Here is a 110,252-nt window from a genome sequence, read left to right as displayed (position 1 = left end):
TTGTACTTCTTCAGATATTCCTCGATCTGGCTGGTGTCGTCCTTCGATTCATTCAGCGGAATGCGGATTTTGCCGCAGGGCGAGGTGATGGCGCGGCTCACCAGACCGGTGATGCGCCCATCGATATCGAAAAAGTGGATCTGCTTGAAATTGAACAGGTTGCGGTAAAAATCCCACCACTTGTCCATGTTGCCGCGAAAGACGTTGTGGGTGAGATGGTCGAGATAATAAAAGCCGATCCCCTGGGGATGCGGGTTACGCTCGCCAAGCCAATCGAACTCGGCCTCGTAGGCCGATCCCTTGGCGCCATAGGTCTCGACGAAGTAGAGCAGCGAGCCGCCAATGCCGACAATCGCCGGGACGTCGAGCATCTTGTCGTCCCCTTCATAGGGAACAGCGCCTTTTGATACGGCGTGGTCGAAAGCGTGCTTGGCATCGACGACGCGCCAGGCCATCGATGGGGCGCAGGGACCGTGATTTGCGACGAAACGCGCGGCATGACTGCCCGGTTCGGCGTTCAGGACATAGTTGATGTCGCCTTGTCGCCAGACGGTGATATCTTTCGTCTTGTGTTTGGCCACCGCAACATAGCCCATGCGTGTGAAGAGCTCGCGCAGCGTCTCGGGCTCGGGATGGGCGAATTCGACGAATTCGAAGCCGTCGGTGCCGGCCGGATTGTCGGCGGTGATTTCCGAGGGCGGCGCGTCATGCGGGAAAGGACCCATTTTCTTTCCTCCAGAGGAGATTGCATTTGATATGCAAAGTGTGGCGCAAAGCGCGCGCAAAGTTCTTGCATTCTTTATGCTCCGGGAAGATATTATGCACGATCCGTGAGTGTTTTGGAGTTTTCGTGCAATGGATGAACCGCTCGACAAATTGGATCTGCGCCTGCTCCAGGAACTTCAAAAAGACGGCAGGTTGACGAACAACGAGTTGGGAGAGCGGATTGCGCTTTCACCGTCGCAATGCTCGCGCCGGCGCACGAGACTGGAGGCTGACGGATATATCCGCAGCTACCGCGCTTACCTCGATCGGCAGAAGCTGGGCCTCGATATGCTGGTGGTCATTTCCGTGACGCTTGCGACCCATAATAGAGACAATGCCCGCCGGTTTTCCCAGCTGATCAACGGACTGCCGGAAGTTCTCGAAGCCTATGCCTTGACCGGTGAAATGGATTATCACCTGACGGTCGCGACCCGCGGGCTCGCCGACCTCTCCAAATTCGTCAACGACGTGCTGTTGCCCCACGAGTCGGTGCAGCACGTGAAGACGTCGATCGTGCTCGACACGCTGAAGACATTCGAAGGCTTTCCGATACACATGCCAGGCGGTTGGCATGGTGACAGCACGCGGTAATCCGGGTTGTAAGCGTCAGTTCAGAGCGGCAGTTCGGTCGAGAATTTCAGCTCGCGCAGCACGAAGCTCGAGACGACGGTGCGCACATGCGGGTTGCGCATGAGATAGCGGGTCATGAAGGCTTCGTAGCTTTCCACGTCGCTTGCCCTTATCTTCAGCATGTAGTCGAAGGCGCCTGACAAGGCGTAGCACTCCATGATCTCCGGCCGCTCCAGCACCACGGAAGCGAAAGACGCGACCGCCTCTTCGTGGTGATCCTCCAGCGTGACATGCGCGATCACGCAGAGCTTGAGATCGAGTTTTCCAGGATCGAGCAATGTCACACGCTTGCGGATGACGCCGTCGGCTTCCAGCTCCTGGATCTTCCGCCATGCAGAGCTCTGCGACATGCCGGCCTTTTCCGCCAGGTCGGCCAGCGACAGACTGCCGTCGGCCTGGACGAGCTGCAGAAGCTTGCGGCGAAAATTCCCAGGTTCTTTCATTTTTGGCGTCACTTTCGGGAATATTTGCCACCATTATGGCGACAGCCAGCATGAAAGAAAAGAAAATCCTCCAAACTCGGATCATAATGGCAGCAAAAGCGCCCTGCTCGGGAGGATCAGCACATGACCAAGGAAAGCAGCTACACCGCCAAACTGCCCGGCCCGGATGGTTTGTACGACTACACCCCGGATGAAGATGTTATCTGGGGTGAACTCTACCGGCGTCAGATGAAGCTGCTGGCCGATACGGCCTGCCGCGAATATCTGGACGGCGTCAAAATGCTGGGGCTGAAGCCCGATAAGGTGGCTCAGCTTCTCGACGTCAACAGACGCCTGAACGAGACCACCGGCTTTGGCGTCGAAGGCGTGCCGGCGCTCATTCCGCCCTCGCGCTTTTATGAGCTTCTGTCGCAAGGCAAATTCCCGCTCGCAACCTTCCTGCGCCGTCGCGAGCATATCGACTATATCGAGGAACCGGACCTGTTCCACGAGGTCTTCGGCCACTGCCCCATGCTCACCAACCAGAGCTATGCCAATTTCGTCCGGCATTTCGGCGAAACCGCCGTCCGCCTCGGCAAGGGCTATTCATGGCATCTGTTCCGGATCTTCTGGTTCACTGTCGAATTCGGCCTGATCAATACGCCGCAGGGACGCCGTTGCTTCGGCGCGGGCATCGTCTCATCGCCCAGCGAAGCGAAGGCGGCAATGGAGGGGAAGGCGTGCGAATTCCGGCCGTTCGATCTGCTGAGCGTGCTGAGAACGCCCTACCGGATCGATATCCTCCAGCCGATCTACTATGTCATCGACGGCTTCGCCGATCTGGAAGCGATCGTGGAGCAAGATATCGAGGCCACCATCCTCAAGGCAAAATCGCTGGGTGATTTCGCCCCGGCTTTCGAAGCCAAAGCTTCGTGAATCGCGAATGATAGGGAGCGACGCCAACACATCGCGTCTGGAGAAGGCAGTCACTTCGGAGCGGCTGAACTTCGATTGACGAAGTCCACCACGACCCCTGGTTTGACCATAGCCGCCAACTCTTCGGCATCCCAGTTCGTCAACCGCACGCAACCGTGCGAGCCAACCTTGTCGATGAGCTTCGGTTCCGGTGTCCCATGTATTCCATAAGTCGGCTCCGTCAGATCGATCCAGACCGTACCAACAGGACCATTCGGCCCTTTCGGGATCGTCAAGACCTTGTCGTTCTTTCCCTGCTTGAAGTTGCGCTTCGGGTCATACCGGTAGACCGGCATCCTCGCGACACCCTTGACCTTGTGTTTTCCTGACGGCGCCGGATTGTCTTCGCTTCCGATCGTCGCGGGATAGACTGCAAGCAGCGATCCATCCGTGGCATAGGCGAGCACCTGCCCCGTCTTCCTGTCAGCCTCGATCTTCTTGACCTTTCCTTCCCTGGGAGGGCCGGGATCCACAACCCACACCGTATCGCCAGCAGCAAACTGCGAAGCCGGATTGAGCGCATGCACGAGATCGATACCCATGTGGAACCGCTCAGATAACTTCTCGGCAACGCTGGTATATCCCAAGCTCTGCATCTTTGCCTTCTCGCCATAGTCTTCGGGAATCTTGTCGACGAGGCCCGCGGCATCCTCTGCCGAGACGACATAGCTTTCAACGATCGGGGCAACGATGGCGGCATTGCCTTCAAGGCGGGAGGCGACCTCTGGATCCAGCCTCCCATCGACAGGAAGATTGTTCATCGCCTCGAAGCCGGCCACGGCCTTGTCTACGTTTTCGCCGGAGAGGCCATCGATCACGCCGGGAGACGAGCCTGCACGGTCGAGCAGGACCTGAAGGCGGACGATCGCCGGGTCCGGATCTCCCGGTGCCAGCTTCTCAGTCCCAATGGACGCAATCGACGCGGTATTGATTGCTTCGGGTCGGAGCTCCCGCGCGGCGGCACCGCCAACGGAGATGGTCAGAGCGAGCAGCGACATCGGCAGGGCTGTTTTCATGGACGACAAATGGCCGGCGGCGCAACTTGTTCCAGTGCGACCCGAGCCAGAGGGGTGTTCACGATGATTTCAATGTCCAGCCTCAGCAAATTCAGTACAACGGCCATTTGATCCGAAGGAGCTCGTGAATGCCGCGCGAGAGCGTCAATGACCTGATGGCCTTTCTGGCGGTCGCCCGAGAGAAGAGCTTTACGCGGGCGGCTGCGAAGCTGGGCGTGTCTCAATCGGCGCTCAGCCACGTTGTCCGCCAGCTCGAGGCGCGGCTCGGGATCCGGCTGCTGACCCGTACCACGCGGGCCGTTTCGCTCACTGACGCTGGAGAGCGGTTGTTCCAAGGCGTGGGGCCTCATTTCGACGAGATCGAGGCTCAACTCGAAACCATCACGGAATTCAGGGAAAAGCCGGCCGGGAACATCCGCATCACGGCATCCGACCATGCGATCAACTGGATCATCTGGCCGAAGCTCCAGCGTTTCCTGCCGAACAACCCTGACATCAAGGTGGAGTTGATGCGCGAAAACGGGCTGTCTGACATCGTGACCGAGCGCTTCGACGGCGGCGTCCGGATGGGAGAGCAGGTGGCGAAAGATATGATCTCGACACGCATCGGGCCTGATTTCCCTTTTGCCGTCGTCGGCGCACCCTCATATTTCGACGGCAATGGGGTTCCGGAGCATCCGCAGGACCTTGTCCGCCACAACTGCATCAACGAGCGCCTGCCCACATATGGCGGCTTCTGGGCATGGGAGTTCGAAGACAACGGGAAAGAGATCAGGATCAGGGTGGAGGGACAGCTTGCCTTCAATAACTCCTATCAGAGTGTGGAAGCGGCGCTGGACGGACTTGGCTTGGCATACGTACCGGAAGACGTCGCGCTACCTCATATCGCGGAAGGCCGTCTGAGACGCGTGCTGGAAGCCTTTTCCCCACACTGGGATGGCTACCATCTCTACTATCCCAGCAGAAGGCAGTCCTCTCCGGCTTTCGTGGCGCTGGTGGACGCCCTGCGCCACCGAACCTGACGATCGGCATCGGGTATAGTCATCCTCTTTTCTACGGCAAGCAGCGCTCACGGCGTCTTCGCGTATTTCCTGGCTTCGCGCGATCTTGCCGTGCGACGGGCCGGCCTCAATTCCTCGATCGTCGGCAGCCACCACTCGGCGTTTTGAATCGGAAGCATTTTCGCGGGCCAGGTGCGGACGAGTTCTTCGAATGTGGGCGGCCGCCAATATCCCCAGACGTGATCCTCAGTAATGCCGGGATAGACGTCCACAACGACGTCCGGGTCGACCAGTTCGCCTGAGATTTCGGTAAAGACGACGATTCCATAGGCGATGACCACAGGACGTCCTATCGGCGGCAGGTCGTCGCTTCGAAGCGGGTAACGATGACGCTTTCGTTCCGCAGAGCGGAGCTTGCTGCGTATATCCTGTTCGGTCCCCTTCCGCTCCTCGGCTCGACGTCGTCTCTCCTCCGGCTCGTTTCTGCGAGCCGCCGCCTCGATATCAGACCATCTGCGTCGGAGTTCCTCATAGGACCGAAAGGGAACGTGCCATATCCTGAGATCGCCGTCCCACCGTGAGAATGGCACTTCGCGCAATTCGTCGACGACGGTCTTCGAGTACGGCGTGCGGATTCGAAAGCCTGCCTTGCCGAGTTCAAGATATGGACTGTCGATGGGATCGAAGACGAAGGCGTCGCGTCCCTTCGCATCCGCATGGGCGTCGGCTTCGGCCTCGATCTCGGCAAGCCATCGTCCGATGCGGCGGGACGCCGTCCGTCCGGGAACGAACCACGCCTTTCGGGCATCACTCCAGCGGGCCCGGGGGAAGCGGCTTCGGAATTGCTCGACAGTCATCCTGTCGTAAGGGAAGGAAATGTCCGCGCCCGGCTTCGCATCGTCTTCGTCGGACGGCGCCTCGTCGTGATCAGCGGCGGATTTCCTTTCTGTCATGGAAGGAGAACGCTGGCGCGAAGGGATCGGTTTCCGGTGAGGCGCCAGTTTGGCCACCGCTGGCGACCCTTTCAGTGAATTGTCTTCGATCGCTTCTCGGCATGCGAAATGTCATCGAGCGTCGCAATCAGCTTTTCGAACTCGTTCAAGACCCGATGGAACTCGGCGTCCTGCATGTTGGCGATTTCCGATATCGTCGAGGACACGGACGCAATCAGCCTGTCGATCCAAACACAGTGCTCGGCCGGCACATGTCCGAGAACCTCCCGACGATGCGTCTTCAACTCGCGGAGGATGCGAACGATAAGGGTTCCCCTGTCCGCTCGGCTCAAGAGCGGAAGCCTTGTCTGCGCCTGCTGGATTTCCGTTATCAGCGCCGTCGCCATCCCTGATCTCCAACACTTTAGTACAACCGGGTATCACAACCGTAGCGTTCGCAACACGGACTTAAGTCCGATTCGCCAGCGTGGTGCAGCATCATCCGCACCGCGCGACCACCGCCGATAATCAATTGCTCGTCGCAACGAGATCCGACATGTCACAGCTGCGCCGCGGTCCTTCCCATGGTTGATACGTATTGTCTTCCGGTCGATACGAGTTGTAGCGAGCGGCGCACCGGGCTGCCGCCTGTGCATTCACTTTCGTACCGACGCCTTCACCGGCCTCCGCGACAGTCCGCTGGAACGGCGAAGCGCATTCGCGGGTCTCGCCGCTATAGGCCCGATAGCTGTTGGTCGCGGGATCGAAAGAGCGGTAGCGGTTTGCACACCAGCTAAGATGCGAGGCCGAAAGTCTGGGCTGCGGTGTCTGAAGTTCGGCGCGCGGGCGAGCCGAATTCGGCCTCGCCGCTGACGCCACGCTGGCCGACGCCTCGGTCACATAGCTGGAATAGAGAGGCGCAATTCGTTCATAGTGCTGCTGCCGAGGATCGACTTTCACCGGCGTCGTCGTCCATAGATCGGGCGCTGCGAGCTCCTTGAAGGCGTGAGGCTCGGAATCCGCCACGACATAGGATGCGACAGATGCGGCAGCGACGCAGACCCCGACCGAGCTTAAGATGCCAAAGGCAACCGATGCGATGGCTTTCATCGTCCCGACCCCTGCTGTTGAGCCTGTGGAATCCAGACGCGGCCGGCGGCACTGCTATGTCGGCGGCCGGTGGCGAAAAGCACGGCGAGAATGCCGGCGATTGCCAGCACGATGGCGATCAGCGGCACGGCCAGACCACGGGATTTCTCTTCGGAATAGATCATGTTCCTCTCCTCGTTGGCGCTCCGGCGGCGGAGTCGCCGCCGGGGCATCGGCTGTTTTTGGCCGCACGACGACGCTGCCGTCGGTCGTGCGGCGGTTCCCAGACTTGAGCGATGATTTCCGGATGGAGGACGCGGCGGAGGCCGCGTGTAGGATCAGATCACTTGATAACCTGGATCACCTTGCGGGACGACGGTTCGACGATGACACGTTCATCATTGACGACCGCGTAAGCATAGGTCGGGTCATCCGGAATAGGCGTCACGACAACCGTCTCCGGCAGGGGCTGGCCGACGACAACCTTCTCCTTCATGACCACGCGCGCCGATGGTGCCGGAGCCTCGCGGACATAGGTGACGACCTTTTGCGGCGGCGGATCGATCGCCGTACCCACGACTGCGCCGGCAACGCCGCCGACAGCAGCGCCAACGGGGCCGCCGACGATCGCCCCAGTGATCGCGCCACCCGCCGCACCGTTGACGGTCGAGGACTGGGCGAATGCGATGCCCGACATCAGGGTCGCGGCAGTTGCCGCACCGACGATAAGCTTGGAGATCATTTTCTCCTCCTTCTGTTTCGAGGCGGCCTTCGTGACCGCTGGCAAACCAACTAGCTGGAGGCGCGGTCGTTCCACGGCCCGGACTTCAGTCTGATAGACCCTGGCCTTTGGTCCCAAACCCATGTCAATGCCCGTCGCCGGCGCTACTTCAGGATCGAAGACCCCACATACGGGCTTACAGCGCCACGCGTCTTTTCAGACGCGTAAAGGACGCTGTAACACTTTGAATTACTGCATAATTTATCCTTAAATCGATGCCGTTTTGAGGAATTATACAGGAGGCAGGAGACTGAAGGAGATGGCACGATCCAACCGCCGGGAAGCTGGGCGCCGGCGCCTGGCGATGCGTTTGCCGCATATGCGGACGCTGATCATGGCAGCGTGCGACCCGTTGCAGCTCGAGCTCTTCGAGGCCTACCAGATGGCAGTCGAAGCGCGCGACAAACTTCGAGGACGACCATCCAATTCGAACCTCGTACGGGAATACGACGAGACCTGCTTCGAGATCGAGCAGCACGTCATCCGCGCGATGCAAGAACCTTCCTACACGCAGCGCACGAGCTGAATCCCTGCGCCGTCACACCTTGGCGGACAGAGCTTTGGAATTCCATTTGAAAAATCGCGCGATTGGTCCGCTAGCGCTCGGCGACGATCGCCAACTCCGAGGCATAGGGCTCGAAGGGGATCGGCACGAGAAGGCTATCGTAAAATTCGGCGACGCCTTCCTCGAACGGCTTGAGAGAAGCGATAGATGCGGCGCGGGCGCTGCCTTCGATGTCCATGGAAATCGTCACTCACAAGCCTCCAAACCCAAGTCGGTCGGTCAGGAAATATGCCTGAATCTGCTGATGTCTACGGGGGTCAGACCTTGGTCCCAACCTCCTCCGACCGAAGTCCCTGAGGTGGAACGCGCATCGGACTCGCGCCGTTTCGAACGATACGGAAGGAGATCTGAACATGAACCAGAGTCATAGGTCCCGAGTGAATGGCGCCTGTAACGCGTCCGTCTTCGCACTAGTCATCGTTCTGGCCGCCCTTCTCTACATCTTCGGCGCAGCCATATCAGGCGACACCGTCGGGTTGACCCAAAGCATAAGAGGCGCCGAGGTGTTCGACACCAGGAATGTGCCCTGATGCTGTTTGGAAAACCCTAAAGACGCGGTAGGTTAATCGGGCAGTCTCTTACCGGTATCAAAATGAATTGGCTTCGCCGCTGGAATGCCCGCTCACTCGCCTCCCAGTTCTTCATCGCGGGTGGGCTCATTTCGATCGCCGCCATGTTCGTGGTGGGCTTTTTTGTAAGCCACCTGATCGAGGAGACCGTCATCCACAATTCGGGCGCGGCGACGGCGCTTTATGTGGACAGCGTGATCGCGCCGCTACTTCCCAATATGCAAACCGAGTCACTGCTGGACGATGCGAGTGCCCAGGCTCTGGACGAGACGCTCGGTCAGGGTGCACTCGGCAAACGCCTTGTTTCGTTCAAGCTGTGGCGAAACGACGGCACCATCCTCTATTCGAACGAGAAGGAGCTGGTGGGCAAGACGTTTGCGGTCAGCGACAAGCTGCAAAGGGCATTCGCAGGATCTCTCGTCGCGCGCTACGAAATCGCCAGCGATCCGGAAAGCGACAAGGAGCGCGCGCTCGGCAAGCCGCTGATGGAGATCTATAATCCTGTGCTCCAGCCATGGTCCGGACAGGCGGTCGCCGTCCTTGAGTTCTACGAGACAGCAGAAGGACTGGGCGATAGTCTGGCGCATGCCAGGCTCCGGAGCTGGGGCGCCGTCGCCGCTCTGACGGCGACCTTTTTCCTTGTTCTCTCCGTTCTGGTGTTCCGGGGTAGCCGCACGATCGAGGCGCAGCGCAAGGATCTCAACGAACGCGTCACCGAACTGTCTGCGCTGCTGGCGGAAAACCGTGGACTCCAGCGTCGTCTGCAGCGCGCCTCCCAGCGGGCGGCAGCGCTGAACGAAACATATTTGCGCAGCATCGGTGCAGATCTGCATGACGGTCCAGCCCAGCACATTGCCTATGCCTCACTGCGCCTGGACAGCGACGTGTTGATCAATGCCTCCACCCAGCCCGAAGCGCGCGAAAAGGAGCTTGCCTGGATACGTTCGAGCCTTGCCGAGGCGATGACGGAAATCCGCAATATCTGCAGTGGGCTGGTGCTTCCGCAGATCGAAAAATCCTCAATCACCGAGATCGTCACGCGGGTCGTCGACGCGCATCGGCACAAGACCGAAAGCCATGTCGAAACGATTGTCGACGAAGATGGACCGGACCTTCCTCCCGCCGTGAAAATCTGTATCTATCGCTTCGTTCAAGAAGCCTTGAACAACGCTTATCGCCACGGCGGCGGCGTTCAGCAGGCGGTCAGGGCCGTCTCGCACAAGGGTCATGTCCGTGTCGAGGTCAGCGATCGCGGCGACGGCTTCGATCCGACGGAGGTGAGGCCAACGAGCCTTGGCCTCGTTGGGTTGCGGGAGCGCATCGACAGCCTGGGAGGATCCTTCGACATCAAGACAGGCGAAGGAGGAACGACCGTGACCATGATCTTCGAGCCAATGGAAGTGGGAGAGTAGAGATGACATCAATCACCATCGGCGTCGTGGACGATCATCCGCTTTTTCGAGAGGGTGTAACGCGTAGCCTGTCGGAGATCAGCGGCTTTGTCGTCGTTGGTGAGGGAGCCAGCAGCGACGACGCGGCGATGATCGCCTCGGACAACCACCCCGACATCATGCTTCTCGACGTCTCGATGCCCGGCGGCGGGCTGTCTGCGGTCAGTGACGTCCTGGCGCGGAGCCCCACAACGAAAGTGCTGATGTTGACGGTATCGGAGGAGGTGGACACCTTGCTGGGAGCTCTGCAACGGGGCGCGATGGGTTATGTTCTGAAAGGTGTCGGTTCGCGTGGCCTCGCCGAAGCAATCCAGACCGTCCTGCGTGGCTCGCGATATATCTCGCCGACGATGTCGGCAAAAGTCATGGAGAATTCGCTGAATGGCGGAACCTCCGACAAGAACAGTCTGACGCCCCGGGAACGCGAGGTGATGGATCTTGTCGCCCAAGGCCTGTCAAACAAGCATATCGGCTTGCGCCTCAGCCTGCAGGAAAAGACCGTGAAACACCATATGACTCAGATTCTGAGCAAGCTTGGCGCCTCGAACAGGACTGAAGCGGCTCTACAATGGCGGGAACGGCGCTGAAAGATATTGTCGCCCGACGATCACGCTTCAGCGAAGAAAGCGGCTCAGCCGGCGGGCATCGTTGGCCGTCGCCTGTCGATTTATGATCGTCCGGCCCTTCGAGTCCTTCATAATGTAGCGACCGCGCTGCAGGACTTCAGTGATACCATTCGAATGACGGACGTCGATCGAGCCATCGGACGCAGCTGTCGCTCTCGCTCCCGATCCTGCTGACGACCCGGTGCTAGAGGAGGAGGAGGAGGAGGACCCTCCGCCGCCGGAGGAATTCCCACCGGAGGAGTTCCCGGAACCGCTGTTGCCGTTGCCGCCACCGTTGCCATTCCCTCCCCCATTGCCATTGCCATTGCCATTGCCGCCGCCGTTGCCATTCCCTCCACCATTCCCGTTGTTGCCGTCCTTTGCCTGCGCAAAGTCCACTGCCAGAACAGGAAGGGAACCGCCAAAATTCAAACTGGCTGGTGATGCGGCAGCGACGAGGGCGACCGCGGCGCTGCCGCCCAATCTCAGAAAATCGCGTTTCCGGATACTCATGCCATAGCCTCGTTCGTCCGTTCCCGGCCGTTTCCCATACAATATATGACGTATGAGATTTCTCGCTGTTCCTCGTAAAGAATGCAACCGACCTAGGTAGTAGGGCCGGCAAGACTTTGGTCCGGCGTGACCCGATTGCAATGCTCGGAAGCATTTCTATGGAACTTCTTTCCCTGTCGTCGCTTTGATTGTCGAAGTGCAACAGAGGAAACCCCAATGGCAAATCCGAACGACTCCCCTGCAGTCCAGTCGATGCGAAAAGAGCAGGCAGAGCAGCGAAACCGGGCCCAAAAAGGCGAACTCGACAAAGCAATCGAGGATACATTTCCGGCGTCCGACCCGGTGTCAGCCACCCACACCTCCATTCCTGCTGGCCGCAGCGACGTCGAGGCGGCCGAGCGTGTGAAGCGTGAGCCAGATCCCACCAGGCTGGACGAGGAGTTTCCGCTCGTCGATCAAGCCCTGCGCGTGAGCGGCGAAACCGCACACCCCTCAGAGAGATTTGACGTCGATCGCGAAGAAATGCGCGCGCTTCAGAAAGAAGCCGGTCGGATGGCGGAATCTGCTTCGGAGCTGGCTTCTAGAACAGCCCGCCTGGCAAAGACGGAAGCTCGCACATTCGTCCATGACCTCGAGGATCGCATACGCCGGCAGCCGCTGACAGCCGCAGCGATCGTCGCCGGCATCGCCTTCGTCTTCGGCGCGACGCGTTGAGGAGCCAAGTGACAGTCGGCTCGCTCGATCACCCCGAGAGGATTCGACCGGCGGACCATTGCGGTGTGGAGAGCCGCCTCCATTGGGACGATTGCGGGCTCAGATTTCCTGAGGACGAAACTCAGGAGCGCTTCTAGAGCCCGTCCGTGCTTCGACTTCCGAGGGCATCGTGAAAATCGCAACCTACAATGTCAACGGGATCAATGGGCGACTGGACATCCTGCTGCGCTGGCTCAAGGAGGATGTCCCTGATGTAGTCTGCCTCCAGGAACTGAAGACAGACGATGCCGGGTTTCCGCGAAAGGAGATCGAACGGGCCGGCTACGGCGCCATCTGGCACGGGCAGAGATCCTGGAACGGGGTGGCCATCCTGGCGAAAGGCAAGACACCGATCCTGACGCGTCGCGGTCTTCCCGGCGATCCCGATGATACCCATAGCCGCTATATCGAAGCTGCCGTCGACGGCATTCTGGTCGGATGCCTGTATCTTCCCAACGGCAATCCGTTCCCGGGAGCGAAGTTCGAGTACAAGCTTCGCTGGTTCCGTCGCCTGCAGGACTACGCCGCCGAACTCCTGGAGCTCGGGGTGCCTTCGATCCTGGCCGGCGACTTCAACGTCATGCCGACGGAGATCGACGTCTACAAGCCGGAACGCTGGCTGGACGACGCCCTCTTCAGGCCGGAAGTGCGCAAGGCCTATGCTCATCTCGTCGCTCAGGGCTGGACCGATGCGGTCAGGCATTTGCATCCAGAAGAGCGGATCTACACCTTCTGGAAATACTGGCGGACCAGCTTCGAACGTGACGCAGGGCTTCGGATCGACCACTTCCTGCTCAGTCCGGCAGTCGCCCCATTGCTTCGATCGGCAACCGTCCGGAAAAAACCGCGCGGCTGGGAGCATACGAGCGACCACGCGCCCGTCATGATCGAGCTCGACGTTTCCGAAGCTGGAGCCGATTTATAAGCCGGAGGCCGCTCGCGAGCGAGGGAACCTGTCACGTCGCCGAGAGTTAGCCCAAAAGCGCGGGACGGCATTTGCCCCGCAATTTTCCAACCGGACGCAACCGCTATGGACGAAAGCAAGAACTACCTGAACACCGACGAGATCCAGGCCGACGACCAGTTGTCGCCGAAGCCGGTCGAAGGCAAGGATCCGCCAAGGCGGGTGCGCAGAAGCGAGGAAGCTATATCCGAAGGCTCTGACGACACCGAGCGCGTCGGAGTTCCCCCCCCGGTTTCGAATCCCGATTGATCAGCCGCACGGCTCCGTCTCGAAGTGACGCCTACCGGCATCGCCTCATTTGTCCGCGCCCAGATCGTAGATGCGGCCTGTCAACCAGGCTGGCCAGTCTCGCTCGAAGAAGGACTTGGCGCTTTCATCCAGCATGCGGTTCGGACGGGTTGAAAGCCTGATCTCATCGCCATCAAGCCGAACGACGATCTGTTCCTTGCGATGCGCCTCGCGTTCCTTCCGAAAACGATAATCCTGCAACGGCCCTGAACGCGCCAGCGGAAGGGATTCGCCTTCGGCATCGCATATCGCCCGCGCGCCACGGCTGCCGCCTCCATTGCGAATGAAGAAATCAAGCGCGCTGAGCACGGCTTCCGACACGAGCGCCATATGCCGCCATTGCACACCTCGAACGGCCTCCGCTGCGCGAGCGTAGGCAATGCCGTTCGCATGGATTTCAGCGTTCAGTTTGCGCGCTTCGATCAAGGCCCGGCCTACGCTTTCTTGATCACAGATGATGCCAGCCTTTTCGCTCATTCGCGCCTGCACTTGCGAACGGATCGATTTGACGGTGAGCGGGCCCTCGGTCCGAAGGACGGCACGGAGGTCGGCGATGCCCGCCTCTGCGATATCGGCGATGTCATCTCCCGCCGACCGCTTTGCCCTGCCGCTCGCGCTGATGTGCTCTGCCGCGCGCGTACCGAAGACTTGCCCGGCATTGAGCGCCGCTCCACCCGGCCTCGTCACGCCGTGTGTGCCCGCCGCTTCTCCGATCGCGTAACAGCCGCCGAGACTGCTGCGGCCCCAGGTGTCGACCATGATGCCGCCGTTCATGTGCTGGTTGTTGACGGCAAATTCCAGCGGCTCCTCGGCAATATCGACCTTGTAGCGGCGGTAGAGCTCGATCGCGAGCGGGTTCATATGCTTCAATCGATCGATCGGCATGTCCTGGTCGGCGCCGGCCTTGCCGAGATAGTCGCGGACGTCTTCGTCAAGTCTCTCCAGACTGAATGGCAGGTCGCCCGGCACGGATAGGGGATTGCGATTGAAGTCCATAAAGACGCGCCGCCCTGCGGCGGTTTCCCGGGAGATGGCAAGGTCTACCAGGCTCGAGCCGAAATCGAGCATGCGCGTCGCGTGAAATGGCCACTGATAGCCCTTGCGGAAGACATTCGAAGCCAGCTCCTGCGTGCTGCGATAGTATTCTGCCAGGAAATGGTGTTCGGCGCCGTCTGAATCGAGCGAGTAGATATGCGGGATCGCCTGGACGTATGTGCCCGACAGATTCCATGGGAACCCTTCCCTGCGTGTTCCGATACCAAACTGGCTTTCGGTCAGGTTGACGAGCTCGACGCCTGCCTCGAGCGCCAATCCGAGAGAGCCGAAGCAGCCGTTGGGATAAACGCTGTCGCGATATAGTTCACCCGGCCCGCCGGCGGCGAGCACAATCACGCCACTGACGAACAGCGCGATGCCCAGCGGGTTCTCCTCCGTGCGGTCGCTGGCGCGCATGGCGAGTATTCCGACAACATGGCGGTCATCGCCATCGCCCTCGGTGAGGATCTTTACCGCGGTGGTCTGGTTGTAAAACGGCACTCCGAGCCGGATCGCCTCCTCAGCCAGCACCTTGACCATCAGGCGCGATGTGCGCGGGCCACAACTGGTGGCGCGGCCGACCTCGTCATGGTCGGTCTGATATCTGAGCGTCCCGCCAAGCGGATCCTGAGGCAGCGGCAGACCTAAGAACTGGAGCGATGCCATCATCCGGGACGATCCCACAGCCTCGACATACGCGGTGTCCTCGTCCATTGCGCCGCCGCTGCGGATGGCTCGGGCCATCGCCTTGTAATTGTCGCCCTGATCGGCAGTGTTTGCAGTGTGAAGGGTCTGTTTGTCGGATCCAGAACAGGCCGAGGTTCCACCCCACGCGCTTTGGCTGATAATGACGACGTCATCGCCGCGCCGCTTCATTTCCACCGCCGCACGCAGACCTGCCGCGCCGGATCCGACGACGACGCAACCAGCCCGATAGACCGGCACCTCGAGGCCGGCGAGCCGGACCACGTCGAAAGGGGTGGGCTCGGTTGGGAGCCGCGGCATGTCGACATCGGTCAGTGCGTCAAGAATTTCCTGCGGAACGTCTATGGTCATCGGCGTTCAACCCAGCGGGATGTCGACCCAGCGTTTTTGCCGGGAGGACTCCATGCATGCGTCGACGATCTGGCAGATGTGGTGGCCGGTAGCGAATGTCGGCCACATCGGCCTGTTTGCAACAATCGAGCGGATCACCTCGGCCACCTCGATGATCTTGCTTTCATTGTAGCCCAGACCGAAATTCGGCAGAGGAAGGAAAGCCCTGAAGGTGGGATTTTCAGGACCCACGTCGATCTCCCGAAAGCCGCGCCGCCCCGTCCGGTCGTCGTTGGAATAGAAGCGCAGCCGGTTTATCTCGTCATAGCTATAGGCGATGCTGCCTTTCGTTCCATAGATTTCGTAGGTCTGCATGAACTTGCGGCCGGTCGCGACACGGCTGAAATCGACGATCCCGCCGGCACCGTTCTCGAACCGGCACAACAGGTTCGTCGCATCGGGGTTGGTGATATCAGCCCAGGACTCGTTGCCTGACAGTTTCATCTGTTCGCCATAGGCAAGGCCCTCGACGACAGGCCGACGCGGCGTCACGATGAGATTGTCGGCAATCAGGGAACTGACTCGCCCGACCAGGAAATCCATGAAGCTGAAGATGTGCGAGCCGGTATCACCGACGATCCCGGTCGGCGCGAGCTTTCCGTCGGCCCGCCACATGAAGGGCGCGTTTGGATCGCCATACATGTCGACGTGCTGGCAGCCGCGGAACAGCTTGATCTCGCCGATTTCGCCGGATTGAATGATATCTTTCGCCAGATCATGGACGGGATTCCGGGGAAAGGCGTGTCCGACGCGGGTAACGACACCCTTTTCCCTGGCGATGTCGGCCAGTTCCCGCGCTTCGGCGGCGGTGTTTGCCAATGGCTTTTCGCAATAGACATGTTTGCCGGCCAGCAAGGCCGCCTTGGCCACCTGGTAATGAAGGTGGTCGGGCAGGCAGATATCGATCAGATCGACCTCAGGATCAGCGACCGCCAGATTCCAATCCTGAAGAATTCTTGCACCCGGCGCCCTGTGGGAAAGATCCCCGGCTGCCTTGGAGGGACCTTCGACGAGAGCGACGATCCGTGCCGTGCCGTCCGAGACTCCGAAGAAATGCGGAAAGGTCTGATAAGCCATCGTGTGGACCTTTCCCATCCAACCCGAGGCGCCAAGCACTGCAACTCTGACTTCAGACATTGTCGTCTCTCCTCTCGACATGGCCTACCGGATTTCGGTGCGGGCCCGAGGCCTCGCATCGTTGCGTTCGTAGGCAAAGATGGTGGGGGCAAGTGCCGGCAAGCCCCGGATGAGGTCCGATCCTTTTTCGCCGACCATGATCGTCGGAGCGTTGGTATTGCATGACGGGACGCGCGGCATGACGGATGAATCGCAGACCCTGAGGCCTTCCAGGCCATGGACCTTGAGATCAAGCCCGACAACCGCGTCGGGTCCCGCTCCCATCTTGCAGGTGCCGACCGGATGATGGTCGGTCTTTGCGTTGGCGCAGCCGTAGTCGAAAAGCTGCTCGTCGGTCATCACCTTCGGTCCAGGAAGTCTTTCGGCCATGACATAGGGCTTCAGCGCCGCCTGCTGCATGATCTCGCGCGCGAGCTTGAGCCCTTCCAGGGACATCGTCCTGTCGTGGGGATCGGACCAGTAGTTGGGGTCGATCAATGGAGAGGCGGCCGGATCGGAGGATGACAGACGCACCGTCCCCCGCGACCGCGGATGCAGATAGGCGGAGTTAAGCGTCACGCCGGCATTCTTGAGCCGTTCGACACCCGCTTCGATGCCCGAACCCAGGCCGAGGTGGAACTGGATATCAGGCGAACGGGCTTCAGGATCTGCGTACCAGAAGCCGCCGGTCTCGAAGAGCGACGAGGCGACCGGTCCGGTGCGGAACAGGACATATTGAATCCCGGCCCAAAGTGTCCGGTGGAGTTTTGCAACACCGTCATAGGTGTGATCGCCGGTGCATTCAGCGATGACGAAAAGATCCAGGTGATCCTGGAGGTTGCCGCCGACACCCGGCAGATCGTGAAGCACCTTGACGCCCACCGACCGCAGATGGTTGGCCGGTCCTATGCCGGACTGCAAAAGCAGCTTCGGCGATCCAATGGCGCCGGAGGAAATCAATACTTCGCGTTCGGCGCGCACGACCTCCAAGCCGCGCGAGGTCACGATCTCGACGCCCGTCGCACGGCCTCCCTCCAGGACAATACGCGCGACGCGCGCGCCGGTCCGGACCGTCAGGTTCTTGCGGTCCTTGATCGGCGAGAGATAAGCGAGCGAAGCCGACGACCGGCGGCGGTTGCGCTGCGTCAGCTGATAAAATCCCACGCCCGCCTGCTGGCGTCCGTTGAAGTCGTGATTATAGGGAATGCCGAGCTCCTGCCCTGCACGAATATAGGCGTCACAGATCGGCAGCGGCGCAGCAGGCATCGAGACGCCGAGCGGACCACCATAGGAGTGGTAGTCATCGGCGAAACGCTGGTTGTCCTCCGCACGTTTGAAATAGGGAAGAATCGAACGATAGTCCCAGCCCTCGCAACCGTCTTCGCGAGCCCAGAGGTCATAATCCGCCGCATTTCCGCGCGTATAGAGCTGGGCGTTGATGGACGAGCCGCCACCGATGACTTTCGCCTGCGTATAACGAAGCACGCGGCCTTTCATGTGTTTCTGGGGAACGGTTTCCCATCCCCAGCTGGCGACGCCTTTGGTCATCTTGGCGAAGCCCGCGGGCATGTGAAAAAGAGGATTCCAGTCGCCTCCACCTGCCTCGAGCAGGAGTACGCTGACATCGGGATCTTCGCTAAGCCGATTTGCCAGCACGCATCCTGCAGGGCCGGCGCCGGTGATGATGTAATCGAATCCCATTTTACTGTCCTGTTGCATCCGGCCTGGCGCCCGCCAGTGCCTGTGTCATGCCTGCAAAGTGCCCCGACGCGATGTGATCTGCCACTCTCAGCGCTTGGGCGGCGATGGTGAGCGCAGGATTGACCGCAGCCGATGTGGGGAGGAAACTGGCGTCGACGACGAAGAGATTTTCGTGATCATAAGACCGGCAGTACGCGTCGAGCGGCGCGGTCGCGGGATCGTTTCCGATGCGGATCGTTCCGCACTGATGGGAGGGTGTGCGCTTGTCGAAGGGCCTCGCCAGCACGATCGGAAACCCGATCGATTTCAGGATGACCTTCAGCCTGGCGACAAGTGCGAGATGAGCGTCCCAGTTGGTTCGCTGCCATTGGAGAATAATCCGGTCTCCATCCACCCTGACGCGGCTTTCGGGATTGGGAACGTCCTCGCTCATCGCATAGAAGTCGATGGCATGGCCGGTGATGAAGCGCAGAAGCCATTCCGGAGCCTGCGGCAGAGAGCCCTTGAGAACCTTTTCAGAGATGCGCCCTAGGAGCTGCACGTTGCCGAGGGGCGGTCCGCCCTCCCCGTCGGAGAGATAGAAGTCGTTGAAGGCAAACGTCTTCTGGTAGATCGAGGTATTGCTGAACCGCGGCGAGACCCCGATGACGGCAGACGCATTGTGGTTCATGAAGTTGCGGCCGACCTGGTCGGAAGAGTTCGCCAGACCCTTTGGAAAGCGGTCGTTTTTCGAACGCAGCAAAAGCACGGACGACTGCACCGCCCCGGCAGAAAGGATCACGATCTCAGGCGAAACAGTCACCGTCTGCCCGTTCTTGAGATAGGTCACCCGGTCGATCCGGCCCTCCGCTCCCGTGTCGAGCCTCGTCACACGCGCATTGGTTTCGAGCCGCACGTTCTGGTGTCTCAGCGCCACTGCGAGGGGTGCGGTCTCGGCGTCCATCTTGCCGTCGCGGGCGTTCGGATGCGCATCCCATGGGGTGGGTGCTTTGGAGAGCCAGGCGTCGAGGTCGAGGCCGAGCGGCAGGGAAAACGGATGCAGGCCTTTCTGCTTGAGGCGCGCCCTGATATCGGCGATCGGCGCCTCGTCCGGGACGGGCGGGTACTCGTAGGCAGCCGAGTGGTGCGGTTCGGTGGGATCTTCACCCAGACTGCCGCGAACCTGGTACATGCGTTCCGCCTTGCAGTACCACGGCTCCAGGGCTTCATACGGAAACGGCCAGGCCGGCGACACACCCTCGCGGTGCTCGATGACGTCGAAATCTTGGCTGCGATAACGCGACAATACTGCGCCATAGAACTTCGAATTCCCGCCGACATTGTAGTAGTTGCCGGGATTGAACCCCTTGCCGCTTGCCTCGTACCAGGTTTCCTTCGGCCGAAAATGTCCCCGCTGGAAGATCGCGCGTTGGTCGCGGTTGACAGGAAGATCGGCGATCTGATCACCGGCTTCGAGGATCAATATCTTCGCACCGGTCACGGCCAGGCCGGCCGCGACCGTGGCGCCGCCAACGCCTGAACCGATGATGACGATGTCAGGTGAACCGCTCATGTTAGCACCTGGCCCTCACCCGATCCGCGCCTGTGTTTCGGGATCGAAGAAGACGGCCTTGTCGAGATTGAATGCGAGGCGGGTGTTTTGTCCTGGCGCGATGCCGGTATCGGCGCGCAGGCGGGCGACGACGGATTTACCGCCGAGCTTGGTGACGGCGAAGGTATCGGAGCCGGCCGGTTCGACCACCTCGATCAGGCAATCGCCCTCGGTCAGCGAGCGCGCCTTGCGGTCGGCGCCATCGGGATCGGTCAAGGCCTCCGGCCGGATGCCGAAGATCACCTGTCTGCCGGTATAGGCGGTCAGGCCGTCATTGCCTGAGATGACGGGCAGTCGGAGCGGGGCGGCATTCGGCCGCTCCAGCGAGACTTCGAGGCCGCCGGCGCCGTTCTCGACGGTGGCGTTGAGCAGGTTCATCGCCGGCGAGCCCATGAAGTCGGCGACGAAGATGTTGGAGGGGCTGTTATAGATCTCGGCCGGCGTGCCGAACTGCTGCAGCACGCCATCCTTCAGTACGGCGATCTTGGTCGCCAGCGTCATCGCCTCGATCTGGTCATGGGTGACATAGACGAAGGTGGTGCCCATGCGCTGATGCAGCCGCTTGATCTCGGTGCGCATGTCGACGCGCAGCTTGGCATCGAGATTGGAGAGCGGCTCGTCGAACAGGAAGACCTGCGGATTGCGCACCAGCGCCCTGCCCATGGCGACACGCTGGCGCTGGCCGCCGGAGAGCTGGCTCGGCTTGCGGTCGAGCAGATGACCGATCTGCAGCATGTCGGAGACTTGGGCGATCGCCCTGGCACGCTCCTCCTTCGGCACGCCGCGGATCTCCATGCCGAAGGCGATGTTGCCCGCCACCGTCATGTTCGGATAGAGCGCATAGGACTGGAACACCATGGCGATGTCGCGCTTGGAGGGATGCAGGCCGCTGATGTCGCGCCCGTCGATCTTGATATCGCCTGAGGTGATCGTCTCCAGCCCGGCAATGGTGTTGAGCAGGGTGGACTTGCCGCAGCCGGATGGGCCGACCAGCACGAGAAAGCCGCCCTTTTCGAGTTCGAGGTCGATCCCCTTGAGAATGTCGACTGCGCCGAAGCGCTTTTTGAGACCGGAGATTTCGAGGAAGGCCATGGATTACCCTTTGACAGCGCCCGCCATCAGACCGCGCACGAAGTAGCGGCCGGCGAGGATATAGACGATGAGCGTCGGCACGGCGGCGATCATCGCCGCCGCCATGTTGACATTGTATTCGACGACGCCCGTCGAGGTGTTGACGACATTGTTCAGCGCCACCGTCATCGGCATGGTGTCACCGGTGCCGGCATAGGCCGAGGCAAACAGGAAGTCGTTCCAGATATTGGTGAACTGGTAGATCACCGTGACGACGATGATCGGCAGCGAGTTCGGCAGCATGATGCGGCGGAAGATCTGGAAGAAGCTGGCGCCATCGACCTGGGCGGCCCTGACCAGCTCGGTCGGAAAGGCCTCGTAGAAATTGCGGAAGAACAGCGTCGTGAAGCCGAGGCCATAGACGACATGCACGAAGACCAGATTGACCGTCGGATTGCCGAAGCCAAAGCTCAAACCCGTGGCGTTCTGCAGCGTCATGCCGAAGCGGCCGAGACTGCCGAGGATCGTTGCCATCGGCAGCAGCACCGACTGGAACGGGATGAAGCAGGCAAACAGCATCAGCCCGAACACCAGCGTGTGGCCGGGAAAGCGCCATTTGGTCAGCACATAGCCGTTCAGCGCCCCCATGATGGTGGAGATCGCCACCGCCGGCACCACCATCTTGATCGAGTTCCAGAAGTAGCCCTTGATGCCGGCGCAGGTCAGCCCGACGCAGGTCTCGCCCCATGCCTTGATCCAGGGGTCGAAGGTCGGCGATTGCGGCAGCGCCAGCATGTTGCCGTTCTGGATCTCGTCCATGGTCTTGAACGAGGTCGTCAGCATGACGAAGAGCGGCATCAGGTAGAGGACGGCGAAGATCAGCAGCAGGCCGTAGATGACGGTGCGGCCGATCCAGCGGGTGTTGGTGCTGTTCTTGCTGTCGTTCCTGTTGTCGCGGGCCTGCGGCAGCGTTGCGGTCGGGGCGGTCACGCTGCTCATCGCGCCTTCTCCTTCAGTTCGGAATAGAGATAGGGAACGATGATCGCCGAGATCGTCATCAGCATGATGATGGCGCTGGCCGAGCCGACGGCCATCTCGTTGCGCTTGAAGGTGTATTCATACATGAAGTTCGACGGCAGCCAGGCCGAGCCACCAGGGCCGCCGGAGGTCAGCGCCACCACGAGATCGTAGGACTTGATCGCCATATGGGCGAGCACGATGAAGGCGGAGAGAAAGATCGGCCGCAGCAGTGGAATGACGATGCGCCGATAGAGCTGGAATGGCGAGGCGCCATCGATCTGGGCGGCCTTCATGATCTCGCCGTCGATGCCGCGCAGGCCCGCCAGGAACATCGCCATGACGAAGCCCGACGCCTGCCAGACGCCGGCGATGACGACGGTGTAGATGACGAAGTCCTTGTTCTTGATCCAGTCGAAGTGGAAGCTCGTCCAGCCGAAGTGGTGCAGCGTCTGTTCCAGCCCGAGGCCGGGATCGAGGAACCATTTCCAGGCAACGCCGGTGACGATGAAGGAGAGCGCCATCGGATAGAGGAAGATCGGCCGCAACACGCTCTCACCGCGGATCTTCTGGTCGAGCAGGATGGCGAGGAACAGGCCGAGCGCCAGGCAGATGCCGACATAGAGGAAGCCGAAGATCGCCATGTTGGTGATCGAGGTGTACCAGGAAGACGGCGGATCGCTCTCGAAGGTCCAGCGCCACAGCCGCTGATAGGCGCGTGGCCCCGTCAGCGCATAGGAGGGAAAGGTCTTGGAATTGGTGAACGACAGATAGGCCGTCCAGACGATGAAGCCGTAGACGAAGATGATGGTGATGACGAAGCTCGGCGCCAGCACGATCTTCGGCAGCGCATCCTGCAGCCGGCCCCTCAACGAGATCCCCGTCGATTGCCTCGGCGTCAAAACCGGATCGGTGGTCGCAACGGTGCTCATGGAATGTCATCTCCTTCCCACAATCGGCCCCGGATGATATCGGGCATGATCGGCTCTGCATCATTGTCCGGGCATGATTGTCCGCGCATGATCGGCGCGAAGCCTGAAGCTTCCCCGCGGAGCACGCGGGGAAGCTTTTTTAGTCGACAGTGATCTCAGCGGGCGTCGTCGATCGCCTGGACGAGCTGCTTGACGGCTTCGTCGGAGGTCTTGATCTGGCCGTGGACGAACTTCGAGACGACATCCTTGTAGGCATTGGCGATCGCCGGAGGAGCGCCGTAGCCCTGTGCCAGCGAGCCGAACAGCGTGCCGCCTTCGTTGGCTGCCTTCAGGTCGGCGATGCCCTTCTTGCCGCAAGCATCGAAGTCGGTATCGGGAACGTCGGTACGAGCCGGCACCGAACCCTTGACGACGTTGAAGGCCGACTGGAAGCTCTTCGACAGCGTTGCGGTCGCCAGCGCCACCTGGGCCGCCTTGCTGTCGTCGGGAACGTTGAACATGCCGAACATGTCGGAGTTGTAGACGACGCTGCCGTCGGTGCCGGGGAAGCGGTAGCACAGGAAGTCGGTATCCGGCGTCTTCTTGGCGGCGACGAATTCGCCCTTGGCCCAGTCGCCCATCACCTGCACCAGCGCGTCACCCTTGATGACCATGGCGGTTGCCAGGTTCCAGTCGCGGCCCGAGAAGTTCGGGTCGACATATTTGATGATCGTCGCCAGATTGTCGAACGACTTCTTCATCGTGTCGGACTTCAGCGATTCCTCGTCGAGGTCGTTGAAGGCCTTCTTGTAGAACTCAGGCCCGCCGGTCGATAGCACGATGGAATCGAACATCGTCGCTTCCTGCCAGTTCTGGCCGCCAAGCGCCAGCGGGATCACGCCGGCAGCCTTGGCCTTGTCGAGCAGTGCGATCAGCTCGTCGAAGGTCTTCGGCTGGGTGCCGCCGATCTTGTCCATCACAGCCTTGTTGATCCACAGCCAGTTGACCGAGTGGACGTTGACCGGGGCTGCAACCCACTTGCCGTCATAGACCGAGAACTTCTGCAGCGCTGCCGGAACCGACTTGTCCCAGCCTTCCTTCTTGGCCGTCTCCGTCAGATCGCCCATGACGCCGGCCTGGGCATAATCGAGCACGGTATAACCCAGCATCTGCGAGGCTGTCGGATAGGTGCCGGCCGCAACCATCGCCTTCAGCGCCGTCATCGCCGCATCGCCGCCACCGCCGGCAACAGGCACGTCCTTCCAGGCAAAACCTTCCTTCGAAAGATCCTGCTTCAGAACGTTCAGTGCTGCTGCCTCACCGCCTGACGTCCACCAGTGCAGCATCTGCACTTCCTTAACGTCAGCGGCGTGGGCCGACACGCTGGCGCCGGCCAGAGCCAATGCGATCATTGCGGTCGTGGTCAAAAACTTGTTCATCGAAAAACCTCCCAGTCTTACATTGGAAGATGCGGGACCCATTCCCGCACCAATCACCCGCCCTCCCCGGGCGTAGTTTGGCCGCCGTTGCAGCGCCGCGCGTCTTTTCAGACGCGCAAAGGACGGTGCAACACTTTGAATCGACGCATCGTGCTTTCCGAAAATCGATTCCGATTTTCGGGCCGATGCGCTAAGCCAGCTTTTCTGTCTGCGGCATCCACCAGCTGGTGCGTTTGCCGATATGCATGTTGAGCGTCTTGGTCTCCGTGTAGTCTTCGACCGCATGGCGGCCGAGCTCACGGCCGAGGCCGCTTTGCTTGTAACCGCCAAAGGGAAGTTCCGAGGCGCCGTCCATGAAGGTGTTCATCCAGACCGTCCCTGCCCGCACCGACCGGCCGACCATCAGGCACGTGTCGAAATCGCGGCTCCAGACACCGGCCGACAGGCCGTAGTCGATGGAATTCGCAATCCTGATCGCTTCGGCGGATGTCTCGAATGTCAGGACCGAAAGCACCGGACCAAAGACTTCCTCGCGCGCCACGGCCATATCGGGGGTGACCTCTTCGAGGATCGTCGGCGACATGAACTGCCCCATGCCGAGATCGAGCGTCTCGCCGCCATGCGCGACCCGGGCACCGCTGCCCCTCGCGCCGGCGACGTATCCTGATATCTTCTCCAGATGCTCAGGCGTGATGATGGCGCCGACCTGCGTCGAAGGATCGAGCGGGTCGCCGACCTTCACCGCCTTCGACAGCTCGGCAATCCGCTTGACGACATCGGAAGCGATTGATTTGTGAAGGATCAGCCGCGAGCCGGCATTGCAGCACTCGCCGGCATTGAAGTATGCGCCGAAGACCGCGGCATCGATGAACGCATCGAGATCGGCATCCGGAAACACGATCTGCGGGTTCTTCCCACCCAGTTCCAACGAGACCTTCTTCAGGGTCTGTGCGGCATTCGACATCGTCAGCTTTCCGACGCCGGTCGAGCCGGTGAAGGACACCATGTCGACGTCAGGATGCGACGTCATGACCGCGCCGACCTCTGGTCCCGTGCCGGTGACAATGTTGACGACGCCATCCGGAATGCCTGCCTCCTGCAGGATCTCTCCCAGCACCAGCGTCGATCCCGAGGTCAGTTCCGAGGGCTTGACGACGGTCGTGCAACCTGCCGCCAGAGCGAATGGCAGCTTCTGGCCGACGATCAGGAACGGAAAGTTCCAGGGTGTGATGATCGACACCACCCCGATCGCTTCGCGCAAGACGACGCCGAGTGTGCCATCGCCGAGCGTGTTGTAGCTTTCACCATGGAGGTCGCGGGCAAGAGCCGCCGCGTAGCGCCATATGTCAACCGAGCCGGCAATTTCTCCCCGTACCTGCGTGATCGGTTTTCCTGCCTCGATCGCATCGAGAAATGCCAGCTCCTCTGCACGCGCCGCGATCAAATCGGCAGCCTTGAGCAGGATGGCGGAACGTTCAGAAGCGGTCATTCGGGGCCACGGCCCGAGGTCGAAGGCCTTGCGTGCCGCGGCGATCGCGCGCTCGGCGTCCCTCTTACTGCCGGTCGGAAACCGGCTGACCACGACACCATGGCTTGGAGCGACACGCTCGATCGGATCGGAGCTGCCTGCCTCCCATTTGCCATCGATGAGCATCTTGAAATCACGCGCTTTGTGGTCGCTGAGCGCGGTGGGGTTGACGAGAACCGTCATTACCATTCTCCCTTGAACGTTGCCGGGCGCTTCTCGCTGAATGATGCGACGCCCTCCTTCAGATCGCCGGTCTTCGCAGCGAGGATCGAGCCCAGGGCTTCCACCGCGGTTCCGTTGTCTTCGCCGTTTGCCGATGCGATCATCAACTTCGCGATCTCGGTCGCAGCCGGCCCCCTTGCGGTAATCCGCTGGGCATATTCCCTGGCAGTAGTGAGCCCGTTTCCTGTGGGGACTACCGCGTCGACGATCCCGAGCAGGCGTGCCTCCTCGGCGGTGAATATCTCGCCGCCCAAGGCCATGCGTCGGACGGCCTGCGCCCCGAACCGGCGGACGAGACGCTGCGTCCCGGACCAGCCCGGCACCATGCCAAGGCCGGTTTCCGGCAGACCGATCTTGATCTGTTCCTCGGCAAGGCGAATGTCCGCAACCCCTGCAAGTTCAAGCCCTCCCCCGAGGGCATGGCCATTCAGAGCCGCGATCAGCGGCATCCGGAGCGTCGCCAGTCTTTCGAAGATACGGTGGCCGTGGCGAACCCAGAGATGACCGAACTCCTGAGGCAACATTCCGCCCCAGGCCTTGATATCGCCGCCGGCGGAAAAGCCCTTTCCTTCGCCTGTCAGAATGGCAGCGCGCACATTGGCGTTCGCCTCCACCTCGTCGGCCGCGTCCGCCAGCGCTTTCAGCATGTCGAGGTCGAGCGCGTTCAGCTTCTCCGGACGAGAAATCGTCAGCGTCGCAACATGTCCATCGACGTCAACCTTGACGGTTCCGCTAGCCATGGAAGCTGCCCTCCAGTGTCTGTGCCCTTTTTTCTGGAAGCGATAGGCCGATGTTTGCCTCCGCGAAGAGCGCCGCGTCCATGACCTTCAGGTCGGGCGCAACGATCAGCGGAAACTCCGACTGATCGAGGATGTGGGACTGGAGATCGACGCCTGGGGCAATCTCGGTGAGGACGACGCCGTCGGGCGTCAGCTTCATAACGCACCGCTCGGTGACATAGGTGATCTCCTGCCCCTGCTCGATCGCGCGCCTGCCGCTGAAGGTGACGTGTTCGACCTCGTTCACGAGTTTCTTCAACTTGCCTTCCTTCTCGATGAGAAGAGCGCCATCGGAGATCGAAAGCTTCGCTCCGGCGTTGAACATGCCTGAGAATACGATCTTCTTCGCCCGCGCCGTGATGTCGACGAAGCCTCCGGCGCCAGCCGTCACATGCGGCCGGAAGGAGAGTTTGGAGACGTTGACCGAACCGTCTTTGCCGATCTCGAGGAAGGACAGCAGCGAGGCATCGAAGCCTGCACCCTGGAAATAGGTGAACTGATAGGGAGACGGCATATAGGCGTCCGCATTGGAGGCGCAGCCAAAGGCGAAGTCGAGCAGCGGCACCCCACCGACAGCACCTTGCTCAATGACCCAGGTGACCGCGCCGTGGAGCCCCTCCTCCAGCAGAATTCGCGGCACGTTGGCCGATATGCCGAAGCCGAGATTGACGCAGCTTCCCGCTTGCAGTTCCTGCGCGACACGACGCGCGATGACTTTCTGAACGTTGAATTCCGGAACGCTGAAACTATCGAGCGGGCGGAAGATCTCCCCGGAAATTGCCGGATCATATTGCGTCTGGGTCGTCTGCTTCTGTTCCGGATCGACGATCACATAATCGACCAGCATTCCGGGCACCCGGACGTCATGGGGCTTCAGCGAGCCTTCCTTGGTGATCCGCTTGACCTGGGCGATGACGATGCCGCCGTTGTTGCGTGCGGCCAGCGCCTGATCGAGGCCGCCGAGATAGGCGCCTTCATGTTCATATGTCAGGTTGCCGCGCTCGTCGGCGGTGGTGGCGCGGATGATGGCGACCTCAGGGACGATCGAGGGAAAGAACAGCCAGTCGTCGCCCTCGAAGCGCACACGCTTGACCACCGGATGCTCCGAAGCCAGGCCGTTCATCGCGCAACCCTGCCGCTTGGGATCGACGAATGTGTCGATGCCGATCTTGGTCAGGACACCCGGCCGCTTCGCCGCGGCCTCGCGATGAATGTCGAAGAGGATACCCGAGGGAATGTTGTAGGCCGGGATTTCGTTGTTGGTGATCATTTGCCAGATCAGCGGCGGCTCTGACGACGACGGACCGGACGGATAGGAACCACCGATGATGCGCTTGAGCAGCCCCTTCTTGGCGATATGGTCGACGCCCTTGATGCCGCTCATGTCGCCGGCGGCGATAGGATGAAGGGTGGTGATATCACGGGGATGGCCGGTCGCATCGAAACGCTCGCCAATCGCCTTCAGCATGAGGTCCGGGCAACCAAGACCGCTCGAGGAAGACACCGTTACAACAGCGCCATCCGGGATCAGCGCGGCCGCTTCGGTCGGGGTGAGATGCTTCTTCATGGGCCTTACTCAGAGTCCTGTTTCGATTTTTACGCTCTTGCGGGCGCCACAGCTCTCGCGAACGACCAGCCGAACGGCTGTTGTCACCGTCTCCGCCTCGGCCTTGCCCGCATTGATCTGCTTGAGAAGCAGCTGAGCGCCCCGGCGGCCAATGCCCTGCGGATCGACCGAGACCGTCGTGAGCGCCGGAACCGCCGCCTGAGCCTCGATGACGTCGTCGAAACCGACGACCGCGAAGTCGGAGCCGGGCTCCAGACGGCGGGCACGTAATCCGTCGCAAACACCGAAGGCGACGGCATCGTTGAAGCAGACGGCTGCCGTGGGTTTGTCGGTAAGAACAATTGCCTTTCCGATCGCCTCCACCCCACCGGCTCGCGAAGGCGCAGACGAGATGACAAGTTCTTGGTCGTAGTCGAGCCCGGCTGCCTCCATGCCGTTTCGGTAACCGGCAAGGCGGTCGTCGAAGACAGCGGTGTCGGGAAAGCCGCCGAGAAAAGCGATGCGCTTGTGACCGAGCTCCGCCAGGTGCTTGACCGCGGACCTCATGCCAGCCTGGTTGTCGGAGACGACGGACGAGACTTTGGCGCCAGGCAGGTTTCTGACGACGACCACCACCGGAATCCCCGCGGCGACAAGCGGCTTGAAGTCTGCGGCATCGGTGGCGCGCGCCGGCGACACGATGAGCCCCGAAATGCCATGTTCCCGCATCGATGCGACAACCTCGCGCTGCCTATCGATGCTCTCGCTGGTGTTCGACAGGAATTGCACGAACCCGGCCGACTGAACGACCATATCGACGCCGACTGCCAGCTCCGCGAAGAAGCTGTTCGTCAGGTCGTTGACGACGACCCCGATGATCCTCGACTTGGCACTGGCCTGCCGAAGATTGGCGGCGCCGCGATTGTAGACGTAGCCCAGCTCGCGCATCACCGTATTGACCTTGGTACGCGTCCCCTCATTGACCAGCGAGGAGCCCTGAAGCACCAGCGAAACCGTCGATTTCGAGACGCCTGCGGCTTTCGCAATGTCAATGACGGTTACCCGCGCCTTTGTCACATCTTCCTCCCGGCGCCAACGATCGACCGATCGCTTTAAATATTTGGAACGTTCCAATTCTGTCAAGTGAAATTTATACGTGCCGTTATCTGTTAGGAGCATATGCGGCAAATTTCCACCTCCTCGATTGCCGGAATCTCATCATAAAAATTGGAACGATCTAAAAAATGACCCTGACTGAGAGGCACATGTCGATATTTTTCGACCTGCAAAATCGTGCGTGGCGCACGACCGACCGATGCGTTGGCAGCAAAAATGTGGAAGATTCGGGCTCGCCTGGTACTTCCGTCGAAGCGATCTATGCGGCGCAATGGGCGGACATTCCGGCAAAAGCACGAAGGGCTCCTATTCTGCGTTCATAGACGCTGCGACAAACCCAGTGGAGCAGATGGAGACATGAAACTGCGCGCCGAGTTGACCGTTCTGGCACTACGGCTTCTCCACGAATTCGCCGACATGGTCGGAGAGGATCGTCCCTTGTTTCTCGATGCGCACTCGAACATCCCTCGATTCGATAGACATTAGCGAAACTTTATCGTTTGTGACGAATGCTACGAATACGTGCAACGCGCCAGATCTGAAGCAGGGCCGGATGATGTCACACTCGTTTGAATCCATTCTGGAGAGCCTGCCTCAGGGCATCGTTCTGCTTGATCCTGCCGGTACGGTGACGGCATTCAATTCACGCACGCTTGATATTCTCGGTCTTCCGCAAGGCGCCATTCGCAAAGGCATGAATATCCACGGATTGCCGGGCGCTGCAGACTGCCGTTCAGTGGCATCCCGGCGGTCGACGGCCGGTGGACCGCCGACGTCTCAGTTTGCCCTTTCCGACGGAGGAATGGTGTCACTGACCTGCGCGCCATCGCGGGATGGAGGCTGGATCCTCAGTTACGAAGACATCTCGACTCTCATTCGCGTCGAAGACAGCCTGACCGAACAACATCGCCGGTTCGACGCAGCGCTCAGCAACATGCCGCATGGGCTGTGCATGTTCGATTCGACCAAGAACCTGATATTGTGCAACGCCTCCTACGCGCGGATGTACAATCTGCCGGACCTGCTAACGCAACCGGGGACACCACTTGTGGATATCCTCGCCTATCGCAGCCGAGAGGGAAACGGCCCGGCCGATACCACGACCTATTTTGATGTGGTCTTCGAAGCGACAACCCGCGGTGCGCCGGCCAGCCAAAACATCGTCCTGGCCGATGGGCGCGTTATCAAGATCACCCACAATCCGATGCAAAACGGTGGATACGTGGCCACCCATGAGGACGTCACCAAGACCGTGCGGCTGGCGGAAGAGCTGCGCCAACATCACGATCAGCTCGAAGCGACAGTGCAGAGCCGCACGGCGGAAGTCGAGCGGCAGGCGCGGGAACTCGAGCGCATGCTGGCGCAGGAGCGGAACATCAACGAATTGCAGCGGCAGTTCGTGGCGATGGCATCCCATGAATTCAGAACCCCGCTTGCAATCATCGACGCTGCTGCCCAGCGGTTGTTGCGAAAAAAGGGGGCGGTCGAGCCCGAATTTCTCAGCGACAAGGTCGATCAAATCCGCGCATCGGTGACCCGGATTGTCGATCTCATGGAGAGCATCCTGTCAGCCGGACGCCTTGATACCGGCAAGATCGACATCAGCTACGACGCATGCGCATTGAGATCATTGATAAAAACCTGTTGCGAGCGGCAGTCGACGATCGCAAAGTCGCACAGGCTTGTGTTGGATATCGATGGGCTGCCGGAGTTCATCGACGCCGATCCCCGCACTTTGGCGCAGGTCTTTACCAACCTGCTTTCCAATGCCGTCAAGTACGCGCCCGGAACCTCCGAAATTCGCGTCACGGCATGGGCAGAAACGGGGAACGTCAAAGTTTCGATCAGCGATGATGGGGTGGGGATCGATGCCGAAGACGTGCCCCGGCTGTTCCAGCGTTATTTTCGTGCCCGGACGTCGACCGGGATTGCCGGAACCGGTATCGGCCTCAACCTGGTTAAGCAGATCGTCGAACTGCATAACGGCTCGATAGAGGTTCGAAGCGCAAGAGGATGCGGATCGACGTTTATCGTAACCCTTCCCATCAAGAGAAGTGGTAACGCTTCCGCGACCAATGACGCTGCCTGATATTTCAGGATTGCTGTCCTGAATATCTACCCTATCCTTCTTACAATAGAGGAGGATCATGCCATGGCTTTCATTCACACCCCCAATGCATCCGCCAGCGAGAAGACGACGTCGATGTATGCGTCGGCCGAGGCGAACTATGGTTATCTGCCGAACATGTATCGGGCCTTCGGCCATCGGCCGGAGGTGATGGAGAGCTGGGCAGCGCTGCTTTCGAGCATTCGCGGCCATATGAGCTTGCGGCGCTACGAGCTGGTGACGCTGGCGGCGGCCAAGGAGCTCAAATCCTCCTATTGCATGCTGGCGCACGGCTCGGTGCTGCTGCGCGAGGGTTTCACCAGCGACGGGCTGACGGCCGTTGTCAACGAGACGGACAAGGCGCCGATCGATGCCGGCGAACGCGCGATCATGGCCTTTGCCGCCAAGGTGGCGCGCGATGCGACGTCGGTGACCCAGCAGGACATAGACGGGCTGAAGAAACACGGGCTAAGCGATGCCGATGTCTTCGACGTCACGGCTGCGGCAGCGGCCCGGTGTTTCTTCTCGAAAATGCTGGATGCGCTGGGTGCTGCACCCGACCATGCCTATATCGAGCGGCTGGAGCCGAATGTGCGAAAGACGCTCAGCGTCGGCCGAGAGGTCGAGCGGCCTCTGGCGCCGTCACCGTCTCGCGCGCAATGATGCGATGACGGAGGCGCCAGGACGCCTGGTCCTGCAGCCCCTATTCCTGCGGTTTGTCCGCAAAATGCCGGATCGCAAATTCGGCGATATTCTGGCTCGACCGATCGGCATCGTCGAGCAGCGAGGGAAACAGCTGCCACTGATGCGGCATGCCGGGCCATACCTCGGTGGTGACGTCCACGCCCGCCACGCGCGCCTTGTCGGCGAGCCGCAGCGTATCGTCCAGCAGGACTTCGCCGGAGCCGACCTGCAGCAACAGCGGCGGAAAGCCGGCCATGTCGGCGTAGAGCGGCGATGCCTGGGGATCGGTCAGAGACCGGCTGCGGAGATAGGTCTTGCGCAAGGTCTCGATCCAGTCCTTGCCGACCAGCGGATCGCTTCCGGCGTTTGATGTCATGGAGTCACCCGTCGCGGCAAGATCGGTGATGGGGCTGAGCGCAATCACAGCCGCCGGCAACGGCTTTGCCGCCTGCATCTGCCGCAGCACCGTCTCGATCGCGATATTGCCGCCGGCGCCGTCTCCGGCCACGATGACATTCTCGCTCCGATAGCCGTTGTCGAGAAGCCAGCGATAGGCCGTCAGCGCGTCGTTGATCTGCGCGGGATAGGCATATTCGGGCATCAGTCGATAATCAATGAGAAGAATGTCGCTGGATGCGGCTTTGGCGAGCGAGCCGGCAAGCAGGCTATGCGTGCGGATCGAGCCGCTGGAAAAGCCGCCGCCATGAATATAGAGGATCACCCTTTGGCCGATCGGATGATGAAGACGAGCGGGCCACATCAGCTCGGCATCGACGCCGTCGGCATCGACCTGCCGAACCTGGATGCGCGTCGGCCCCGGCATCGTCTCCATCAGCGTCCTGAACGCTGTCCGCCGCTGCTGCAGGCTATCGGCGCCGGCAAAGTGATCTTTCCAGAGGCCGACAAGTTTTTCGACCTGTTCGCGCGAGGCCGAGCTTTGCGGCCCAATGTCCCGCCCGACCGCCGCCGAGGCGAGCAGCATCAGCGCAGCCAACGCGGGGAACAGACGTTTGAGCCGCTTTGGGGCTCTTCGAATACCAACTGGCAAAATCCGACCGTTCATCAACCTCTCCCGACGATACTGGCCATGCGGCATCTTTGGCCGGTTCGTCCACCGGAGTCAAAAGGGTGACAGGCTCGAACCCCAAGCTTTTTCACTCCACGAACATCGCCGCACCCGTCCGGGCCTGGGTGCGGTCGATGGCCGCCTTGAGGGCCGTCCACATCAAGCGGCGACTCGATGACGGAGATAGGGCGGATCCTCTGGACGTCCCTCCACTCTGCCTGGAATGAAAGTTGGCAGCTGCCCGTTCACTGTGGATTCATCAGACTGCTCTTAAAAAATTGAACAATGCCTGCCTGCACGGCTTGCCATTTGCCGCGCTTCCGTCGGAAATGGACGACGTGCCTGGCTGTCCCCTATCCCGGCGCCTCGTCTTGCTTGTGAGTGAAGGATACCGATGACCACCATTTACCTTGCCGGCCCGGAAGTCTTTCTTCCGGATGCCATGCCCATCATGGCCGAGAAACGCCGATTGGCGCGCCAGTTCGGCTTCGAGCCGACCGGTCCCGGCAGCGACGAAAACCAGACGCCGGTGAAGCGGACGGCCGCAGAGATCTATGCACGCAACGACGATGCCATGCGTCGAGCCGAGATCTGCCTTGCCAACATCACTCCCTTTCGAGGCGTCAGCGCTGATCCGGGTACGGTCTATGAGATCGGCTTTATGATTGCGCTGGGAAAAGCGGTCTTCGCCTATACCAATCACCCCGACGACTACGGTCTGCGTGTTCGCTCGATCTGGTATGCGGGGCTCGATATCGATGAGACGAGCGGGCGCCCACGCGGACCGGATGGCATTGCGATCGAAAATCACGGGATGGCCGACAACCTGATGATCGACGGAGGGGTCGAGGCGACGGGAGGCAAGGTGTTCCGTGCGGCCGCGCTCCCGGCGGATCCCGCCCGCGACCTTACGGTTTACTTCGAGGCGCTTCAGACCATCGCCGGCATGCTGGCCTCTTTTACTCCGCCTTCATCGCGTCGATGAACGCCCTGAAGCCCGCCGACATGTGGCGGCGGCTCGGATAGTAGAGATAGAGCGGTTCCTCCGGCTGGCACCAGTCGTCCAGCACCTGGATCAACTCGCCGCTGGCGATCGCCTTCTCCACGCGCGGCTCCCAGACATAGGCAAGGCCGACGCCGCCGAGCGCTGCCTGCATCATCAGCTCGTGATCGTCGAGCGACAGCGGTCCGGTCGGCTGAAAGCTCACCGCCTGGCCGTCCTTCTCGAATTCCCAGGCGTAACGCGCGCCTGAAGGAAACATGTTCTGGATGCAGAGATGGCGCTTGAGTTCGTGCGGTGTCGCCAGTTTCGGCCGGGTCTCGAAATAGGCGGGCGAGCCGACGACGACCAAGCGGATGCGCGGCTTGATACGCAACGCGATCATGCCCTCGGTGACGCGTTCGCCGAAGCGGATGCCGGCATCGAAGCCCTCTTCGACGATATCGACCAGCCTGTCCGTGGCGTTGATCTCCAGCTGCAAATTGGGATTCTTTTTGAGCAACGGGCCGATGACACGACCGATGACGAAGGGGCCGATCGAGTTCGGAACGTTGATCCGCACCTTGCCGAATGGCGTGTCGCGGTAGCGGTTCAGCGCATCCAGCGCCGCAGCCATTTCGCCGAAGGCCGGGTCGAGATGCGAGATCAACAGTTCGCCGGCCTCGGTCAGCGAAACGCTGCGCGTCGTGCGGTTGAGCAGGCGGATGCCGATCCGATCTTCGAGATTGAGCACGGCGTGGCTGACCGCGGAGGCGGTGACACCCCTCTCCTCGCCCGCCTTGCGGAAGCTTTTGTGCCGGGCGACGGCCGCGAAGGCAGCGAGTTCGGAAAGTTCGGTGGCGCGCATTCCTGAATGTAACTCATCATAGTTTCAAGAATAACAAATCTTATACAGCAACGGATTTTCGGTCAAATTCAACCGGTCAGCGCAGAGATGCGACGCCAACCAAATAGCTCTCGAAAGGAATTCGTCATGAAAGTATGGTTCATCACTGGTGCATCCCGCGGCTTCGGCGCGCTGATGACCAAGGAAGCCCTTGCGTCAGGCGATGCCGTTATCGCCACTGCCCGCAACCCGAAGACCATCACCGAGCAGTTCGGCGAGCATCCGAACCTGCTGGCCGTTGCCCTCGACGTCACCAACGAGGCGCAGGCCAAGGAGGCAGCGGCTGCCGGCATCGCCTGCTTCGGCCGTATCGATGTTCTCGCCAACAATGCCGGCTACGGCCTGCTCGGCGCTGTCGAGGAAGCCACCGCCGAAGAGATCGAAAGGCTCTATGCCACGAACGTCTTCGGGCTCCTGAAGGTGACGCGCGCCGTGCTGCCCTATATGCGCCGCCAGCGCTCCGGCCACATCCTGAACTTTTCCTCGATCGGCGGTTACTTCGGCTATCCCGGCTGGGGCGTCTACGGCTCGACGAAGTTCGCTGTCGAAGGCTTGTCCGAATCGATGGCCGCCGAACTCGAACCTTTCGGCATCAAGGTGACGATCGTCGAGCCCGGCTTCTTCCGCACCGACTTCCTCGCCGACACGTCGCTGGCGATCAGCCCGGCCTCCATCGCCGATTACGAAGGCACGCCGGCCGGCAACATGCGCAGTTTCGCCGCCAACGCCAACCATGCCCAGCCCGGCAATCCCGCCAGGCTCGCCACCGGCATCATGACGATGGTCAACTCGGCCGATCCGCCGCTAAGGATGCCGTTCGGCAGCGACACGGTGGCCGTCATCGAGCAGCAGCATGCCAGCGTCGAAAAGGAACTTGCCGCCTGGCGCGAACTCGCGCTGTCCACGGATTTTCCAAGCGATGCAACGGCCTTGGCCTGAAAGGCACTGCCCGCCGCATCCCAGATCTCGGGATGCGGCGGCAGCGCCGCTGTGACCGCAGGAAAGCGCATGATGCGGCAAATTAGCATTCGCCTCACACCTGGAATGACCTAGATCTAGGTTCGATCACCACCATGAAGAGGCGAGCATGTCCATCAAGTCCATCTGCATCTATGGCGCTGGCGCACTCGGCGGCGCTATCGCCGCCAAGCTTGCAAGCCAAGCCGGAAACAACACCATCATCTCCGTCGTTGCGCGTGGAGCCCATCTCGACGCCATCCGCGACAACGGTCTCAGCCTGCGCGAAGCCGATTCGGAAAGGCCGCTCAATGTTCGCCTTACCGCGACCGACGATCCCGGGACATTGCCGCCGCAGGATCTCGTCATCACCGGCCTAAAGGGGCATCAGCTGGCACCCGCTGCCGAAGGCATTGCAGCCCTCCTCAAGGAGGGCACCCGCGTCATCATGATCCTCAACGGCATTCCGTGGTGGTATTTTCACCGCGATACCCAGAGCCGGCATGCCGAACTGCAGTTCGATGAGCTCGATCCCGGCGGCAGGCTCTGGCGGCTGATCGGGCCGGAGCGCGTCATCGGCTGCGTCGCTTATCAGGGTGCCGAGGTGATCAACCCCGGCGAGATCCAGCTTGCCAACAACGGCCGCTTCGTGCTCGGCGAGCCCTCCGGCGAAATCTCGCCCGATCTCGAGGCAATCGCCGCGCTGCTGACCGGCGCCGGCCTCAGCATTACGACGACACCTGATATTCGCGGCGAGATCTGGAGCAAGTTGATGGGTAATGCCGCCTTCAACCCGATCAGCGCGCTGACCAGGGCGCTGATGACCGACATCATGGCGGATCCCGCCCTTTCGGCCACCGTAGGCAAGGTGATGAGTGAGGTCCGCGCCGTTGGCGAGGCTCTGGGCGCGCGGTTCAGCATGAGCGTCGAGCAGCGGCTGGAACAATCGCGCCATATCGGCGGCGTGCGCACGTCGATGCTGCAGGACCTGATCGGCGGCAAGGCGCTCGAAATTACGCCGCTGGTCGGCATGGTGGTGGCGCTCGGCCGGCTGAGCGCCGTGCCGACCCCGGTTTCGGAAACGATCCTGGCGCTGGTGACCCAGTTGGATCGGGAAAACCAAAGCAGCTGAGTGCAGAGGACTGGGCGGCCGGGGGAAACCTGGCCGCCTTCCCTTACTTTCCGACCTGCTCGGCCCAGTTCGGCGCCTTGCCGCCACCATCGAGGAAGGTCATCGCCATATTCGCCATGAGGGGCGAAGCGAAGGTCTCGTAGTGGGTGAGATCGGGCAGGATCGCCAGCCGGTTCTTCGACATGTTCTCCCGCATCCAGCCCGCATCGCGCAGACCGCCGCCGAGCTTGTGGTAGAAGTCGATCATGTGCTCGGGGCGGATCATGTCGGCATCGCCGTAGATCAGCATGACCGGCATGGTGAGCTTGGCGACGGCATCGCTATAGTCGATGGGTTCGCGCATCAGTGCGCCCATGGCGTCGAGCAGCTTCGGAAATTCCGAAACGTCAGGCGCCACCGCCTTGTAGGAGAGGAACATCGGTGTGTCCTTCATCATGTCGGCCATAGCAGCGCCGACGGCCGCCTGCTGCGGCAGCATCTCCGGGAAGAAGCCGTTCTGCGCATAGGGTGCCGAGAGTATCACCAGCCGGCGCACTTGGTCGGGCGCGTTCGCCGCCATGTTCAGCGCCACCCCGCCGCCGAAGGAATAGCCGAAAACGTCGAGCTTGTCGTAACCGAGTTGCTTCATCAGGATAGCGAGATCGGCGCCGATGGTCGGAAGGTCGATCGGCCGCGTGCCGAGGGGCGTGCGGCCATGGCCCTGCAGATCGACAGCGATCACCTGCCGGTGGTCGGTGAAGACAGGCATGACGGGCGCGAACATCTCGATCTGCCCGAGGCCACCGTGAAGGAGCAGCAGCGGCTCGCCCTCGCCGCGGATCTCATAATAATAATCGATACCGTTGACCCGCAGACTTCCCTTCCTGACAATCGGCGCTGCAGCCTTCTTCACCTCAGTCGCCGGCGCGGTACCGTCGGCACTCGCCATATCGGGCGCGGCCAGAAATGCGGCAGTCGTTGCGATCATCGAAATCAGCGTCATCTTCGACATGTCCTTGCTCCGTGTTTGCATCGATACCGCAAGGACGGCGGCGCTCATATCTTTCCGACACTACGCTTCGAAATTTCTCGCATCGGCCTTTATGCCGTTCCTATATTTTCGTGCCCCGCTCCGAATGGATTTCCTATCGCCGGCAGCAGTAGACTTTCGCCATCACCGCAAAGGTCAAATGCCATGCGAAATGTCATGTCCTCCGGTTTTCAGCCCCTTCGCCCATCCAGGATCAAACGCGGCAGCCGGCAGATGCGCGAGAAGCGCACCGCCCAGGCGCTGATCGTCTTCGGCGTGGTGCTCGCCTGCGTCGAGCTCTACATCGTTTTCGGCGCGCTCTGAGATCCGCCATGGAAACGGCGAGAATGCCGCGCCTTGGCGGCGCGATCACCGCTCTTGTCACACCGTTTCGCCATCGCGGCCTCGACAGGCCGGCGTTTCGGGCGCTTGCAGAATGGCAGATCCTCAGCGGCGTCGACGGGCTTGCTGTCTGCTCCGTGTCAGGGGAAGGCCCGACGCTTTCGCCGCAGGAGCGCGCTGAGGTGATCGACCTCAGCATCCAATCGGCCGCCGGCCGCGTGCCCGTCATCGCCGCCACCGGCACCAACTCCACCGAAAGCACGATCGCGCTCACCCAAGAGGCGGAAGCGCTCGGCGCCGCCGCCGCACTCGTCACCGTGCCCAATTATTCCAAGCCCGGGCAGAAAGGCATCATCCACCACTTCGAACAGGTGGCAGCGGCGAGCCGACTGCCTGTCATCGTCGACCACGCGCCGGCGCAGACGGCGAGCGATCTTTCGACGGAAACGCTCGGCAGGCTGGCCGCCATCCCGGGATTGTCGGCATTCGCGACGCGACGGGCGACATCGCTCGCTTCGCCGGCCTTTCGCCCATCCTGCGACAGCGCTTCCGCTTCTTTTCCGGCCATGACCCTTCCGCGCTCGCCTTCACCATCGCTGGCGGCGACGGCGCGATCTCGCCGGGCGCCAACGTTCTGCCAGGGCTCTTCACCTCGATGCAGCAGGCAGCACGGGCCGGAAACCTTTCGGCCGCGCGTTCTCTGCAGGATCGGCTGCTGCCGCTGATATCGGCACTCGGGCCGGAGGGCGATCCGGCGAGGATCAAATACGCGCTCCGGCTGATGCGCGGCCTGGAGGCCGAGCTTCGCCTTCCGCTTGTCGCTGCCGAGCCGGAGGTGCGTTTGGCCATCGGCAAGGCGCTTGCGCCCTTCCTTGACGAAAACAGCGCGGGGATGGCGTTATCCCTATGAGATTTTTATATTTTCGTTTTCGCCGCCAAATGGAAACCCTATCCACCGGAGCTTATTTTTGAAGCGTGACACCGCCGCTCGATCAAGCGGCGGTTGAGACTTCGAAAGGACAAACCGATGTCACGCCTGACTGAACCGAGTGTCGAGAGCGACCCGCTGCAACGCAGCCACATCAGCACACTCGCCGCCGATCCCTCCCATTCGATGCTCTCCGGCCTTGCCGCGATTGCGCCCCGCCTTGCGATGACGCTGGCCTTTGCTGGCCTGGTCCAGATGATGTTCGACCTCATCTCCCGGTGAAGCATCAGGACCGAAGGATCACCACAATGGCAAATGCACAGCAACGCCGCAGCCTTCCCGCTGCAGCACCTTCGCCTTCCGCCCGCTTCACCGTCGGCCGCGACAGAAGCGGCCGCTGGATCGTCCACGACCGCGACGGCCTCGTCGGCGGGCTCTTCATCAATGAAGCGGCCGCCCTCCATTTCGCAGCTGGGGAATGCAACTGCCCCTCCGCCGATATCCATAGGGCGGCCGCAGGCATGGTGCTCGAATTCGCGCCCTTTGCGCGCGGCACGGCGAATATCCACTAGATCTTACCGTACTCCCGCTGTTTTCATGCAGCGGGAGTACGAAGACATGAGCTGAACGGCCGATTTCCAACTTTTCCTTAACCCACATTCTGGTAAAATCCTGGCGCAGAGACTTCAGACGCCGCGAGACCGATGCCGAAACCGAATTTCCGCTTCACCCATTACGATCTCAAGGAACAACGCGCCGGAACGATCATCGAGGTGTCGTTGAATGCGGTGAACAATGTCCGCCTGATGACGGCCCCGAATTTCCAGCGGTTCACCGAGGTTCTCGATTTCAAATATATCGGCGGCGTGGCACGCAAATCGCCGATCAAGATCGCCGTTCCGGAAAGCGGCCACTGGCATGTCATCGTCGATATGGAAGGCCATCACGGGCTTGCGGAATCTTCCGTCAAGGTGATCGCCGCGCCGGCAAATCAGAAGACGCCGCGCGCCTCCTGAGGTTCGCCAGGTTTCAGCGCGGATTACGCTCCTTGCGAAGTTTTGCCCACCATTCCAGCCGCTTGCGAATATCGCGCTCGAAGCCGCGTTCCGGCGGATCGTAGAAGATCTGACGTCCCATCTTCTCCGGGAAATAATCCTGGCCAGAAAAGGCATCCGGCTCATCGTGGTCGTAGCGATAGCCGTCGCCGTAGCCTTCGCCCTTCATCAGCTTGGTCGGCGCATTGAGGATATGCTTCGGCGGCAGCAACGAACCGTTCTGCTTTGCCGCCTGGCTTGCCGCCTTGAAGGCGGTGTAGACGGCATTCGATTTCGGAGCGGTGGCGAGATAGACGCAGGCCTGGGCAAGCGCCAGTTCGCCTTCCGGCGAGCCGAGATACTCATAGGCATCCTTGGCGGCATTGCAGATCACCAGTGCCTGCGGATCGGCAAGACCGATATCCTCCACCGCCATGCGCACCAGCCGCCGGCCGAGATAGAGCGGGTCCTCGCCGGCATCGAACATGCGGGCGAGATAGTAGAGCGCGGCATCGGGATCCGAGCCGCGTACGGATTTATGCAGTGCCGAGATCAGATTGTAGTGGCCATCCTGCGCCTTATCGTAGACCGGGGCACGGCGCTGGACGATGCGCGTCAGGCCTTCTGTGTCGAAGCTCTCGCCTTCGCGCGCCGCGCGCCAGACTTCTTCGGCAAGCGTCAGCACCGCGCGGCCGTCGCCGTCGGCCATGCGGATCAGGCTGACGCGGGCATCCTCCGTCAGCGGCAGCGGCTTCTGCTCGATCGCCTCGGCACGCTTCAGCAGTTCCTCGAGGCTATCCTCGTCATGCGACTTGAAGGTGAGCACGCGGGCACGTGACAGCAGAGCGGCGTTGAGCTCGAAGGATGGGTTCTCGGTGGTGGCGCCGACGAGGATGACGGTGCCATCCTCCATGACGGGCAGGAAACTGTCCTGCTGGGCGCGGTTGAAACGATGGATCTCATCGACGAAGAGCAGCGTCTGACGGCCGTCCATACGCCGCAAACGGGCTGTCTCGAATACCTTCTTCAGATCGGCGACGCCGGAAAAGATCGCCGATATCTGCTCGAAGGCCAGGCCCGCCTCGCCCGACAGCAGCCGTGCGACCGTCGTCTTGCCGGTGCCGGGCGGACCCCAGAAGATCATCGAGCCGAGCGAGCCGCTTTCGATCATTCTTTTCAGCACGCCGTCCTCACCGGTCAGGTGTTCCTGACCGGTGACATCGGCAAGCGTCTTCGGCCGCAGCCGGTCGGCAAGCGGCCGCCTGGCGGCGACCTCCTCCGGAACGCGCGGCGCGAAGAGATCGTTGCTCATCGGAAAAATTGCCGGATGCGCTGGCCGTCACGCTCGATCTCGACCCGCCAGAGGCCGGGGTCACTATCGGCGATCTCGGACAGTTCGCTGGTCGTCTTCACATCGGTGCCGTTGATCGAGACGATGATATCCTTCTGTTCGAAACCGAGACGGGCTGCAGGCGAATCCTCCTTCACCTCGGATACGACGACGCCTGCCGATTCCGGCGGCATGCGCAGCTCGTCGGCGACCCGGGGCGACAGGTTCTCGACGACAGCACCGGTGAACGGCGTGTGCCCGCCGATCGTGCGCTGGTCGCGCGGCGAGGTTTCCGGGGCACGGGCGAGCGTCAGCGGCAGTTGCTCCTCGCGGCCGTTCTCAATGACGGTGAGCTTGACCGAATTGCCGAGACCGGCCGTCGTCAGCCGGTAGAGCAGCGCATCCGGGTGCTCGACGGAAATTCCATCGACGGCGGTGACGATTCCGCCGGCCTTCAGCCCGGCCTTGGCCGCCGGCCCACCTTCCGAAACCTTGACGACGAGCGCGCCGCGGGCCTTGTTCAGCCCCAGCGCCTCAGCCACTTCCGAGGTCACGGCATCGAAGCTTGCGCCGACATAAGGCCGCTCGAAGGATTTGACGCCGGCATCGGCCGACGCGAGGAAGACCTTGACCAGATTGGCAGGGATGGCGAAACCAATGCCGTTCGATCCGCCGCCGCGCGAGAAGATCGCCGTGTTGATGCCGATCAGCTCGCCCTTCATATTCATCAAGGCGCCGCCGGAATTGCCCGGATTGATCGAAGCATCGGTCTGGATGAAGAAACCGAACTCGTTCTTGATCACCTGGTTGCGGGCAAGGGCCGAGACGATACCGCTCGTCACCGTCTGGCCGACACCGAAGGGATTGCCGATTGCCAGCACGAGATCACCGACCTCGACCGTATCGGAATTGCCGATCGGCAATGTCGGAAAGCTTTCCTTGGTGTCGATCTTCAGCACGGCAAGATCGACACGGTCGTCGCGCAGCACCACCTTGCAGGGGAATTCGCGGCCGTCCGAGAGCGCCACCTTGATATCGTCGGCGCCCTCGATGACGTGATTGTTGGTCACGACAGTGCCGTTCGCCTCGACGATGACGCCGGAGCCGAGCGAAGACTGCTTCTCCGAACGGTTCGGCATCTGCTGGCCGAAAAATTGCTCGAAGAAAGGGTCGCCAGCAAAGGGCGACTGCCGCTGGACGGTCTTTTCCGCATAAACGTTGACGACGGCGCCTGACGTCTGTTTGACGAGCGGCGCGAAGGAGAGCTGCATCTGCATCTGGCTCTCGGGTACGGTCTTTGCCGTCTGCGCATGGGCCGCAGCCGGCAGAACGAGCATGAGAGCGAATAGCGAGACGGAGGCGCGCTTGAACAGGCCTTGCATGGGTATCCCTTGTGAATCCTCTTGAGGAACGTTTTAGAGCATGATGCCGAAAAGCGTGAGCGGTTTTCGGACGACATCATGCTCTAACTATTTAATTGCGAACAGGATTCAGATTTTAGGCCGAACCGGCCTAAAACCATCCTGTTCTGCGGCCCGACGCTAGAAAGGAAAGAGGGCGGAAGCATGGAAGAACAAGGCGAGAGGGCGTCTTAGGAACCGGTTGAACTCCATTATGAATTTGATTCAGGAAGATTGGCCATGCAACTGATATCAAAAGCCAAAAACTGGGCGAAGTCACTGAAGCGTGACATCGTCGCCCTATGGCTTGCCGCCCGCGATTCCCGCGTGCCGTGGCATGCCAAAGCGGTGGCCGGCGCCGTTGCAGCCTATGCGCTGTCGCCCATCGATCTCATCCCCGATTTCATCCCCGTCCTCGGCTATCTCGACGACCTCCTTATCGTGCCGCTCGGCATCGTGCTGGCGATCCGGCTCGTGCCAGTAGAGGTGATGAACGAGCTTCGTACGGAGGCGACAAGGCGCATTGAGCGTCCCTCCAGCTGGGTCGGACTGATCTTCATCCTTGCCGTCTGGCTCATTTGCATCATCTTCCTGGCTCTGGCACTGCGGAAGCTAGCCTGACCGGCAGCAATAGGAACATATGAATGATCACGACAAGAACGACGACAGCGGCCCTCGGCTTTGCGATCCTGCTCATTGGATCGAACCTGGCACAGGCAGCAAGCTTCGATTGCGATGCGAAAGAATTGAAGCCGGATGAAAAAGCGATCTGCGACAGCCGCGCACTCAACGACGCCGACGTGAAGATGGTTACGACTTTCGATTTGCTCTCGGGCCTTCTGGCGATGGGTTCGCGCGGAACATTGCAGGACGAACAGACGGCCTGGTTGAAAAAGCGGCAGGAATGCGGAGCGGATGCGGCGTGTATCAAGGCTGCCTATGACGAGCGGCTGAAACAGTTCGGCGAGACCTATAAAAACATCAACCGGCCGCTTTGAAAGCGACCGGTTGGAAGAGCCGCTGACTTTTCATCAACGGTTCGTAAGCTGAAGCTGCTCAGCGGGCGTTCAGATCGCGCACGGCACCGCGGTCCGCACTCGTTGCGAAGGCCGCGTAGGCCTTCAGCGCGGTCGTGACATTGCGCTTGCGGACTTCTGTGGGATACCAGCCCTTGGCGTCCTGTTCGGCGCGGCGGGCGGCAAGTTCGGTCTCGCTGACACGCAGGCTGATCGTGCGGTTGGGGATGTCGATGTCGATCATGTCGCCTTCGCGCACCAGGCCGATCGTGCCGCCATTTGCCGCTTCCGGCGAGGCGTGGCCGATCGAGAGGCCGGAAGTGCCGCCGGAGAAGCGGCCGTCGGTGATCAGCGCGCAGGCCTTGCCGAGGCCCTTCGACTTCAGGTAGCTCGTCGGATAAAGCATTTCCTGCATGCCCGGACCGCCCTTCGGGCCTTCGTAGCGGATGACGACGACATCGCCGGCCTTGACCTCGTTGGCAAGGATCGCCTTGACCGACGAATCCTGGCTTTCGAAGACGCGGGCGGGGCCGGAGAATTTCAGGATCGATTCATCGACGCCAGCGGTCTTGACGATGCAGCCGTCGATCGCAAGGTTGCCCTTGAGCACGGCAAGACCACCATCCTTGGAGAAGGGATGCTCGACCGAACGGATGACGCCGTGCTCACGGTCGGTGTCGAGTTCGTCCCAGCGGGCTTCCTGGCTGAAGGCGACCTGGGTTGGGATGCCGCCGGGTGCGGCACGATAGAAGTTGCGAACGGTTTCGCTGTTGGTGCGGGTGATATCCCAGCGATCGATCGCGTCGCCCAGCGTCTCGGCATGGACGGTCGGGCAATCGCGGTTCAGCAGGCCACCCTTGTCGAGTTCGCCGAGGATCGACATGATGCCGCCGGCGCGGTGGACGTCTTCCATATGCACGTCACTCTTGGCGGGTGCGACCTTCGACAGGCACGGCACGCGGCGCGACAGCGCGTCGATATCGGCCATATTGAAATCGATCTCGCCTTCATGGGCGGCGGCAAGAATGTGCAGGACCGTATTGGTGGAACCGCCCATGGCGATATCGAGCGTCATGGCATTCTCGAAGGCCTGCTTGGAGGCAATGGTGCGCGGCAGCGCCTTGACGTCATCCTGCTCGTAATAACGGCGGGCGAGATCGACAATCAGATGACCGGCCTCGACGAAGAGGCGCTTGCGGTCGAGATGGGTGGCAAGCGTCGAGCCGTTGCCGGGCAGCGACAGGCCGAGGGCTTCCGTCAGGCAGTTCATCGAATTGGCGGTGAACATGCCGGAGCAGGAACCACAGGTCGGACAGGCCGAGCGTTCGATGGTCTGGACGTCCTCGTCGCTGATCTTGTCATCGGCTGCGGCGACCATGGCATCGACCAGGTCGAGCGCATGCGTCTTGCCGTGCAGCACGACCTTGCCGGCTTCCATCGGACCGCCCGAGACGAAGACGGTCGGGATATTGAGACGCAGCGACGCCATCAGCATGCCGGGGGTGATCTTGTCGCAATTGGAGATGCAGACCATGGCGTCGGCGCAATGAGCATTGACCATATATTCGACGCTGTCGGCGATGAGCTCACGCGAGGGCAGCGAATAAAGCATGCCGTCATGGCCCATGGCGATGCCGTCATCGACGGCGATCGTGTTGAATTCCTTGGCGACACCGCCGGCCGCCTCGATCTCGCGGGCAACGAGCTGGCCAAGGTCCTTCAGGTGCACGTGGCCGGGCACGAACTGGGTGAAGGAATTCACCACCGCGATGATCGGCTTGCCGAAATCCGAATCCTTCATGCCCGTGGCGCGCCAAAGGCCGCGGGCGCCCGCCATGTTGCGGCCATGGGTCGTGGTTCTGGAACGGTAAACTGGCATCGGTGTCTTCCTCAACGTGTCGGAATTATCAGGCGAAGCCGGGCGACATGGAGCCTGCGGGCCGGGCAAACGCCGCTTTTTGGAATTGTCCTAATCCAATAGACGGGGGCTGTCACTACCGGGAAGCCCAAATCCGGTACGCCGGGGAGAAGCGCCATGAGGCCCATCGATCATATACGGTTCGACGCGACGTTTTGTTACAGCCTATTCCATCACGACCGAACACAAAAAATTGGCTTCCCGTCAGCAATATTCAAGGCTTAGACACTAATCTAGACATGCCGGCGGTTCGTTTAAGGGCTATATTTCAGGATATCCGCCGAGGAGGTTTCGACATGCCAAGCTATCGCCCACCGAAGATCGCGTCATCGGAGATTACGCCGCGCCAGATCTATGTGCGCCGTCGTGAATTCCTCGGTGCGGCAGCGCTTGGCGCCATGGCGCTCTACAGCGCCGGCAAGGCGAGTGCTGCGGCTCTCTCCGCCGTTGAGAGCAAGTACAAGGTCGACGAGAAGGCGACGCCGATCAAGGACGTCACGACCTACAATAATTTCTATGAGTTCGGCCTCGACAAGGGCGATCCCGCAGCTCTTTCTAGCGATTTCAAGCCGCTGCCGTGGACGATCAAGGTTGACGGCATGGTCAAAAAGCCAGGCACCTTCGACCTCGAGGCGTTGATGAAGGAATTCCCGATCGAGGAGCGCACCTACCGGATGCGCTGCGTCGAGGCCTGGTCGATGGTCATCCCCTGGGACGGCTTTCCGCTGGCATCGCTGCTCGACAAGGTGGAGCCACTCGGCAGCGCCAAATACGTCGCCTTCGAAACCGTGGTGCGGCCGGAGGAGATGCCTGGGCAGAAAGGTTTCTTTCAGTCGCTCGACTGGCCCTATGTCGAGGGTCTGCGCCTCGATGAGGCGCGCCATCCGCTGGCGCTGCTGGCCGTCGGGCTCTATGGCGAAACGCTGCCGAACCAGAACGGCGCACCGATCCGCCTCGTCGTGCCGTGGAAATACGGCTTCAAGGGCATCAAGTCGATCGTCAGGATCACACTCACCGACCAGCAGCCGAAGAATACCTGGCAGGTCACCAATCCGCAGGAATACGGCTTCTACGCCAACGTCAATCCAGCGGTCGACCATCCCCGCTGGAGCCAGGCGAGCGAACGGCGCATCGGCGAAAGCGGCTTCTTCGGCGCCGGCCGCCACCCCACCCTGCCCTTCAACGGCTATGCCGACGAGGTGGCAAGCCTTTATGCCGGCATGGACCTGAAGGCGAATTTCTGATGGCGGAACTGTCGCTCGCCATCCCGAAGCGCTGGCAACCCGCCTCCGTCTGGCTGCTTTATGTCGTCGGGCTCGTGCCTGCGGCCTGGACTTTCTATCTCGGAGCGACCGATCAGCTCGGCGCCGATCCAGTCAAGACCTTCGAGCTCTTCCTCGGCATCTGGACGATCCGTTTCCTAATCCTGACCCTTGCCGTTTCCCCTGCCCGTGAGCTCTTCGGCTGGAACTATCTGCGCTATCGCCGCGCGCTTGGCCTGCTGACTTTCTACTACGCGCTGATGCATTTCACCGTCTACATGGTGCTTGACCAGGCGATGGATATTTCCGCCGTCATCAACGACGTGCTGAAGCGCCCCTTCATCATGTTCGGCATGGCCGGGCTTGCGATGCTCATTCCGCTGGCGCTGACATCCAACAATCTCTCGATCCGCCGCCTCGGCAAGAACTGGATCTGGCTACATCGCCTCGTCTATATCATCGCCGCCTGCGGGGCGCTGCACTTCGCGCTCTCGACCAAGATCCTCGACCTCGAGCAATATATCTATGTCGGGCTGATCATCGCGCTCATCCTCTACCGCTCCTACCGGCCGATCGCACGCAACAGGCAGAAGGGCAAAGGGCGGACGCGCAATCGCGCAGTGGCGTCTGTTCGTGAGACGGCAGGTTAGCGGCGAGGAGACAAGGCCGCCCGATGTGCGGGATCGAAGGCGCAAGCCGTGGCTATGCCGATTGCATAGGCCAGCATATTCCAAAGCGAAAATACCCGGCCAAGCAGCAGGGCGCCTGCCGTGGTCAGCCGAAACGCATCGAGCCAGGGCGTGTGATAAAGCCGGAACAATTCCACCGAGATCGCTATGAAAAGCGCTGTAACAGCAATTGCTGCCGGCCGTGACCTTGCGACAAACAGCGCCACGAGCAGATAGACCATCGCTCCCCAGAGTGCCGATCCACCATATTTGACGACAATGAAGGGCAGATCGGCCGCATAGCCAAACCGTCTGAGCGCCAGCCCGAGCGCAATAACCGCAAGCAGGGCTATGAGACGGAGGAACTGCACTCGACGACGATTTTCAAAGACTTCGCCCAAATGAACCTGTCCTATCTGCACCTCAGCCGGTTGAACGGCTGATCTGAAAAGAAGCGCGGCGCTGTCGTGCACAAACAAAAACAGCCGGGCTTCGCAGCCCGGCTGTTCTGTTTCCGCCGGAGCGGAGGATTTAAGCGGCGACGGCCTGCTCTTCAGCAGCGACGCGGGCCTTGTCTGCAGCGCCCTTGGCATAGGCGTCGCGATCCACGAATTCGATCACGGCCATGGCGGCATTGTCGCCCTGGCGGAAGCCGGCCTTCATGATGCGCAGGTAGCCGCCGTTGCGGGTGGCGTAACGCGTTGCGATCGTGTCGAACAGCTTCGCGACGACAGCGGCATCGCGGATCTGCGAGATCGCCTGACGGCGAGCGTGCAGGTCGCCGCGCTTGCCGAGCGTGACGAGCTTCTCGACGATCGGACGGATTTCCTTGGCCTTCGGCAGGGTCGTGACGATCTGCTCGTGGGTAATCAGCGAAGCCGCCATGTTGGCGAACATCGCCTTGCGGTGGCTTGCAGTTCTATTCAGCTTGCGGCCGGCTTTACCATGGCGCATTGCTATTCTCCTTTAATGCAGGTGCCCTTACGCTAAGTGGGCCTGCCGTTTCCTGGCACATGCAGGCGATCGGCCTGCTGTTTGACGGGGAAAGGCAGCCGAAAGAGCCTGCCTTTTGTTTTTTCAGTATTGATCTTCGTAACGCTTGGCGAGATCTTCGATGTTCTCGGGCGGCCATGCCGGCACTTCCATGCCGAGGTGCAGGCCCATGGAAGCGAGAACTTCCTTGATTTCGTTCAGCGACTTGCGACCAAAATTCGGTGTGCGGAGCATTTCTGCTTCGGTCTTCTGAATGAGGTCGCCGATGTAGACGATGTTGTCGTTCTTCAGGCAGTTTGCCGAACGGACCGACAGCTCGAGTTCGTCCACCTTCTTCAGGAGAGCCGGGTTGAAAGCGAGTTCGGTGACTGCTTCCTCTTCGGTTTCCTTCTGCGGCTCGTCGAAGTTGACGAAGACGCCAAGCTGATCCTGGAGGATGCGCGCCGCAAAAGCGACGGCGTCTTCGCCGGTGATCGAGCCATCGGTTTCGATGGTCATGTTCAGCTTGTCGTAGTCGAGAACCTGTCCTTCGCGGGTATTTTCAACCTTGTAGGACACCTTCTTGACCGGCGAGTAGAGGCTGTCGACCGGGATGAGACCGATCGGAGCATCTTCCGCACGATTGCGTTCGGCCGGAACATAGCCCTTGCCGTTGTTGACGGTGAATTCCATGCGGATCTCGGCACCCTCGTCGAGCGTGCAGATGACATGCTCGGGGTTGAGGATTTCGATATCGCCGACCGTCTGAATGTCGCCAGCCGTGACAACGCCAGGGCCCTGCTTACGCACGACCATGCGCTTTGCATCGTCGCCATCCATCTTGATGGCGATTTCCTTGATGTTGAGCACGATGTCCGTGACGTCTTCGCGGACGCCCGGAATCGAGGAGAATTCATGCAGCACGCCATCGATCTGCACCGCCGTGACGGCAGCACCGCGCAGCGAGGAAAGCAGAACGCGGCGAAGCGCGTTGCCGAGGGTGAGGCCGAAGCCGCGCTCCAGCGGTTCGGCAACAAGCGTCGCCCTGGTGCGCGAGCTCGAGGAGAACTCCACCTTGTTCGGCTTGATCAGTTCCTGCCAGTTCTTCTGAATCATGAGTTTGCCTTCCGTTCGTTGCCACCATCCAATCGTGGCAACCGAGCTTGAAAACCACCGGGAGCGCGCAGGCGCTCACCGGTGACGAGAGCGATGATCAGACGCGGCGCTTCTTGCGCGGACGGCAGCCATTGTGCGGGATCGGGGTCACGTCGCGGATGGACGTGATCATGAAACCTGCAGCCTGGAGCGCGCGCAGAGCCGATTCACGACCCGAACCCGGACCGCAGACTTCGACTTCCAGCGACTTCATGCCGTGCTCCTGGGCCTTCTTGGCGCAGTCTTCGGCAGCGATCTGGGCAGCGAACGGGGTCGACTTGCGCGAGCCCTTGAAGCCCTTGGCGCCAGCCGACGACCAGGCGATCGCATTGCCCTGCGCATCGGTGATGGTGATCATCGTGTTGTTGAAGGTCGAGTTGACGTGAGCGACACCCGACGAGATATTCTTGCGCTCGCGACGGCGAACGCGGACGGCTTCCTTAGCCATGGTATTCCTTTCGTTGATCTCTTCACCGCCGTAATGCCAGCGGCTACACCGGAACGGCGCCTATATGGTCCCGCTCCAAACTCAAAAGAGGCCGGCGCAGACCGCCAGCCTCCCCACCCCGGTTTCCCGGAAATTACTTCTTCTTGCCAGCGATTGCCTTTGCCGGACCCTTGCGGGTGCGGGCATTGGTATGCGTGCGCTGACCGCGGACCGGAAGGCCGCGGCGATGACGCAGGCCGCGGTAGCAGCCGAGGTCCATCAGGCGCTTGATGTTCATCGCGGTATCGCGACGAAGATCGCCTTCGACCTGATAGTCGCGGTCGATAGCTTCACGGATCTGAAGGACTTCTGCGTCCGTCAGCTGATGCACACGGCGTTCAGCCGGGATACCGACCTTCTCGACGATTTCCTGTGCGAATTTCGAACCGATCCCGTGAATGTAGGTCAGCGCGATGACAACGCGCTTCGCAGTCGGGATGTTGACGCCAGCGATACGTGCCACGCCTATTCTCCTTGCATTCCAGTTGCCATCCGGCAAGTGGGCTTCGTTATGCGGTCTTGAGAACCGCCCGTTCAGATTTACGTCCGTAACATGTCAAAACGACCGCACCCGGACTTCCCTGGGAAATCCGCGCCGATCGCATGGAATGTCGCGAGTTGGCGCGGTGTTTAGCGGAATCACTGCTGAAAAGCAACCGTTCCGCCAAGTTTATTTTCAAAGCCTTAAAGCTTGGAAAGAATGCTTTCGACCTCGGCGGTCACCTGATCGATTTCTGCCATGCCGTCCACGGACTTGAGTTTGTCCTTGGCATGGTAATAGCCGATCAGCGGCGAGGTTTCCTTGTAGTAGACCTCGAGACGCTTGATCATGGTCTCGGCGTTGTCATCAGGACGGCGTTTGAAGTGAGTCGAACCGCACTTGTCGCAAACACCTTCCTTGGCCGGGAGCTTGTCAGTGTCATGATAGACAGTGCCGCACTGAATGCAGGTATATCGACCATCCACCCGACGGATGAGTTCCTTGTCGTCGACGCGAAACTCGATAACCACTGAGAGGTCAAGACCCTTGGACTTTAGCATCCCCTCGGTGGCATCGGCCTGCACGAGTGTGCGAGGAAAACCATCGAGAATGAAGCCGTTGGCGCAATCGGGCTGATCGATTCGCTCAGAGACGATGGCGATGACGATCTCATCAGAGACGAGTTTGCCGGCGTCCATGACCGCCTTGGCGCGTTTCCCCACCTCTGTGCCAGCTTCGGTAGCAGCACGCAGCATGTCTCCAGTGGAAAGCTGCGGAATGCCGTGCTTTTCCACGATCCGCTGGGCCTGGGTTCCCTTACCCGCGCCCGGCGGCCCCAAAAGGATAAGTCTCATCGCCCCCTCTTTCCTCCACGCAACTTCGATTTCTTGATCAGGCCTTCGTATTGCTGCGCGATCAGGTGACCCTGGATCTGTGCAACCGTATCAAGAGTTACGCTAACCACGATCAAAAGCGAAGTCCCACCAAGGGCTAATGGAATGCCGGTTTGCGACACCAGAATCTCTGGGAGGATGCAGACGAAGACGAGATAGAGCGCACCGATCACCGTGATTCGGGTCAGCACGTAGTCGATATATTCGGCGGTGCGCTCGCCCGGACGGATGCCGGGAATGAAGCCGCCATGCTTCTTCAGATTGTCGGCCGTGTCCTTCGGATTAAAGACGATGGCCGTATAGAAGAAGGCGAAGAAGGCGATCAGCGCGCCGTACAGCGCCATATAGAGCGGTTGACCGTGGCCGAGGGCCGCGACGATCGATGTCACCCAGGAGGGCATTGCCGAGGTGTTGGCGAAACCGGCGACCGTTGCCGGCAGCAGCAGCAGCGACGACGCGAAGATTGCCGGAATGACGCCTGACGTGTTCAACTTCAGCGGCAGATGCGAGGTATCGCCCTGGAACATCCGATTGCCAACCTGACGCTTCGGATACTGGATCAGCAGCCGGCGCTGGGCGCGCTCGACGAAGACGATGATGCCGATGACGGCGATCGCGACGATGATGACGAGCAGAATGAGGAAGGTCGACAGCGCCCCGGTGCGGCCGAGTTCAAGCGTGCCGGCAAGAGCTGTCGGAAGGCCGGCGGCGATGCCGGCGAAAATGATCAGCGAGATGCCGTTGCCGATGCCGCGCGAGGTGATCTGCTCACCGAGCCACATCAGGAACATCGTGCCGCCGAGCAACGTCAGAACGGTGGAGACGCGGAAGAACCAGCCGGCCTCGACGACGAGGCCTTGGCCGCTTTCAAGGCCGGCGGCAATGCCATAGGCCTGGAGCGCACCGAGGATAACGGTACCATAGCGGGTATACTGGTTGATGATCTTACGGCCCTGCTCGCCTTCCTTCTTCAGGTTTTCGAGCGCCGGCACGACCGAGGTCATGAGCTGCACAATGATCGAAGCGGAGATATAGGGCATGATGCCGAGCGCAAAGATCGCCATGCGCTGAACAGCGCCGCCCGAGAACATGTTGAAAAGGCCGAGAATGCCGCCTGACTGGCCGCGGAAAGCCTGGGCATAGGCTTCAGGATTGAGGCCTGGAAGCGGAATATGCGTGCCGAGTCGATAGACGAGGAGAGCTGCCAGTGTGAACCACAAGCGCTTCTTCAAATCCTCGGCTTTGGCGAAGGTCGAAAAATTGAGGTTGGATGCCAATTGTTCCGCTGCAGAAGCCATGCGTTTCTCCGCGCTACCAATTCCGGCGTCTCTGGGGGACAGACCGGACCCGGAATCAGTATGAAATTATTCAAAACCGGGCTCAGGACGGATTGCGGCGCAACCCCTTGCCTCACCCTTGTTTTCGAGTCTTACCGGCATGACGCGGGCGCGCCAGCCAAGTTTTTGTGAGGCCCACATATGGGAGCAAAATCGCCCGGTGTGAAGCACTCCGGGCGATATATCATCAGATTATTTATTCGGCTGCAGCGGGAGCCGAAAGCAGCGTCACGGTGCCGCCGGCCTTTTCGATCTTCTCGACGGCAGGCTTGGAGGCGCCTGCAACGACGATGGTGATCTTGGCCTTGATCTCGCCGTCGGCGAGAACGCGAACGCCGTCCTTGACGCGGCGGATGACACCAGCAGCCTTGAGGGCAGCTGCGTCAACGGTCGTCTTGGCATCGAGCTTGCCGGCGTCGATCGCCGTCTGGATACGGGCCAGCGACACGACAACAAAATCGGAAGCGAAAATGTTGTTGAAGCCACGCTTCGGCAGGCGACGATAGATCGGCATCTGGCCGCCTTCGAAGCCGTTGATGGCGACGCCTGAACGGGACTTCTGACCCTTCACGCCGCGACCACCAGTCTTGCCCGAGCCCGAGCCGATACCGCGGCCGAGGCGCTTGCGGCTGTGGGTCGAGCCTTCGTTGTCCTTGATTTCATTGAGTTTCATGAGCGTTTCCTCCGTCTCACTTCTCGTCGACGACGCGAACGAGATGCTGGACAGCACGGATCATGCCACGAACGGAAGGAGTATCCTCCAGCGTGCGGCGACGGTGCATCTTGTTCAGTCCGAGACCGATCAGCGTGCGCTGCTGGACATCCGGACGGCGAATCGGGCTGCCGATCTGTTCGATCGTGACAGTCTTCGCTTCAGCCTTCTTAGTAGCCTTGGCCATCTGTCAAACTCCTCTTATTCTTCAGAGGCGTTGCCGGAGGCGCTACGACGAGCCTGCAGCGTTGCATACTTGATGCCGCGCTGAGCTGCGATGTCCTTCGGGTGAACCTGGTGCTTCAGAGCGTCGAAGGTGGCGCGAACCATGTTGTAGGGGTTCGACGAACCGGTCGACTTGGCGACGACGTCGTGCATGCCGAGTGTTTCGAATACGGCGCGCATCGGACCGCCCGCGATGATGCCGGTACCGACCTTGGCCGAGCGCAGCAGAACCTTGCCGGCGCCGTGGCGGCCGTGAACGTCGTGATGCAGCGTACGGCCGTCACGCAGCGGTACGAAGATCAGTTCGCGCTTAGCGGCTTCGGTTGCCTTGCGGATGGCTTCCGGTACTTCACGTGCCTTGCCATGGCCGAAGCCAACGCGGCCCTTCTGGTCGCCAACGACGACGAGTGCTGCAAAACCGAAACGACGGCCGCCCTTGACGACCTTGGCGACGCGGTTGATCGCGACAAGCTTGTCGACGAATTCGCTATCGCGCTCTTCACGGCTCTGGCGGTCGTCCCGCTGCGGCCTTCTTTCCTGTGCCATTGTCCTCTTCCTTTTTCTTTTCCGGGTGCAATCGGCAAACAAATGTGGACCGCATTAGCCTCCCCTTTCGGAGAGTGCCTGCGGTCCGGCGAAAATCCGGCCGGCGCTTGAGGCGTCCGGCCGGAAACTGATCAGAAGGTGAGACCGCCTTCGCGGGCCGCTTCGGCGAGAGCCTTGATGCGGCCGTGATAGATGAAGGCGCCACGGTCGAACACGACTTCCGTAACACCGGCCTTGGAGGCCCGCTCGGCGAGGAGCTTGCCCACAACGGTAGCGGCGGCGGTATCGGCACCGGTCTTCAGAGAACCGCGCAGATCCTTCTCGAGGGTGGAGGCAGACGCGAGCGTCTTGCCGGCCACGTCATCGATGACCTGGGCGTAGATGTTCTTCGAGGAGCGATGAACCGACAGGCGCGGACGGCCATTGGCCACCGACTTGAGATGACGGCGCACGCGGTTGGCACGACGTGCAAGTGCTTCTTTCCTGCTAGCCATTTCGCGTGATCCTTACTTCTTCTTGCCTTCTTTGCGGACGATCCGCTCGTCAGCGTACTTGACGCCCTTGCCCTTGTAGGGCTCGGGACCGCGATATTCGCGGATTTCGGCGGCAACCTGACCGACCTGCTGCTTGTTGATGCCGCTGACGACGATTTCCGTCGGCTTCGGAACAACGATCGAGATACCGACCGGCGGCTCGTAGATCACGTCGTGGCTGAAACCGAGGGCCAGCTGCAGGTTCTTGCCCTGCATGGCGGCGCGGTAACCGACGCCGTTGATTTCAAGCTTGCGCTCGAAACCGTCCTTGACGCCCTTGAAGATGCCTTCGATCATCGTGCGGGACATGCCCCACTTTGACCGCGCATCCTTGGTCTGGTTCACCGGCGTCACGACGACGGCGTTATTTTCAAGCTTGAGGCTGATTTCGTCGTTAGCAACGAAAAACAGCTCGCCCTTCGGGCCCTTTGCAGTCACCTTCTGGCCATCGACCGTAGCCGTGATCCCAGCAGGCACCTGAACGGGCTTTTTACCGATACGAGACATGTTTCAATCCTGTCTGTTCGCTATGGAGATCCCTGCCCAATCTTAGAAGACCGAGCAAAGAACCTCGCCACCAACGTTCTGTTCGCGAGCCTGGTGATCGGCCATCACACCCTTCGGAGTCGAAAGGATGGTGATGCCGAGACCGTTCGCGACCTGCGGAATGGACTTGACCGAGACATAAACCCGGCGGCCCGGCTTGGACACACGGCCGATCTCACGGATCACCGATGCGCCTTCATAATATTTCAGCTCGATGCTGAGTTCCGACTTGCCATTGCCGAAATCGACAACGGAATAGCCACGGATGTAGCCTTCGGACTGCAGAACATCGAGAACACGTGCACGGAGCTTCGAAGCAGGCGTCGAAACCGACGACTTGCGGCGAGAAGCACCGTTACGGATGCGAGTGAGCATATCGCCCAACGGATCAGTCATTGTCATGTAACCTGCTCCTTACCAGCTCGACTTGACGATACCCGGCACCTTGCCGAGATTGCCGAGTTCACGCAGCGCAATACGCGACATGCGCAGTTTGCGGTAATATGCGCGCGGACGCCCCGAAACTTCGCAACGGTTGCGAATACGGGTCTTCGATCCATCACGCGGCAGGGATGCCAGCTTGATCGAGGCCTTGAACCGCTCTTCGATCGGAAGAGCCTGGTTCATGATGATCGCCTTCAACCCAGCCCGCTTAGCGGCCTGGTTAGCGACCGTAGTACGGCGGCGCTTGTTCTTTTCAACTGCGCTTGTCTTCGCCATGTCAGGTTCCTTTTCTACGCTCGTCGTTACGGTTATTGACGGAACGGGAAGCTGAACTCTTTCAGAAGAGCCCGTGCCTCGTCGTCGGTCGTCGCCGTCGTGCAAACGATGATGTCCATGCCCCACATCTGATCAACCTTGTCGTAGTTGATCTCAGGGAACACAATGTGCTCCTTGATGCCCATGGCGAAGTTGCCACGGCCGTCAAAGCTTTTCGGGTTCAGGCCGCGGAAGTCGCGAACGCGCGGGAGCGCGATGTTCACGAGACGGTCCATGAACTCGTACATGCGGGCGCCGCGCAGGGTGACCTTGGCGCCGATCGGCATCTGTTCGCGGACCTTGAAGCCTGCGATAGAGTTACGTGCGCGGGTGATGACCGGCTTCTGGCCGGCAATCGCTGCGAGGTCGGCGGCAGCCACCGTCGGCTTCTTCGAGTCAGCGGTCGCTTCGCCGACACCCATGTTGATCACGATCTTGTCGAGCTTCGGGATCATCATCTCATTGGCGTAGGAGAACTGCTCCTGCAACGCCTTGCGGATGCGCTCGACATATTCCTTCTTGAGCCGCGGCTCATATTTTGCCTCAGCCATCGATCACTTCTCCAGAACGCTTGGCCACACGGACCTTCTTGCCGTCAACAACCTTGAAACCGACGCGGGTCGGCTTGCCATCCTTGTCGATGATTGCAACGTTGGACAGGTGAACCGGGGCTTCCTTGTTGATGATGCCGGCTTCCTGGGTCTGCGTCTGGCGCTGGTGGCGCTTGACGACGTTGACGCCACGAACAACGGCACGATCTTCCTTCGGCATGACCTGGACAACTTCGCCGGTACGGCCCTTGTCCTTGCCAGCGAGCATGACGACCTTGTCGCCCTTACGAATCTTCTGCATCGCTTCGCTCCTTACAGTACTTCGGGAGCCAGCGAGATGATCTTCATGTGGTTCTTGGCGCGAAGTTCGCGCGGAACCGGTCCGAAGATACGGGTGCCGATCGGCTCTTTCTTGTTGTCGATGAGGACTGCTGCGTTGGTGTCGAAGCGGATGACGGAGCCATCTGCACGACGGATGTCCTTGGCGGTGCGAACGACAACCGCCTTCATCACGTCACCCTTCTTCACACGGCCGCGCGGGATCGCTTCCTTGATCGAAACGACGATGACGTCGCCGATCGAGGCATACTTGCGCTTCGAGCCGCCCAGCACCTTGATGCACATGACACGACGTGCGCCGGAATTATCCGCGACGTCGAGGTTTGTTTGCATCTGAATCATATCAGGTCGCCTTCTTGGTTTACCGGAATGGTTGGGCTAGCCCCCTACTCCGGCTTATGAAAATTTTCGCCGGCCGAGCTGCCGTGAGGCAGCACAGACGCGGCAATAGCTGAATAGCGCGGGGTCGATCGTGCCAGGGTGGTTTCCCGAACGGGACCTTCCGTGCGCTCAAAGCAAAAGAACGCCCGGCATTCGAGCGTTCTGACGCTGCTTCATACAGATATTTCGGCGAGACGCAAGGCCTCGCGCAAAATTCTGTTACTTGCCCTGGGCGGAAATCACCGTCCAGCGCTTGTCCTTGGAGATGGGCGCGCATTCCTCGATGGATACGGTATCGCCGATCTTGTACTGGTTGTTCTCGTCGTGGGCCTTGTACTTCTTGGAACGACGAACGGTCTTCTGGAGCAGTGGGTGAGCGAAACGACGCTCGACACGAACCACTACCGTCTTCTCGTTCTTGTCGCCAACGACGACGCCCTGCAGGATGCGCTTCGGCATATTTTTCTTCCTTTAGGCCTTAACTTCTGCCGCCTTCTGGCGGGCAATGGTTTTCACGCGGGCGATGTCCTTGCGAACTTCGTTGATGCGCGAGGACTTTTCGAGCTGGCCGGTCGCCTTCTGAAAGCGCAGGTTGAACTGCTCCTTCTTCAGCTTGGCAAGCTCGTCCTTGAGTTGGTCGGCGGTGAACGCGCGAACGTCTGAGGCTTTCATGAGCTCATTCCTTACTCTGCAATGCGCTGAACGAAGCGCGTCTTGACCGAGAGCTTGGCAGAGCCGAGGCGAAGCGCCTCACGGGCGATTTCTTCGCTGACACCGTCGATCTCGAACATCATACGGCCGGGCTTGACCTTGCATGCCCAGTATTCAACGGAGCCCTTACCCTTACCCATACGGACTTCGGTCGGCTTTTTGGTTACCGGAACGTCCGGGAACACGCGGATCCATACACGGCCGGCGCGCTTCATATAACGCGTGATCGCGCGGCGGGCCGCTTCGATCTCGCGCGCGTTGACGCGGTTGGGTTCCTGTGCCTTCAGGCCGAATTCGCCGAATGCCAGGTCAGAACCGCCCTTGGCGACGCCCTTGATGCGGCCCTTGAACTGCTTGCGGTACTTGGTACGCTTTGGCTGCAACATTTTCTTATTCTCCGAACTTCTCTGCCACGCGCGCTATCAAGCGTTGTCGCGGCGACGGTCTCTGTCGCGGTCACGATCACGGCTTGCCGGACCCTGGGCGTCACCTTCCATCGCGCGGCGCTCGGAAGCCATCGGATCATGCTCAAGGATTTCGCCCTTGAAGATCCAGACCTTGATGCCGCAGATGCCGAAAGCGGTTTCTGCTTCAGCCGTGCCGTAGTCGATGTCTGCGCGCAGCGTGTGCAGCGGCACACGACCTTCGCGGTACCATTCCGTACGGGCGATTTCAGCGCCGCCGAGACGGCCGGCGCAGGTGATCTTGATGCCCTCGGCGCCAAGACGCATCGCGGACTGAACGGCGCGCTTCATAGCGCGGCGGAAAGCCACGCGACGCTCGAGCTGCTGGGCGATCGACTGAGCGACCAGCGTCGCATCGACTTCGGGCTTGCGCACTTCGACGATGTTGAGGTGCGTTTCCGAATTCGTCATCTCCGACAGCTTCTTGCGGAGCTTGTCGATGTCTGCGCCCTTGCGGCCGATGATCAGGCCCGGACGTGCCGAGTGGATCGTGACGCGGCACTTCTTGTGCGGACGCTCGATAACCACCTTGGAGATCCCGGCCTGCTTCAGTTCGCTCATGACGAACTTGCGCATCTTCAGGTCTTCGTGCAGCAGTTGGCCGTACTCGGCATTGTCCGCAAACCAGCGGCTATCCCAGGTACGGTTGATGCCGAGGCGGAAACCGATTGGATTGATTTTCTGACCCATTATGCGGCCTCCTCTGCTGCCTGCACTTCACGAACCACGATCGTCAGGTGCGCGAAGGGCTTTTCAATGCGCGACGCGCGACCGCGGCCACGAGCGTGGAAACGCTTCATGACGATCGACTTGCCGACATAGGCCTCGGCGACAACCAGCGAGTCGACGTCGAGATCGTGGTTGTTCTCGGCGTTGGCAATCGCAGATTCAAGCGTCTTCTTGACGGCGCCTGCGATGCGCTTGCGGGAGAACTCCAGCTCCGCGAGTGCGCGCTCGACCTTCTTGCCGCGGATAGCCGCAGCAACCAGGTTGAGCTTCTGGGGGCTGACGCGGAGCGTGCGGGCGACTGCTTGCGCCTCGTTGTCCTTCAGCCGGCGTTCGGCTTTTGCCTTGCCCATTGTTACTTCCTCTTCGCCTTCTTGTCCGCGCCGTGACCGTAGTAGGTGCGGGTCGGAGAGAATTCACCGAATTTGTGACCGACCATGTCTTCATTGACGCTGACCGGGATATGCTTGCTGCCGTTGTAGACGCCGAAGGTGAGACCGACGAACTGCGGCAGGATCGTGGAGCGACGGCTCCAGATCTTGATCACTTCACTGCGACCGCCTTCACGAACCTTCTCAGCCTTCTTGAGAAGATAGCCGTCAACGAACGGACCTTTCCATACTGAACGAGCCATTGGAGACTTCCTCTCTTACTTCTTACGCTGATGACGCGAGCGCATGATCATCTTGTCGGTCGACTTGTTCGACCGGGTGCGCTTGCCCTTGGTCGGCTTGCCCCACGGTGTCACCGGATGGCGACCACCGGAGGTGCGGCCTTCGCCACCGCCGTGCGGATGGTCGACCGGGTTCATGACGACACCGCGGTTATGCGGGCGCTTGCCGCGCCAAACGGTACGACCGGCCTTGCCGTCGTTGATGTTGGCGTGATCAGGGTTGGAGACGGCGCCGATCGAAGCAAGGCAGGAGCCATGAACGAGACGCTGTTCACCGGAGTTCAGGCGAAGGATCGCCATGCCCTGGTCGCGGCCGACGAGCTGTGCGTAGCCACCGGCGGAGCGAGCGATCTGACCACCCTTACCCGGCTTCATTTCCACATTGTGGATGATGGAGCCGACCGGGATGAACTGCAGCGGCATGGTGTTGCCGGGCTTGACGTCGACAGCCTTCTCGGAAGCGATGACCTTGTCACCGGCAGCGAGGCGCTGAGGAGCGATGATATAAGCCTTCTCGCCGTCAGCATAGTTCACCAACGCGATGAAAGCCGTGCGGTTCGGATCGTATTCGATACGCTCGACCGTGCCTTCGACGTCGAACTTGCGACGCTTGAAGTCGATCAGACGATAGGTGCGCTTGTGACCCCCGCCGATGAAGCGGGCGGTGATGCGACCGAGGTTGTTACGACCGCCGCTCTTGGTCAGACCTTCCGTCAGCGCCTTGACCGGCTTGCCCTTGTAGAGGGCCGAGCGGTCGACGATGACCAGCTGGCGCTGGCTCGGGGTGATCGGATTGAAAGTTTTCAATGCCATTTTCTTATACCTCAGAGACCGGTGGAGACGTCGATCGTCTGGCCTTCAGCCAGTGTCACAACAGCCTTCTTCACGTCCTTCTGCTTGCCGACGAAACCGCGGAACCGCTTGGTCTTGCCCTTGCGCAGCAGAGTGTTGACAGCCGTGACCTTGACGCCGAACAGCGCCTCGACCGCAGCCTTGATTTCCGGCTTCGTCGCCTGCTTGGCGACATTGAATACAACCTGGTTGTTTTCGGATACCAGCGTGGACTTTTCGGTGATCGCCGGAGAGACGATCACATCGTAGTGGCGAAGATCGGTCACTTGAATCGCTCCTCTAGCGCTTCAACCGCAGCCTTGGAAAGCACGAGCTTGCCGCGGCGCACGATGTCGTAAACGTTGATGCCCTGGATCGGCAGAACATCGATGTTCGGGATGTTCTGAGCTGCAAGCTTGAAGTTGCCGTCAAGCTCTGCGCCGCCGATGAAGAGGGCGTTGGTCAGGCCGAGCGTCTCGAAAACGGACGCGAGCGACTTGGTCTTGGCTTCAGCGGCAACCAGGTTGTCGATGACGATGACGTCATCGGCCTTGATCTTGGCCGAAAGGGCGTGGCGAAGGCCGAGTGCGCGAACCTTCTTCGGAAGATCGTGCTCGTGGCTGCGGACAACCGGGCCGTGAGCCTTGCCGCCGCCGCGGAACTGCGGAGCGCGAGCCGAATGGTGGCGGGCGCGGCCCGTACCCTTCTGCTTGTACATCTTGGCGCCGGTGCGCGAAATTTCCGCGCGGCCCTTAGCCTTGTGCGTGCCCTGCTGCTTCTTGGCAAGTTGCCAGCGGATGACGCGGGCGAGAATGTCTTCGCGGGGCTCGAGGCCGAAAATAGCGTCCGAAAGGGAAACCTTCCCGGCGTCTTTTCCCTCGAGGGTCTTGACGTTGAATTCCATTGATCTGGCTCCCTTACTTCGCGGCCGACTTGACGGCGTCGCGCACGATGATCCAAGCACCCTTGGAACCAGGAACAGCACCCTTGATCAGGATCAGACCACGATCTTCGTCGGTCGAAACCACTTCCAGGTTCTGCGTCGTGACGCGCGTCTGGCCCATGTGACCAGCCATCTTCTTGTTCTTGAAAACCTTGCCCGGATCCTGGCGCGAGCCAGTCGAACCGTGCGAGCGGTGAGACACCGACACACCGTGCGTGGCGCGCAAACCGCCGAAGCCGTGACGCTTCATGGCGCCGGCAAAACCCTTGCCGATCGTCGTACCCGTCACGTCGACCAGCTGGCCAGCTGCGAAGTGACCCGCCTTGATCTCCGTACCGATCTCCAGCAGGTTGTCTTCCGAAACGCGGAATTCCGTGACCTTGGCCTTAGGCTCGACGTTGGCAATGGCAAAGTTGCCGCGCATCGCCTTCGACGTGTTCTTTACCTTCGCCTGGCCGGCACCGAGCTGAACTGCGGTATAGCCATTCTTTTCGACAGTGCGCGTGGCAACGACCTGGACGGCCTCCATACGCAGTACCGTTACCGGGACATGCTCGCCGGCGTCGTTATAGACGCGGGTCATTCCCACCTTCTGTGCAATCACACCTGAACGCATCGGTTCAATCCTTCTCACTCAGCCCGAAGACCCGAGGTCTCAGAGCTTGATCTCAACATCGACACCGGCGGCGAGATCGAGCTTCATCAGCGCGTCTACCGTCTGCGGGGTCGGGTCAACGATATCGAGAAGGCGCTTATGCGTGCGCATCTCGAACTGTTCGCGGCTCTTCTTGTCGATATGCGGGGACCGGTTGACCGTAAACTTCTCGATGCGGGTCGGAAGCGGAACGGGGCCCCGGACGCTTGCACCGGTGCGCTTAGCCGTCGATACGATCTCACGCGTGGAGGCGTCGAGAATCCGATGATCGAACGCCTTCAGGCGGATGCGGATATTCTGGCCGTTCATTCGACTTTATCCTTGTGTCTGTTATCCGCGTGTCACCACTTAGGGACACGACTTACCTTCAGTTACGTTAGCGGGCCACCGGTTTCAAAGATCGAGAGGGACACCGAGATCGGCGTCCCTATCCTTTCCTTGGGCCAGGTGGCCCAGCCGCTAATTACTCGACGATCGACGCGACGATACCGGCGCCGACGGTGCGGCCGCCTTCGCGGATAGCGAAGCGCAGCTTTTCTTCCATCGCGATCGGAACGATCAGCTCGACCGATACCGTGACGTTGTCGCCCGGCATGACCATCTCCGTGCCTTCCGGCAGCGTTACGATGCCCGTCACGTCGGTCGTGCGGAAGTAGAACTGCGGACGGTAGTTGGTGAAGAACGGCGTATGACGGCCACCCTCTTCCTTCGTCAGGATGTAGGCTTCAGCCATGAACTTCTTGTGCGGCTTGACCGAACCCGGCTTGCACAGAATCTGGCCACGCTCAACGCCGTCACGGGTAACGCCGCGGATCAGCGCACCGATGTTGTCGCCAGCCTGGCCCTGATCGAGCAGCTTGCGGAACATTTCAACGCCGGTCACCGTCGTCTTCGTCGTCGGGCGGATGCCGACGATCTCGACTTCTTCGCCAACCTTGACAATGCCACGCTCGACGCGGCCGGTCACAACCGTACCGCGGCCCGAGATCGAGAACACGTCTTCGATCGGCAGCAGGAACGGCAGGTTGATCGGACGCTCAGGCGTCGGGATGTAGGCGTCGACAGCAGCCATCAGCTCGCGGATCGAATCTTCGCCGATCTTCTTGTCCGAATCTTCGAGAGCAGCAAGTGCCGAACCCTTGACGATCGGGATATCGTCGCCCGGGAAATCGTAGGACGACAGCAGTTCGCGAACTTCGAGCTCGACCAGTTCGAGAAGCTCGGCGTCGTCAACCTGGTCGACCTTGTTCAGGAACACCACGATTGCCGGAACGCCGACCTGGCGGGCCAGCAGGATGTGTTCGCGCGTCTGCGGCATCGGGCCGTCAGCGGCCGAGCACACCAGGATCGCGCCGTCCATCTGGGCAGCACCGGTGATCATGTTCTTGACGTAGTCGGCATGGCCGGGGCAGTCGACGTGGGCGTAGTGGCGGGCCGGTGTCTCGTATTCAACGTGAGCCGTCGAAATCGTGATGCCACGCGCCTTTTCTTCCGGAGCCGCGTCGATCTGGTCGTACGCCTTGTACTCACCGAAGTACTTCGTGATCGCTGCCGTCAGAGACGTCTTACCGTGGTCAACGTGGCCAATCGTGCCAATGTTGACGTGCGGCTTGTTGCGCTCAAACTTACTCTTTCCCATTTTCGGGTCTCCGTTTTGCTAGTCCCCGAAGGGATCTAATTCTTGTTATCGGTCAATTGGTATTCCGGTCACTTCTGACCGGAATACTTTGCCTGGATTTCAGTTGCGACGTTCGACGGGACCGGCGAATAGTGATCGAAGGTCATCGTGTACTGGGCGCGGCCCTGGGACATGGAGCGCAGGTTGTCGACGTACTTGAACATGTTCGCGAGCGGGACGTTCGCGTTGATGACGACGGCGATACCACGGCTTTCCTGGCCCTGGATCTGACCGCGACGGGAGTTCAGGTCGCCGATAACGTCGCCGACGTAATCTTCCGGGGTGACGACTTCGACCTTCATCATCGGCTCGAGCAGCTGAGCGCCGGCCTTCCTGGCTGCTTCACGGAAGCAGGCACGCGATGCGATTTCGAAGGCGAGAACCGAGGAGTCGACGTCGTGGAAGGCGCCGTCGATGAGGGTCGCCTTGACGCCGAGCATCGGGAAGCCTGCGAGCGGACCCGAAGACAGAACGCTTTCGATGCCCTTCTGGACGCCGGGGATGTATTCCTTGGGAACGGAACCGCCGACGATCTTCGATTCGAACTTGAATTCGTCGCCTTCCGGGTTCGGTTCGAAGACGATCTTGACGCGCGCGAACTGGCCGGTACCACCGGACTGCTTCTTGTGCGTGTAGTCTTCTTCATGCGTCCTAGTGATGGTTTCGCGGTAGGCAACCTGCGGCGCGCCGACAGTTGCTTCGACCTTGAATTCACGACGCATGCGGTCGACGATGATGTCGAGATGCAGTTCGCCCATCCCGGCGATGATGGTCTGGCCTGATTCCTGGTCGGTCTTGACGCGGAAGGACGGATCTTCAGCAGCCAGGCGGTTGAGCGCGAGGCCCATCTTTTCCTGGTCGCCCTTGGTCTTCGGCTCGATGGCGATCTGGATGACCGGCTCCGGGAATTCCATGCGCTCGAGGATAACCGGCTTCAGCGGATCGCAGAGCGTGTCGCCCGTCGTGGTTTCCTTGAGGCCAGCGAGAGCCACGATGTCGCCTGCGAAGGCTTCTTCGATGTCTTCACGCGAGTTGGAGTGCATCTGCAGCATACGGCCGACGCGCTCGCGCTTGTCCTTGACCGTGTTGATGACCGAAGTGCCCTTCTCGAGCTTGCCCGAGTAGATGCGGGCGAAGGTCAGCGAACCGACGAAGGGGTCGTTCATGATCTTGAAGGCGAGCATGGAAAGCGGCTCGCTGTCATCGGCATGACGCTCGATTTCGGCTTCCGTCTTGAAGTCGATGCCCTTGATCGCCGGGATGTCCATCGGCGACGGCAGGTAGTCGACGACGGCGTCGAGCAGCGGCTGCACGCCCTTGTTCTTGAAGGCAGTGCCGCAGAACATCGGGTGAAACTTGACGTCAATCGTGCCGCGGCGAACCAGCGCACGGATCTGATCGTTGTCGGGCAGAATACCTTCGAGGTAAGCTTCGGTGGCGGCTTCGTCGATGTCGACGACCGTCTCGATCAGCTTTTCGCGATATTCTTCAGCCTTGGCCTTCATGTCCTCGGGGATCTCGACGACATCCCACTGGGCGCCGAGCGACTCGTCGCGCCAGATGAGTGCGTTCATCTCGACCAGGTCGATGACGCCCTTGAATTCGGTTTCTGCACCGATCGGGAGCTGCATGACGACAGCCGTTGCACCGAGACGGGTCTTGATCATCTCGACGGAGCGGTAGAAGTCCGCACCGGTCTTGTCCATCTTGTTGCAGAAGATCATCCGCGGGACATTGTACTTCTCGGCCTGACGCCAGACGGTTTCCGTCTGCGGCTCAACACCGGCGTTGGCGTCGAGCAGCGCGATGGCGCCGTCGAGAACGCGCAGCGAACGCTCGACTTCAATGGTGAAGTCGACGTGGCCGGGAGTGTCGATGATGTTGAAGCGGCGCGTTTTGCCGTCACGACCCTTCCAGTAGGTCGTGGTGGCAGCAGAGGTGATCGTGATGCCACGCTCCTGCTCCTGCTCCATCCAGTCCATGGTGGCTGCGCCGTCGTGAACTTCGCCGATCTTATGCGACTTGCCGGTGTAATAAAGAATACGCTCGGTGGTCGTGGTCTTGCCGGCGTCGATATGCGCCATGATACCGAAATTACGGTAGTCTTCGATCTTATATTCGCGAGCCATTGTGGACTGCCTTTCGATACCGTTCGGAATTACCAGCGATAGTGCGAGAACGCGCGGTTGGCGTCAGCCATCTTGTGCGTGTCTTCGCGCTTCTTGACGGCGGAGCCGCGGTTGTTGGACGCATCGAGCAGTTCGCCGGAAAGGCGGTCAACCATAGTCGTTTCATTGCGCTTGCGGGCAGCAGCGATCAGCCAGCGAATAGCAAGAGCCTGGCGGCGCTCCGGACGAACATCGACGGGGACCTGATAGGTCGCACCACCGACACGACGCGAGCGAACTTCAACGTGCGGGGCAATGTTCTCCAGCGCAGAATGGAAAACCGTGAGCGGCTCCTGCTTGGCCTTGCCCTGAACAACGTCGAACGCACCGTAGACGATGTTTTCAGCAACGGACTTCTTGCCGTCGAGCATGATGGCATTCATGAACTTGGTGACGACGAGATCGCCGAACTTCGGGTCCGGATTGATCTCGCGCTTTTCTGCTTTATGACGTCTGGACATATTTTGTCTCTTCAACCGTTAAGGCGCTTCATGACGCGGAGGACCTCGCGCAGCGCCGGATTATTCAAAAACCGAATTACTTCGGACGCTTCGCGCCGTACTTGGAGCGGCGCTGCTTGCGGTTCTTGACACCCTGGGTATCGAGAACGCCGCGGATGATGTGATAACGGACACCCGGAAGGTCCTTGACGCGGCCGCCACGGATCATGACGACGGAGTGTTCCTGAAGGTTATGACCTTCGCCGGGGATGTAACCAATGACTTCGAAGCCGTTGGTCAGGCGGATCTTTGCGACCTTACGCAGAGCCGAGTTCGGCTTCTTCGGCGTCGTCGTGTAGACGCGCGTGCAAACGCCGCGCTTCTGCGGGTTCTCCTGGAGTGCGGGAACCTTGTTACGCTTTACGTTCGCCTGGCGAGGCTTGCGGATCAGCTGGTTTACGGTAGGCATTCAACCATCCCTTACGTTTTATCTCAGTACCCTTGCGGGCTTGAACTCGCGCCGTCTCCGGCAGTGACGCGCGCTTTCCGTCAATGCGCAAAATATGGCCCGATCCGCTTCCGCAGATGGACCACAAGGAGCAGAGGACGCATAGAATATGCGTCGTGCGTGCAGCATCATGACTTCAACGTGCGTTTAGAACCTTGTTTGAGGTGAACTTCAGGGCGAGTCGCCCCGAACAGCCAAGCCTCACATGGGATCTGATGGCCGGGGTACTACTGGTTTCCACCCGTCTCGTCAAGGCCGGTTAAGAAATAAACTCGCCGTATCGCCTTGATATGCCGGCCGAACGCCCTGTTTCATCCTTCTAGACGAATTCACGGCTGTGCCCCAAGATAAAAACTTGGGCATTGCAGCAAAAGCAGTTAAGGAATCAGCAAATGCGGCGTTCGGCCCTCCCAGCAGGATTCGAGCGACAGAATCGTCAAAGAGCCGAAGGACGGGCGATGATCACGACACCTGATAACGACAATAATTTCGACGGCCCGATGATCTTCATCATCATCGGCAAGGGCTACGAGTCCGACGCCAGCGAAGGCATCGACCTGCACATCATGCTGAAGGCGCCTGACGACGACACTGCCGTACGCGAGGCCTTGAACGCCCTTGCCGAGGAAGGCTTCATCGAGGCAGATCTCGACCAGATCGGCATGCTGACCGAGGTCCCGGCCGAAGAGCCGCACGCCTCTGCCTACCAGGGCGCCATCGAAGGCGAAGTCGCGATCATCCGGTTCAACTGAAGGGCGCCGTTGCTGACGCTGCCAAGGCAGCATAAGCGGAAGCAGCCTCCCTCCCCGCCAAATAATAAGAGCAGATAAAACAAAACCGCCCGGATCGCTCCGGGCGGTTTTTCAATTTCATAGACTTCAGCTGCGGGTTATTCCGCAGCCGGAGCCTTTTCGGCCATGTCCTGCAGCATCGGCGTGGCAACGGCAGCACCCGTACCCTTGCGGCGCTCTTCGAGGATCATCTCGTCGCGCGACGTGGCGATGCGGCGGATCTGGGTCATGGTGCCGCCAGTGCCGGCCGGGATAAGGCGGCCGACGATGACGTTTTCCTTCAGACCCTGCAGACCGTCGGTCTTGCCGGCGATCGCAGCTTCCGTCAGCACCTTTGTCGTTTCCTGGAAGGACGCGGCCGAGATGAAGGACGGGGTCTGCAGCGATGCCTTGGTGATGCCGAGAAGAACCGGATCGCCATAGGCTGGTTTCTTGCCCTGCTCGATCAGGTGATCGTTGACGTCTTCGAGCTCGATCCGGTCGACATTGTCGCCGACGATATAGGTCGAGTCGCCTGCATCGGTGATTTCCACCTTCTGCAGCATCTGACGGACAATCACCTCGATGTGCTTGTCGTTGATGACGACGCCCTGCAGGCGGTAGACTTCCTGGATCTCGTTGACGAGGTAGGAGGCCAGAGCCTCCACGCCCTTGATCGCCAGGATGTCGTGCGGAGCCGGGTTACCGTCGAGGATGTAGTCACCCTTTTCGATATAGTCGCCTTCCTGAAGGTGGAAGGGCTTGCCCTTCGGAATCAGGTATTCGACAGGCTCGACACCGTCTTCCGCCGGCTCGATGATGACGCGACGCTTGTTCTTGTAGTCGCGGCCGAGGCGGATCGTACCATCGATCTCTGCGATGATGGCGTGGTCCTTCGGACGGCGGGCTTCGAACAGCTCGGCAACACGCGGCAGACCGCCGGTGATGTCCTTGGTCTTGGCGCTTTCGAGCGGCGAACGGGCGAGAACGTCACCCTGGGAGACCTTCGTGCCCGGCTCGACCGACAGGATCGCATCGACCGAGAGGAAGAAGCGGGCGTCACCACCACGGGAGAGCTTCGCGATATTGCCGCTGGCATCCTTGATGACGATCGCCGGCTTGAGGTCCGAGCCGCGCGGGGTCGAACGCCAGTCGATAACCTGACGCTTGGTGATGCCAGTCGATTCGTCGGTCGCTTCCAGAACGGAGAGACCGTCGACCAGATCTTCAAACTGAACGGTACCAGCCACTTCCGTCATCATCGGACGGGTGTAGGGGTCCCACTCTGCCAGACGCTGGCCGCGCTTGACCTTGTCGCCTTCGTCGACATGCAGCTTCGAACCGTAGGCCACACGCTGCGACGACCGCTCGACACCACGTTCGTCCAAGATCTGGACGGTCATGTTGCGGCCCATGGCAACGAGGTTGCCATCGGAGTTGCGCAGAATGTTGCGGTTCTTGATCTGCACCGTACCTTCGTACGAGGCTTCGAGGAACGACTGGTCGACCACGGTTGCCGTACCGCCAAGGTGGAAGGTACGCATGGTGAGCTGGGTGCCCGGCTCGCCGATCGACTGAGCAGCGATAACGCCGACGGCTTCGCCCATATTGACCGGCGTACCGCGCGCAAGGTCGCGGCCGTAGCAGACCGAGCAGACGCCCGTCTGGATTTCGCAGGTCAGTGCCGAGCGGATGCGGATCGACTGGATGCCGGCCTTCTCGATTTCGACGACGTCGGGCTCGAGGATCATCCTGCCGGCATCGACGATGCGCTCACCCGTGACCGGATGATCGATGTCGTCGAGCGCCGTGCGGCCGAGGATACGGACGCCGATCGAGGCAACCACCTGACCGGCATCGACGATTGCGGTCATGGTGAGGCCCGTCTGCGTTCCGCAATCGACATGCGTGACGATGCAATCCTGCGCGACGTCGACGAGACGGCGGGTCAGGTAGCCGGAGTTGGCGGTCTTCAGGGCGGTGTCTGCCAGACCCTTACGGGCGCCGTGCGTCGAGTTGAAGTACTCGTTGACGGTCAGGCCTTCCTTGAAGTTCGAGATGATCGGGGTCTCGATGATTTCGCCCGACGGCTTGGCCATGAGGCCACGCATGCCGCCCAGCTGGCGCATCTGGTTCGGAGAACCGCGGGCACCGGAGTGGCTCATCATGTAGATCGAGTTCATCGGCTTCTGGCGACCGGTCTTCTCGTCAAATTCGACCGCCTTAATGCGGGCCATCATCTCTTCGGCGACCTTTTCGGTCGCCTTACCCCAGGCGTCGACAACCTTGTTGTACTTCTCGCCCTGGGTGATGAGGCCGTCATTGTACTGCTGCTCGTATTCCTTCACCAGGTTTTCGGTGTCGGCAACGATCTTGGCCTTGGCATCCGGAATGACCATGTCGTCCTTGCCGAACGAAATGCCGGCGCGGCAGGCGTGGGCGAAGCCGAGCTGCATGATGCGGTCGCAGAAAATGACCGTGTCCTTCTGGCCGCAATGGCGATAGACCGTGTCGATCATCTTCGAGATGTTCTTCTTGGTCATTTCCTGGTTGCAGATATCGAAGGGCACCTTGCCGTTCTTCGGCAGCAGTTCGCCGATGAGCAGACGGCCAGGCGTCGTCTCATAGATCTTCGAGTAAGGCTTGCCATCCTCGTCGACCGACTTGAAGCGGCCGCGGATCTTGGTGTGCAGCGTCACGACCTTGCTTTCGAGGGCGTGATGCAGCTCGCCGAGATCGGAGAAGGCCATGCCTTCGCCCGGCTCGTTCTGGTTGAGGATCGACAGATAGTAGAGGCCGAGAACCATGTCCTGCGAGGGAACGATGATCGGCGCGCCGTTGGCCGGGTGCAGGATGTTGTTGGTCGACATCATCAACACGCGGGCTTCGAGCTGAGCTTCGAGCGACAGCGGCACGTGAACGGCCATCTGGTCGCCGTCGAAGTCGGCGTTGAAGGCCGTGCAGACGAGCGGATGCAGCTGGATCGCCTTGCCTTCGACCAGGATAGGTTCGAAGGCCTGGATGCCCAGGCGGTGCAGCGTCGGTGCGCGGTTCAAGAGAACCGGATGCTCGCGGATGACCTCGTCGAGGATATCCCAGACTTCCGGCTTTTCCTTTTCGACCAGCTTCTTGGCCTGCTTGACGGTCGAGGAGTAACCCTTGGCGTCGAGGCGGGCATAGATGAACGGCTTGAAGAGCTCGAGCGCCATCTTCTTCGGCAGGCCGCACTGGTGCAGCTTCAGCTCCGGACCGGTGACGATGACCGAACGGCCGGAATAGTCGACGCGCTTGCCGAGCAGGTTCTGGCGGAAGCGGCCCTGCTTGCCCTTCAGCATGTCGGAGAGCGACTTCAGCGGACGCTTGTTAGCACCGGTGATGACACGGCCGCGACGGCCGTTGTCGAACAGCGCGTCAACGGATTCCTGCAGCATGCGCTTTTCGTTGCGGATGATGATGCCAGGCGCACGAAGCTCGATCAGGCGCTTCAGACGGTTGTTACGGTTGATGACGCGGCGGTAGAGATCGTTCAGATCCGACGTCGCGAAACGGCCGCCGTCGAGCGGAACCAGCGGACGCAGGTCCGGCGGGATGACCGGAACGACCTTCATGATCATCCATTCCGGACGGTTGCCCGACTCCATGAAGTTCTCGACGATCTTCAGGCGCTTCATCAGCTTCTTCTGCTTGAGATCCGACGTGGTGTCGGCAAGCTCGGCGCGCAGGTCGCCAGCGATCTTTTCGAGATTCATCGAGGCCAGCATCTCGTAGATCGCCTCGGCGCCGATCATCGCGGTGAACTGGTCTTCGCCGTATTCGTCGACAGCGAGCATGTACTCTTCTTCGGAGAGGAGCTGGTGCTCCTTCAGGGCGGTCAGGCCCGGCTCGGTGACGATGTAGTTTTCGAAGTAGAGGACGCGCTCGACATCCTTCAGCGTCATGTCGAGCAGCGTCGAAATGCGTGATGGCAGCGACTTCAGGAACCAGATGTGGGCAACGGGAGCGGCGAGCTCGATATGGCCCATGCGCTCACGGCGAACGCGCGACAGCGTGACTTCGACGCCGCACTTTTCGCAGATGATGCCCTTGTACTTCATGCGCTTGTACTTGCCGCACAGGCATTCGTAGTCCTTGATCGGCCCGAAGATGCGCGCGCAGAACAGACCGTCACGTTCCGGCTTGAACGTACGGTAGTTGATGGTTTCCGGCTTCTTGATCTCACCGTAAGACCAGGAGAGGATCTTCTCCGGAGACGCGATCGAAATCCGAATAGAATCGAAATTCTGTGCAGGCACCTGCGGATTGAAAAGATTCATGACCTCTTGGTTCATGCCTGTCTCCTTCATGGGCTAAAGCGCCCTCAAAATGCGATGTCGGCGGCAATTTCCCGGGAGCCGCCTCCCTCGCTTAAACGAGAATAACCGCTGGATGCGGCGAAACTTCCCTCCCGGGCCGACACGGATACGGCGCCCGGTGGGACCGGCGTGCGCCGCATTGGCAGCGCACGCCCTATCAAGTGCTTACTCGGCCGCGTCGGGCAGCTGAGCTGCCTGCGCCTCGTCAAGCTTGGTGTTCTCGAGCTCGACGCTGAGGCCCAGTGAGCGCATTTCCTTGACGAGAACGTTGAAGCTTTCCGGAATACCGGCTTCGAACGTGTCGTCTCCTCGGACGATGGCTTCGTAGACCTTGGTGCGGCCGGCGACGTCGTCCGACTTCACCGTCAGCATTTCCTGCAGCGTGTAGGCCGCGCCGTATGCTTCGAGCGCCCAGACTTCCATTTCGCCGAAGCGCTGGCCGCCGAACTGCGCCTTGCCACCCAGCGGCTGCTGAGTCACGAGCGAGTAAGGACCGATCGAACGAGCATGGATCTTGTCGTCGACCAGGTGGTTGAGCTTCAGCATGTAGATGTAGCCCACCGTCACCTGACGGTCGAACTGCTCACCGGTACGGCCGTCATAGAGCGTCGACTGACCACTATCCTTGAGACCTGCCAGACGCAGCATGTCGTTGACGTCGGCTTCGTTCGCGCCGTCGAAAACAGGCGTCGCAATCGAAACGCCGCGCTTCCACTGGTCGGCGAGGCGCAGAACAGAGTCGTCGTCGAACTCATGGACCTGTTCGGCCTTGGGGCCGTCTCCGACGACATCGCCGATGGTCTTGCGCAGCGGCTCAATGTTGCCATTGGCCTTGTATGCGTCGATCAGTTCGCCGATCTGGCGACCCATGCCGGCGCAAGCCCAACCCAGATGCGTTTCCAGGATCTGGCCGACGTTCATGCGCGAAGGCACGCCGAGCGGGTTCAGAACGACATCGACATGCGTGCCGTCTTCGAGGAACGGCATGTCCTCCACCGGCACAATGCGCGAGACGACGCCCTTGTTCCCGTGACGGCCGGCCATCTTGTCGCCGGGCTGGATCTTGCGCTTTACGGCGACGAAGACCTTGACCATCTTCATGACGCCAGGAGGCATTTCATCGCCGCGCTGGACCTTTTCGACCTTGTCCATGAAGCGCTGTTCGAGGCGCGACTTGGATTCGTCGTACTGGCCGCGAAGCGCTTCGAGCTCGCTCTGGACCTTTTCGTCTTCGACCGCGAACATCCACCACTGCGAGCGGGGATATTCGGAGACGACGGCGTTCGAAAGCTCGGCTCCCTTCTTGAAGCCCTTCGGGCCGGCGATGGAGGCCTGGCCACGCAGCATCTCGATCAGACGGCCGTAGACGTTACGGTCGAGGATCGCCTGCTCGTCGTCACGGTCCTTTGCCAGACGCTCGATTTCTTCACGCTCGATCGCCATCGCGCGCTCGTCCTTTTCAACGCCGTGGCGGTTGAAGACGCGGACTTCGACGATGGTGCCGTAGGTGCCGGGCGGCATGCGCATGGAGGTGTCGCGCACGTCGGAGGCCTTTTCGCCGAACATGGCGCGCAGAAGCTTTTCTTCCGGCGTCATCGGGCTTTCGCCCTTCGGTGTGATCTTGCCGACGAGGATATCGCCCGGCTGAACTTCGGCGCCGATATAGACGATGCCGGCTTCGTCGAGGTTCTTCAGTGCTTCTTCCGAAACGTTCGGAATATCGCGGGTGATTTCCTCAGGACCAAGCTTGGTGTCGCGCGCCATCACTTCGAATTCCTCGATGTGGATGGAGGTGAACACGTCGTCGGCAACGATACGCTCGGAGAGCAGAATCGAGTCTTCGTAGTTGTAGCCGTTCCAGGGCATGAACGCGACGAGCGCGTTGCGGCCGAGTGCCAGGTCGCCGAGATCGGTCGACGGGCCGTCGGCGAGGATGTCGCCGCGGTTGACCTCGTCACCGACGGTGACCAGCGGACGCTGGTTGACGCAGGTGTTCTGGTTCGAACGCTGGAACTTCTGCAGGCGGTAGATATCGACGCCGGATTTGCCGGCTTCGAGGTCTTCCGTGGCGCGGATAACGATACGCGTCGCGTCGACCTGGTCGACCACGCCGCCGCGGCGGGCGCCGATGGCGGCACCGGAGTCACGGGCAACGACCGGCTCCATGCCGGTACCGACGAACGGGGCTTCGGCACGCAGCAGCGGCACTGCCTGACGCTGCATGTTCGAGCCCATGAGCGCGCGGTTGGCGTCGTCGTTTTCCAGGAACGGGATGAGCGCGGCTGCGACCGAAACGACCTGCTTCGGCGAGACGTCCATCAGGTTCATGCTGTCGCGCGGGGCGAGCATGACTTCGCCGGCATGACGGCAGACGACGAATTCGTCGACGAAGGAACCGTCAGCGTTCATCTCGGCGTTGGCCTGGGCGACGTAATACTTCGCCTCTTCCATGGCGGAGAGGTAGAGCACGTCGCTTGTCACCTTGCCGTCGACGATGCGGCGGTACGGGCTTTCGATGAAGCCGTACTTGTTGACGCGGGCAAAGGTCGCAAGCGAGTTGATGAGACCGATGTTCGGGCCTTCCGGCGTTTCGATCGGGCAAATGCGGCCATAGTGGGTCGGATGCACGTCGCGGACTTCGAAGCCGGCGCGCTCACGGGTCAGACCGCCCGGGCCAAGAGCCGAAAGACGACGCTTGTGGGTGATTTCCGAGAGCGGATTGACCTGGTCCATGAACTGCGAGAGCTGCGAGGAACCGAAGAATTCGCGCACGGCAGCGGCGGCCGGCTTGGCGTTGATCAGATCCTGCGGCATGACCGTGTCGATCTCGATCGAGGACATGCGTTCCTTGATCGCGCGCTCCATGCGCAGCAGGCCGAGACGGTACTGGTTTTCCATCAGCTCGCCCACCGAACGGACGCGGCGGTTGCCGAGATTGTCGATGTCGTCGATCTCGCCCTTGCCGTCGCGCAGTTCGACCAACATCCTGACCACGGCCAGGATGTCGTCCTTGCGCAGGATGCGGACGGTGTCTTCGACGGTCAGGTCGAGGCGCATATTCATCTTGACGCGGCCGACGGCGGAGAGGTCGTAACGCTCCGCATCGAAGAACAGCGAGTTGAACATGGCTTCAGCCGATTCCATGGTCGGCGGTTCACCCGGACGCATGACGCGGTAGATGTCGAACAGAGCGTCCTGACGGTTCTCGTTCTTGTCGGCTGTCAGCGTGTTGCGGATATAGGCGCCGACATTGATGTGGTCGATGCCGAGAACCGGGATCTCGTCGAAGCCGTTCGCCAGGATGATGCCAAGCGTCTTCTCGTCGATTTCGTCGCCGGCCTCGAGGTAGATTTCACCCGTCGAGTAGTTGACGATGTCGCCGGCGAGGTAGTTGCCATACAGATCGTCGTCGGCGGCCTTGAGGGCCTTCAGCCCCTTGTCGGACAGCGTGCGCAGCAGGCGCGGGGTCAGCTTCTTGCCGGCTTCCACGACGACTTCGCCGGTATCGGCGTCGACCATCTCGGTGATCGCCTTGGCACCCTTCAGCGTTTCCGGCTTGAAGGGAATGCGCCAGCCTTCGCCGTCGCGCTTGTAGAGCGACTTCGTGTAGAAGGTGTCGAGAATTTCCTCGCCGTCCATGCCGAGCGCCATCAGCAGCGAAGTGACAGGGATCTTGCGGCGGCGGTCGATACGAGCATAGACGATGTCCTTGGCGTCGAATTCGATATCGAGCCAGGAACCGCGATAGGGGATGACGCGCGCAGCAAAGAGCAGCTTGCCGGACGAATGGCTCTTGCCCTTGTCGTGATCGAAGAAGACGCCTGGCGAACGGTGCATCTGGGAGACGATGACGCGCTCGGTGCCGTTGACGATGAACGTGCCGTTGTTGGTCATGAGCGGCATGTCGCCCATGTAAACGGACTGTTCCTTGATGTCCTTGATCGACTTCGCGCCGGTATCCTCGTCAATATCGAACACGATGAGGCGCAGCGTCACCTTCAGCGGCGCTGCATAGGTCAGGTCGCGCTGACGGCATTCGTCAACGTCGAACTTCGGCGGTTCGAACTCGTAGGACACGAATTCCAGCATGGATGCGCCGGAGAAATCGGTGATCGGGAAAACCGACTTGAAAACGGCCTGAAGACCCTCGTCGGGTCGGCCGCCCTTCGGCTCTTCAACCATCAGAAACTGGTCGTAGGACGCCTTCTGAACCTCGATGAGGTTCGGCATTTCTGCGACTTCGGGGATCTTACCAAAAAACTTGCGTACGCGCCTACGACCGTTGAACGAAAGGGTCTGAGCCATCGTCGCTCCTTCAAAATCTTGCACCCGGGCCTGCAACGGACGGGAACCGATGGCCAGTCGATCCCGTCAATCAATGAGTAATTCAATCTCGTCCGACCCCAGAAAACGCTCAGCTCGGATTGCTGTGCTGCCCTCGGTGCGAGACCATCCTTTTGAAGAACCCATTACCCAAAACCCGTTTCGACGCGGCTTTTGGGTAATTCGTTCAGAAAAACGGCAAATGGGAGGCAGTAAAGATACTGCCTCCCAAAGCAGTTCAAGATTACTTGACGTCGGCCTTGGCGCCAGCGTCTTCAAGCTTCTTCTTGATGTCAGCAGCTTCAGCCTTGTTGACACCTTCCTTGACAGCCTTCGGAGCGGCTTCAACGAGATCCTTGGCTTCCTTGAGGCCGAGACCAGTGATGGCGCGGACTTCCTTGATGACGTTGATCTTGTTGGCACCAGCTTCGACGAGGATGACGTCGAATTCGGTCTTTTCTTCTTCAACGACAGCAGCAGCAGCACCGCCGGCAGCGGCAGCAACAGCTACCGGAGCAGCAGCGGAAACGCCCCACTTTTCTTCGAGAAGCTTCGACAGTTCTGCAGCTTCCAGAACGGTCAGCGAGGAGAGGTCGTCAACGATCTTTGCGAGATCAGCCATTTTACTAGTTCCTTTGTTCGGTTCGAACCGGTTGATTATAAACAGCGAAAAACCGCCTTACGCGGCTTCGTCCTTCTTGGCGTAGGCCGCAAACACGCGGGCAAGCTGGCTTGCCGGTGCTGCAACAACCCCAGCGATGCGGGTAGCCGGTGTCTGGATCATGCCCAGCAGCTTCGCACGCAGCTCATCGAGCGAAGGCAGGGTCGCAAGCGACTTGACTGCTTCGGCGTTGAGCGTGGTTGTTCCCATGGCGCCACCCAGGACAATGATCTTGTCATTGGTCTTGGCGAAATCCATGACGACCTTCGGAGCGGTGATCGGATCGGTGCTGTATGCAATCAGCGTCTGACCCTTGAAGAGATTGGTCATCCCTTCCGCTTCCGTACCCTGAAGGGCAATCTTGGCCAGGCGGTTCTTCGCGACTTTGACGGTACCGCCAGCTGCACGCATCTTCGAACGAAAGTCGTTCATCTGCGCGACTGTGGCACCAGCATAGTGGGCCACGACAACTGATCCCGAAGCCTTGAAGACTTCGTTCAGTTCCGTGACGAATTCGCGTTTTTCCGCTCTTTCCACTGCCTATCTCCAGTTGGCGGGACCGAAAATGGGCCCGCCGGTTGCCTTTTGCCTCCTGGGATCATGCGAGATCCCAAGCGACGCTTGAGGATCCTGTCCCCCCGCGCTCTCGCGCCAATCAAGGCTAAAGAGGCACAAGGCATCCAAGGCTCGAACCGAGTTCCTAGAAGCGAACTTCATGCAATTCGGGTCTTACCCGTCTCATGCAGGCACAGTGATTAAGGGAAAACCACCTGCAATCTCGGACAGGATTCCGGATTTCTCCGGAATATTCCGGCCCCTTGCGAGGCCGGAAATTCAGTCGCCGGGCTTAAAGCCCGGCCATAAACTTACGCAGCCGGAGCACCGGTGACCGAGCCGGGCTCGATCTTGACGCCCGGGCCCATGGTCGAGGAAATCGCCACGCGCTTGACGTAGTTGCCCTTGGCGCCAGCCGGCTTCGCCTTGATGACTGCGTCAGCAAAGGCGCGGATGTTTTCTTCCAGAGCCTTGGCGTCGAACGAGGCCTTGCCGATACCGGCATGAACGATGCCAGCCTTCTCGACGCGGAACTCGACAGCGCCGCCCTTGGAAGCCTTGACGGCTCCGGCGACATCCATAGTGACGGTGCCGACCTTCGGGTTCGGCATCATGCCGCGGGGGCCGAGAACCTTACCGAGACGGCCGACGAGCGGCATCATATCGGGGGTGGCAATGCAGCGATCGAATTCGATCTTGCCGCCCTGGACGATTTCGACAAGCTCTTCGGCACCGACGATATCAGCACCGGCGGCCTTGGCTTCGTCAGCCTTGGCGCCACGAGCGAAGACGGCAACACGAACCGTACGGCCCGTGCCGTTCGGCAGGTTGACGACGCCGCGGACCATCTGGTCCGCATGGCGCGGGTCGACGCCGAGGTTCATCGAGACTTCGATGGTTTCGTCGAACTTGGCGACAGCCCGTTCCTTGACCATGCCAATGGCCAGGGTCAGAGCGTAGAGCTTGGTGGGATCAACACCTTCGTTGATCTTCTGCGTGCGCTTACCAGCCATGATCTTAACCCACCACTTCCAGACCCATGGCGCGGGCAGAGCCCTCTATCATCGCCATTGCACCTTCGATATCCGCTGCGTTCAGATCCTTCATCTTGGCTTCTGCGATCGACTTGATCTGAGCCTTGGTGAGGGAGCCGGCCTTGGCACCCTTGCCGGGCGTCTTGGAACCGGACGTGATCTTCGCTTCCTTCTTCAGCCAGTAGCTGACCGGCGGCTGCTTCATCGCGAAGGTGAAGGACTTGTCCTGGTAATAGGTAATGACGACCGGAATCGGCATGCCCTTTTCCATTTCCTGCGTGGCGGCATTGAACGCCTTGCAGAATTCCATGATGTTAATGCCACGCTGACCAAGCGCCGGACCAATCGGCGGGGACGGGTTTGCCGATCCTGCCTTGACCTGAAGCTTGAGCTGGCCTGCAACTTTCTTAGCCATATCTCTCTGCCTTTCATGAACGGCCGGTCGCCCGGCCCGTGATGCCGGATCTCTCCGGCGGCTGCGGTTGCGTGGTGCGGATCATTAGGGTCCGGCTAAGACCCCTCACCTTCCACGCGGATGCGGACAAGGTCCGCAGGAAACAGGCCGCAAGGGCCAGCCTCCAGTTTCTGCAATCAGACCTTCTCGACCTGAGCGTATTCCAACTCGACCGGCGTTGCGCGGCCGAAGATCGACACTTCCACCTTCAGGCGCGAACGCTCTTCGTCCACATCCTGAACCGTGCCGTTGAACGAAGCGAACGGGCCGTCGGAAACGCGGACCTGCTCGCCGATCTCGAAGGTAATCGAGGCCTTCGGCCGCTCGACACCTTCCTGGACCTGACCGAGAATGCGCTCGGCTTCATAGTCCGGAATCGGAACGGGCTTATTGTCGGAACCAAGGAAACCCGTGACCTTCGGCGTATTCTTGATCAGGTGATAGGCTTCGTCCGTCAGATTGGCGCGAACCATGACATAGCCCGGGAAAAACTTGCGCTCGGAATCGACCTTACGGCCGCGACGCACTTCCACCACCTTTTCGGTCGGCACGAGGATCTTCTCGAACAGGTGCTCAAGCCCCTTCTGGCGAGCCTTGTTCTCGATATCTTCAGCCACCTTCTTTTCAAAATTGGAATATGCGTGGACGATGTACCAACGTGCCGCCATTTTCATCTCCACCCGTATCAGTTGCCGGTATTCAGCACGAAGCTCAGAGCCCAGCCAATCAGCTGGTCAGCGGCAAAGAAAAACAGCGCGGCGAAAACCACCATCACCAGCACCATGACCGTCGAGATCATGGTCTCGCGGCGCGACGGCCATGTAACTTTGGACGTCTCGGAGCGAACCTGCTGCAGAAACGTAAACGGATTAGATTTGGATGCCATCGACTGCCCACGCAATTACGGCGCGTAAAGCTGAAACTATCAGCCCCACGCACCGCGTGTCTGTTGAACCCTAAATAAACACCGATTTCCGAATACACAAGAGGGAAACCGAAGTTTAACGAAATTACTTGCCACCAATCAATCCCCGGCCGGAAATGCCGCGAGCATGTCCGCGCTGTCCCGCATCCAGGAAAATGGCAGGGGCAGTAGGGCTCGAACCTACGACCTGCGGTTTTGGAGACCGCCGCTCTACCAACTGAGCTATACCCCTTCATACCGATCATTCAGCGCCTGGGCCAAGGCCCGCAAATCGCTGCTGAAAAGCATGGCGCTCCCTTTAAGACGACGACACGGGATTGGCAAGCACGATTTTCGATTTTCAAGGCCATTCTCCTGATATGCGAGCGATCGGCCTTTCAGTCGCGGAACCACGGTCCATTCAGACCTTCACATATTTCCGCCAATCGTGTTCTTCCTTAAAACCCAGCACCTCGCGGATCTTGCGGTTGGAGAGCAGGCCCTCATATTCGCCGATCTCGCGGGTGAAGGGCACGTTCGGAAAGAATCGCTTCGCAAGCTCTTTCGATGGCGTATTGGCCGAGACGGTGTCGTTGGCGGCGTTGAAGACCTGGTAGCCGAGGCCGTCCTTCTCGATGCAGAGATGGCAGATCTGCCCGAGGTCGCGGGCGTCGATATAGCTCCAGGCGATTCGCTTGCGCATCTCGGGATTGGCGAAAAAGGTCGGAAACTTCTCGTATTCGTCAGGCTCGATGACGTTGCCGATGCGCAACGCATAGATGTCGAAGCCCGAACGTTCGGCAAAGGCGCGCGCCGTCTTTTCGTTGACCACTTTGGAAAGGCCGTAGGAATCCATCGGATTGACGTCGTAGTCCTCCTCTAGCGGGAACTGGTGGAAATCGCGATGGCCTTCGGCGAAGCAGACGCCGTAGGTCGTCTCGCTCGATGCGACGATGATCTTCCGGATGCCGAGTTTCACCGCCGCCTCGATGACATTATAGGTGCCCATCGTGTTGATACGGAAGGTTTCGTTGTCGGGCTTGATCAGGATGCGCGGGATGGCGGCGAAATGCACGACGGCGTCGAAGGGCTGTACGCCCCTGCCCGCGTCGAGATCGGGAAAATCGCGATGCATCGAAAGCGCGTTGAAGACCTGACCGCTATCGGTGATGTCGGCGATGAGATTGGTGACGCCGGGGCTATCGAGCGGCACGAGATCGAGGTTGTGAACCTCGTAGCCGGCATTGACGAGCCACGGCACCGCATGGCGACCTGCCTTGCCCGAACCGCCGGTGAATAGAATACGTCTCTTCATGGAATATCCTCCGCGTCATGAAATCGGAGGCATAGATAGACGCTTCCGCGCGAAGAGCAAGCGAGCGTCCTGCAAGGGTTCACCCCCGCGTCGCCAGGAGCATCCTATCCGGGAGCACCTGACCGATCATTTCCGATCACCGCAGAACCCTGCGATGTTCGGCAAAGGTCGTCACTTGACGACACTTACCTCGCCAATCTGCACTACGGCAGACTGAACAACTTCTTGCGGTATCGCAGCGATGAAAAACATCGTGAAAACATACATCGCGAATATCGTCGCAGCGAATGTGGCCTTTGGAATCATCCGGGCTCTCCTCTTTGCAAGGAGGAGTCTGGACTACATTGACCCAATCACAAACCGGTTTCTGAACGTGAGATGAACAAAATACTGTGACAGGCCAACTTAACGATATTTTTACAACACCTGTTAAACCTACAGGAAGCCATCAAAATGAAAAACCCCGCTGTTTCCAGCGGGGTCTTCATAATTGCGGATAACTCGAAAGTTACTCGACGATCGACGCGACGATACCGGCGCCGACGGTGCGGCCGCCTTCGCGGATAGCGAAGCGCAGCTTTTCTTCCATCGCGATCGGAACGATCAGCTCGACCGATACCGTGACGTTGTCGCCCGGCATGACCATCTCCGTGCCTTCCGGCAGCGTTACGATGCCCGTCACGTCGGTCGTGCGGAAGTAGAACTGCGGACGGTAGTTGGTGAAGAACGGCGTATGACGGCCACCCTCTTCCTTCGTCAGGATGTAGGCTTCAGCCATGAACTTCTTGTGCGGCTTGACCGAACCCGGCTTGCACAGAATCTGGCCACGCTCAACGCCGTCACGGGTAACGCCGCGGATCAGCGCACCGATGTTGTCGCCAGCCTGGCCCTGATCGAGCAGCTTGCGGAACATTTCAACGCCGGTCACCGTCGTCTTCGTCGTCGGGCGGATGCCGACGATCTCGACTTCTTCGCCAACCTTGACAATGCCACGCTCGACGCGGCCGGTCACAACCGTACCGCGGCCCGAGATCGAGAACACGTCTTCGATCGGCAGCAGGAACGGCAGGTTGATCGGACGCTCAGGCGTCGGGATGTAGGCGTCGACAGCAGCCATCAGCTCGCGGATCGAATCTTCGCCGATCTTCTTGTCCGAATCTTCGAGAGCAGCAAGTGCCGAACCCTTGACGATCGGGATATCGTCGCCCGGGAAGTCGTAGGACGACAGCAGTTCGCGAACTTCGAGCTCGACCAGTTCGAGAAGCTCGGCGTCGTCAACCTGGTCGACCTTGTTCAGGAACACCACGATTGCCGGAACGCCGACCTGGCGGGCCAGCAGGATGTGTTCGCGCGTCTGCGGCATCGGGCCGTCAGCGGCCGAGCACACCAGGATCGCGCCGTCCATCTGGGCAGCACCGGTGATCATGTTCTTGACGTAGTCGGCATGGCCGGGGCAGTCGACGTGGGCATAGTGGCGGGCCGGCGTCTCGTATTCAACGTGAGCCGTCGAAATCGTGATGCCACGCGCCTTTTCTTCCGGAGCCGCGTCGATCTGGTCGTACGCCTTGTACTCACCGAAGTACTTCGTGATCGCTGCCGTCAGAGACGTCTTACCGTGGTCAACGTGGCCAATCGTGCCAATGTTGACGTGCGGCTTGTTGCGCTCAAACTTACTCTTTCCCATTTGAATGCTTCCTGTGAACGAAAATGGTGGCCCCGGCGAACCGGTTTAGTGCCGCCGTTTAAGGCTTTCGGCGACATTGCGCAAGACTTAATTGCAGACGCCATTCTTGGCCTGACAGCGCATATGGGAGACAATTCGCCGCCTGCAAGGCGATTCGCCAAAGCCCCCTCGAAAATCGCTGAAATCTTAGAGAAAATCGCATCGACCGCCTGAGACGCGCCATAGACGTTCGGCGTCGAGCGCCCTTCCCTGCCCGCCGACAGCCACAACCGTCAGCTTCTCCGCCAGCGCCGGAGACATCTCGGGACTACCGCGGCAGCGGTCGTATGACGTCGAGTAGCGGAAACTGGAGCGGGTAGCGGGAATCGAACCCGCGTATTCAGCTTGGAAGGCTGCTGCTCTACCATTGAGCTATACCCGCGCGGGTGGTCCGATCCGATGACGAATGGTGGAGAGAGTTGGATTTGAACCAACGTAGGCTGAGCCAACGGATTTACAGTCCGTCCCCTTTAACCACTCGGGCATCTCTCCAGTTTTTCGTCCGGATCGCAAGACCAAGTTCGTCAGACTTCGAAGCGTTGCCGCCCGTCGTCTGCGCCGCGTATATGACCGGAGCATTTCAGTCTGTCAACACGATGACAACGGAAAAAACACGAAAAATTTCATTCGCCGCCGAAAGCCGGCATATGAAAGAAAGCCTATGCGGCAGCGAGCGCCATGGCTATAAAGCTGCATGAGCAAAGACAACAAATCCGGCGGCAAGACCGCGACAGACCCATCCGCCAAGGATACGCATTACGCCACTCTGCGGCGCGCCCACCGTGACGCCAAGCGCGAACGCGGGGAGATTCCGACGCCTCAACCGCAGAAGCGAAAGCGCGGCGGTGACGACTGGAAGCCGCCGGCGCTTGCGCCCGACCAGGTGCATCTCTATGGCCTGCATACGGTGCGTGCAGCGCTCGACAATCCCGAGCGCAAGAAGATCAAGCTGTTCGTAACGCAGAACGCACTGGCGCGCCTCGAAGTCGACGTCGAAGCGCTCGGCATGCCCTTCGAGATCGTCTCGCCGCAGGAGATCGACAAGGTGCTCGGCCCCGAGGCGATCCATCAGGGCGTCATGCTGGAAACACGGCCGCTTCCGGTCCGCCGGCTCGAAGCGCTGAAGGAAAGCCCTCTCCTGCTCGTCCTCGATCAGGTGACCGATCCGCACAATGTCGGCGCGATCATGCGCTCGGCCGTCGCCTTCAATGCGGGTGCGGTCATCACCACCCAGAGACATAGCCCGACCGAATCGGGCGTGCTCGCCAAGTCCGCCTCCGGCGCGCTGGAACTGATACCTTATATACAGGTGACCAATCTCGCCGATGCGCTCGGTGAATTGCACAAGCTCGGTTTCTCCACCATCGGTCTCGATTCGGAAGGGCCGGCGCCACTCGAAGGCACCTTCTCGGGCGAGAAGGTGGCGCTGGTGCTCGGCTCCGAGGGCAAGGGACTTCGGCAGAAGACGCGGGAAACCGTCAACGCACTTGCCCGTCTCGACATGCCGGGCGCGATCAAATCGCTCAACGTCTCGAACGCAGCGGCAATCGCGCTTTATGCGGCGCGGCTCCACCTGAAGGCATAGGGTGGCCCGCAGGCAGTCATTCAAAGTGCTACAGAGTCCTATGCGCGTCTGAAAAGACGCGCAGCGCTGTCGTCGCGACAAAGGGGAATTGTCATGATCCGTTTCATCCCCAGGCTCGCGGCTTCGGCGGCAGCACTCCTCGTCTGCGGTTTCGCATACGGGCAGGATATCGATCCCGATATTCTCAAAGCGCAGGCCGGGACATATCTCGTTGCCGCGGAAGACGGAGGAGCCGGATGCCGGCTGACGCTGGAAACCGGCGAAGCGATCGGCGGCTATTCGCTCTCCGGTCAGGACTCCTGCATCAAGCCGCTGCCGGCACTTGCCGAAGCCTATTCCTGGAATTTCGACGGCAATGGCGGCGTCATCCTGATCGATGCGACGCGCAAGGTGCTCGCTCGCTTCGTCGAGAACGAAGGTTCGCCGATGAAGACGGAGGATGGTGCGGCGCTGTTGCTGATCGCGGCCCCTGACGGCGTCGATCGCCTGCCGACCGTCAGCAGCCTTGCCGGGACATGGACGATGCAAAGACCGGACGGCGAAAGGCTCTGCGGCGTGACGCTCAACGGCGATGTCGATGCGGACGGCAACGCGCTGCTGTCACTTTCCGAAGATTGCGCTGCCAATGTCGCCAGACTGAAGCTCGCAGTCTGGCATATCGAGGGTTTCGGGCTGACGCTGATGGGCCGTGACGGTTCGTCGCTTGGCTTCGACATGCGCGCCGACGGCAATTTCGATAAGTCGAAGGAGGAAGGTGGTAAGCCGCTTTCGCTCGTCCGCCGCTAACCCGCAGCCAGGCTCCGATGACGGAAAAATCCACTTTTGCCTTGGAATGACGCCCCGGGGCACTATGATCGGGCGATGTCCGGTTGTAGCGACCAGCTCAGAAGCAAGAAGGAACGATCCCTATCATGGCCATTCGACCGCTGATTTTCGGTATCCTCTTCATCGCGGTCTTCGTCGTGATTATCATCAGCATCATCTGGGTGGACACATCGCACCCCATCCACCAGCCCGATCCCCTGTCGCCGACGGCGCCCGGCCCCGCGACGCCGGGACAGGTACAATAATACTGGCAGGAACGCGGACGGCGATCATGCGTTAATCCCGGAATCGAACGAGGATTGAACGCCTATGCGTATAATGATCGCCGTCGTCGCCTTCATGATTGTCTCCGTGCTCAGCATCGCGATCATGTCGCCCTCCGGCGCTGGACAGACCGGCAATGGCGACAGGATAGAGGCGAGCGTCAACGAACCCGTCACTCATTAAAATAATGGCCCGGGTGAACCGGGCCATTATTGTCAGCTGCGGTAGAGCCAGAACGGCATACCGCGATCGCGATGGCGCCAGTCGCGACGCTCCTGCCAACGCTCGGCACGCCACCGCCGCGAGTGACGGCGATCATCGCGCCAGTCGGATCGGCGCCAATCGCGCCCATCGCGCCAGCCACGGTTGTCACGGCCGCGATCGCCTCGCCAGCCACGGTCATCACGGTCGCGATCACCTCGCCAGCCATCACGAATTTGAACGATATCGCCCTGCGTCGACACCGTCGGCCGCTCGGCCGGCATGGCGGCGGCCGGTGCCACAGACGCGAAAGCCGCACCGACGGAAATGGTTGCGGCGAGAAAGAGATGTGCGAGCTTCATGGCTGTTTCCTCGTTGATGATGAGGCGAAGATAAGCGGACGCGGCTGAATTGGCGGTGAAGCAGCCCTTCACGCGCGGTTCATCAAACGATACGTGCTGTCTGAAAAGTCTGCTGGTGCGATCGATCGAAGCAACGTCGAACCCAGGCTACGGTTTAGAAGGCGGTATCGTAGGGGAAAGATGGTGCAGCCAACCAGAGCATTCTGGAACCAGTCCGCCTTCGTTCCTGACGGAACTACGACGCGACAGCCTCCGCTTAGCTGCTCTCTTCGGCTCGCCGAGCCGAAGCTCACGGAGCGTAGGCTGGTGCCCCCGCCAGGGTTCGAACCCGGGACCCCCTGATTACAAATTTTGTTCATGGCATTTTCAACAACCCATGAAATCCAGCCAATTTGATTGTGTCCACAGCTGTAACACCTGGAAACTAAGGAAAGTTTGTTGACATAATCAGAAGACAGTGGAAGACAGTGGACGCTGAAGTGTCTTCAAGTTGACGGACACAGTGCGGACACGGGAACCGAGGGATATGGCTCAGAGACTGACTGATAAGGATGTAAAGGACCTTGCGGCTCCTCCGAGCGGCAACAAGGTTCATTACGACAGTGAAGTTAAGGGCTTTGGCATCCGTGTGACGGCAGCGGGTGCACGCTCCTTCATCTTCAACTACCGAGTTGGAAAGCGGGAGCGCCGGATTACGATCGGATCATTCGACATCTGGAAAACCACGGCGGCGCGGGATGAAGCCGCGCGGCTAAAACGAATGGTAGATAGCGGACGTGATCCGCTTGGGGAGAAGGAAGCACGACGCGAGGCTGTGACAGTCAATGATCTGTGCGACACATTTATCGCGGAACACCTGCCAAAGAAGCGCGACGCCACCGCCCGTGACTATCGCCACATCATCGACACCTATATCCGGCCGGCGCTGAAGCACCGCCCTGTCGCTGAAATCGAATATGCGGACGCCGTGACCGTTCACAGGAAGGTCACAAGGCAGGGCAAGGCGACGACCGCCAATCGGACGATGGCCGTCATGTCGAAGATGTTCAGCGAAGCCGTGAAGCTCGGATGGGCGATCGCGAACCCGACGAAGGGCGTCGAAAAGAACGACGAGACGAAGCGGGAGCGGTTCTTGGATGCGAGGGAACTTGATCGCCTCCTTGAGGCGTTGGACGGCCTAGCTGACAAACAGGCGGCAAACATCTTCCGGCTAATATTGCTGACAGGTGCGCGGAAGACAGAAGTCCTTGCCGCCACGTGGACAATGTTTGACTTGTCCGATGGAACGTGGACCAAACCATCCCACCACACGAAACAGAAGAAGGTTCATAAAGTGCCGCTATCGGCTCCGGCTCGGCAACTGCTGTCTGAGCTTCACGCGGCGGCGGGAGACGAAAGGGGAGAGTACGTCTTCCCCTCACATTTCACCTCTACAAAAGCGGATGTGAAGGAACATCGCGGCTATCGATCGAACGTTAAAACTCAGTGGGCGGCGGTTCTGAAGGCTGCAAAACTGCCTGACCTGCATATCCACGACTTGCGTCATTCTTATGCATCGTTCTTGGTCGCTGAAGGCATGTCACTGCCTTTGATCGGTCGATTGCTTGGACATACCCAAGCCGCAACCACGCATCGTTATGCGCACATTGACGTCGATCCTCTTCGCAAGGCGACGGAACATGTCGGTAACATCGTCAATGCTCGGAAGCTGAAAGTCGTCGGAGACTAGGAAGCGCCTTATGAGTTGTCCTTAGGCCCGCCCGGTTCGCTCGGCGGGCTTTTTCATTTTTTTTTTGAAAAAGTACGGTTTGGGTTGGAATTTGACTAAGCCATTGCAACCATTAGGGTTGACAAGTGACAACACCAGAAAGGTGAAACGGCTTGTAAACGCTTTCTCTGTTAACAACTCGTTTCGTTGCCGCCTGTCAACAAAAGCAAGCAATTACAATCACTTGAAATCACCTGACAGTGTTGCTACTTCCTTGGACAAGGGACGACATAGGGTCGACCTCAGCAACCTAGGAATGAAATTTCAAATGCTGAATCTTCTAGAAGACTATGCCGATCGCGAACAAGCGGCGCGCGCATTGAATATTACTACACGCACCCTCGATCGATGGACGGATGTTCCGGGCGGCATTCCTTCTACGCGGATCGGCCACCGTGTGTATTTCCGGAAAGGGGCGTTGCAAACGTGGATCATGGCGCAGGAACGCCAATTGCCGACTCCGCGCCGGAGTGCCGCGCGATGATCAAGCTGACGGACTCTACCGGACACTACCGCACCTTCATCTACGTGAACGTCGATCACATCCACTTCGTTTTCGGGAACTCAGAGAAAACAACGATCCGGATCAACGGTCCAGAGGATAACAACGAAGAGAACTACATCTTCGTAAGGGAAGACGCTGAGACCGTGGTCAAGTTGATCAACGAAGCGAGACGCGCTCGGTGAACCTGTCGGGACCGGAGAATCGCGGCAAATCAGAAAGAAAACCCGCTTCGACTTGGAGCGTCGGAAGCGGGTCAATCACTCACATCAATCAGGAATGCTTTCAAATGCGAAGTAATGTCGATCCCTCGGCTATTCAAGGCCACCCGGCTCCACGGGCCGTTAAGCTATTCGAAATCGCCGCCCCTATCCACGGCGCACCCGACTCTGTTCGGATAATCGAGTTCACCAACCCTAATACCGGCGGCGTCTACCTGTTGCCCTTACGCTCCTTCGCGAGATTGAATCTGAGTCGCCGGTGGCACTGCATGTGACAATGCCAGCGACCGCAAAGGAACTACGTCCCTACTGCTTCTTTCTCGGTGACTGGGAGAATACGTTCGCCGATCTAGGAGATACGACAACCTTCTTTGTTGAGCCGGGCGTGGACGTCGACCTGTTGATGTCTAACGAAGTCGCATATGCGGACGGCGAATGCACGGAAGAGAGCGCCCCGGCGCTGAACCCTGCGTATTCGGCAGTTTGGACACGACGTGAGAAGGGCGCAGCACTTTCAGACACCGTAATGCATCGCAGGAAGGACTCTGCCAATGGCTGATCTTCCCGGTGTCGGCAAGCCGCCTGAACCAATGCCAGTCGAAAGGCTCGTGGGTCAGTTTGTGTTTTGCCCGTCCAGCAACAAGCCGATCGTTCCCTACAACGCGCGTAGCCCCAACGACGCGATGACCGTGCAAAACTTCAAGCTGATGATCCAGAACAGGTTCAATACGGATTCTGGCAACATGCGCTCGTTGTACGAAGGGTGGCTTTCGAATGCCCACAAGATTGAAGGCATGGCACTACGCCCGGACTTGCCGGTCGGATACTTCAAGGACGATCGGGGTGGTTGGCACTTAAACACCTACCGCCCGCCCGCTCACGTTACGCGCGGTGATGGGCATGCTGTCGACGTCTGGCGTCGCTTCATCCGCCATCTAATTCCCGGCGACGGCGAGAGAGTGTGGTTTCAAAAGTGGTTGGCGTTCAAACTGCAAAATCCCGCCGCTCGAATGGTGGCCGTCCTTTTCTTGGCAACGAACACGCAAGGCACCGGGCGCGGAACGCTGTTCAAGCTGATCGATAGGCTTTTCGGTGAGGACTACACCCGTACCATGAGCTTTGACCTTTTCGCCGGTTCAAGTTCTCAATCCGTTTTCAATGAATGGATGGAAGAGCTTCTTGTGGTCTGCGTCAACGAACTCTCGGCACAATCTGGACCGGGACGACACGTCAACAATCGGAACGTCTACACCCGGATAAAAGACATCATTGACCCGGCTGAAAGCTCGAAGAACGTCACCCGCAAGGGGGTCACGGGAATGAAGCGTCGTGTCTTCTATTCGACCATTCTAGCCACCAACGATCCGGACGCCATGTACATCGATCCGGACGATCGCCGAATTACCGTTATCGAAAATGGCGATAAGCTTCGACACGTGCCAGGGCTCGCCGATCAGATCAACGCAATCATCAACGATCCCTTGGCGGTCGGTGATATTCACGAATATCTGATGACGATGGACGTTTCAGCATTCGACGCCTTCAATCCTCTCGACACCGACGCCAAGGCGGCAATGGTGCAAACCCATGTCACCGATCTTGAAGAAGCGGTCATGGCGGTGATCGGTGGGTTTGAGGGCGATTGCTTCGTGGCTCAACAGGTCGTCAATTTGCTTCAGGGGAAAATTCATCCCGACAAACTGGTGGGAGTGCCAAGCGTAATCGGTCGGAAAGCGCATCCGGTTAAGACCGGTGATCGTCGCATCGAAGTGAAAGGCGCGGGCAAAACGTCAGTCTATGCAGCCACCAAGCAGCTTGCGATTCACTGGAAAGACCGAAGCGCATCGGAGGTTAGACGAGAAGCCGAAAAGAACGGAATGCTGTCAATGTCTGTTGTGCCGCCTGACTTCCTGTCATCCTTGCCAAGGTTGCCCCTTTCCTGAGTCGATGGAGATGGGGTGGTCAAGAAGGGGTGCCGGTTGCGACGGCTCCCCTCGCCCCCACCTATCTCCCCATGTTTTTACCGGCAGGGGTCCGATTTAAGTCTCTGTGAAATAAGGGGTTCTTCTCATTTTTACCCCTTTACCCCTTCTAGATATATCAATCAGTAGAATCTATAAAATGTAGGACATACGTCCCGTACTACGTGTTTTGTAGGATCTTCAGAGAATATACGGGACATGGCGTGGACAAGGGGGTGGGGTACTTTGCCCGCCCGTGGCTATGATCCTCACGTTTCGCCCGTTCTGAGTTGAACATTGAGCGAGCGGCGGGGTTTTGCACCGAACGTCTGCAAGGACCGGCTTCGCGACTTTTTCTTCATCAATGCCGCCGCCTCCGTGATTATCCATGCATCTGATACATTATCAGAGGCGATATGGTTGCAAGTCATTGGTGTTCCTATGCAATGGGATAGTCTGCGCTTATCGTGTCCGCATAGTGTCAGTTAAGCGAGACGGAAAGCATGCAGAATCTACCCGGTGTTAGCGCCATGATACCAAACGAAAAGCCCCCAAAAGCCTCGTCTAACGGTGCGGCTTTGCGTCTCGTTACAATTGATAGTCTCGACGGTCGCACACAAGCCGCCAAGGAAGCCCGTTCGCTCCGGTCTGCTATCATACGCGACTTGACGGGCGGCGACGATGAAACGGCACTGTCCGCGCTGAAGCTCGCGCTTGTCGACGCTGTGGCTATTGCTACGGTGATAATCAACGATGCCAACGTTCGATGGCTCAAAGGCGAACCCGTCAGCCTCACTGAAGTCACGACACTATCAAACGCCCGTCGTCGCGATGCACAGTTGCTAGGGCTGGAACGGGTCGCGAGGGATATCACCGACCTAGACTCTTATCTGGCGGCGAAGGTGATCAATCAGTGAAGGCCTTGAAGTCTGTTTCGTCGCTCAGCCAACAACTCGTGTTGCACCAAGCCTCTCGCATCGTCGGTAAGACCCCCTGCTCCCGAAAGGCCAAGTTCCGCAAACCGCCTTTCGATCTCGGTCGGAATGGAGTCGGCTTCGTGTTGGCAAAGCCGAACCAGCCATTTCCATTCGTCGCTATTCAGTTCCCCACGCTCGATCATCGATTGCGATCCTCCCTGAAGCAAAGACATCGGCTCAAGAATATCACACTTCCCATCGAAAGGCAGGCGGCTCAATGACCGGACTCGTCAAACGCGTGTCGATCCGTGAAGCCCTTCACGAACCCCGCTTGCTTGGCACGTCCCTGCCCGGTGACAGTTGGAAGCCGTGGCGCATCCTTCTAATCGCGCTCATGGGCGAGGAACTGTCAGACGCCGAACGAGCGATCTATCACGAGTTCACCGGACGACCACAAGAACCCGGCTTCATCCCCGCCGAATTCTTCGCGGTTGCAGGTCGCCGATCAGGCAAGACCCGTGCGGCCGGAACGCTCGCCGGATACGTTGCGACGCTCGTCGATCACAGCGCCTATCTCGCTACGTCGGAGCGCGCGACCATTCCGGTCATGGCCGCATCGACCGTTCAGGCACAGAAGGCGTTCCAAGCCTGTATGGTCCTTGAAGAAAGCCCATTGCTGTCGAAGCAGATCGAAACATCGAATTCCGAAACGATCAGGCTCAAAACACGATGCGATATCGAAGTGCGGCCCGCCAATCACAGGACTATTCGCGGCATCACTTCACCGTTGGCAATAGCCGACGAGGTCGCTTTCTATTTCACGGACGGGCAGAACACCGACAGTCAAATTTTGGACGCCGTGCGACCGTCGCTTCAGTCGGGCAACCATTCCGGCCCGCTTGTGTGCATATCGTCACCGTATGCCAAGCGCGGCGAACTCTATGATGCATTCAAGAACCACCACGGACCGGACGGCGACTCCCATGTGATCGTAGCGAAAGGTTCGTCGCTCGAATTCAACAGCACGATCGATCCCGCTGCGATCGCACGCGCCTACAAGCGCAACCCCACCGTTGCAGATGCGGAATATGGCGGCAACTTCCGTTCGGACGTGACGAACCTCTTCACGCTGGAAGCCGTCGAAGCTGCCGTTGACCTTGGCGTCGTTGAACGACCGCCCCGCGCTGACGTCCAATACTTCGCGCATGCCGACCCGGCCGGCGGTTCCGGTGCGGACGGCTTCACCCTGGCAATTGGCCATCGTGAAAACAGCGTGGCGGTTATCGACCTGATCAGGGAGCGGAAAAGCCCGTACAATCCCGAAAGCGTGGTGGCGGACTATGCCGACCTGTTGCGGCTATACCGCTGCTCTACGGTCGTAACGGACGCCTATGCTTCCGAGTGGAACCGCGCGGCGTGGCGCAAGGCTGGAATCGAACCTAAAAGCGCGCCCATGACGGCTTCCGAATTTTTCGCGGCGCTGGTGCCCGCCGTCAATTCTGGACAAGTCGCGTTGCTCGATGACGAAACGTTGAAGCAACAGCTTGTCGGGCTAGAACGTCGTCTGAGCCGTGGCGGTCGTGAACTGATCAGCCACGCCCCCAATGCTCACGACGACGTAGCCAATAGCGTGGCGGGTGTTGTGGCGGCGATCCTGAAGCGCGATTGGCAAGCCAAGCCGATGCTCGCCGCACCACAGTTGATTCCTCTGGTCGATTATTACTGAACAACTGTTGTCGGGTGTCAACTATAGACACAGCAAAGCCACCGGGCGCACCCGTATGCAATGGGTTATCCGGTGGCTATATTGACTGTCAGCGAAACAGAAATGGCAGATTAATACATGGGCACGACGATTGCCAACCCTGAAAATATCCGGGCTGAGCTTGAGAAGTTGAAAAGCTTCTACGAAGCGCAACAAAAGCTTCTCCTGGATCAGCAAGAAGAAGCTGAACGCATCGCAGCCGAGAAGCGCGAAGCTGAGCAGGCAGCGAACCGGGCGGAACGACACGCCGAAGCGGACGCATCCGCGCGGCAATTGATGGTCCACACCGCTGCGATCGACAAGCTTCTTGCTGAAGCTTCCGAACATCTTCGCGCCCGTGTCGAGCTTGCACGCGAAATTCGCCGCATCGCCCCTGAAAAGTGGGGTGCGGGTAACGTCTTCGAACACAACTCGGCACCGAGCAGCGCCATCACACATTCCGGCGTTGGCTATTACCTGAGAATGCCTGTTCGCGGTGGTCTCAGCCTGACCGAGCATGATTTGAAGTTCCTTCAGGTGTTCGATCTGACCGATGCGAAACCGACGCGCAAAGGTAAGTCCGCATGAAGCCGGAACGGAAGATCGTGAAGAACCTGACGCTCCGGGAAATAAGCGGCGTGACGATCCCCGCGCAGTCCGGGGCGGTCGTGACCATCATGAAATCAGCCGACCCGGTCGTTACGCCTCCGGCGACATTCAATCCGTGTGAAGTGAGCCCGGAAGGGAAGTTGCTGATATCCAGATTGCTCGCTGCGATCCGTGGCGAAGCCATCACCAAATCCCACGATGAGGAACCCCATAACATGAGCAACGAAACCCATTACGAACGGCTGACGAAATCTTACGCGGAACGCCACGCCGTCAGCATCGGGAAAGCAGCGCAAAAGCTGATGGAAGACGATCCTGACGCTGTGGCTGACGCGTACAACCGCGACGAAGAAGAAGCCGTAAAGCGCCGTTTCGCTGAGGCAAACCGGAACTAGACCAGTAGTCCGGCGTCAATCGAGGGTACAGGCCGTTTTGCGATGAGCCCGATTGTCGATTGACGTTTTCAGCAAGCCGGGAAGGCCCGCTCGACTTGCTCTTTCTCATTGCCGGCGCGTTCGCCCTTTTGCGCGCCGTCAGCCGGCGGGGTGTCCTGAACAGTTTCCCGCCGCCACCAATCATCGCCGCGATCTGAGCGTTTCGACCGTCGCCGCGATTGATCCGCCCGAAGATGAACCTACAGCGTCTTCGGGCGGTGCCGTTTTCAATTGGTGAAAGTGAAGAATGGCAAAACGCCAGAGACAAGAGCAGCTTTTAAATGACCGTCAGCGCCGGACGATTCTTATGCTGGCAGATTCTTACGGGCTCGAAGCGATAGCCGAACGTTTCGGTTTTAGTTTGTCCGAAGCGAGAGAAGCAGTTCGCAGTTGCCGCGATTGGGCACGATCGAAAGAGAAAGAAACGCCCCAGGTCGAATGGGGCGTGCGGTATCGGATTTGGCTTCGTCAAGAGGTCATCAGGCAGATAGGCTAAAGCAAACCTTTGATACCAGTCGCCGTGGTTCCGGTCGTGTTGATCCGGAGAATCTTACCCATGTACTGCGTACCCGCCACGCAACCGGGATAGACACCCGCAGTACCGTCATTCATGAGAAGCGAGACATCACCGGGACCCGTGACCATAAAAGCGCGGATCGGCCTTGCAAGCTTGGTGGTGTCGGAAGGCGTGATGGAAACGATCCCTTGCGGAACTTGCGCTTCCTTTTGGTTTTTAAGCTGTTCGGCAAGAATGCCCATGTCTATGAGTCCTCATTTGGTTGAGGCGATGGTACTCACGATCACGGGCATTGGATATCGAGTCGCCTGAGGTTGAGTGAGGTTGTGGTCACTGGTAATTTGCACGCGCAGACATTACGCTTCGCTTTATGGCTCAACACGTTCACATAGATTTTGACACGATATTCGCGCTTCTGGAAAACGGCGTTCGTCGTGCAGATGTCTTTATGGGTTTGGGTTTGAACGCCTCAGAGCATCAGCCTGCAATCTCTCACGTCCTAGCCCATCAAGGGCCGAAAATCGAGCTGGTGAAGGAGGAACTGACGGCCGAAGAGCGTGATGCAGTTGGAGTGGAGTTTGGAAAATGGATAAGAGCAGCGGGCCTACGGGAGTTGCTGGAAACTTTTCAACTATTTCTCACGCGTGTGTACAACGCGCTTCACGTCGTACATCAAATCAGAGGGCCGCTCACCGATAAAACGCTTGTTGCGCCTAGTCGGTTCGAACGCTTAGGCTTGAGTGCTCAAGCGCTTGAACTTCAGAAGCTTGTAGATGTTTCCAACGAGCAACTGGAAATCTTGCAATCCTTGAATCAAGCTCGAAATTGCTATGCACACAGGCGAGGCTTGGTAGGAACGAAAGATGTCGATCCGGTAACCGGCATTTTTTCCCTCAAATGGCTCACCCTCATCATCGAGGCCGTCGAGCCAAACGGGAATGTCGTGTCGGGCGACGCGTTGTTCGGGTACCATTTCACGGAAGGCGCTGTTGTGCGCGTACGCGTTGACTTGGGCGTTTCTCAATTTCACGCCGGGGAAGAACTGGTAATCGCAAAATCCGACCTTAAGCAGATTTGCCTCTGTGTCCGTTCCATTGGTGCAGCGATTTGGCAAGCCGCTTTCGATGTTGCGATTAAGGCCGGGGTTCAACTGGTGCCGAAGGCTACTCCCGAAATAGAACCATCACTGCCGAACGGGCAAGACGACGATATTGCAACAACCACGGTAACCGACGATTTCTAGGTGTGTGTTAGCGGCAACTCCAGAGTAATCGTAGCGCCCTCGATCTGCACACTCACCGAAATTCTATCGGGTTTTTCTAATGTTACGTTTCCGACCTGATTGGGCGTTCGAGTCTCAACCGCAAAACACGCTGCCCTAGCAGCCTCAATTGCTTTGTGGACTCGCTCCATAACATCTGCGTTTAGATCACTCACTCTATTCAATCCTCTCAAAAAGCGACGCGCTCTCGAAGGCAGGTTCGGGTTGATCCCTGTCCGGCCATTTAATCCTTATTGCCGGACCAAAGGCCGGGAGTTCATCCACTTCCACAACTTCGCCAATGAGCTTCAACCGGTCGTGGTACTTGGCCTCCGCGCCCGATCGCACTTTGACACGGTCGCCCAAATGAAACTTGCTCATGTCACTGCCTCACGCTTTGATCGCTATCAGCTTCGTTGGTGCATTTCGAACGAAGACCTTCAACGTCCGCGATCCGTCATCGGACTTGTAGTCCTTCCCTATCACTTTAAAATCATAGTCCTGCAGAAGCCTATGAACGCGTGGGAGTGTCAATCTGGATGTTGCGAATAAACTAGTGTCGATCTTCGATAGTGCGTCTTCCATCAGGTCGTGTGAAAGGCCACGCCTACGATAATCCAGATGGACTGTAAGCCAACCGAGTTCCGACGCATACCGTTTCGATTGTTCAGGCACACCCGCATTACGGAAGACACTATCTGCGTGAGCCGGGTTATTTTTGATCGCGTTTGTGCCGATCAACACGTCTCCGTCCCACATCATTGTAAGCAAATTTGCTCGTTCAATGCGTCCGGCTAGGCCGTGAACGTCGACCTGACCGGCAGTAGAAACAAGATCGGCAAATGCTTCTTTGTCGTCTTGTGAGAATTGCGCCGGTGGTTTCGTGATTGTTTGCATGTCTCCCCCTGTTTCCATCCACAATCTGGCATAGGGAGACAAGCGATTCCTACAGGATTTTTTGCTGACACTGTGCGGACTTGAGATCGACAGCGCGCCATCGCCGCAAAGCGAACGCGCAATAAGTTATTGATTTTATGAAGATATTTGGTGCCCCCGCCAGGGTTCGAACCCGGGACCCCCTGATTACAAATCAGGTGCTCTACCAACTGAGCTACAAGGGCAATAATTGCCCAACTAGCAGATTCTATGATTCTGTAAAGGGGAAATCCGTGTCTGCGTGGACTGGTCGGCTGCAGCTCAAAACGCTTGGCGATAGAAAACGTCCTTGTCGCGCAAGGCCTTTATCCTTTAGCTAGGGCAGCATCAAAAAGGGCATTGCATGGGCCGTTCATTTCAGACGCTTTCCTTTCTCGCCTCACCGACGACGGAGGCGCTTGCCGCGCGTGAGGAGTTGATTGGCCTCTATGGTGACGTACCGGCTGACGAAGCCGACGTCATCGTCGCGCTCGGTGGCGACGGTTTCATGCTGCAGACGCTGCACAACACCATGAACTCCGGCAAGCTGGTTTACGGCATGAATCGCGGCTCGGTCGGCTTCCTGATGAACGACTATCGTACAGACCGGCTTCAGGAGCGAATCTGCGTCGCCGTCGAAAACGTCTTCCGGCCATTGCAGATGACGACGGCAAACGCCGATGGCACCAACTCGACAGCGCTCGCCATCAACGAAGTCTATCTTTTTCGCCAGTCCTATCAAGCCGCGAATCTGAGGGTCATGGTGGACGGGCGCGTGCGTCTGGAAGAACTGATCTGCGACGGGCTGATGGTGGCGACACCTGCCGGATCGACGGCTTATAATCTTTCCGCCCATGGCCCGATCCTGCCGCTCGAGGCGCCGCTGCTCGCCATGACGCCGGTCAGCGCTTTCAGGCCGCGGCGCTGGAGGGGCGCTCTGCTGCCGAACAAGGTGACCGTCGATATCGACATTCTCGAGCCGGAGAAGCGGCCGGTGAATGCGGTGGCCGACAATACCGAGGTCAAGTCGGTGCTGCATATCCGCATCGCCCAGTCGGAGCATGTGACGGCGCGCATCCTTTCTGATCCCGACCGCTCCTGGTCCGATCGTATTCTCGCCGAGCAGTTCAAGGATTGAGACGATGGCAATGCGACGGATATTGATGACCAGCCTCCTGCTTGCTGGATGGAGCGTCACAGCCGAGGCCGCGCCGGCGCAGGATGCCATCCTGCCGGCATCGGTGATTTTCGCGACCAGCACCGGCTACTGGGAAGACGACGGCAATGCACCTGATGTCGAGCGGGTGCCGACGGGCGCCGAGAGCGTCGCCAATCCCGAGGGAAAGGCCGGGCAGCGCCACGGCTACTACAAGCTCTTTGCCGTGCGCCAACCGGACAGGACCTCGAAGGTCTATCTGCAGCAGGTTGCCCAGACCGAGACCGGCCCGGCGATCGCCTCGACCATCGAGTTGCAGGAATTCAGCGACCTGAAGCCTTACGTGACCGACATCCGCCCCGAGAATTCGAACGGCATCATCAAGGAGCCGGGGCTTTTCGCCACGGTCTATCTGAAGACCGACCCCGCCGCGGAGCCGGATGGCTGGACCGTGCTGATCGACGAATTCGGCGACATCACCGTTGAGAAGGCGACGAATTGAACGGCTGGGAATTGTTCAGGGGGGCATCCAAGAGATGAAACTGGGCTTTCGCGACGGCGTCCTCTACGACGAGAAGAGGTCGGACTGGGACGCCGCCGGACCCAGACCCATCAGTTGGTCCCTCTGGTACCCCGCCGCCGATGACGCGCGGAAAAGCGATATACCGGAAAGAAGCTGGTTCCAGAAAGCGGCCGTCGCCCGCGATGCACCCATCCGGCCGGAGGCCAGGCCCTATCCCCTTGTCCTGTTGTCGCATGGCACCGGCGGATCCGCGGCCGGGCTGGAGTGGCTGGCGCGACGCCTGGTCGATCGCGGATTTGCCGCGCTCGGCGTCAGCCATCACGGCAACACCGGCATCGAGCCCTATCGCGCTGAAGGCTTTGCCTGCCTCTGGGAGCGGGCGCCTGATCTCAGCTACATGCTCGACCACAGGGATGCGTGGCTCAGCGATCTCTCAGGCCATATCGATACGAACAGTGTCTTCGCAGCCGGATTTTCGGCCGGAGCCTATGGCGTGATGCTGCTGCTTGGCGCTATCGCCCAGTTCTCGCAGTTCGAACCATCGAGGATGAAGCCGGGTGGCGCGCGCGGACCGAGAGAATTTCCCGACCTTGCCGATCATATCCCGGCATTGCTGCGCACCAGCGATGTGTTTCGCGATTCGTGGTCCCGGATGTCGAAGTCCTACCGAGATGACAGAATCAGGGCCGCCCTCATCTGCGCGCCGGGTCGGTCCGTTCTCGGTTTCAGCGAGGAAAGCCTGAACGCTGTCGATGCGCCCGCCCTTATCCTGGTCGGTGATGCCGACAAGGCAGCACCGGCCGAAGAATGTTCGTCGTGGCTACATGCGCGGCTGCGGCGCAGCGTCCTTAAAATCTTCGGCGGCGGCCTTGGGCATTATGTCTTCGTGCCAGAGGGCACGGCGCTCGGCCTTGCCTTTGCGGCAGAACTCTTTACCGATCCCCCGGGCATCGAGCGCGCAGCCGTTCATGAAGAGATTGCCGATCTGTCGGCAGCGCTGTTTCAAGACAGCGGCATCATCGCGGAAAAGACGACGAATTGAGGAGCCCCCGGCGGTAAGACGCATTTGCTCCGCGCAGATGACCCTGCATGCAAATGCTGTCACCGATCCTGCTCTTTCACAGTGTCACCGGCGAAGGTTTCCTTCATCGCGCGAAGGATGATGACTGCCGAGGCCGCGCCTGGATCGATATGTCCGAGCGACCTTTCGCCGAGCCGGGCCGCTCTTCCCCGAGTTGCAACCATGGAACGGGTCGAATTCGCACCGGTTTCGGCCGCCTCCAATATGCTGGTCCACATTTCGAGGCTTCCGGCCGCCCGCGCCCGCGCAGTGACGGCGGCTTCGGTCGCGGGGATCCAGGCATCGAGCATCGTCTTGTCGCCGCGCTGGCCCTTTCCACGCTCCCTGATGCCGGCCGTCATCGCCTCGACGATCGCCGCCTGATCGGCGGTTGAAAGGTGTTGGTCCTCTTTCAGGACCTGGGCAGCCCTGCGAAATGCCGTGGCGTAAAGCGGTCCCGTGGATGCACCGACGGCATTCAGAAAGGCTGTCGCCGCCGACGTGAACACCTCTGATGGAAGCATGTGATCGAGGTCGAGTTTTGCGAGTTCCCCGTTCACCGCCGTGAAGCCGAGCACCATGGTGATTCCATGATCGGCGTCGCCGATAGCCCCGTCCAGATCCGAGAGACGGTCCTTCTCCGCCGTGATCGCAACGGAGATGCGATGAAACATCCTGCTAAGGTGGCGCGCCGCGCTTTCCGACATCATGATCCTCCCAGTTCGAGCAGGATGCGGCCCGTGTCAGCCGGGCGCATCGCTTATACCTTCAGTTCGCGACCCGCAGGAACGCGGTATCGCAAGGATGATGCAACAACTCCGTCAATTCCTGATCGAGGTGCAAGATCGATATGGATGCACCGACCATGTCGAGCGAGGTGCAATAGTGTCCCACCCAATTCGCCTCTATCGCGATGCCTTTCGCACTCAGCCGCTGCTCGACACGTCGGAAGAGAATATAGAGCTCCATCAGCGGCGTTGCGCCGAAGGAATTGACCAATACTGCGACGCGGTCGCCCGATGCCGGCTTCATTTCCGCGAATATGCGATCCATCACCCGATCGGTGATTTCATCGGCTGTCATCATCTTTTCGCGAATGACGCCGGGTTCACCATGGATGCCCATGCCGATCTCGATGTCGTCGGGGCCAATTTCAAAGTTGTGGCGACGGGTCTGGGGAAGCGAGCACGGTTCCAATGCAACGCCCATCGTAAATGTCCGTGCGTTGGCCTTGCGCGTCGCCGTTTCGCAGGCGGCAAGCGACAGGCCGCGGTCGCAGGCCGCTCCGGCGACCTTGAAGATGAAGAAATTGCCGGCGACGCCGCGCCGGCCCTCCCTGTCTTCCAGCGGCGATGAGGCGATGTCGTCCGTCGTCACGACCGTACGGACCGCGATGTTTTCCTCCGCAGCCATCTCGGCTGCCATCTCGAAATTCATGACGTCGCCGGCATAGTTGCCGTAGACGAAAAGCACACCCTCTCCGCCGGACGCCGCCCTGGTGCATTGAAGGATCGGGCCGGGAGGCGGAGACGAGAAGATATTGCCGACAGCAACGGCATCGGCAAGCCCCTTCCCGACATAGCCGAAGAACGCAGGCTCGTGTCCCGTGCCGCCGCCGATCACAAGACCGACCTTGCCGGCGCGCGGTCCCGTCCGGGCAACGAGCGCACGGCGAGAACTGTCGACCGGCGCGAGATAGGCAGCGTGCGCCTTCACTGCGCCATAGAGCATTTCCTCGACGACCTCGTCGGGGTTGTTCAGAAATTTCTTGATGTGAGTGCGAAAACCGGTCGCTGACGGCGGCGTGCCAATTTCGACCCTCGGGCGCTGTAAAAGCTTCTGGTCGACCTCCGTCACACCGTCCGCATGCAGGATGCCGCGACCCGTCGCGGCGTCGGTGATCAGCACGTTGACATAGCCGCCGCGAAGGGCTGCGAGGATTGCCGGCACCTTGTCGAAACCGCCGGCGACAGCGATACGCAGACCGATCTTCTTCAGCATGTCGAGTGATATTCCGATCGTGCGGTCGTCAAGCGGCCCCGCGACCGGGCGGCCCTGCCCGTCGATGAAACGTCCGGCGACGATGCCTGCGGCATCCTTTGCCAGATATTGCTGCAACGATACCGATTCGAAGAATCCGCTGGTATGGATGGTCGAATTCGGGCGCATGGAGGCGATACCGAAAATCACCTTGTTGGCGTGTGAAAGCGCCTCGAACTGACTTTCGATCAATGGCTCGCGCAACAGGATATTGCGGACATCGGGAGCGGATACGATTGCCGGAGCTGCGATATTGATCAGCCGCGCGTCCACGGCATCGGCAAAGGCGGCTGCGCAAAGTTCGGGTGTATAGGCGAATGTCGCACTGGTTCCGCCGGTTGCCTGGACCACGGTGACGTCCTGCAGGCCACTTATCGAGGTCTGCTCACCGACCGCCATGACCGTGCGGCCCCAGACGACGGCCAGCGTATCACCGGATTTCACAAGCCTCTGCAGCGCTTGAGCGCCTGCGCGCCCGAGACGGTCGATGAGCGGGCGAGTATTGTCGTCGCTCGGAACGACGAGACAGTCCTGCAGACCGAAATGCCGTTTCAACTCCTGAGCAATCGTCAGCGAACTCAGGCGTGACGGCTCGATGGAGATATTGACGATACCGCGGGCGCGCGCATCGGCGAGATAGCTGTTCACAGTTGCCCGCGAAATTCCCATGGTATCGGCAATGTCGCCCTGCGTCATGCCGTCCTCATAATAGAGCCAGCAGGCCCAGACATAGGGATCATCGCCAAACCGCAGCGGGATGGGTTCCGACGCATCGTCAGCGCTGTTTCGCACGCTACCGTTCTTCCGCGCTGATGATGTCTTGACGGTCATGCTTCCTGGTTTCCCTGCGATGTTCAAATCGCCCGCGAAGATGAGCGTAAAGGCTCCGGTTTTCAACATTCTCCGCACAATGATTTCCGGCCGCCAACGCAGCCGGAAAGGTGATGCTCGGGAGGATCACGGGGCTCTCACCAAAACCCGCTGTTTTTATGCGGATGGCCGAAGCCTTGCCTCGACGCCAAGCGCGAGCGACTGGAGGATCAGCGCGCAGGAAGTGGCGCCCGCATCCAGAACGCCAAGCGAACGTTCGCCGAGCCTGCTTGCCCGGCCGATCCTGGCCACCAGATCACGGGTGCTGTCCCGGCCGGCCTCCGCCGCCGAAACGAGAATATTCAGCGATTCCGCAAACGACTTTCCGTCGCTATTGGCCAGATCGAACGCCTCTATGGCGGGCACGAGCGCATCGAGAAGGGTCTTGTCGCCCACTTTTGCGGACCCGATCGCCTGAATACCTTCAAGACCATTGTGCAGCATTGCGCTGAACATCCCCGCATCGATCTGCGCAGCCTTTTCGATCGTTTCAGCGAACTGAATGAACATGACGCCGTAGAGCGGCCCCATGGACCCGCCGATTTCCGTCATCAGCACCGTGCCGAGCGTGTCGAGAGCTTCGGCGAGCGACATGTCTGCGCCCTTGATCCGTTCGGCTGCCATGCCAAATCCCTTGGCCATGTTAACCCCGTGATCGCCATCGCCGATCTTGCCGTCAATCTCGCTGAGATAAGCGCGATTCTCGATGATCCGATCCGCGAGCGAGAAAACGATGTCGCCTGAGGAAGCGTTGTCAAATTGCTGCATTCGCTTGGTCTCCCATCAAGGCATTGCCGGGCAGTGGACATCGACGTCGAGTAGCGTCTTCAACTCGTCGTCAAGCGCCATGACGGTCAGCGTCGCACCGACCATTTCCAACGAGGTGAAGTAATTTCCGATATAGGTCTTGTAGATTTTCAGTCCGCGCCCGGTAATCTCGGTTTCGATCGTGTCGTGAAGGATATAAAGCTCGTTCAAGGGCGTCGCGCCGAGGCCGGAGACGATGACGGCCACTTCGGTTCCCGATGCCAGGCCGTGATCGTCCAGAACGATCCTGGCCATTTCGCGTGCGACCTCGGCGGCAGGCTTCAGCGGCTCGACCCGGACCCCCGGCTCGCCGTGATGGCCAATGCCGACTTCCATCGTGCCCGGCGCAATCTGGAAGTTGGGATGCCCAACGGCGGGCAGCGTGCAGGGACCGAGGCCGATGCCGATGGAGCGGCAATTGTCGATCGCCCTTTGCGCTGTCGCCTGCACTTCCTCGAGGCTCGCCCCCTGCTCCGCTTTGGCGCCTGCGCATTTCCACATGAATATCTCGCCGGCGACGCCACGTCGCTTCTCGCGCTCGTCCGGTCCGGCCGAACATACATCGTCATTGGCGACGACGGTCGCGATCGTGATGCCCTCCTTGGCGGCAAGCTTGATCGCCATCTTCACGTTCATGTTGTCACCGGCATAATTGCCGTAGAGGCAGACGACGCCGTTGCCGCCATTGGCTTCGCGCGCGGCATCGAGAAAACTCTTGGCCGTCGGCGACGAAAACAGCTCACCCACCGCGACGGCATCCAGCATGTTGCGTCCGGTATAGCCGATAAAGGCGGGCTCATGGCCGGAGCCACCGCCGGTGATGACCCCGACCTTGCCCGCGACGGGCGCATGGCGCGCAACGATGACGCGCGGATTGCCGTTGCCGAGCCTGACCATATCGGTATGCGCCTTGACGAAGCCCTTGACCGTATCCTCGACGACCTCGTCCGGATTGTTGATAAACCGCTGCATGGTTCCTCCTGTTTTCCGCGTGTCAGACAATGGTATAGCCGCCATCGATCAGAAGATCCGCGCCGTTGATCATCTCGGCGCCGCTCGATGCCAGAAACACCGCCGCCGCAGCGATCTCCTCGGGATAGGCGAAGCGTCCCGTCGGGATGCGCTTCTTCAGCTCCTCTCCGCGCAGGTTATCCCAGGCCTTTCTTCCGAGATCGGTCAGAACCACTGTCGGCGAAATCGTATTGACGGTTATGCCGTGTTTTCCCCACTCGGCGGCGAGCGTCTTGGAAAGACCGATGACGCCGAATTTGGAGGCGCAATAAGCCACGTGCTGATCGATGGCGACCGTGCCGGCCTGCGAGGCGATATTGATGATCCTGCCGCCGCTGCCCGCCTTGAGCATGACCCGGCCTACAGCCTGACAGACGAGGAACGTTCCCTTGAGATTGATGTCTATGGTTCTGTCCCAGGCCTCCAGGGTGAGATCCTCGGCGGGGGCGAGCATGGCGACACCGGCGCTGTTGACGACGATATCGATATGGGCAAAGGCCGCCTGCGCCGCAGCGATGACGGCTTCCACCGATTGCGGGTTGGAAACGTCGCAGACGAAGGATTTCGCGCCATTTCCGAGGGCGTCGGCCTTGGATTTCGCGACCGTTTCATTGATGTCGATCACGCCGACGACCGCGCCCTTGGCGGCAAATGCCGATGCGATGGCATCGCCGATGCCGGAGGCGCCGCCCGTTACCAGGGCGACCTTGCCGCCCAGCGAAAAATTCAGATCAATCTGTTTTGAATCGGTCATGGATCTTTTCCCGGCTTGTCTGAGAAATGGGGCGGGCGCACCCGCCCCACACAATGGATTATTTACGTGTTGCGAGCAGCTTGTCGACATTGTCGGCCGTCACCGGCGTCCACGGCACATTGTAGTTCTTGTCCTTGCCGTCGTTCCACGGCATATCCTCGTAGGTCGCCCAGATATCGGACTGCGGCTTGTAGTCGCCCTTCTTGGCGTGGAAGATGGCCAGGTCGAGAGCGCCCTGAGCCTGTGCACGTGCGTCCTGCAGGATCGACGTCATCTCGCCGGCCTTGACGGCGCGAAGAGCGTCGGTGATGCCGTCGATGCCCGCGATCGCAAAGCTCTTCTCGTCGAGCCCCGCAGCCTTGATCGCCTCGATGGCGCCGAGCGCCATCTCGTCGTTCTGGCCGATCACGCCGTTGATCTGTTTCGGATGCGCGGTCAGCCAGTTCTCCATCAGCGTCTGCGCTTCGGCACGTGACCAGTTCGCCGTCTGGTCTTCGAGGACCTTCACGTCAGGGCATTCGGCGAGCGCCTTCTTATTGCCTTCCAGGCGCGAGATCTGTGCGGACTGACCGACCGGGCCTTCGAGGATGACGACATTGCCCTTGCAGCCGAGCTTGTCGAGGACGGTCTTGGCTTCCATGTAGCCCGAGATGGTATCGTCGGAACCGACATAGGAGGTCAGCAGGTCGGAATTGACGCGGGTGTTCGAACCGATCACCGGAATGCCGGCATTCACCGCCGACTGTACGGCTGCTGCGCCTGCATCGACGTCGATCGGTGCAAAGATGATCGCATTGTATTTCTGCGTGACCATCGTCTTGAACTGATCCTGCTGAACCAACGCGTCATAGCGACCGTCGAAAACAGTCAGCTCGACCTCCCCGCTCTTGACGGCCGGGTGCTCCTGCATCGCCGCCGCCCAGATCTGCATGAACTCCGCATTGAGGCCGTAAGGGGCTGCCCCGATCTTGATCTTTTCCTGGGCCACGGCCGACGAGGCCAGCAAAGCAGTCGCCGAAGCGAGCGCAATCATAAGCTTTCTCATCTCAATCTCCTCCACTTTAAGTTTTAGCGGCCGACATGGCTCGCCTCTGCAACAGGCCGGCAAGGGCCGGCACGGTTTCCGATGGGGCTCAGGCCCCGTAAGTTCGCTTCTGGTCGAGCATCACAGCGCCGACGATCAGGGCACCTTTCAGGACCTGCTGGTAGTAGGATTGGATCCCCATCAGATCGAGGCCGTTGTTCATGACGCCGATGATGAGCGCACCGATCAGCGTGCCCGTCACCCGGCCGACACCACCCGACAGACTAGTGCCGCCGATGACGACCGCCGCAATCGCGTCCAGCTCATAGGCAATGCCCGCCTGCGGCAGGGCCGATCCCGTCCGGGCGCTGAGCAGCATGCCGGCAAGACCGGCAAGACCGCCGGAAATGACATAGACAGTGAAACGAATGCGGCCGATGTCGATACCGGAGGTCTTTGCCGCATGCGGATTGCCTCCGACGGCATAGATGTAGCGGCCGAAGCGCGTCCGGCTGAGTATCCACCACGAAGCCGCGAAAACGACGGCGAGAATGATGACGGGGGCCGGAATGCCGAAGACGTCGCCGGTGCCGATCCACCGGAAGGCCGGCGTCAGCGCGGGAACGGGGCGACCGCCGCCATAGATCAGCGTCAAGCCGCGCGCGGCCGAAAGCATGCCAAGAGTGGCGACGAAGGCCGGAACGGAAAATCGCGAGACGATCGCCCCTGAAATCGCGCCGCAGGCAACGCCAACCAGGATGCCGACCGCAAGTCCGATGGCCACCGGATAGGGCGCACCGGCGATCGCCGCCGTAGCGGAGGTCGTCGAGAAGCTGGCGCTGACAATGCCGGCAAGCGCCACGACGGAGCCGACCGAAAGATCGATGCCGCGCGTCAGGATCACGAAGGTCATGCCGATGGCAAGCACGCCGTTGATCGAAGTCTGCAGGAGCACATTGGAAATATTGCCGCCGGTCAGGAAGAACTCGTTCGAGAACGAAAGGACCACCACGAGAAGCAGAAAAGCGAGAAAGATACCGTATTCCTGTATCAACAGCCGCCGCCGATCCGAACTGAACCAGCCGCCGGCATTGCTATCATCGCTCTCTGACACTCTTGCTCGCTCCTCTGGCGCCGTAAGGATGACCTGATCCTGATCAGGTCGATAGGTGGACGAGTGATTGGGCATCCGTTTCCTCCCGGCTGTAAATTCCCGCGCTCCTACCGGCGCGCATCACCATGATACGGTCCGACATGCCCAGAACTTCGTCGATTTCCGATGAGATCATCACGACCGTTCCGCCGGCCGCGGCAAAATCACAGATGATGCGGTAGATTTCGCGCTTGGCGCCGACATCGACGCCACGTGTCGGCTCATCGAGGAGCAGCACCTTCGGATTGCGCAGGAACCATTTTCCGAGCACCACTTTCTGCTGATTGCCGCCTGACAGGCCCGAGATCGGCATGGTGTCACGGGCGGCCTTGATCTGAAATTGCGCCTGGATCCGACGACTGGCCTCGGCCTCGCGACGGCGGCTCATGGCAAAGGAAGGGCTCATCTCCGGTAAGCTTGCCATACAGATGTTGGCGCGAACGGAGTCGGAGAGATTGAGGCCCGTCAGCTTGCGATCCTCCGTCACCAGCGCCAGGCCATTTGCCATCGCATCCGCCGGCTTCGACACGGAGATGCGGGCACCATCGACGACGATCCTGCCGTCGGAGGATTTTTCGAGGCCAAAAAGGCAATTGAAGATCTCGGTTCGGCCCGAGCCCATCAGCCCGTAGATGCCGAAGATCTCGCCCTTGCGGGCGGAGAAGGAAATGTCCTCGATCTTGTTCGGGCAACTCAGCGCCGTAACCTCGAGGCCGGTTTCGGATGTCGGCGTATTGGTCTTGACATATTCCTCGGCCAGTTCCCGGCCAACGATCATCCGGATGAGATCAGGACGGCTGATCTGCTTGAGGTCTCCGCTGCCGACATAGGCACCGTCGCGAAACACGGTATAGGAATCGGCGATCTGGAAGATTTCCGAAAGCCGGTGCGAGACATAGACGATGCCGCGTCCCTGCCCCTTCAGGCGCCGGATGGCCGCGAAGAGCTGCTGAGCCTCTTTCTCACCGATTGCCGAGGTTGGCTCGTCCATGAAGATGACCTCGGCATCGTGGCTTAGCGCCTTGGCGATCTCGACGAGCTGCATCTGCGCAACGGAGAGGTTCATCATGTACTGGGTGGCGCGGATATCGAATTCGAGATCGTCGAGAAGCCCTTGGGCGGAGCGGTTCATCGTCCGGAAATCGATACCGCCGAAACGTGTCGAGGGCTCGCGGCCGAGATAGATGTTTTCCGCTACCGTCATGTGCGGAACCGGGCTCAACTCCTGCTCGATGATGGCAATGCCGGAGGCGAGCGCGTCGGCGGGGCTGGCAAAGTCTACGTCCTTGCCACGACGGCGGATCGAGCCAGCATCGCGATTATGGATACCCATGAGGATCTTGAGAAAGGTCGACTTGCCTGCGCCGTTGCCGCCGCAAAGTGCGTGGACCGAGCCGGCGCGAAGTTCGAAGCGGCCGTCGCGCAATGCCGCGACACCACCAAAGGACTTCTTCAGCCCTTCCACATCCAGCAAAAGCTCCACCCTTTTCTCCTCCACACATGCACCGGCAACCGATTGGCGGGAGCCGATCGACATCGGTGATCTCCAGCCCCGATATCGACAATGACATTATTCGACATCGACTCGACAAATGTCAAGTCAGTGTCGAACATATAAATGCGAGGGCGGCTCAGCGGACCTTCCGCCATCGTCTCGAGGTGAAACGATAAGTTCTTACGCCGAACCAGAGCTATGATCGCCTCGACGATCGAGCCGCTGAAGCGCGCCGGACTTGCC

The 110,252-nt window shown here is 59.9% G+C and carries 123 protein-coding genes, 4 tRNA genes and 2 pseudogenes (1 of these 129 running past the window's edge); 43 read left to right on the top strand and 86 right to left on the bottom strand.

Annotation, left to right across the window (positions count from 1 at the left end; all coding sequences use genetic code 11):
• On the bottom strand, positions 1–725 hold the 5' portion of the coding sequence (hppD, locus tag AC244Q_RS07635; RefSeq protein WP_113545413.1) for a 4-hydroxyphenylpyruvate dioxygenase. The gene continues 385 nt to the left of window position 1, outside the view; 725 of the gene's 1,110 nt are visible here — the first part of the coding sequence; it begins with the start codon at positions 723–725; its stop codon lies off the left edge, out of view.
• 130 nt (positions 726–855) lie between these two features.
• Between hppD and AC244Q_RS07630 the strand changes: the two genes are divergently transcribed.
• A complete protein-coding gene (locus tag AC244Q_RS07630) occupies positions 856–1,356 on the top strand; it encodes an Lrp/AsnC family transcriptional regulator (RefSeq protein WP_113545414.1) in 501 nt (166 codons plus the stop codon).
• Between the two features lie 20 nt (positions 1,357–1,376).
• Here the strand turns inward: AC244Q_RS07630 and AC244Q_RS07625 are convergent, their stop codons facing one another.
• A complete protein-coding gene (locus AC244Q_RS07625) occupies positions 1,377–1,838 on the bottom strand; it encodes an Lrp/AsnC family transcriptional regulator (RefSeq protein WP_003547665.1) in 462 nt (153 codons plus the stop codon).
• A 123-nt stretch (positions 1,839–1,961) separates the two neighbouring features.
• Here AC244Q_RS07625 and AC244Q_RS07620 point away from each other — a divergent pair, with 123 nt between their 5' ends.
• On the top strand, positions 1,962–2,753 hold the full coding sequence (locus tag AC244Q_RS07620) for a phenylalanine 4-monooxygenase (RefSeq protein ID WP_113545415.1): 792 nt from the start codon (positions 1,962–1,964) through the stop codon (positions 2,751–2,753).
• A 50-nt stretch (positions 2,754–2,803) separates the two neighbouring features.
• Here the strand turns inward: AC244Q_RS07620 and AC244Q_RS07615 are convergent, their stop codons facing one another.
• Positions 2,804–3,817 (bottom strand): L,D-transpeptidase family protein, encoded by a 1,014-nt coding sequence (locus AC244Q_RS07615; protein WP_113545416.1) that lies wholly within the window; start codon positions 3,815–3,817, stop codon positions 2,804–2,806.
• A 119-nt stretch (positions 3,818–3,936) separates the two neighbouring features.
• Here AC244Q_RS07615 and AC244Q_RS07610 point away from each other — a divergent pair, with 119 nt between their 5' ends.
• Positions 3,937–4,830 carry a LysR family transcriptional regulator gene (locus AC244Q_RS07610; protein ID WP_017993689.1) on the top strand — a complete coding sequence of 298 codons (894 nt, stop codon included), beginning with the start codon at positions 3,937–3,939 and terminating at the stop codon, positions 4,828–4,830.
• 47 nt (positions 4,831–4,877) lie between these two features.
• Here AC244Q_RS07610 and AC244Q_RS07605 read toward each other — a convergent pair whose 3' ends face one another.
• The 5 genes from AC244Q_RS07605 to AC244Q_RS07585 all read right to left on the bottom strand — a co-directional run bounded on the left by AC244Q_RS07605 (position 4,878) and on the right by AC244Q_RS07585 (position 7,572).
• Positions 4,878–5,762, bottom strand: coding sequence for a hypothetical protein (locus AC244Q_RS07605; protein WP_012757071.1), 885 nt, complete (start codon positions 5,760–5,762; stop codon positions 4,878–4,880).
• A gap of 71 nt (positions 5,763–5,833) precedes the next feature.
• On the bottom strand, positions 5,834–6,148 hold the full coding sequence (locus tag AC244Q_RS07600; RefSeq protein ID WP_012757070.1) for a hypothetical protein: 315 nt from the start codon (positions 6,146–6,148) through the stop codon (positions 5,834–5,836).
• Positions 6,149–6,269: 121 nt separating this feature from the next.
• Positions 6,270–6,851 carry a BA14K family protein gene (locus AC244Q_RS07595; RefSeq protein WP_128406308.1) on the bottom strand — a complete coding sequence of 194 codons (582 nt, stop codon included), beginning with the start codon at positions 6,849–6,851 and terminating at the stop codon, positions 6,270–6,272.
• Positions 6,848–7,015, bottom strand: a complete 168-nt coding sequence (locus tag AC244Q_RS07590; protein ID WP_164902300.1) for a hypothetical protein — start codon at positions 7,013–7,015, stop codon at positions 6,848–6,850. The genes AC244Q_RS07595 and AC244Q_RS07590 overlap by 4 nt, the downstream gene beginning before the upstream one ends.
• A 158-nt stretch (positions 7,016–7,173) precedes the next feature.
• The gene (locus AC244Q_RS07585; RefSeq protein WP_113545418.1) at positions 7,174–7,572 is read right to left on the bottom strand and encodes a DUF1236 domain-containing protein; all 399 of its coding nucleotides are present in this window, start codon (positions 7,570–7,572) and stop codon (positions 7,174–7,176) included.
• A gap of 298 nt (positions 7,573–7,870) precedes the next feature.
• On the opposite strand from AC244Q_RS07585, the gene AC244Q_RS07580 reads away from it, so the two are divergent.
• Entirely contained in the window at positions 7,871–8,137 is a 267-nt protein-coding gene (locus AC244Q_RS07580; RefSeq protein ID WP_113545419.1) for a hypothetical protein, read from the top strand.
• 73 nt (positions 8,138–8,210) lie between these two features.
• Here AC244Q_RS07580 and AC244Q_RS07575 read toward each other — a convergent pair.
• Positions 8,211–8,354: pseudogene (locus tag AC244Q_RS07575) on the bottom strand (ubiquinone biosynthesis methyltransferase UbiE); the annotation flags it as partial.
• A gap of 175 nt (positions 8,355–8,529) precedes the next feature.
• Between AC244Q_RS07575 and AC244Q_RS07570 the strand changes: the two are divergent.
• The 3 genes from AC244Q_RS07570 (at position 8,530) to AC244Q_RS07560 (ending at position 10,783) form a co-directional block, all read left to right on the top strand.
• A complete protein-coding gene (locus AC244Q_RS07570; protein ID WP_164902301.1) occupies positions 8,530–8,706 on the top strand; it encodes a hypothetical protein in 177 nt (58 codons plus the stop codon).
• A 62-nt stretch (positions 8,707–8,768) separates the two neighbouring features.
• Positions 8,769–10,157, top strand: a complete 1,389-nt coding sequence (locus AC244Q_RS07565) for a sensor histidine kinase (RefSeq protein WP_113545420.1) — start codon at positions 8,769–8,771, stop codon at positions 10,155–10,157.
• Between the two features lie 2 nt (positions 10,158–10,159).
• Positions 10,160–10,783: a response regulator gene (locus AC244Q_RS07560; RefSeq protein ID WP_012757062.1), complete on the top strand. Its 624-nt coding sequence runs from the start codon at positions 10,160–10,162 to the stop codon at positions 10,781–10,783.
• A 27-nt stretch (positions 10,784–10,810) separates the two neighbouring features.
• Here the strand turns inward: AC244Q_RS07560 and AC244Q_RS07555 are convergent, their stop codons facing one another.
• Entirely contained in the window at positions 10,811–11,314 is a 504-nt protein-coding gene (locus tag AC244Q_RS07555) for a hypothetical protein (RefSeq protein ID WP_113545421.1), read from the bottom strand.
• Between the two features lie 216 nt (positions 11,315–11,530).
• Between AC244Q_RS07555 and AC244Q_RS07550 the strand changes: the two genes are divergently transcribed.
• The 3 genes from AC244Q_RS07550 to AC244Q_RS07540 all read left to right on the top strand — a co-directional run bounded on the left by AC244Q_RS07550 (position 11,531) and on the right by AC244Q_RS07540 (position 13,280).
• The gene (locus AC244Q_RS07550; RefSeq protein ID WP_113545422.1) at positions 11,531–12,028 is read left to right on the top strand and encodes a hypothetical protein; all 498 of its coding nucleotides are present in this window, start codon (positions 11,531–11,533) and stop codon (positions 12,026–12,028) included.
• A gap of 169 nt (positions 12,029–12,197) precedes the next feature.
• The gene (xth, locus tag AC244Q_RS07545) at positions 12,198–12,992 is read left to right on the top strand and encodes an exodeoxyribonuclease III (RefSeq protein WP_113545423.1); all 795 of its coding nucleotides are present in this window, start codon (positions 12,198–12,200) and stop codon (positions 12,990–12,992) included.
• Between the two features lie 105 nt (positions 12,993–13,097).
• The gene (locus tag AC244Q_RS07540) at positions 13,098–13,280 is read left to right on the top strand and encodes a hypothetical protein (RefSeq protein WP_113545424.1); all 183 of its coding nucleotides are present in this window, start codon (positions 13,098–13,100) and stop codon (positions 13,278–13,280) included.
• A gap of 45 nt (positions 13,281–13,325) precedes the next feature.
• On the opposite strand, the gene AC244Q_RS07535 is transcribed toward AC244Q_RS07540, so the two are convergent.
• The 12 genes from AC244Q_RS07535 to AC244Q_RS07480 form a co-directional block, all read right to left on the bottom strand.
• The gene (locus AC244Q_RS07535; protein WP_113545425.1) at positions 13,326–15,410 is read right to left on the bottom strand and encodes an FAD-dependent oxidoreductase; all 2,085 of its coding nucleotides are present in this window, start codon (positions 15,408–15,410) and stop codon (positions 13,326–13,328) included.
• Between the two features lie 6 nt (positions 15,411–15,416).
• Positions 15,417–16,586: a Gfo/Idh/MocA family protein gene (locus AC244Q_RS07530; RefSeq protein ID WP_128406309.1), complete on the bottom strand. Its 1,170-nt coding sequence runs from the start codon at positions 16,584–16,586 to the stop codon at positions 15,417–15,419.
• A gap of 24 nt (positions 16,587–16,610) precedes the next feature.
• Complete coding sequence (locus AC244Q_RS07525) at positions 16,611–18,266, bottom strand: GMC family oxidoreductase (RefSeq protein WP_113545427.1); 1,656 nt, start codon at positions 18,264–18,266, stop codon at positions 16,611–16,613.
• Between the two features lies 1 nt (position 18,267).
• On the bottom strand, positions 18,268–19,818 hold the full coding sequence (locus tag AC244Q_RS07520) for a GMC oxidoreductase (protein ID WP_113545428.1): 1,551 nt from the start codon (positions 19,816–19,818) through the stop codon (positions 18,268–18,270).
• Between the two features lie 15 nt (positions 19,819–19,833).
• On the bottom strand, positions 19,834–20,949 hold the full coding sequence (locus AC244Q_RS07515) for an ABC transporter ATP-binding protein (RefSeq protein WP_128408308.1): 1,116 nt from the start codon (positions 20,947–20,949) through the stop codon (positions 19,834–19,836).
• A gap of 3 nt (positions 20,950–20,952) precedes the next feature.
• Positions 20,953–21,927, bottom strand: coding sequence for a carbohydrate ABC transporter permease (locus AC244Q_RS07510; protein ID WP_487764150.1), 975 nt, complete (start codon positions 21,925–21,927; stop codon positions 20,953–20,955).
• Positions 21,924–22,877, bottom strand: a complete 954-nt coding sequence (locus AC244Q_RS07505) for a carbohydrate ABC transporter permease (RefSeq protein WP_011651449.1) — start codon at positions 22,875–22,877, stop codon at positions 21,924–21,926. The genes AC244Q_RS07510 and AC244Q_RS07505 overlap by 4 nt, the downstream gene beginning before the upstream one ends.
• Positions 22,878–23,032: 155 nt before the next feature.
• Positions 23,033–24,295 (bottom strand): ABC transporter substrate-binding protein, encoded by a 1,263-nt coding sequence (locus tag AC244Q_RS07500; protein WP_128406136.1) that lies wholly within the window; start codon positions 24,293–24,295, stop codon positions 23,033–23,035.
• Positions 24,296–24,485: 190 nt separating this feature from the next.
• Positions 24,486–26,006, bottom strand: coding sequence for an aldehyde dehydrogenase family protein (locus AC244Q_RS07495; RefSeq protein ID WP_128406135.1), 1,521 nt, complete (start codon positions 26,004–26,006; stop codon positions 24,486–24,488).
• Positions 26,006–26,785, bottom strand: coding sequence for an enoyl-CoA hydratase/isomerase family protein (locus AC244Q_RS07490; protein WP_128406134.1), 780 nt, complete (start codon positions 26,783–26,785; stop codon positions 26,006–26,008). Before AC244Q_RS07490 ends, AC244Q_RS07495 begins: the two co-directional genes overlap by 1 nt.
• The gene (locus AC244Q_RS07485) at positions 26,778–28,391 is read right to left on the bottom strand and encodes an acyl CoA:acetate/3-ketoacid CoA transferase (protein ID WP_128406133.1); all 1,614 of its coding nucleotides are present in this window, start codon (positions 28,389–28,391) and stop codon (positions 26,778–26,780) included. Before AC244Q_RS07485 ends, AC244Q_RS07490 begins: the two co-directional genes overlap by 8 nt.
• A gap of 9 nt (positions 28,392–28,400) precedes the next feature.
• On the bottom strand, positions 28,401–29,447 hold the full coding sequence (locus AC244Q_RS07480; protein ID WP_128406132.1) for a LacI family DNA-binding transcriptional regulator: 1,047 nt from the start codon (positions 29,445–29,447) through the stop codon (positions 28,401–28,403).
• A gap of 592 nt (positions 29,448–30,039) precedes the next feature.
• On the opposite strand from AC244Q_RS07480, the gene AC244Q_RS07475 reads away from it, so the two are divergent.
• Complete coding sequence (locus AC244Q_RS07475; protein ID WP_128406137.1) at positions 30,040–31,575, top strand: sensor histidine kinase; 1,536 nt, start codon at positions 30,040–30,042, stop codon at positions 31,573–31,575.
• A gap of 63 nt (positions 31,576–31,638) precedes the next feature.
• The gene (locus AC244Q_RS07470) at positions 31,639–32,256 is read left to right on the top strand and encodes a carboxymuconolactone decarboxylase family protein (RefSeq protein WP_012757044.1); all 618 of its coding nucleotides are present in this window, start codon (positions 31,639–31,641) and stop codon (positions 32,254–32,256) included.
• Between the two features lie 40 nt (positions 32,257–32,296).
• Here the strand turns inward: AC244Q_RS07470 and AC244Q_RS07465 are convergent, their stop codons facing one another.
• The gene (locus AC244Q_RS07465; protein ID WP_171815715.1) at positions 32,297–33,271 is read right to left on the bottom strand and encodes an alpha/beta hydrolase; all 975 of its coding nucleotides are present in this window, start codon (positions 33,269–33,271) and stop codon (positions 32,297–32,299) included.
• A 466-nt stretch (positions 33,272–33,737) separates the two neighbouring features.
• Here AC244Q_RS07465 and AC244Q_RS07460 point away from each other — a divergent pair, with 466 nt between their 5' ends.
• Positions 33,738–34,328: a nucleoside 2-deoxyribosyltransferase gene (locus AC244Q_RS07460; protein ID WP_012757042.1), complete on the top strand. Its 591-nt coding sequence runs from the start codon at positions 33,738–33,740 to the stop codon at positions 34,326–34,328.
• Here AC244Q_RS07460 and AC244Q_RS07455 read toward each other — a convergent pair.
• Positions 34,303–35,190, bottom strand: coding sequence for a LysR family transcriptional regulator (locus AC244Q_RS07455; protein WP_012757041.1), 888 nt, complete (start codon positions 35,188–35,190; stop codon positions 34,303–34,305). The genes AC244Q_RS07460 and AC244Q_RS07455 overlap by 26 nt on opposite strands.
• Positions 35,191–35,316: 126 nt before the next feature.
• On the opposite strand from AC244Q_RS07455, the gene AC244Q_RS07450 reads away from it, so the two are divergent.
• Together AC244Q_RS07450 and AC244Q_RS07445 are read left to right on the top strand one after the other, a co-directional pair.
• The gene (locus tag AC244Q_RS07450) at positions 35,317–36,168 is read left to right on the top strand and encodes an oxidoreductase (RefSeq protein ID WP_128406131.1); all 852 of its coding nucleotides are present in this window, start codon (positions 35,317–35,319) and stop codon (positions 36,166–36,168) included.
• 148 nt (positions 36,169–36,316) lie between these two features.
• On the top strand, positions 36,317–37,318 hold the full coding sequence (locus tag AC244Q_RS07445) for a ketopantoate reductase family protein (RefSeq protein WP_113546968.1): 1,002 nt from the start codon (positions 36,317–36,319) through the stop codon (positions 37,316–37,318).
• Between the two features lie 43 nt (positions 37,319–37,361).
• Here AC244Q_RS07445 and AC244Q_RS07440 read toward each other — a convergent pair whose 3' ends face one another.
• A complete protein-coding gene (locus AC244Q_RS07440; protein WP_206641053.1) occupies positions 37,362–38,357 on the bottom strand; it encodes an alpha/beta fold hydrolase in 996 nt (331 codons plus the stop codon).
• A gap of 147 nt (positions 38,358–38,504) precedes the next feature.
• On the opposite strand from AC244Q_RS07440, the gene AC244Q_RS07435 reads away from it, so the two are divergent.
• The 5 genes and pseudogenes from AC244Q_RS07435 (at position 38,505) to AC244Q_RS07415 (ending at position 40,613) form a co-directional block, all read left to right on the top strand.
• A complete protein-coding gene (locus AC244Q_RS07435; protein WP_164902284.1) occupies positions 38,505–38,651 on the top strand; it encodes a hypothetical protein in 147 nt (48 codons plus the stop codon).
• Positions 38,652–38,659: 8 nt separating this feature from the next.
• A pseudogene (dapA, locus tag AC244Q_RS07430) lies at positions 38,660–39,579 on the top strand (4-hydroxy-tetrahydrodipicolinate synthase).
• 117 nt (positions 39,580–39,696) lie between these two features.
• Positions 39,697–39,879 carry a hypothetical protein gene (locus AC244Q_RS07425; protein ID WP_164902283.1) on the top strand — a complete coding sequence of 61 codons (183 nt, stop codon included), beginning with the start codon at positions 39,697–39,699 and terminating at the stop codon, positions 39,877–39,879.
• Positions 39,880–39,905: 26 nt separating this feature from the next.
• Positions 39,906–40,169 (top strand): hypothetical protein, encoded by a 264-nt coding sequence (locus tag AC244Q_RS07420; protein ID WP_128406130.1) that lies wholly within the window; start codon positions 39,906–39,908, stop codon positions 40,167–40,169.
• Between the two features lie 132 nt (positions 40,170–40,301).
• A complete protein-coding gene (locus AC244Q_RS07415; RefSeq protein WP_003547605.1) occupies positions 40,302–40,613 on the top strand; it encodes a DUF1883 domain-containing protein in 312 nt (103 codons plus the stop codon).
• Positions 40,614–40,626: 13 nt separating this feature from the next.
• On the opposite strand, the gene AC244Q_RS07410 is transcribed toward AC244Q_RS07415, so the two are convergent.
• Both AC244Q_RS07410 and AC244Q_RS07405 read right to left on the bottom strand, forming a co-directional pair.
• Entirely contained in the window at positions 40,627–41,943 is a 1,317-nt protein-coding gene (locus AC244Q_RS07410; protein ID WP_113546965.1) for a replication-associated recombination protein A, read from the bottom strand.
• Positions 41,940–43,343, bottom strand: a complete 1,404-nt coding sequence (locus AC244Q_RS07405) for a DegQ family serine endoprotease (protein WP_113546964.1) — start codon at positions 43,341–43,343, stop codon at positions 41,940–41,942. The genes AC244Q_RS07410 and AC244Q_RS07405 overlap by 4 nt, the downstream gene beginning before the upstream one ends.
• 258 nt (positions 43,344–43,601) lie before the next feature.
• On the opposite strand from AC244Q_RS07405, the gene AC244Q_RS07400 reads away from it, so the two are divergent.
• The gene (locus tag AC244Q_RS07400) at positions 43,602–43,982 is read left to right on the top strand and encodes a YkvA family protein (RefSeq protein WP_113546963.1); all 381 of its coding nucleotides are present in this window, start codon (positions 43,602–43,604) and stop codon (positions 43,980–43,982) included.
• A 23-nt stretch (positions 43,983–44,005) separates the two neighbouring features.
• The gene (locus AC244Q_RS07395) at positions 44,006–44,359 is read left to right on the top strand and encodes a lysozyme inhibitor LprI family protein (RefSeq protein WP_113546962.1); all 354 of its coding nucleotides are present in this window, start codon (positions 44,006–44,008) and stop codon (positions 44,357–44,359) included.
• Between the two features lie 58 nt (positions 44,360–44,417).
• Here the strand turns inward: AC244Q_RS07395 and ilvD are convergent, their stop codons facing one another.
• Positions 44,418–46,256, bottom strand: coding sequence for a dihydroxy-acid dehydratase (ilvD, locus tag AC244Q_RS07390; RefSeq protein ID WP_113546961.1), 1,839 nt, complete (start codon positions 46,254–46,256; stop codon positions 44,418–44,420).
• Between the two features lie 335 nt (positions 46,257–46,591).
• Here ilvD and msrP point away from each other — a divergent pair, with 335 nt between their 5' ends.
• Both msrP and msrQ read left to right on the top strand, forming a co-directional pair.
• Positions 46,592–47,539 carry a protein-methionine-sulfoxide reductase catalytic subunit MsrP gene (msrP, locus tag AC244Q_RS07385; protein ID WP_113546960.1) on the top strand — a complete coding sequence of 316 codons (948 nt, stop codon included), beginning with the start codon at positions 46,592–46,594 and terminating at the stop codon, positions 47,537–47,539.
• The gene (msrQ, locus tag AC244Q_RS07380) at positions 47,539–48,207 is read left to right on the top strand and encodes a protein-methionine-sulfoxide reductase heme-binding subunit MsrQ (protein ID WP_012757025.1); all 669 of its coding nucleotides are present in this window, start codon (positions 47,539–47,541) and stop codon (positions 48,205–48,207) included. The genes msrP and msrQ overlap by 1 nt, the downstream gene beginning before the upstream one ends.
• Here the strand turns inward: msrQ and AC244Q_RS07375 are convergent.
• The 32 genes from AC244Q_RS07375 to rpsL all read right to left on the bottom strand — a co-directional run bounded on the left by AC244Q_RS07375 (position 48,204) and on the right by rpsL (position 67,900).
• Positions 48,204–48,626 carry a ribosomal maturation YjgA family protein gene (locus AC244Q_RS07375; protein ID WP_026157319.1) on the bottom strand — a complete coding sequence of 141 codons (423 nt, stop codon included), beginning with the start codon at positions 48,624–48,626 and terminating at the stop codon, positions 48,204–48,206. The genes msrQ and AC244Q_RS07375 overlap by 4 nt on opposite strands.
• A 130-nt stretch (positions 48,627–48,756) precedes the next feature.
• Positions 48,757–49,179, bottom strand: coding sequence for a 50S ribosomal protein L17 (gene rplQ, locus AC244Q_RS07370; protein ID WP_003547581.1), 423 nt, complete (start codon positions 49,177–49,179; stop codon positions 48,757–48,759).
• Positions 49,180–49,302: 123 nt separating this feature from the next.
• Positions 49,303–50,313, bottom strand: coding sequence for a DNA-directed RNA polymerase subunit alpha (locus tag AC244Q_RS07365; RefSeq protein ID WP_003547579.1), 1,011 nt, complete (start codon positions 50,311–50,313; stop codon positions 49,303–49,305).
• Positions 50,314–50,410: 97 nt separating this feature from the next.
• Positions 50,411–50,800: a 30S ribosomal protein S11 gene (gene rpsK / locus AC244Q_RS07360; RefSeq protein ID WP_003547577.1), complete on the bottom strand. Its 390-nt coding sequence runs from the start codon at positions 50,798–50,800 to the stop codon at positions 50,411–50,413.
• A gap of 133 nt (positions 50,801–50,933) precedes the next feature.
• Positions 50,934–51,302 (bottom strand): 30S ribosomal protein S13, encoded by a 369-nt coding sequence (gene rpsM, locus AC244Q_RS07355; protein WP_003547573.1) that lies wholly within the window; start codon positions 51,300–51,302, stop codon positions 50,934–50,936.
• 221 nt (positions 51,303–51,523) lie between these two features.
• Positions 51,524–52,174 (bottom strand): adenylate kinase, encoded by a 651-nt coding sequence (locus tag AC244Q_RS07350; RefSeq protein WP_113546959.1) that lies wholly within the window; start codon positions 52,172–52,174, stop codon positions 51,524–51,526.
• Complete coding sequence (gene secY / locus AC244Q_RS07345; protein WP_012757022.1) at positions 52,171–53,511, bottom strand: preprotein translocase subunit SecY; 1,341 nt, start codon at positions 53,509–53,511, stop codon at positions 52,171–52,173. Before secY ends, AC244Q_RS07350 begins: the two co-directional genes overlap by 4 nt.
• 235 nt (positions 53,512–53,746) lie before the next feature.
• Positions 53,747–54,223, bottom strand: coding sequence for a 50S ribosomal protein L15 (rplO, locus tag AC244Q_RS07340; protein ID WP_003547567.1), 477 nt, complete (start codon positions 54,221–54,223; stop codon positions 53,747–53,749).
• A gap of 16 nt (positions 54,224–54,239) precedes the next feature.
• A complete protein-coding gene (gene rpmD / locus AC244Q_RS07335) occupies positions 54,240–54,449 on the bottom strand; it encodes a 50S ribosomal protein L30 (protein WP_003547566.1) in 210 nt (69 codons plus the stop codon).
• A 14-nt stretch (positions 54,450–54,463) separates the two neighbouring features.
• Positions 54,464–55,033 carry a 30S ribosomal protein S5 gene (gene rpsE, locus AC244Q_RS07330; RefSeq protein ID WP_003547565.1) on the bottom strand — a complete coding sequence of 190 codons (570 nt, stop codon included), beginning with the start codon at positions 55,031–55,033 and terminating at the stop codon, positions 54,464–54,466.
• A gap of 131 nt (positions 55,034–55,164) precedes the next feature.
• On the bottom strand, positions 55,165–55,527 hold the full coding sequence (rplR, locus tag AC244Q_RS07325) for a 50S ribosomal protein L18 (RefSeq protein WP_003547564.1): 363 nt from the start codon (positions 55,525–55,527) through the stop codon (positions 55,165–55,167).
• Between the two features lie 12 nt (positions 55,528–55,539).
• Positions 55,540–56,073: a 50S ribosomal protein L6 gene (gene rplF, locus AC244Q_RS07320; RefSeq protein ID WP_003547563.1), complete on the bottom strand. Its 534-nt coding sequence runs from the start codon at positions 56,071–56,073 to the stop codon at positions 55,540–55,542.
• A gap of 42 nt (positions 56,074–56,115) precedes the next feature.
• Positions 56,116–56,514, bottom strand: a complete 399-nt coding sequence (rpsH, locus tag AC244Q_RS07315; protein ID WP_003547562.1) for a 30S ribosomal protein S8 — start codon at positions 56,512–56,514, stop codon at positions 56,116–56,118.
• A gap of 12 nt (positions 56,515–56,526) precedes the next feature.
• The gene (gene rpsN / locus AC244Q_RS07310) at positions 56,527–56,832 is read right to left on the bottom strand and encodes a 30S ribosomal protein S14 (protein WP_003547561.1); all 306 of its coding nucleotides are present in this window, start codon (positions 56,830–56,832) and stop codon (positions 56,527–56,529) included.
• A gap of 32 nt (positions 56,833–56,864) precedes the next feature.
• Positions 56,865–57,422, bottom strand: a complete 558-nt coding sequence (gene rplE / locus AC244Q_RS07305) for a 50S ribosomal protein L5 (RefSeq protein WP_003547560.1) — start codon at positions 57,420–57,422, stop codon at positions 56,865–56,867.
• Positions 57,415–57,723, bottom strand: coding sequence for a 50S ribosomal protein L24 (rplX, locus tag AC244Q_RS07300; RefSeq protein WP_003547559.1), 309 nt, complete (start codon positions 57,721–57,723; stop codon positions 57,415–57,417). The genes rplE and rplX overlap by 8 nt, the downstream gene beginning before the upstream one ends.
• A gap of 11 nt (positions 57,724–57,734) precedes the next feature.
• Entirely contained in the window at positions 57,735–58,103 is a 369-nt protein-coding gene (rplN, locus tag AC244Q_RS07295) for a 50S ribosomal protein L14 (RefSeq protein WP_003547558.1), read from the bottom strand.
• Between the two features lie 258 nt (positions 58,104–58,361).
• Positions 58,362–58,601 (bottom strand): 30S ribosomal protein S17, encoded by a 240-nt coding sequence (gene rpsQ / locus AC244Q_RS07290; RefSeq protein ID WP_003547557.1) that lies wholly within the window; start codon positions 58,599–58,601, stop codon positions 58,362–58,364.
• Positions 58,602–58,613: 12 nt separating this feature from the next.
• Positions 58,614–58,814 carry a 50S ribosomal protein L29 gene (gene rpmC / locus AC244Q_RS07285; RefSeq protein WP_003558545.1) on the bottom strand — a complete coding sequence of 67 codons (201 nt, stop codon included), beginning with the start codon at positions 58,812–58,814 and terminating at the stop codon, positions 58,614–58,616.
• Positions 58,815–58,825: 11 nt separating this feature from the next.
• Entirely contained in the window at positions 58,826–59,239 is a 414-nt protein-coding gene (gene rplP / locus AC244Q_RS07280; RefSeq protein WP_003547555.1) for a 50S ribosomal protein L16, read from the bottom strand.
• A gap of 36 nt (positions 59,240–59,275) precedes the next feature.
• A complete protein-coding gene (gene rpsC, locus AC244Q_RS07275; protein WP_003547554.1) occupies positions 59,276–60,007 on the bottom strand; it encodes a 30S ribosomal protein S3 in 732 nt (243 codons plus the stop codon).
• The gene (rplV, locus tag AC244Q_RS07270) at positions 60,007–60,396 is read right to left on the bottom strand and encodes a 50S ribosomal protein L22 (RefSeq protein ID WP_003547553.1); all 390 of its coding nucleotides are present in this window, start codon (positions 60,394–60,396) and stop codon (positions 60,007–60,009) included. Before rplV ends, rpsC begins: the two co-directional genes overlap by 1 nt.
• Positions 60,397–60,398: 2 nt before the next feature.
• Positions 60,399–60,677, bottom strand: a complete 279-nt coding sequence (rpsS, locus tag AC244Q_RS07265; RefSeq protein ID WP_003547552.1) for a 30S ribosomal protein S19 — start codon at positions 60,675–60,677, stop codon at positions 60,399–60,401.
• Positions 60,678–60,692: 15 nt separating this feature from the next.
• A complete protein-coding gene (gene rplB, locus AC244Q_RS07260; protein ID WP_012757021.1) occupies positions 60,693–61,529 on the bottom strand; it encodes a 50S ribosomal protein L2 in 837 nt (278 codons plus the stop codon).
• 11 nt (positions 61,530–61,540) lie between these two features.
• Positions 61,541–61,834: a 50S ribosomal protein L23 gene (locus AC244Q_RS07255; protein ID WP_003547550.1), complete on the bottom strand. Its 294-nt coding sequence runs from the start codon at positions 61,832–61,834 to the stop codon at positions 61,541–61,543.
• Positions 61,831–62,451 carry a 50S ribosomal protein L4 gene (gene rplD / locus AC244Q_RS07250; RefSeq protein ID WP_012757020.1) on the bottom strand — a complete coding sequence of 207 codons (621 nt, stop codon included), beginning with the start codon at positions 62,449–62,451 and terminating at the stop codon, positions 61,831–61,833. Before rplD ends, AC244Q_RS07255 begins: the two co-directional genes overlap by 4 nt.
• A gap of 13 nt (positions 62,452–62,464) precedes the next feature.
• Positions 62,465–63,106: a 50S ribosomal protein L3 gene (gene rplC, locus AC244Q_RS07245; RefSeq protein ID WP_003558542.1), complete on the bottom strand. Its 642-nt coding sequence runs from the start codon at positions 63,104–63,106 to the stop codon at positions 62,465–62,467.
• A 39-nt stretch (positions 63,107–63,145) separates the two neighbouring features.
• Positions 63,146–63,454, bottom strand: coding sequence for a 30S ribosomal protein S10 (gene rpsJ / locus AC244Q_RS07240; protein ID WP_003547547.1), 309 nt, complete (start codon positions 63,452–63,454; stop codon positions 63,146–63,148).
• A gap of 154 nt (positions 63,455–63,608) precedes the next feature.
• Positions 63,609–64,784 (bottom strand): elongation factor Tu, encoded by a 1,176-nt coding sequence (gene tuf / locus AC244Q_RS07235; RefSeq protein WP_012757012.1) that lies wholly within the window; start codon positions 64,782–64,784, stop codon positions 63,609–63,611.
• 68 nt (positions 64,785–64,852) lie between these two features.
• Positions 64,853–66,952 (bottom strand): elongation factor G, encoded by a 2,100-nt coding sequence (gene fusA / locus AC244Q_RS07230; RefSeq protein WP_012757019.1) that lies wholly within the window; start codon positions 66,950–66,952, stop codon positions 64,853–64,855.
• A 29-nt stretch (positions 66,953–66,981) separates the two neighbouring features.
• Positions 66,982–67,452: a 30S ribosomal protein S7 gene (rpsG, locus tag AC244Q_RS07225; protein WP_011651422.1), complete on the bottom strand. Its 471-nt coding sequence runs from the start codon at positions 67,450–67,452 to the stop codon at positions 66,982–66,984.
• Positions 67,453–67,528: 76 nt separating this feature from the next.
• Positions 67,529–67,900 carry a 30S ribosomal protein S12 gene (rpsL, locus tag AC244Q_RS07220; RefSeq protein WP_003547537.1) on the bottom strand — a complete coding sequence of 124 codons (372 nt, stop codon included), beginning with the start codon at positions 67,898–67,900 and terminating at the stop codon, positions 67,529–67,531.
• Positions 67,901–68,397: 497 nt separating this feature from the next.
• On the opposite strand from rpsL, the gene AC244Q_RS07215 reads away from it, so the two are divergent.
• Entirely contained in the window at positions 68,398–68,691 is a 294-nt protein-coding gene (locus AC244Q_RS07215; protein ID WP_012757018.1) for a hypothetical protein, read from the top strand.
• Between the two features lie 137 nt (positions 68,692–68,828).
• Here the strand turns inward: AC244Q_RS07215 and rpoC are convergent, their stop codons facing one another.
• The 13 genes from rpoC to AC244Q_RS07150 all read right to left on the bottom strand — a co-directional run bounded on the left by rpoC (position 68,829) and on the right by AC244Q_RS07150 (position 84,522).
• Positions 68,829–73,037, bottom strand: a complete 4,209-nt coding sequence (gene rpoC / locus AC244Q_RS07210; RefSeq protein ID WP_003558528.1) for a DNA-directed RNA polymerase subunit beta' — start codon at positions 73,035–73,037, stop codon at positions 68,829–68,831.
• Positions 73,038–73,226: 189 nt separating this feature from the next.
• On the bottom strand, positions 73,227–77,366 hold the full coding sequence (gene rpoB, locus AC244Q_RS07205; protein ID WP_128406351.1) for a DNA-directed RNA polymerase subunit beta: 4,140 nt from the start codon (positions 77,364–77,366) through the stop codon (positions 73,227–73,229).
• A gap of 262 nt (positions 77,367–77,628) precedes the next feature.
• Complete coding sequence (rplL, locus tag AC244Q_RS07200) at positions 77,629–78,006, bottom strand: 50S ribosomal protein L7/L12 (protein ID WP_003547523.1); 378 nt, start codon at positions 78,004–78,006, stop codon at positions 77,629–77,631.
• Between the two features lie 57 nt (positions 78,007–78,063).
• Positions 78,064–78,582, bottom strand: coding sequence for a 50S ribosomal protein L10 (gene rplJ, locus AC244Q_RS07195; protein WP_012757016.1), 519 nt, complete (start codon positions 78,580–78,582; stop codon positions 78,064–78,066).
• Between the two features lie 329 nt (positions 78,583–78,911).
• Entirely contained in the window at positions 78,912–79,613 is a 702-nt protein-coding gene (rplA, locus tag AC244Q_RS07190; protein ID WP_012757015.1) for a 50S ribosomal protein L1, read from the bottom strand.
• A gap of 4 nt (positions 79,614–79,617) precedes the next feature.
• Positions 79,618–80,049 (bottom strand): 50S ribosomal protein L11, encoded by a 432-nt coding sequence (rplK, locus tag AC244Q_RS07185; protein WP_003547518.1) that lies wholly within the window; start codon positions 80,047–80,049, stop codon positions 79,618–79,620.
• Between the two features lie 176 nt (positions 80,050–80,225).
• Positions 80,226–80,756, bottom strand: a complete 531-nt coding sequence (gene nusG / locus AC244Q_RS07180) for a transcription termination/antitermination protein NusG (protein ID WP_003547516.1) — start codon at positions 80,754–80,756, stop codon at positions 80,226–80,228.
• Positions 80,757–80,773: 17 nt separating this feature from the next.
• The gene (gene secE / locus AC244Q_RS07175) at positions 80,774–80,974 is read right to left on the bottom strand and encodes a preprotein translocase subunit SecE (RefSeq protein WP_003558522.1); all 201 of its coding nucleotides are present in this window, start codon (positions 80,972–80,974) and stop codon (positions 80,774–80,776) included.
• Between the two features lie 195 nt (positions 80,975–81,169).
• Positions 81,170–81,245, bottom strand: a tRNA-Trp gene (locus tag AC244Q_RS07170).
• Positions 81,246–81,413: 168 nt separating this feature from the next.
• Entirely contained in the window at positions 81,414–82,307 is an 894-nt protein-coding gene (locus AC244Q_RS07165) for an NAD-dependent epimerase/dehydratase family protein (RefSeq protein WP_012757013.1), read from the bottom strand.
• 508 nt (positions 82,308–82,815) lie between these two features.
• Positions 82,816–83,991, bottom strand: a complete 1,176-nt coding sequence (tuf, locus tag AC244Q_RS07160; protein WP_012757012.1) for an elongation factor Tu — start codon at positions 83,989–83,991, stop codon at positions 82,816–82,818.
• Between the two features lie 347 nt (positions 83,992–84,338).
• Positions 84,339–84,412 (bottom strand) — tRNA-Gly (locus tag AC244Q_RS07155).
• A gap of 25 nt (positions 84,413–84,437) precedes the next feature.
• Positions 84,438–84,522 (bottom strand) — tRNA-Tyr (locus AC244Q_RS07150).
• Positions 84,523–84,724: 202 nt separating this feature from the next.
• Here AC244Q_RS07150 and rlmB point away from each other — a divergent pair.
• The 4 genes from rlmB (at position 84,725) to AC244Q_RS07130 (ending at position 86,887) form a co-directional block, all read left to right on the top strand.
• Complete coding sequence (gene rlmB / locus AC244Q_RS07145) at positions 84,725–85,615, top strand: 23S rRNA (guanosine(2251)-2'-O)-methyltransferase RlmB (RefSeq protein WP_017993646.1); 891 nt, start codon at positions 84,725–84,727, stop codon at positions 85,613–85,615.
• Positions 85,616–85,708: 93 nt separating this feature from the next.
• Positions 85,709–86,401, top strand: a complete 693-nt coding sequence (locus tag AC244Q_RS07140; RefSeq protein ID WP_128407375.1) for an AprI/Inh family metalloprotease inhibitor — start codon at positions 85,709–85,711, stop codon at positions 86,399–86,401.
• Positions 86,402–86,526: 125 nt separating this feature from the next.
• The gene (locus AC244Q_RS07135) at positions 86,527–86,685 is read left to right on the top strand and encodes a hypothetical protein (protein ID WP_003558513.1); all 159 of its coding nucleotides are present in this window, start codon (positions 86,527–86,529) and stop codon (positions 86,683–86,685) included.
• Positions 86,686–86,749: 64 nt separating this feature from the next.
• Positions 86,750–86,887, top strand: a complete 138-nt coding sequence (locus AC244Q_RS07130; RefSeq protein WP_003558511.1) for a hypothetical protein — start codon at positions 86,750–86,752, stop codon at positions 86,885–86,887.
• A gap of 32 nt (positions 86,888–86,919) precedes the next feature.
• Here the strand turns inward: AC244Q_RS07130 and AC244Q_RS07125 are convergent, their stop codons facing one another.
• A complete protein-coding gene (locus AC244Q_RS07125) occupies positions 86,920–87,339 on the bottom strand; it encodes a hypothetical protein (protein ID WP_206641110.1) in 420 nt (139 codons plus the stop codon).
• A gap of 454 nt (positions 87,340–87,793) precedes the next feature.
• Between AC244Q_RS07125 and AC244Q_RS07120 the strand changes: the two genes are divergently transcribed.
• The 10 genes from AC244Q_RS07120 to AC244Q_RS07075 all read left to right on the top strand — a co-directional run bounded on the left by AC244Q_RS07120 (position 87,794) and on the right by AC244Q_RS07075 (position 95,919).
• Positions 87,794–88,996: a tyrosine-type recombinase/integrase gene (locus AC244Q_RS07120; protein ID WP_128407373.1), complete on the top strand. Its 1,203-nt coding sequence runs from the start codon at positions 87,794–87,796 to the stop codon at positions 88,994–88,996.
• 307 nt (positions 88,997–89,303) lie between these two features.
• The gene (locus tag AC244Q_RS07115; protein ID WP_164902350.1) at positions 89,304–89,519 is read left to right on the top strand and encodes a helix-turn-helix domain-containing protein; all 216 of its coding nucleotides are present in this window, start codon (positions 89,304–89,306) and stop codon (positions 89,517–89,519) included.
• Positions 89,516–89,722, top strand: coding sequence for a hypothetical protein (locus tag AC244Q_RS07110; RefSeq protein WP_128407371.1), 207 nt, complete (start codon positions 89,516–89,518; stop codon positions 89,720–89,722). Before AC244Q_RS07115 ends, AC244Q_RS07110 begins: the two co-directional genes overlap by 4 nt.
• A gap of 295 nt (positions 89,723–90,017) precedes the next feature.
• A complete protein-coding gene (locus tag AC244Q_RS07105) occupies positions 90,018–90,317 on the top strand; it encodes a hypothetical protein (RefSeq protein WP_128407370.1) in 300 nt (99 codons plus the stop codon).
• On the top strand, positions 90,310–91,701 hold the full coding sequence (locus tag AC244Q_RS07100; protein WP_128407369.1) for a primase-helicase family protein: 1,392 nt from the start codon (positions 90,310–90,312) through the stop codon (positions 91,699–91,701). The genes AC244Q_RS07105 and AC244Q_RS07100 overlap by 8 nt, the downstream gene beginning before the upstream one ends.
• A 521-nt stretch (positions 91,702–92,222) precedes the next feature.
• Entirely contained in the window at positions 92,223–92,636 is a 414-nt protein-coding gene (locus AC244Q_RS07095) for a hypothetical protein (protein WP_128407368.1), read from the top strand.
• A gap of 277 nt (positions 92,637–92,913) precedes the next feature.
• The gene (locus tag AC244Q_RS07090) at positions 92,914–94,362 is read left to right on the top strand and encodes a hypothetical protein (RefSeq protein ID WP_245460590.1); all 1,449 of its coding nucleotides are present in this window, start codon (positions 92,914–92,916) and stop codon (positions 94,360–94,362) included.
• 117 nt (positions 94,363–94,479) lie between these two features.
• Positions 94,480–94,968: a hypothetical protein gene (locus AC244Q_RS07085; RefSeq protein WP_128407367.1), complete on the top strand. Its 489-nt coding sequence runs from the start codon at positions 94,480–94,482 to the stop codon at positions 94,966–94,968.
• Positions 94,965–95,384, top strand: a complete 420-nt coding sequence (locus tag AC244Q_RS07080; RefSeq protein ID WP_128407366.1) for a hypothetical protein — start codon at positions 94,965–94,967, stop codon at positions 95,382–95,384. The genes AC244Q_RS07085 and AC244Q_RS07080 overlap by 4 nt, the downstream gene beginning before the upstream one ends.
• A gap of 286 nt (positions 95,385–95,670) precedes the next feature.
• The gene (locus AC244Q_RS07075) at positions 95,671–95,919 is read left to right on the top strand and encodes a hypothetical protein (protein ID WP_128407365.1); all 249 of its coding nucleotides are present in this window, start codon (positions 95,671–95,673) and stop codon (positions 95,917–95,919) included.
• Here AC244Q_RS07075 and AC244Q_RS07070 read toward each other — a convergent pair.
• A complete protein-coding gene (locus AC244Q_RS07070; protein WP_128407364.1) occupies positions 95,916–96,182 on the bottom strand; it encodes a spike base protein, RCAP_Rcc01079 family in 267 nt (88 codons plus the stop codon). The two genes, AC244Q_RS07075 and AC244Q_RS07070, sit on opposite strands and share 4 nt — an antisense overlap.
• Positions 96,183–96,310: 128 nt before the next feature.
• On the opposite strand from AC244Q_RS07070, the gene AC244Q_RS07065 reads away from it, so the two are divergent.
• Positions 96,311–97,183 carry a hypothetical protein gene (locus AC244Q_RS07065; RefSeq protein ID WP_128407363.1) on the top strand — a complete coding sequence of 291 codons (873 nt, stop codon included), beginning with the start codon at positions 96,311–96,313 and terminating at the stop codon, positions 97,181–97,183.
• Between the two features lie 195 nt (positions 97,184–97,378).
• On the opposite strand, the gene AC244Q_RS07060 is transcribed toward AC244Q_RS07065, so the two are convergent.
• The 3 genes from AC244Q_RS07060 to AC244Q_RS07050 form a co-directional block, all read right to left on the bottom strand.
• Positions 97,379–97,582, bottom strand: a complete 204-nt coding sequence (locus AC244Q_RS07060) for a hypothetical protein (RefSeq protein ID WP_128407362.1) — start codon at positions 97,580–97,582, stop codon at positions 97,379–97,381.
• A 9-nt stretch (positions 97,583–97,591) separates the two neighbouring features.
• Positions 97,592–98,098 (bottom strand): GNAT family protein, encoded by a 507-nt coding sequence (locus tag AC244Q_RS07055; protein ID WP_128407361.1) that lies wholly within the window; start codon positions 98,096–98,098, stop codon positions 97,592–97,594.
• Between the two features lie 148 nt (positions 98,099–98,246).
• Positions 98,247–98,322, bottom strand: a tRNA-Thr gene (locus AC244Q_RS07050).
• A gap of 158 nt (positions 98,323–98,480) precedes the next feature.
• Between AC244Q_RS07050 and AC244Q_RS07045 the strand changes: the two genes are divergently transcribed.
• From AC244Q_RS07045 to AC244Q_RS07035, 3 genes are read left to right on the top strand one after another with little or no spacing between them, the layout of a single operon-like run.
• The gene (locus AC244Q_RS07045) at positions 98,481–99,254 is read left to right on the top strand and encodes an NAD kinase (protein WP_017993642.1); all 774 of its coding nucleotides are present in this window, start codon (positions 98,481–98,483) and stop codon (positions 99,252–99,254) included.
• A 4-nt stretch (positions 99,255–99,258) separates the two neighbouring features.
• A complete protein-coding gene (locus tag AC244Q_RS07040; RefSeq protein WP_128407360.1) occupies positions 99,259–99,774 on the top strand; it encodes a hypothetical protein in 516 nt (171 codons plus the stop codon).
• Between the two features lie 34 nt (positions 99,775–99,808).
• Complete coding sequence (locus AC244Q_RS07035) at positions 99,809–100,837, top strand: alpha/beta hydrolase family protein (protein WP_017993641.1); 1,029 nt, start codon at positions 99,809–99,811, stop codon at positions 100,835–100,837.
• A gap of 59 nt (positions 100,838–100,896) precedes the next feature.
• On the opposite strand, the gene dhaL (AC244Q_RS07030) is transcribed toward AC244Q_RS07035, so the two are convergent.
• The 8 genes from dhaL (AC244Q_RS07030) to AC244Q_RS06995 all read right to left on the bottom strand — a co-directional run bounded on the left by dhaL (AC244Q_RS07030) (position 100,897) and on the right by AC244Q_RS06995 (position 109,997).
• Positions 100,897–101,562 carry a dihydroxyacetone kinase subunit DhaL gene (gene dhaL, locus AC244Q_RS07030; protein ID WP_012757004.1) on the bottom strand — a complete coding sequence of 222 codons (666 nt, stop codon included), beginning with the start codon at positions 101,560–101,562 and terminating at the stop codon, positions 100,897–100,899.
• A 61-nt stretch (positions 101,563–101,623) separates the two neighbouring features.
• On the bottom strand, positions 101,624–103,726 hold the full coding sequence (locus AC244Q_RS07025; RefSeq protein ID WP_128407359.1) for a bifunctional sugar-binding transcriptional regulator/dihydroxyacetone kinase subunit DhaK: 2,103 nt from the start codon (positions 103,724–103,726) through the stop codon (positions 101,624–101,626).
• Positions 103,727–103,882: 156 nt separating this feature from the next.
• Positions 103,883–104,533, bottom strand: a complete 651-nt coding sequence (gene dhaL / locus AC244Q_RS07020) for a dihydroxyacetone kinase subunit DhaL (protein WP_128407358.1) — start codon at positions 104,531–104,533, stop codon at positions 103,883–103,885.
• Positions 104,534–104,548: 15 nt separating this feature from the next.
• On the bottom strand, positions 104,549–105,544 hold the full coding sequence (locus AC244Q_RS07015) for a dihydroxyacetone kinase subunit DhaK (protein WP_128407357.1): 996 nt from the start codon (positions 105,542–105,544) through the stop codon (positions 104,549–104,551).
• 22 nt (positions 105,545–105,566) lie between these two features.
• Positions 105,567–106,337, bottom strand: coding sequence for an SDR family oxidoreductase (locus tag AC244Q_RS07010; protein ID WP_113545953.1), 771 nt, complete (start codon positions 106,335–106,337; stop codon positions 105,567–105,569).
• A gap of 58 nt (positions 106,338–106,395) precedes the next feature.
• Positions 106,396–107,382, bottom strand: coding sequence for a substrate-binding domain-containing protein (locus tag AC244Q_RS07005; RefSeq protein WP_128407356.1), 987 nt, complete (start codon positions 107,380–107,382; stop codon positions 106,396–106,398).
• A gap of 88 nt (positions 107,383–107,470) precedes the next feature.
• Positions 107,471–108,475: an ABC transporter permease gene (locus AC244Q_RS07000; RefSeq protein WP_011651405.1), complete on the bottom strand. Its 1,005-nt coding sequence runs from the start codon at positions 108,473–108,475 to the stop codon at positions 107,471–107,473.
• A 43-nt stretch (positions 108,476–108,518) separates the two neighbouring features.
• On the bottom strand, positions 108,519–109,997 hold the full coding sequence (locus AC244Q_RS06995) for a sugar ABC transporter ATP-binding protein (RefSeq protein WP_113545999.1): 1,479 nt from the start codon (positions 109,995–109,997) through the stop codon (positions 108,519–108,521).
• Positions 109,998–110,252 lie beyond the last annotated feature (255 nt).

The organism is Rhizobium sp. CB2179, assembly GCF_057653455.1.
The sequence above is the reverse complement of the archived record's forward strand: the minus strand, read 5'-3'. Positions and strand labels throughout refer to the sequence as shown.

Coding starts and splice junctions, on each gene's coding strand:
- AC244Q_RS07590 (WP_164902300.1), bottom strand. CDS start 7,015: ATGATCTATTCCGAAGAGAAATCCCGTGGTCTGGCCGTGCCGCTGATC.
- AC244Q_RS07410 (WP_113546965.1), bottom strand. CDS start 41,943: ATGAGCAACGATCTCTTCGCGCCGCGCGTTCCGGAGGAGGTCGCCGCC.
- AC244Q_RS07135 (WP_003558513.1), top strand. CDS start 86,527: ATGGCCATTCGACCGCTGATTTTCGGTATCCTCTTCATCGCGGTCTTC.
- rplR (WP_003547564.1), bottom strand. CDS start 55,527: ATGGCTAGCAGGAAAGAAGCACTTGCACGTCGTGCCAACCGCGTGCGC.
- AC244Q_RS07350 (WP_113546959.1), bottom strand. CDS start 52,174: ATGAGACTTATCCTTTTGGGGCCGCCGGGCGCGGGTAAGGGAACCCAG.
- AC244Q_RS07450 (WP_128406131.1), top strand. CDS start 35,317: ATGAAAGTATGGTTCATCACTGGTGCATCCCGCGGCTTCGGCGCGCTG.
- ilvD (WP_113546961.1), bottom strand. CDS start 46,256: ATGCCAGTTTACCGTTCCAGAACCACGACCCATGGCCGCAACATGGCG.
- tuf (WP_012757012.1), bottom strand. CDS start 64,784: ATGGGAAAGAGTAAGTTTGAGCGCAACAAGCCGCACGTCAACATTGGC.
- msrQ (WP_012757025.1), top strand. CDS start 47,539: ATGGCGGAACTGTCGCTCGCCATCCCGAAGCGCTGGCAACCCGCCTCC.
- rpsN (WP_003547561.1), bottom strand. CDS start 56,832: ATGGCGAAGACAAGCGCAGTTGAAAAGAACAAGCGCCGCCGTACTACG.
- AC244Q_RS07025 (WP_128407359.1), bottom strand. CDS start 103,726: ATGACCGTCAAGACATCATCAGCGCGGAAGAACGGTAGCGTGCGAAAC.
- AC244Q_RS07140 (WP_128407375.1), top strand. CDS start 85,709: ATGATCCGTTTCATCCCCAGGCTCGCGGCTTCGGCGGCAGCACTCCTC.
- rpoB (WP_128406351.1), bottom strand. CDS start 77,366: ATGGCTCAGACCCTTTCGTTCAACGGTCGTAGGCGCGTACGCAAGTTT.
- rplV (WP_003547553.1), bottom strand. CDS start 60,396: ATGGGCAAGGCAAAAGCCGAACGCCGGCTGAAGGACAACGAGGCGCAA.
- rplO (WP_003547567.1), bottom strand. CDS start 54,223: ATGAAACTCAATGAAATCAAGGACAACGAAGGCTCGACCCACAGCCGC.
- AC244Q_RS07600 (WP_012757070.1), bottom strand. CDS start 6,148: ATGGCGACGGCGCTGATAACGGAAATCCAGCAGGCGCAGACAAGGCTT.
- AC244Q_RS07095 (WP_128407368.1), top strand. CDS start 92,223: ATGCAGAATCTACCCGGTGTTAGCGCCATGATACCAAACGAAAAGCCC.
- rpsL (WP_003547537.1), bottom strand. CDS start 67,900: ATGCCTACCGTAAACCAGCTGATCCGCAAGCCTCGCCAGGCGAACGTA.
- AC244Q_RS07405 (WP_113546964.1), bottom strand. CDS start 43,343: ATGCAAGGCCTGTTCAAGCGCGCCTCCGTCTCGCTATTCGCTCTCATG.
- AC244Q_RS07470 (WP_012757044.1), top strand. CDS start 31,639: ATGGCTTTCATTCACACCCCCAATGCATCCGCCAGCGAGAAGACGACG.
- AC244Q_RS07040 (WP_128407360.1), top strand. CDS start 99,259: ATGGCAATGCGACGGATATTGATGACCAGCCTCCTGCTTGCTGGATGG.
- AC244Q_RS07520 (WP_113545428.1), bottom strand. CDS start 19,818: ATGAGCGGTTCACCTGACATCGTCATCATCGGTTCAGGCGTTGGCGGC.
- rpmD (WP_003547566.1), bottom strand. CDS start 54,449: ATGGCCAAGGCTACTAAGAAGGCTGAAGCGAAGACTGTCACGATCGAA.
- AC244Q_RS07130 (WP_003558511.1), top strand. CDS start 86,750: ATGCGTATAATGATCGCCGTCGTCGCCTTCATGATTGTCTCCGTGCTC.
- AC244Q_RS07595 (WP_128406308.1), bottom strand. CDS start 6,851: ATGAAAGCCATCGCATCGGTTGCCTTTGGCATCTTAAGCTCGGTCGGG.
- AC244Q_RS07090 (WP_245460590.1), top strand. CDS start 92,914: ATGACCGGACTCGTCAAACGCGTGTCGATCCGTGAAGCCCTTCACGAA.
- rpsC (WP_003547554.1), bottom strand. CDS start 60,007: ATGGGTCAGAAAATCAATCCAATCGGTTTCCGCCTCGGCATCAACCGT.
- rplN (WP_003547558.1), bottom strand. CDS start 58,103: ATGATTCAGATGCAAACAAACCTCGACGTCGCGGATAATTCCGGCGCA.
- AC244Q_RS07490 (WP_128406134.1), bottom strand. CDS start 26,785: ATGGCTAGCGGAACCGTCAAGGTTGACGTCGATGGACATGTTGCGACG.
- AC244Q_RS07550 (WP_113545422.1), top strand. CDS start 11,531: ATGGCAAATCCGAACGACTCCCCTGCAGTCCAGTCGATGCGAAAAGAG.
- AC244Q_RS07455 (WP_012757041.1), bottom strand. CDS start 35,190: ATGCGCGCCACCGAACTTTCCGAACTCGCTGCCTTCGCGGCCGTCGCC.
- AC244Q_RS07540 (WP_113545424.1), top strand. CDS start 13,098: ATGGACGAAAGCAAGAACTACCTGAACACCGACGAGATCCAGGCCGAC.
- AC244Q_RS07560 (WP_012757062.1), top strand. CDS start 10,160: ATGACATCAATCACCATCGGCGTCGTGGACGATCATCCGCTTTTTCGA.
- dhaL (WP_012757004.1), bottom strand. CDS start 101,562: ATGTCGGAAAGCGCGGCGCGCCACCTTAGCAGGATGTTTCATCGCATC.
- AC244Q_RS07435 (WP_164902284.1), top strand. CDS start 38,505: ATGTCCTCCGGTTTTCAGCCCCTTCGCCCATCCAGGATCAAACGCGGC.
- AC244Q_RS07555 (WP_113545421.1), bottom strand. CDS start 11,314: ATGAGTATCCGGAAACGCGATTTTCTGAGATTGGGCGGCAGCGCCGCG.
- AC244Q_RS07525 (WP_113545427.1), bottom strand. CDS start 18,266: ATGGGATTCGATTACATCATCACCGGCGCCGGCCCTGCAGGATGCGTG.
- AC244Q_RS07580 (WP_113545419.1), top strand. CDS start 7,871: ATGGCACGATCCAACCGCCGGGAAGCTGGGCGCCGGCGCCTGGCGATG.
- AC244Q_RS07045 (WP_017993642.1), top strand. CDS start 98,481: ATGGGCCGTTCATTTCAGACGCTTTCCTTTCTCGCCTCACCGACGACG.
- AC244Q_RS07500 (WP_128406136.1), bottom strand. CDS start 24,295: ATGAACAAGTTTTTGACCACGACCGCAATGATCGCATTGGCTCTGGCC.
- AC244Q_RS07625 (WP_003547665.1), bottom strand. CDS start 1,838: ATGAAAGAACCTGGGAATTTTCGCCGCAAGCTTCTGCAGCTCGTCCAG.
- rplC (WP_003558542.1), bottom strand. CDS start 63,106: ATGCGTTCAGGTGTGATTGCACAGAAGGTGGGAATGACCCGCGTCTAT.
- AC244Q_RS07565 (WP_113545420.1), top strand. CDS start 8,769: ATGAATTGGCTTCGCCGCTGGAATGCCCGCTCACTCGCCTCCCAGTTC.
- AC244Q_RS07010 (WP_113545953.1), bottom strand. CDS start 106,337: ATGACCGATTCAAAACAGATTGATCTGAATTTTTCGCTGGGCGGCAAG.
- AC244Q_RS07445 (WP_113546968.1), top strand. CDS start 36,317: ATGTCCATCAAGTCCATCTGCATCTATGGCGCTGGCGCACTCGGCGGC.
- AC244Q_RS07115 (WP_164902350.1), top strand. CDS start 89,304: ATGCTGAATCTTCTAGAAGACTATGCCGATCGCGAACAAGCGGCGCGC.
- nusG (WP_003547516.1), bottom strand. CDS start 80,756: ATGGCGGCACGTTGGTACATCGTCCACGCATATTCCAATTTTGAAAAG.
- AC244Q_RS07100 (WP_128407369.1), top strand. CDS start 90,310: ATGGCTGATCTTCCCGGTGTCGGCAAGCCGCCTGAACCAATGCCAGTC.
- rpsJ (WP_003547547.1), bottom strand. CDS start 63,454: ATGAACGGCCAGAATATCCGCATCCGCCTGAAGGCGTTCGATCATCGG.
- AC244Q_RS07400 (WP_113546963.1), top strand. CDS start 43,602: ATGCAACTGATATCAAAAGCCAAAAACTGGGCGAAGTCACTGAAGCGT.
- secE (WP_003558522.1), bottom strand. CDS start 80,974: ATGGCATCCAAATCTAATCCGTTTACGTTTCTGCAGCAGGTTCGCTCC.
- rpsH (WP_003547562.1), bottom strand. CDS start 56,514: ATGACAATGACTGATCCGTTGGGCGATATGCTCACTCGCATCCGTAAC.
- AC244Q_RS07055 (WP_128407361.1), bottom strand. CDS start 98,098: ATGCAAACAATCACGAAACCACCGGCGCAATTCTCACAAGACGACAAA.
- AC244Q_RS07070 (WP_128407364.1), bottom strand. CDS start 96,182: ATGGGCATTCTTGCCGAACAGCTTAAAAACCAAAAGGAAGCGCAAGTT.
- rpsK (WP_003547577.1), bottom strand. CDS start 50,800: ATGGCTAAGGAAGCCGTCCGCGTTCGCCGTCGCGAGCGCAAGAATATC.
- AC244Q_RS07485 (WP_128406133.1), bottom strand. CDS start 28,391: ATGAAGAAGCATCTCACCCCGACCGAAGCGGCCGCGCTGATCCCGGAT.
- rlmB (WP_017993646.1), top strand. CDS start 84,725: ATGAGCAAAGACAACAAATCCGGCGGCAAGACCGCGACAGACCCATCC.
- AC244Q_RS07605 (WP_012757071.1), bottom strand. CDS start 5,762: ATGACAGAAAGGAAATCCGCCGCTGATCACGACGAGGCGCCGTCCGAC.
- AC244Q_RS07215 (WP_012757018.1), top strand. CDS start 68,398: ATGATCACGACACCTGATAACGACAATAATTTCGACGGCCCGATGATC.
- rplA (WP_012757015.1), bottom strand. CDS start 79,613: ATGGCTGGTAAGCGCACGCAGAAGATCAACGAAGGTGTTGATCCCACC.
- AC244Q_RS07035 (WP_017993641.1), top strand. CDS start 99,809: ATGAAACTGGGCTTTCGCGACGGCGTCCTCTACGACGAGAAGAGGTCG.
- AC244Q_RS07080 (WP_128407366.1), top strand. CDS start 94,965: ATGAAGCCGGAACGGAAGATCGTGAAGAACCTGACGCTCCGGGAAATA.
- AC244Q_RS07570 (WP_164902301.1), top strand. CDS start 8,530: ATGAACCAGAGTCATAGGTCCCGAGTGAATGGCGCCTGTAACGCGTCC.
- AC244Q_RS07365 (WP_003547579.1), bottom strand. CDS start 50,313: ATGATTCAGAAGAACTGGCAGGAACTGATCAAGCCGAACAAGGTGGAG.
- AC244Q_RS07120 (WP_128407373.1), top strand. CDS start 87,794: ATGGCTCAGAGACTGACTGATAAGGATGTAAAGGACCTTGCGGCTCCT.
- AC244Q_RS07065 (WP_128407363.1), top strand. CDS start 96,311: ATGGCTCAACACGTTCACATAGATTTTGACACGATATTCGCGCTTCTG.
- tuf (WP_012757012.1), bottom strand. CDS start 83,991: ATGGGAAAGAGTAAGTTTGAGCGCAACAAGCCGCACGTCAACATTGGC.
- rplK (WP_003547518.1), bottom strand. CDS start 80,049: ATGGCTAAGAAAGTTGCAGGCCAGCTCAAGCTTCAGGTCAAGGCAGGA.
- AC244Q_RS07165 (WP_012757013.1), bottom strand. CDS start 82,307: ATGAAGAGACGTATTCTATTCACCGGCGGTTCGGGCAAGGCAGGTCGC.
- AC244Q_RS07075 (WP_128407365.1), top strand. CDS start 95,671: ATGGCAAAACGCCAGAGACAAGAGCAGCTTTTAAATGACCGTCAGCGC.
- AC244Q_RS07585 (WP_113545418.1), bottom strand. CDS start 7,572: ATGATCTCCAAGCTTATCGTCGGTGCGGCAACTGCCGCGACCCTGATG.
- AC244Q_RS07510 (WP_487764150.1), bottom strand. CDS start 21,927: ATGAGCAGCGTGACCGCCCCGACCGCAACGCTGCCGCAGGCCCGCGAC.
- AC244Q_RS07440 (WP_206641053.1), bottom strand. CDS start 38,357: ATGAGCGCCGCCGTCCTTGCGGTATCGATGCAAACACGGAGCAAGGAC.
- AC244Q_RS07085 (WP_128407367.1), top strand. CDS start 94,480: ATGGGCACGACGATTGCCAACCCTGAAAATATCCGGGCTGAGCTTGAG.
- rpsQ (WP_003547557.1), bottom strand. CDS start 58,601: ATGCCGAAGCGCATCCTGCAGGGCGTCGTCGTTGGCGACAAGAACGAG.
- AC244Q_RS07420 (WP_128406130.1), top strand. CDS start 39,906: ATGGCAAATGCACAGCAACGCCGCAGCCTTCCCGCTGCAGCACCTTCG.
- AC244Q_RS07015 (WP_128407357.1), bottom strand. CDS start 105,544: ATGCAGCGGTTTATCAACAATCCGGACGAGGTCGTCGAGGATACGGTC.
- rplL (WP_003547523.1), bottom strand. CDS start 78,006: ATGGCTGATCTCGCAAAGATCGTTGACGACCTCTCCTCGCTGACCGTT.
- rplD (WP_012757020.1), bottom strand. CDS start 62,451: ATGGAATTCAACGTCAAGACCCTCGAGGGAAAAGACGCCGGGAAGGTT.
- AC244Q_RS07505 (WP_011651449.1), bottom strand. CDS start 22,877: ATGAGCACCGTTGCGACCACCGATCCGGTTTTGACGCCGAGGCAATCG.
- AC244Q_RS07110 (WP_128407371.1), top strand. CDS start 89,516: ATGATCAAGCTGACGGACTCTACCGGACACTACCGCACCTTCATCTAC.
- rplE (WP_003547560.1), bottom strand. CDS start 57,422: ATGGCTGAGGCAAAATATGAGCCGCGGCTCAAGAAGGAATATGTCGAG.
- AC244Q_RS07395 (WP_113546962.1), top strand. CDS start 44,006: ATGATCACGACAAGAACGACGACAGCGGCCCTCGGCTTTGCGATCCTG.
- rpmC (WP_003558545.1), bottom strand. CDS start 58,814: ATGAAAGCCTCAGACGTTCGCGCGTTCACCGCCGACCAACTCAAGGAC.
- AC244Q_RS07530 (WP_128406309.1), bottom strand. CDS start 16,586: ATGTCTGAAGTCAGAGTTGCAGTGCTTGGCGCCTCGGGTTGGATGGGA.
- msrP (WP_113546960.1), top strand. CDS start 46,592: ATGCCAAGCTATCGCCCACCGAAGATCGCGTCATCGGAGATTACGCCG.
- rpsE (WP_003547565.1), bottom strand. CDS start 55,033: ATGGCACAGGAAAGAAGGCCGCAGCGGGACGACCGCCAGAGCCGTGAA.
- rpsS (WP_003547552.1), bottom strand. CDS start 60,677: ATGGCTCGTTCAGTATGGAAAGGTCCGTTCGTTGACGGCTATCTTCTC.
- AC244Q_RS07060 (WP_128407362.1), bottom strand. CDS start 97,582: ATGAGCAAGTTTCATTTGGGCGACCGTGTCAAAGTGCGATCGGGCGCG.
- AC244Q_RS07620 (WP_113545415.1), top strand. CDS start 1,962: ATGACCAAGGAAAGCAGCTACACCGCCAAACTGCCCGGCCCGGATGGT.
- AC244Q_RS07495 (WP_128406135.1), bottom strand. CDS start 26,006: ATGACGGTTCTCGTCAACCCCACCGCGCTCAGCGACCACAAAGCGCGT.
- fusA (WP_012757019.1), bottom strand. CDS start 66,952: ATGGCTCGCGAATATAAGATCGAAGACTACCGTAATTTCGGTATCATG.
- AC244Q_RS07460 (WP_012757042.1), top strand. CDS start 33,738: ATGACCACCATTTACCTTGCCGGCCCGGAAGTCTTTCTTCCGGATGCC.
- rplP (WP_003547555.1), bottom strand. CDS start 59,239: ATGTTGCAGCCAAAGCGTACCAAGTACCGCAAGCAGTTCAAGGGCCGC.
- AC244Q_RS07630 (WP_113545414.1), top strand. CDS start 856: ATGGATGAACCGCTCGACAAATTGGATCTGCGCCTGCTCCAGGAACTT.
- rplQ (WP_003547581.1), bottom strand. CDS start 49,179: ATGCGCCATGGTAAAGCCGGCCGCAAGCTGAATAGAACTGCAAGCCAC.
- rplX (WP_003547559.1), bottom strand. CDS start 57,723: ATGCAGAAGATTCGTAAGGGCGACAAGGTCGTCATGCTCGCTGGCAAG.
- AC244Q_RS07515 (WP_128408308.1), bottom strand. CDS start 20,949: ATGGCCTTCCTCGAAATCTCCGGTCTCAAAAAGCGCTTCGGCGCAGTC.
- rplF (WP_003547563.1), bottom strand. CDS start 56,073: ATGTCTCGTATCGGTAAAAAGCCCGTTCAGGTGCCTGCTGGGATCACG.
- AC244Q_RS07535 (WP_113545425.1), bottom strand. CDS start 15,410: ATGACCATAGACGTTCCGCAGGAAATTCTTGACGCACTGACCGATGTC.
- rpoC (WP_003558528.1), bottom strand. CDS start 73,037: ATGAACCAAGAGGTCATGAATCTTTTCAATCCGCAGGTGCCTGCACAG.
- AC244Q_RS07425 (WP_164902283.1), top strand. CDS start 39,697: ATGTCACGCCTGACTGAACCGAGTGTCGAGAGCGACCCGCTGCAACGC.
- AC244Q_RS07415 (WP_003547605.1), top strand. CDS start 40,302: ATGCCGAAACCGAATTTCCGCTTCACCCATTACGATCTCAAGGAACAA.
- rpsG (WP_011651422.1), bottom strand. CDS start 67,452: ATGTCCAGACGTCATAAAGCAGAAAAGCGCGAGATCAATCCGGACCCG.
- secY (WP_012757022.1), bottom strand. CDS start 53,511: ATGGCTTCTGCAGCGGAACAATTGGCATCCAACCTCAATTTTTCGACC.
- AC244Q_RS07475 (WP_128406137.1), top strand. CDS start 30,040: ATGATGTCACACTCGTTTGAATCCATTCTGGAGAGCCTGCCTCAGGGC.
- dhaL (WP_128407358.1), bottom strand. CDS start 104,533: ATGCAGCAATTTGACAACGCTTCCTCAGGCGACATCGTTTTCTCGCTC.
- rplB (WP_012757021.1), bottom strand. CDS start 61,529: ATGGCATTGAAAACTTTCAATCCGATCACCCCGAGCCAGCGCCAGCTG.
- AC244Q_RS07005 (WP_128407356.1), bottom strand. CDS start 107,382: ATGAGAAAGCTTATGATTGCGCTCGCTTCGGCGACTGCTTTGCTGGCC.
- AC244Q_RS07610 (WP_017993689.1), top strand. CDS start 3,937: ATGCCGCGCGAGAGCGTCAATGACCTGATGGCCTTTCTGGCGGTCGCC.